At 68.3% G+C, this 97,924-nt stretch carries 86 protein-coding genes, 1 tRNA gene and 4 pseudogenes; 32 read left to right on the forward strand and 59 right to left on the reverse strand.

The genetic code is table 11. The features are described from left to right. Both ABGB19_RS25335 and ABGB19_RS25340 read left to right on the forward strand, forming a co-directional pair. Positions 1-209: pseudogene (locus ABGB19_RS25335) on the forward strand (hypothetical protein); the annotation flags it as partial. A 622-nt stretch (positions 210-831) separates the two neighbouring features. After that, positions 832-1,257: pseudogene (locus tag ABGB19_RS25340) on the forward strand (hypothetical protein); the annotation flags it as partial. Positions 1,258-1,366: 109 nt separating this feature from the next. Here ABGB19_RS25340 and ABGB19_RS25345 read toward each other — a convergent pair. The 4 genes from ABGB19_RS25345 to ABGB19_RS25360 all read right to left on the reverse strand — a co-directional run bounded on the left by ABGB19_RS25345 (position 1,367) and on the right by ABGB19_RS25360 (position 4,921). Beyond that, positions 1,367-1,528 carry a hypothetical protein gene (locus tag ABGB19_RS25345; protein ID WP_347688845.1) on the reverse strand — a complete coding sequence of 54 codons (162 nt, stop codon included), beginning with the start codon at positions 1,526-1,528 and terminating at the stop codon, positions 1,367-1,369. A gap of 247 nt (positions 1,529-1,775) precedes the next feature. After that, the gene (locus tag ABGB19_RS25350; protein WP_347688837.1) at positions 1,776-2,561 is read right to left on the reverse strand and encodes a pyridoxamine 5'-phosphate oxidase family protein; all 786 of its coding nucleotides are present in this window, start codon (positions 2,559-2,561) and stop codon (positions 1,776-1,778) included. 151 nt (positions 2,562-2,712) lie between these two features. Continuing rightward, positions 2,713-4,059, reverse strand: a complete 1,347-nt coding sequence (locus ABGB19_RS25355) for an adenylate/guanylate cyclase domain-containing protein (protein ID WP_347688760.1) — start codon at positions 4,057-4,059, stop codon at positions 2,713-2,715. Positions 4,060-4,114: 55 nt separating this feature from the next. Then, the gene (locus ABGB19_RS25360) at positions 4,115-4,921 is read right to left on the reverse strand and encodes a lysophospholipid acyltransferase family protein (protein ID WP_347688761.1); all 807 of its coding nucleotides are present in this window, start codon (positions 4,919-4,921) and stop codon (positions 4,115-4,117) included. 153 nt (positions 4,922-5,074) lie between these two features. Between ABGB19_RS25360 and ABGB19_RS25365 the strand changes: the two genes are divergently transcribed. Both ABGB19_RS25365 and ABGB19_RS25370 read left to right on the forward strand, forming a co-directional pair. Further along, positions 5,075-6,265, forward strand: coding sequence for a hypothetical protein (locus ABGB19_RS25365; protein ID WP_347688762.1), 1,191 nt, complete (start codon positions 5,075-5,077; stop codon positions 6,263-6,265). Positions 6,266-6,314: 49 nt separating this feature from the next. Further along, on the forward strand, positions 6,315-7,574 hold the full coding sequence (locus ABGB19_RS25370; protein ID WP_347688763.1) for an alpha/beta hydrolase: 1,260 nt from the start codon (positions 6,315-6,317) through the stop codon (positions 7,572-7,574). Between the two features lie 4 nt (positions 7,575-7,578). Here ABGB19_RS25370 and ABGB19_RS25375 read toward each other — a convergent pair whose 3' ends face one another. After that, the gene (locus ABGB19_RS25375; protein WP_347688764.1) at positions 7,579-7,827 is read right to left on the reverse strand and encodes a hypothetical protein; all 249 of its coding nucleotides are present in this window, start codon (positions 7,825-7,827) and stop codon (positions 7,579-7,581) included. Positions 7,828-7,864: 37 nt separating this feature from the next. Then, positions 7,865-9,226 (reverse strand): alpha/beta hydrolase domain-containing protein, encoded by a 1,362-nt coding sequence (locus tag ABGB19_RS25380; RefSeq protein WP_347688765.1) that lies wholly within the window; start codon positions 9,224-9,226, stop codon positions 7,865-7,867. A gap of 79 nt (positions 9,227-9,305) precedes the next feature. Here ABGB19_RS25380 and ABGB19_RS25385 point away from each other — a divergent pair, with 79 nt between their 5' ends. Beyond that, positions 9,306-10,073: a peptidoglycan recognition family protein gene (locus ABGB19_RS25385; RefSeq protein ID WP_347688766.1), complete on the forward strand. Its 768-nt coding sequence runs from the start codon at positions 9,306-9,308 to the stop codon at positions 10,071-10,073. A gap of 4 nt (positions 10,074-10,077) precedes the next feature. On the opposite strand, the gene ABGB19_RS25390 is transcribed toward ABGB19_RS25385, so the two are convergent. Continuing rightward, entirely contained in the window at positions 10,078-10,980 is a 903-nt protein-coding gene (locus ABGB19_RS25390) for a lytic murein transglycosylase (RefSeq protein WP_347688767.1), read from the reverse strand. A gap of 276 nt (positions 10,981-11,256) precedes the next feature. On the opposite strand from ABGB19_RS25390, the pseudogene ABGB19_RS25395 reads away from it, so the two are divergent. The 6 genes and pseudogenes from ABGB19_RS25395 to ABGB19_RS25420 all read left to right on the forward strand — a co-directional run. Beyond that, positions 11,257-11,379: pseudogene (locus ABGB19_RS25395) on the forward strand (DUF1460 domain-containing protein); the annotation flags it as partial. A 134-nt stretch (positions 11,380-11,513) separates the two neighbouring features. Continuing rightward, on the forward strand, positions 11,514-13,775 hold the full coding sequence (locus ABGB19_RS25400; RefSeq protein ID WP_347688838.1) for an MMPL family transporter: 2,262 nt from the start codon (positions 11,514-11,516) through the stop codon (positions 13,773-13,775). Between the two features lie 12 nt (positions 13,776-13,787). After that, on the forward strand, positions 13,788-14,849 hold the full coding sequence (locus ABGB19_RS25405; RefSeq protein ID WP_347688768.1) for a 3-oxoacyl-[acyl-carrier-protein] synthase III C-terminal domain-containing protein: 1,062 nt from the start codon (positions 13,788-13,790) through the stop codon (positions 14,847-14,849). A 2-nt stretch (positions 14,850-14,851) separates the two neighbouring features. Then, positions 14,852-15,355, forward strand: a complete 504-nt coding sequence (locus ABGB19_RS25410; protein WP_347688769.1) for an isoprenylcysteine carboxyl methyltransferase family protein — start codon at positions 14,852-14,854, stop codon at positions 15,353-15,355. Then, positions 15,352-16,368 (forward strand): NAD(P)/FAD-dependent oxidoreductase, encoded by a 1,017-nt coding sequence (locus tag ABGB19_RS25415; protein WP_347688770.1) that lies wholly within the window; start codon positions 15,352-15,354, stop codon positions 16,366-16,368. Before ABGB19_RS25410 ends, ABGB19_RS25415 begins: the two co-directional genes overlap by 4 nt. Positions 16,369-16,790: 422 nt before the next feature. Further along, a complete protein-coding gene (locus ABGB19_RS25420; protein WP_347688839.1) occupies positions 16,791-17,411 on the forward strand; it encodes an antibiotic biosynthesis monooxygenase in 621 nt (206 codons plus the stop codon). 90 nt (positions 17,412-17,501) lie between these two features. Here the strand turns inward: ABGB19_RS25420 and ABGB19_RS25425 are convergent, their stop codons facing one another. The 3 genes from ABGB19_RS25425 to ABGB19_RS25435 all read right to left on the reverse strand — a co-directional run bounded on the left by ABGB19_RS25425 (position 17,502) and on the right by ABGB19_RS25435 (position 21,281). Further along, positions 17,502-17,942: a hypothetical protein gene (locus tag ABGB19_RS25425; protein ID WP_347688771.1), complete on the reverse strand. Its 441-nt coding sequence runs from the start codon at positions 17,940-17,942 to the stop codon at positions 17,502-17,504. Further along, positions 17,939-19,312 carry an alpha/beta hydrolase gene (locus ABGB19_RS25430; RefSeq protein ID WP_347688772.1) on the reverse strand — a complete coding sequence of 458 codons (1,374 nt, stop codon included), beginning with the start codon at positions 19,310-19,312 and terminating at the stop codon, positions 17,939-17,941. The genes ABGB19_RS25425 and ABGB19_RS25430 overlap by 4 nt, the downstream gene beginning before the upstream one ends. A 1,015-nt stretch (positions 19,313-20,327) precedes the next feature. After that, on the reverse strand, positions 20,328-21,281 hold the full coding sequence (locus tag ABGB19_RS25435; protein ID WP_347688773.1) for an alpha/beta hydrolase family protein: 954 nt from the start codon (positions 21,279-21,281) through the stop codon (positions 20,328-20,330). A gap of 143 nt (positions 21,282-21,424) precedes the next feature. Between ABGB19_RS25435 and ABGB19_RS25440 the strand changes: the two genes are divergently transcribed. Further along, positions 21,425-21,826: an ester cyclase gene (locus ABGB19_RS25440; RefSeq protein ID WP_347688774.1), complete on the forward strand. Its 402-nt coding sequence runs from the start codon at positions 21,425-21,427 to the stop codon at positions 21,824-21,826. Positions 21,827-21,836: 10 nt separating this feature from the next. On the opposite strand, the gene ABGB19_RS25445 is transcribed toward ABGB19_RS25440, so the two are convergent. Further along, positions 21,837-22,628, reverse strand: a complete 792-nt coding sequence (locus tag ABGB19_RS25445; RefSeq protein ID WP_347688775.1) for a DUF4239 domain-containing protein — start codon at positions 22,626-22,628, stop codon at positions 21,837-21,839. Positions 22,629-22,758: 130 nt separating this feature from the next. On the opposite strand from ABGB19_RS25445, the gene ABGB19_RS25450 reads away from it, so the two are divergent. Next, on the forward strand, positions 22,759-23,238 hold the full coding sequence (locus ABGB19_RS25450) for a hypothetical protein (protein WP_347688776.1): 480 nt from the start codon (positions 22,759-22,761) through the stop codon (positions 23,236-23,238). 7 nt (positions 23,239-23,245) lie between these two features. Here the strand turns inward: ABGB19_RS25450 and ABGB19_RS25455 are convergent, their stop codons facing one another. Next, positions 23,246-23,707 carry an RDD family protein gene (locus tag ABGB19_RS25455; protein WP_347688777.1) on the reverse strand — a complete coding sequence of 154 codons (462 nt, stop codon included), beginning with the start codon at positions 23,705-23,707 and terminating at the stop codon, positions 23,246-23,248. Next, positions 23,704-24,225, reverse strand: coding sequence for a hypothetical protein (locus ABGB19_RS25460; RefSeq protein WP_347688778.1), 522 nt, complete (start codon positions 24,223-24,225; stop codon positions 23,704-23,706). The genes ABGB19_RS25455 and ABGB19_RS25460 overlap by 4 nt, the downstream gene beginning before the upstream one ends. Before the next feature lie 125 nt (positions 24,226-24,350). Here ABGB19_RS25460 and ABGB19_RS25465 point away from each other — a divergent pair, with 125 nt between their 5' ends. Then, positions 24,351-25,280 carry an alpha/beta hydrolase gene (locus tag ABGB19_RS25465; RefSeq protein ID WP_347688779.1) on the forward strand — a complete coding sequence of 310 codons (930 nt, stop codon included), beginning with the start codon at positions 24,351-24,353 and terminating at the stop codon, positions 25,278-25,280. 47 nt (positions 25,281-25,327) lie between these two features. After that, positions 25,328-27,616, forward strand: a complete 2,289-nt coding sequence (locus ABGB19_RS25470; RefSeq protein WP_347688780.1) for a prolyl oligopeptidase family serine peptidase — start codon at positions 25,328-25,330, stop codon at positions 27,614-27,616. Positions 27,617-28,225: 609 nt separating this feature from the next. Here the strand turns inward: ABGB19_RS25470 and ABGB19_RS25475 are convergent. Genes ABGB19_RS25475 through ABGB19_RS25485 form a run of 3 tightly spaced genes read right to left on the reverse strand, consistent with a single transcriptional unit; the run spans position 28,226 to position 32,722 of the window. After that, on the reverse strand, positions 28,226-29,491 hold the full coding sequence (locus tag ABGB19_RS25475) for a hypothetical protein (RefSeq protein ID WP_347688781.1): 1,266 nt from the start codon (positions 29,489-29,491) through the stop codon (positions 28,226-28,228). 39 nt (positions 29,492-29,530) lie between these two features. Further along, complete coding sequence (gene fadD6 / locus ABGB19_RS25480; RefSeq protein ID WP_347688782.1) at positions 29,531-31,294, reverse strand: long-chain-acyl-CoA synthetase FadD6; 1,764 nt, start codon at positions 31,292-31,294, stop codon at positions 29,531-29,533. A gap of 18 nt (positions 31,295-31,312) precedes the next feature. Next, positions 31,313-32,722 carry a wax ester/triacylglycerol synthase family O-acyltransferase gene (locus tag ABGB19_RS25485; protein ID WP_347688840.1) on the reverse strand — a complete coding sequence of 470 codons (1,410 nt, stop codon included), beginning with the start codon at positions 32,720-32,722 and terminating at the stop codon, positions 31,313-31,315. 229 nt (positions 32,723-32,951) lie between these two features. Between ABGB19_RS25485 and ABGB19_RS25490 the strand changes: the two genes are divergently transcribed. Further along, positions 32,952-33,734: a lysophospholipid acyltransferase family protein gene (locus ABGB19_RS25490; RefSeq protein WP_347688841.1), complete on the forward strand. Its 783-nt coding sequence runs from the start codon at positions 32,952-32,954 to the stop codon at positions 33,732-33,734. A gap of 67 nt (positions 33,735-33,801) precedes the next feature. Here ABGB19_RS25490 and ABGB19_RS25495 read toward each other — a convergent pair whose 3' ends face one another. Then, complete coding sequence (locus ABGB19_RS25495) at positions 33,802-34,626, reverse strand: SDR family NAD(P)-dependent oxidoreductase (protein WP_347688783.1); 825 nt, start codon at positions 34,624-34,626, stop codon at positions 33,802-33,804. Between the two features lie 143 nt (positions 34,627-34,769). Here ABGB19_RS25495 and ABGB19_RS25500 point away from each other — a divergent pair, with 143 nt between their 5' ends. After that, entirely contained in the window at positions 34,770-35,621 is an 852-nt protein-coding gene (locus ABGB19_RS25500) for a carotenoid biosynthesis protein (protein ID WP_347688784.1), read from the forward strand. Positions 35,622-35,653: 32 nt separating this feature from the next. Here the strand turns inward: ABGB19_RS25500 and ABGB19_RS25505 are convergent, their stop codons facing one another. From ABGB19_RS25505 to ABGB19_RS25520, 4 genes are all read right to left on the reverse strand, one after another. Further along, entirely contained in the window at positions 35,654-36,874 is a 1,221-nt protein-coding gene (locus tag ABGB19_RS25505; protein ID WP_347688785.1) for a cytochrome P450, read from the reverse strand. Continuing rightward, a complete protein-coding gene (locus ABGB19_RS25510) occupies positions 36,871-38,592 on the reverse strand; it encodes an amidohydrolase family protein (RefSeq protein ID WP_347688786.1) in 1,722 nt (573 codons plus the stop codon). The genes ABGB19_RS25505 and ABGB19_RS25510 overlap by 4 nt, the downstream gene beginning before the upstream one ends. A gap of 9 nt (positions 38,593-38,601) precedes the next feature. Continuing rightward, a complete protein-coding gene (locus tag ABGB19_RS25515; protein ID WP_347688787.1) occupies positions 38,602-39,798 on the reverse strand; it encodes an amidohydrolase family protein in 1,197 nt (398 codons plus the stop codon). A gap of 68 nt (positions 39,799-39,866) precedes the next feature. Continuing rightward, on the reverse strand, positions 39,867-41,333 hold the full coding sequence (locus tag ABGB19_RS25520) for an aldehyde dehydrogenase family protein (RefSeq protein WP_347688788.1): 1,467 nt from the start codon (positions 41,331-41,333) through the stop codon (positions 39,867-39,869). A gap of 49 nt (positions 41,334-41,382) precedes the next feature. On the opposite strand from ABGB19_RS25520, the gene ABGB19_RS25525 reads away from it, so the two are divergent. Then, positions 41,383-42,477, forward strand: coding sequence for a Zn-dependent alcohol dehydrogenase (locus ABGB19_RS25525; protein ID WP_347688789.1), 1,095 nt, complete (start codon positions 41,383-41,385; stop codon positions 42,475-42,477). Positions 42,478-42,504: 27 nt separating this feature from the next. Here the strand turns inward: ABGB19_RS25525 and ABGB19_RS25530 are convergent, their stop codons facing one another. Further along, a complete protein-coding gene (locus ABGB19_RS25530) occupies positions 42,505-43,371 on the reverse strand; it encodes an SDR family NAD(P)-dependent oxidoreductase (protein WP_347688842.1) in 867 nt (288 codons plus the stop codon). A gap of 5 nt (positions 43,372-43,376) precedes the next feature. Between ABGB19_RS25530 and ABGB19_RS25535 the strand changes: the two genes are divergently transcribed. From ABGB19_RS25535 to ABGB19_RS25550, 4 genes are read left to right on the forward strand one after another with little or no spacing between them, the layout of a single operon-like run. Next, the gene (locus ABGB19_RS25535; RefSeq protein ID WP_347688790.1) at positions 43,377-43,907 is read left to right on the forward strand and encodes a lipoprotein LpqH; all 531 of its coding nucleotides are present in this window, start codon (positions 43,377-43,379) and stop codon (positions 43,905-43,907) included. A gap of 55 nt (positions 43,908-43,962) precedes the next feature. After that, positions 43,963-45,486, forward strand: coding sequence for an MFS transporter (locus ABGB19_RS25540; protein ID WP_347688791.1), 1,524 nt, complete (start codon positions 43,963-43,965; stop codon positions 45,484-45,486). A 55-nt stretch (positions 45,487-45,541) separates the two neighbouring features. Then, the gene (locus ABGB19_RS25545; protein WP_347688792.1) at positions 45,542-46,540 is read left to right on the forward strand and encodes an alpha/beta hydrolase; all 999 of its coding nucleotides are present in this window, start codon (positions 45,542-45,544) and stop codon (positions 46,538-46,540) included. Next, a complete protein-coding gene (locus ABGB19_RS25550; RefSeq protein WP_347688793.1) occupies positions 46,537-48,156 on the forward strand; it encodes an MFS transporter in 1,620 nt (539 codons plus the stop codon). Before ABGB19_RS25545 ends, ABGB19_RS25550 begins: the two co-directional genes overlap by 4 nt. Here the strand turns inward: ABGB19_RS25550 and ABGB19_RS25555 are convergent. Together ABGB19_RS25555 and ABGB19_RS25560 are read right to left on the reverse strand one after the other, a co-directional pair. Next, positions 48,053-49,453 (reverse strand): wax ester/triacylglycerol synthase family O-acyltransferase, encoded by a 1,401-nt coding sequence (locus tag ABGB19_RS25555; RefSeq protein ID WP_347688794.1) that lies wholly within the window; start codon positions 49,451-49,453, stop codon positions 48,053-48,055. The genes ABGB19_RS25550 and ABGB19_RS25555 overlap by 104 nt on opposite strands. Before the next feature lie 49 nt (positions 49,454-49,502). Beyond that, positions 49,503-50,096 carry a TetR/AcrR family transcriptional regulator gene (locus ABGB19_RS25560; RefSeq protein ID WP_347688795.1) on the reverse strand — a complete coding sequence of 198 codons (594 nt, stop codon included), beginning with the start codon at positions 50,094-50,096 and terminating at the stop codon, positions 49,503-49,505. A gap of 67 nt (positions 50,097-50,163) precedes the next feature. On the opposite strand from ABGB19_RS25560, the gene ABGB19_RS25565 reads away from it, so the two are divergent. Continuing rightward, the gene (locus tag ABGB19_RS25565; RefSeq protein ID WP_347688796.1) at positions 50,164-51,726 is read left to right on the forward strand and encodes an NAD(P)/FAD-dependent oxidoreductase; all 1,563 of its coding nucleotides are present in this window, start codon (positions 50,164-50,166) and stop codon (positions 51,724-51,726) included. Here ABGB19_RS25565 and ABGB19_RS25570 read toward each other — a convergent pair. The 3 genes from ABGB19_RS25570 to ABGB19_RS25580 form a co-directional block, all read right to left on the reverse strand. After that, positions 51,723-52,175: a cyclic nucleotide-binding domain-containing protein gene (locus ABGB19_RS25570; protein ID WP_347688797.1), complete on the reverse strand. Its 453-nt coding sequence runs from the start codon at positions 52,173-52,175 to the stop codon at positions 51,723-51,725. The genes ABGB19_RS25565 and ABGB19_RS25570 overlap by 4 nt on opposite strands. 82 nt (positions 52,176-52,257) lie before the next feature. Beyond that, complete coding sequence (locus tag ABGB19_RS25575) at positions 52,258-53,850, reverse strand: NAD(P)/FAD-dependent oxidoreductase (protein ID WP_347688798.1); 1,593 nt, start codon at positions 53,848-53,850, stop codon at positions 52,258-52,260. Then, a complete protein-coding gene (locus ABGB19_RS25580) occupies positions 53,847-54,770 on the reverse strand; it encodes an alpha/beta hydrolase (RefSeq protein WP_347688843.1) in 924 nt (307 codons plus the stop codon). Before ABGB19_RS25580 ends, ABGB19_RS25575 begins: the two co-directional genes overlap by 4 nt. A gap of 68 nt (positions 54,771-54,838) precedes the next feature. On the opposite strand from ABGB19_RS25580, the gene ABGB19_RS25585 reads away from it, so the two are divergent. Next, positions 54,839-56,074, forward strand: coding sequence for a cytochrome P450 (locus ABGB19_RS25585; RefSeq protein WP_347688799.1), 1,236 nt, complete (start codon positions 54,839-54,841; stop codon positions 56,072-56,074). A gap of 56 nt (positions 56,075-56,130) precedes the next feature. Here ABGB19_RS25585 and fadD1 read toward each other — a convergent pair whose 3' ends face one another. The 8 genes from fadD1 to ABGB19_RS25625 all read right to left on the reverse strand — a co-directional run bounded on the left by fadD1 (position 56,131) and on the right by ABGB19_RS25625 (position 63,689). After that, positions 56,131-57,687 carry a fatty-acid--CoA ligase FadD1 gene (gene fadD1, locus ABGB19_RS25590; protein WP_347688800.1) on the reverse strand — a complete coding sequence of 519 codons (1,557 nt, stop codon included), beginning with the start codon at positions 57,685-57,687 and terminating at the stop codon, positions 56,131-56,133. Next, positions 57,680-58,081 (reverse strand): OB-fold domain-containing protein, encoded by a 402-nt coding sequence (locus tag ABGB19_RS25595; protein ID WP_347688801.1) that lies wholly within the window; start codon positions 58,079-58,081, stop codon positions 57,680-57,682. Before ABGB19_RS25595 ends, fadD1 begins: the two co-directional genes overlap by 8 nt. Position 58,082: 1 nt before the next feature. Then, the gene (locus ABGB19_RS25600) at positions 58,083-59,285 is read right to left on the reverse strand and encodes a thiolase family protein (RefSeq protein WP_347688802.1); all 1,203 of its coding nucleotides are present in this window, start codon (positions 59,283-59,285) and stop codon (positions 58,083-58,085) included. Beyond that, positions 59,282-59,743 carry a MaoC family dehydratase gene (locus ABGB19_RS25605; RefSeq protein ID WP_347688803.1) on the reverse strand — a complete coding sequence of 154 codons (462 nt, stop codon included), beginning with the start codon at positions 59,741-59,743 and terminating at the stop codon, positions 59,282-59,284. Before ABGB19_RS25605 ends, ABGB19_RS25600 begins: the two co-directional genes overlap by 4 nt. Next, entirely contained in the window at positions 59,740-60,243 is a 504-nt protein-coding gene (locus ABGB19_RS25610) for a MaoC family dehydratase (protein WP_347688804.1), read from the reverse strand. The genes ABGB19_RS25605 and ABGB19_RS25610 overlap by 4 nt, the downstream gene beginning before the upstream one ends. Further along, on the reverse strand, positions 60,240-61,205 hold the full coding sequence (locus ABGB19_RS25615) for an acyl-CoA dehydrogenase family protein (RefSeq protein ID WP_347688805.1): 966 nt from the start codon (positions 61,203-61,205) through the stop codon (positions 60,240-60,242). Before ABGB19_RS25615 ends, ABGB19_RS25610 begins: the two co-directional genes overlap by 4 nt. A 4-nt stretch (positions 61,206-61,209) precedes the next feature. After that, a complete protein-coding gene (locus ABGB19_RS25620; RefSeq protein WP_347688806.1) occupies positions 61,210-62,337 on the reverse strand; it encodes an acyl-CoA dehydrogenase family protein in 1,128 nt (375 codons plus the stop codon). Positions 62,338-62,492: 155 nt separating this feature from the next. Then, a complete protein-coding gene (locus ABGB19_RS25625) occupies positions 62,493-63,689 on the reverse strand; it encodes a fatty acid desaturase (protein ID WP_347688807.1) in 1,197 nt (398 codons plus the stop codon). Between the two features lie 233 nt (positions 63,690-63,922). Here ABGB19_RS25625 and ABGB19_RS25630 point away from each other — a divergent pair, with 233 nt between their 5' ends. After that, on the forward strand, positions 63,923-64,063 hold the full coding sequence (locus ABGB19_RS25630; protein WP_347688808.1) for a hypothetical protein: 141 nt from the start codon (positions 63,923-63,925) through the stop codon (positions 64,061-64,063). Next, positions 64,047-65,234 (forward strand): N(5)-(carboxyethyl)ornithine synthase, encoded by a 1,188-nt coding sequence (locus ABGB19_RS25635; RefSeq protein WP_347688809.1) that lies wholly within the window; start codon positions 64,047-64,049, stop codon positions 65,232-65,234. The genes ABGB19_RS25630 and ABGB19_RS25635 overlap by 17 nt, the downstream gene beginning before the upstream one ends. A 232-nt stretch (positions 65,235-65,466) precedes the next feature. On the opposite strand, the gene ABGB19_RS25640 is transcribed toward ABGB19_RS25635, so the two are convergent. The 14 genes and pseudogenes from ABGB19_RS25640 to fdh form a co-directional block, all read right to left on the reverse strand. After that, positions 65,467-65,799 (reverse strand): hypothetical protein, encoded by a 333-nt coding sequence (locus ABGB19_RS25640; RefSeq protein WP_347688810.1) that lies wholly within the window; start codon positions 65,797-65,799, stop codon positions 65,467-65,469. 93 nt (positions 65,800-65,892) lie between these two features. Then, positions 65,893-66,051, reverse strand: coding sequence for a DUF6307 family protein (locus ABGB19_RS25645; RefSeq protein WP_347688811.1), 159 nt, complete (start codon positions 66,049-66,051; stop codon positions 65,893-65,895). A 100-nt stretch (positions 66,052-66,151) separates the two neighbouring features. Further along, entirely contained in the window at positions 66,152-67,564 is a 1,413-nt protein-coding gene (locus ABGB19_RS25650; RefSeq protein ID WP_347688812.1) for a glycoside hydrolase family 130 protein, read from the reverse strand. A 62-nt stretch (positions 67,565-67,626) separates the two neighbouring features. After that, positions 67,627-68,649 (reverse strand): glycosyltransferase, encoded by a 1,023-nt coding sequence (locus tag ABGB19_RS25655; RefSeq protein WP_347688813.1) that lies wholly within the window; start codon positions 68,647-68,649, stop codon positions 67,627-67,629. Beyond that, entirely contained in the window at positions 68,646-69,794 is a 1,149-nt protein-coding gene (locus ABGB19_RS25660) for a glycosyltransferase (RefSeq protein WP_347688814.1), read from the reverse strand. The genes ABGB19_RS25655 and ABGB19_RS25660 overlap by 4 nt, the downstream gene beginning before the upstream one ends. A gap of 215 nt (positions 69,795-70,009) precedes the next feature. Further along, complete coding sequence (locus ABGB19_RS25665; protein ID WP_347688815.1) at positions 70,010-71,536, reverse strand: serine/threonine-protein kinase; 1,527 nt, start codon at positions 71,534-71,536, stop codon at positions 70,010-70,012. Between the two features lie 128 nt (positions 71,537-71,664). Beyond that, complete coding sequence (locus ABGB19_RS25670; RefSeq protein ID WP_347688816.1) at positions 71,665-72,216, reverse strand: YceI family protein; 552 nt, start codon at positions 72,214-72,216, stop codon at positions 71,665-71,667. An 18-nt stretch (positions 72,217-72,234) separates the two neighbouring features. Continuing rightward, positions 72,235-73,167, reverse strand: a complete 933-nt coding sequence (locus ABGB19_RS25675) for an NAD(P)/FAD-dependent oxidoreductase (protein WP_347688817.1) — start codon at positions 73,165-73,167, stop codon at positions 72,235-72,237. A 57-nt stretch (positions 73,168-73,224) separates the two neighbouring features. After that, positions 73,225-73,398, reverse strand: coding sequence for a CsbD family protein (locus ABGB19_RS25680; protein WP_347688818.1), 174 nt, complete (start codon positions 73,396-73,398; stop codon positions 73,225-73,227). A gap of 42 nt (positions 73,399-73,440) precedes the next feature. Beyond that, positions 73,441-74,250 carry a DUF1206 domain-containing protein gene (locus tag ABGB19_RS25685; protein WP_347688819.1) on the reverse strand — a complete coding sequence of 270 codons (810 nt, stop codon included), beginning with the start codon at positions 74,248-74,250 and terminating at the stop codon, positions 73,441-73,443. Between the two features lie 57 nt (positions 74,251-74,307). Then, positions 74,308-74,520, reverse strand: a pseudogene (locus tag ABGB19_RS25690) (alpha-ketoglutarate transporter); the annotation flags it as partial. Beyond that, positions 74,517-75,455: an NrfD/PsrC family molybdoenzyme membrane anchor subunit gene (gene nrfD, locus ABGB19_RS25695; RefSeq protein WP_347688820.1), complete on the reverse strand. Its 939-nt coding sequence runs from the start codon at positions 75,453-75,455 to the stop codon at positions 74,517-74,519. The pseudogene ABGB19_RS25690 and the gene nrfD, both read right to left, overlap by 4 nt. Continuing rightward, positions 75,455-76,339: a 4Fe-4S dicluster domain-containing protein gene (locus tag ABGB19_RS25700; RefSeq protein WP_347688821.1), complete on the reverse strand. Its 885-nt coding sequence runs from the start codon at positions 76,337-76,339 to the stop codon at positions 75,455-75,457. The genes nrfD and ABGB19_RS25700 overlap by 1 nt, the downstream gene beginning before the upstream one ends. Then, positions 76,336-79,608, reverse strand: coding sequence for a formate dehydrogenase (fdh, locus tag ABGB19_RS25705; protein ID WP_347688822.1), 3,273 nt, complete (start codon positions 79,606-79,608; stop codon positions 76,336-76,338). The genes ABGB19_RS25700 and fdh overlap by 4 nt, the downstream gene beginning before the upstream one ends. Before the next feature lie 228 nt (positions 79,609-79,836). On the opposite strand from fdh, the gene ABGB19_RS25710 reads away from it, so the two are divergent. Together ABGB19_RS25710 and ABGB19_RS25715 are read left to right on the forward strand one after the other, a co-directional pair. After that, on the forward strand, positions 79,837-80,682 hold the full coding sequence (locus tag ABGB19_RS25710; RefSeq protein ID WP_347688844.1) for a glycoside hydrolase family 16 protein: 846 nt from the start codon (positions 79,837-79,839) through the stop codon (positions 80,680-80,682). Between the two features lie 50 nt (positions 80,683-80,732). After that, positions 80,733-82,193 carry a hypothetical protein gene (locus ABGB19_RS25715; RefSeq protein ID WP_347688823.1) on the forward strand — a complete coding sequence of 487 codons (1,461 nt, stop codon included), beginning with the start codon at positions 80,733-80,735 and terminating at the stop codon, positions 82,191-82,193. Positions 82,194-82,197: 4 nt separating this feature from the next. Here the strand turns inward: ABGB19_RS25715 and ABGB19_RS25720 are convergent, their stop codons facing one another. From ABGB19_RS25720 to selA, 3 genes are all read right to left on the reverse strand, one after another. Further along, complete coding sequence (locus ABGB19_RS25720; protein WP_347688824.1) at positions 82,198-82,752, reverse strand: hemerythrin domain-containing protein; 555 nt, start codon at positions 82,750-82,752, stop codon at positions 82,198-82,200. A 167-nt stretch (positions 82,753-82,919) separates the two neighbouring features. Next, on the reverse strand, positions 82,920-84,611 hold the full coding sequence (locus ABGB19_RS25725) for a SelB C-terminal domain-containing protein (protein ID WP_347688825.1): 1,692 nt from the start codon (positions 84,609-84,611) through the stop codon (positions 82,920-82,922). After that, on the reverse strand, positions 84,599-85,879 hold the full coding sequence (selA, locus tag ABGB19_RS25730; RefSeq protein WP_347688826.1) for an L-seryl-tRNA(Sec) selenium transferase: 1,281 nt from the start codon (positions 85,877-85,879) through the stop codon (positions 84,599-84,601). The genes ABGB19_RS25725 and selA overlap by 13 nt, the downstream gene beginning before the upstream one ends. A gap of 45 nt (positions 85,880-85,924) precedes the next feature. Here selA and ABGB19_RS25735 point away from each other — a divergent pair, with 45 nt between their 5' ends. Next, complete coding sequence (locus ABGB19_RS25735; RefSeq protein ID WP_347688827.1) at positions 85,925-86,446, forward strand: DUF488 domain-containing protein; 522 nt, start codon at positions 85,925-85,927, stop codon at positions 86,444-86,446. Positions 86,447-86,547: 101 nt separating this feature from the next. Here ABGB19_RS25735 and ABGB19_RS25740 read toward each other — a convergent pair. Then, a tRNA-Sec gene (locus ABGB19_RS25740) sits at positions 86,548-86,642 on the reverse strand. Between the two features lie 38 nt (positions 86,643-86,680). Between ABGB19_RS25740 and selD the strand changes: the two genes are divergently transcribed. Beyond that, positions 86,681-87,673 (forward strand): selenide, water dikinase SelD, encoded by a 993-nt coding sequence (gene selD / locus ABGB19_RS25745; protein WP_347688828.1) that lies wholly within the window; start codon positions 86,681-86,683, stop codon positions 87,671-87,673. A gap of 76 nt (positions 87,674-87,749) precedes the next feature. On the opposite strand, the gene ABGB19_RS25750 is transcribed toward selD, so the two are convergent. From ABGB19_RS25750 to ABGB19_RS25770, 5 genes are all read right to left on the reverse strand, one after another. Further along, a complete protein-coding gene (locus ABGB19_RS25750; protein ID WP_347688829.1) occupies positions 87,750-87,956 on the reverse strand; it encodes a cold-shock protein in 207 nt (68 codons plus the stop codon). Between the two features lie 106 nt (positions 87,957-88,062). Next, entirely contained in the window at positions 88,063-88,560 is a 498-nt protein-coding gene (locus ABGB19_RS25755; protein WP_347688830.1) for a DUF5994 family protein, read from the reverse strand. After that, positions 88,557-88,688 carry a hypothetical protein gene (locus ABGB19_RS25760; protein ID WP_347688831.1) on the reverse strand — a complete coding sequence of 44 codons (132 nt, stop codon included), beginning with the start codon at positions 88,686-88,688 and terminating at the stop codon, positions 88,557-88,559. The genes ABGB19_RS25755 and ABGB19_RS25760 overlap by 4 nt, the downstream gene beginning before the upstream one ends. 140 nt (positions 88,689-88,828) lie before the next feature. Then, positions 88,829-90,637, reverse strand: coding sequence for a bifunctional serine/threonine-protein kinase/transporter substrate-binding domain-containing protein (locus tag ABGB19_RS25765; protein WP_347688832.1), 1,809 nt, complete (start codon positions 90,635-90,637; stop codon positions 88,829-88,831). Between the two features lie 140 nt (positions 90,638-90,777). After that, a complete protein-coding gene (locus tag ABGB19_RS25770; RefSeq protein WP_347688833.1) occupies positions 90,778-93,126 on the reverse strand; it encodes a CocE/NonD family hydrolase in 2,349 nt (782 codons plus the stop codon). A gap of 132 nt (positions 93,127-93,258) precedes the next feature. On the opposite strand from ABGB19_RS25770, the gene ABGB19_RS25775 reads away from it, so the two are divergent. Next, positions 93,259-93,846 carry a hypothetical protein gene (locus ABGB19_RS25775; protein ID WP_347688834.1) on the forward strand — a complete coding sequence of 196 codons (588 nt, stop codon included), beginning with the start codon at positions 93,259-93,261 and terminating at the stop codon, positions 93,844-93,846. Between the two features lies 1 nt (position 93,847). On the opposite strand, the gene ABGB19_RS25780 is transcribed toward ABGB19_RS25775, so the two are convergent. Further along, entirely contained in the window at positions 93,848-95,245 is a 1,398-nt protein-coding gene (locus ABGB19_RS25780) for a cytochrome P450 (RefSeq protein ID WP_347688835.1), read from the reverse strand. A gap of 140 nt (positions 95,246-95,385) precedes the next feature. On the opposite strand from ABGB19_RS25780, the gene ABGB19_RS25785 reads away from it, so the two are divergent. After that, positions 95,386-97,761 (forward strand): flippase-like domain-containing protein, encoded by a 2,376-nt coding sequence (locus ABGB19_RS25785; protein WP_347688836.1) that lies wholly within the window; start codon positions 95,386-95,388, stop codon positions 97,759-97,761. Positions 97,762-97,924: the final 163 nt, after the last annotated feature.

Below are 97,924 nucleotides of genomic sequence, written 5' to 3' on the forward strand. Positions count from 1 at the left end.
ACCACCGCGGCATCATCACCATCCGCGGACCCGCACCCGACATCACCGTGCTCGACCACGCCGGCCGAACCCTGAGCCCCGGATCACTGGCACGCCCACCCACCCAGCCCCCGCCCGCGGTGCCACCCTGTCCCGGACCCACCGGCGAACGCGCCGACTGGTGGTGGTACGAACCCTTCCAACCCCAACCACCACCCACCAACAACTAAGCCACTCAACGGAATCAAGCCCCCGTCGTCATCGGCTCAACAGGGTTGTCGCACTGCAAAATTCGTGTGGTTTGCCTGCTCAGGCATCGCGACTGTCGTGACCGCCGACCACATTCCCAGCGCGTCGACCCTCTTCCCGACCATGTCAGTAACGCTCTCATGATGTCGACGCGGACGGTCTCACAAGCCTGAGCCAAGTCGTGCCTCGCTGCCCGCCGCAATCGGGGAACCACTCCGACGATTGGTATTCACAACTCAATGACCCACAGATCTGGGAGATCCGCGAGAATTTTCTCAATCGTCCTGGCCCCAGAAGGTATTACGGAGTCCACTGCGATCCGCTCTGACCGCGACGCGTGGCCGGGACTCCGACTTCTACTCGACCTAGTCCCCATCCCGAGGCGGCACGCATTGCGCGACCGAGGCATTCGGTGACGATCGGCGCATCGGCCCTGACCCTGCTCCCTCGCGCCACCGGCCTCACGAGATCTGACTCAACGACTGGCGGTCCGCCATACGGGACGGCACCACAATCCAGTCGTACATCGTACGTGAGGGGCCCACAGGACCCGGCGGTGTCAGTCAGGTCGAGCCGGGCCTCCTGCAATCGATTTAGCGCCCGCTCGGCTTCACCGGATCCCGTTCCGGCGGAATCGCTCTCGTCCGCGCCGCGGCGGGGCGACCCGAGCCAATTCCGGTTTTCGCCGAGATGAGCTCCGTCAACCCGGTCTTCCTCCTCGACGGCGCCCTCACCGCCCGCGGGGCGGACCTGGGCAAGGCGTTCGTCGGATCGCTCATCATGAGGGGCTGTCGATGGCGATGACGAGGCCGGGGTTGTAGCAGAACTGGCCGGAACCCGTGGTCCACGGCGGCCCCTACCCCGCCACCTCCGACTGGCGCAGCACGTCGGTCGGCACCCGCGCCTCGAACGCTTCCTGCGGCCCGTCACCTACAGGACATGCCGAAGTCGTTGCTGCCCAGCGCAATCGCTGATGGCAATCCCGACAAGCTGTGGCGCCGCATCGACGGGCGGTTCACCCAAGACTGAAGCCACCACCACTCACCAAGGTGCCCTCGCGATACATCACCGTCGACGGTGTTCTATGACCTCGTCGAAGATGCCCTTGGCTAGAGGCGTTGTTCGCCCAGTGGGACGTCTAGAACCAGACTTTTCGACCGCCTACCGGCCGACCGACGGCACCGAGGATCCACAGCACGATACCGATCACCACGAGGATTCCGCCGATGGTGTAAAGAATCGAGAGGCTTGTGAAGTACCCGATTATGAGAAGGATGACACCGAGCACGATCATGGTCACTCCGATCCGTTTCGTATGACCTGGCGTCGGAAGACTTACCGATTTCGTCGAAGTCCAAACTTCCCCGCAGGTGCCGGGCATTGAACTCGTGTAGGGCTACCTCGTCGTCGGCGGCGTCGGCATAGGTAGTCGGCGTAGGTAGCAGCGACAGCCCTGAGTAAGTCTCGTCGAGAACAGTGGGCAGCATGGCGTTGGCAGCCCGGGAACACCCTCGTGGTAGTACATGGCAGCGGCGCGCTGACCCCAACTATGGCGCTTCCCGCAATCCGGCAAACTGTCTCGAGACCACTTGCTCGACCGCGAAACGGACGCGGCGGGCCGTGTCGGCCCCGTCGGCTGCAGTGGTCCACTCGACGCGCGCATTGCCCGACAGTTGCAGCACGCGCCCGCCGCGGAAGTCGACGAACAAGAGAGCGGCGCTGGGGTCGACCGCGAGGTTTCCGAAACTGTTGAACATGTTGTTGCCCGGATAGTCCGGCCATTTAACTGTCGTGTCTTCGGCGTCGACGAAGCCTACGGGACCACCGCGATGCGATGCGTCGTTACCGCGCTCGGGGTGCGTGGTGCCGAGGAAGAACGTGTCAGCGCCGCGGATCAGCGCTATATCCTCGGCGGCGATGCCGCTCCCGCGCCGGCTATCGGAAGTTCCTGCAATGTCGCTGTTTTCGTGACGAAAACGACGCGGCCGGATGTACTGCGGGCAGTTGCCATACGCCTGGACGACATCGACATCCAGCGTGGCACCGTCAGCGGCCGCCAAGGTCCCGTTGATGCGCACCCGGCGCTTGGCGGCGAACTCCATGACGACGATTCCGATGGGCTGACCCGCGTCCAGTCCGCGCAACGGATCTTCGGCGGACAACGCGGTTTTCAGAGACAGGCGCGTCGGCGTAGTCGCCGCAAGGAAACCCGGCGGTCCAGTCACCGGGGAGATCCACAACCGACCGTCGCGGTCGCGTGCAGTGACCGCGGCGAAGGATGCGCGAGCCAGCACCGCGGTGACACCACCGCGCAGCTCGCCTCGGTCCACCATCCCGCTCAACCGGGCAGCGTCGGCTTCGACTCCGGCCCGCCGTTGCACGGCCAGCTCCCCGCTGTGAAACCCCGCTGGAACAGACATGGCACGCACCTCTCGTCGGAGCCACACGCTGCAACGTCGAGACGCTCGCCCCTCATCCCGTCGCTTAGCCGCCCGGGTCGCGCACCGCGTAGACCGGCCACCGGTGCGGCACGCCCTTCAGGTCATGGCTACCTCGGCTGTCGAACACGATCCTCGACCCGAGCACCAGCGGGGGGATCCCGCCCGACACCAGAACCTCGCCGGGCGCCGCGAGCGCCATGATCCGCGCAGCGATGTGCACGGCGATGCCATGCACATCACCGTCGACCATTTCCACCTCACCGGTGTGCAGGCCGGCGCGGATGCTCAGCCCGAGGCCGTCCACCGCGTCGCGAATCGCGCAGGCGCAATCGATAGCCCGTGCCGGGCCGTCGAAGGTGGCCAGGGCGCCGTCCCCGGTGAACTTGACGACGACACCGCGGTTGGCGGTCACCTGCCGCTCGACGATGCGGTCGTGGGCGTCGAGGATAGTCGACCAGGCCTCGTCGCCCAACATCGCGGCGCGTTCGGTCGAGCCGACAATGTCGGTGAACAGCACGGTCGACAGCACCCGATTGGTGGGCGCCGCCCGGCGGCTGCCGGTGAGAAACGATTCGATCTCGTCGAGCACCCGGTCGGCGTCGCCGGCGAACCACACGTGATCGTCGCCGTCCAACTCGACGAGCCGAGCATGCGGAATCCTGGCGGCGACATTCCGGACATGGTCACCGACGACGTGGCGATCCCCGCGGCGGTGCAGGACAAGCGTTGGCGATTGGATGCTGTCCAACACCGGTCCGATGTCGGTGTGCAGGAAGAGGTCCAGGAGCGCTCTGAAGTAACCGGGTCCGCCGGAAAGGCGCTCACCACGGGCCCACCAGCGCCGTTTGGCGGCGTCGCCGGCCCAACTCGGTGCCAGCAGGTCGATGTCCGCACCGGTCCCGACCGTGTCCCGGAAAACGTCGAGATATCTGGTGAGAACCGGCTCGGGTATGCCGAAACCCTGGTCGCTGCCACGAACGTAGCGGGCGAACGGGCTCCACAACACGAGTGAGCGAATGCACCGCGGGTGGGTCGCACTCAGCAGCATCGCGGGGAGCGCCGACTCCGACATCGCGAAGACCGCCGCGCAGTCACTGCCGACGTCGTCCAGCACGGCCGCGAGCCCGTCGGTCCACGACTGCATCGCAGGGCGGTCGTTGATCGGTACCGCGTCGGAACTCCCGGCCCCGAGAAGGTCCGTCAGAATCAACCGGCCGAAGGAGGCCATCCGGCGCAACAACCCGGCGACCACCGGCTCGTCCCACAACAGATCGATCGGGAACGTGGCGGTGGGCACGAACATCAAGTCGGGCCCGTGATCCCCGACGACCTGATACGCGAGATGGACGTCGCCGTCGCGCGCATACCTCGTCTCCGGAACGCTCACCATTGCATGAGCATGACACTCTCTACCCTGGTGATCGACCTACTTGCCCATCCGCGGGCTAGCCAAGGATCGGGAACCGCCGCTGTTGCGCCAGCCGGTCGAGCGCATTCTGCATCACCCCGCGCACGTGGGCGTCGACCTCGTCGACGTCTGGGTCGTCCCCGAACTGAGCCGCGATGTCGATCGGCTCCAGCACCTCGGTCACGATCTTCGACGGCAGCGGAAAATTGGCCGGGATCGTCGACGTCAAGCCGAAGGGGAAGCCGAACGTAAGCGGCATGATCTCCATCCGCAGCCGCTTGAGACCCAGTCGCTTCGCCAGCCTGGCACCCCGCGTGAGGAACAGCTGAGTCTCCTGGGCCCCGATCGACACCGCAGGCACGATCGGCACGCCGGCTTCGATGGCCACCCGCACGTATCCCTTCCGCCCGTGGAAGTCGACGACGTTCGCGGCGAACGTGGGCCGGAACGAGTCGTAGTCCCCGCCCGGGAACACCAGCACAACCGCACCGGAGTGCAGCGCCTTGGCGGCGTTCTCCCGGCTGGCGTGTATGACGCCCAGGCGGCGCAGAGAGTTCGCGAGCGGTGGGACGAACAGGCCATAGTGGGCGAGGGTGTAGAGCGGGCGGTCATAGCCCAACTTCTCGTAGAAGGCTGGGGCCAGGACGATCACATCAGGGGTCAACACACCGCCGGAGTGGTTGCACACCACCATCGCGCCGCCGGCGGGCGGGAGCGACTCCAGACCCCGTACCTCCGCTCGGTACCAAATTTTGGCGAACGGTCCGACCACTTTTCCGGCCAACTCGACGAAGCCCGGATCCCACTTGGCGAGTTCTGTGTTGTCGAAATCTCTGTCGCTCATGAGGTCCCACTCCAGTGTGCTCCAGCGCCGATGCAAGCGACGTGCAGCCCGAACATAAGCCCCGGCGTCGCGCTCATTCGCCAGGCAACGGACTCTCATTGTGTGGACCTAGGTCCCTTCGGAGCTGGACTGGCCCCGCGCTAACGTCTCGTGATGGCCTCACCCGAGAGCAGCAATGGCCGCGCGCGAAGACTGGCCGGCCCCAGGGACGTGGTCACCCCCTTCGTGCGGGCCCGCCAGTATCTGAACCAGACCGGGCTCGATCACCCCGATCACCACGTGGATGGGCTGCCGGTCGCGCGGCCGACCATCGCCGTCGCCAGGCAGGTGTTCCACGACGAGCTGGTCCTGCTCGGCTACCGGATGTTTCTGCCGCTCGGCGACGCACACGCGGGCGAGCGAATCGACCGCGAGGTCCGCGCGGCGCTCGAGTTCTACGCGCAGCAGGGATGGCTGGAGAAGCCGGAAGGGTTCTTCGCCGTCCCGCCGCCGCTGACCGACGTCTTCATCGCACCAATGACGGTGCGCGGACAGCGTTTGCACCGCATGGTCTTCGACAGCGGCTACGCACCGCGTCCGGGTGAACCGGGCCTCGACCGCTGGTTGGGCTACACCGCGAACGCCCGCGAGCATGCCTTGGTGTTGCGACACCGCGAACCGCGGCCCTGGGTGGTGTGTGTGCACGGTGCCTTGATGGGCCGCGGGTCGGTTGACCTGAGGCTCTTTCGCGCCCGGCATCTGCACGAAGACCTCGGCCTGAACGTGGCACTGCCGGTGCTTCCCCTGCACGGGCCCCGCAGGCACAAGGGCGCGGCGTTCCCGGGCCAGGATGTGCTCGACGACGTCCATGCCGCGGCTCAGGCGGTGTGGGATATTCGGCGGCTGATCTCATGGATACGCACCCAGGATCCCGACACCCCGATCGCCCTGAACGGCATGTCCCTCGGCGGCTACATCACCTCGCTGGTCGCCAGCGTCGAGGACGGCCTGACGTGCGCGGTGCTGGGCGTCCCGGTGGCCAACCTGGTCGAGGTCCTCCGGCGCCACGGCGGTCTGCGCGAGGACGACCCTCGCCGTCAGACCTTGGCGCTGGCCCAGCCCCTCGGCCGGATGCTCTCGCCGCTCTCGTTGACGCCGCGCGTACCGATGTCGGGCCGCTTCATCTACGCCGGGGTCGCCGACCGCCTGGTACACCCTCACGATCAGGTCATGCGCCTGTGGGACCACTGGGGCCGACCTCAGATCGTCTGGTACCCGGGCGCCCACACCGGGTTCTTCCGGTCGCGGCCGGTCCAGGACTTCGTCGACGAAGCTGTGCGGCAGTCCGGCCTCGTCAGTATGTAGTGAATCCGTCACTGCTGCAATCGGTGTCGTCGCCTCGTAAGGTGGCCGGATGGGACGAGCGCGATTCATCCACATCGCCCGGCAGGTGGCGGCGCTGGCGGCGGCAGCGCTGAGCGCCGCGACCACGCTGAATGGATACCGCCCGCTGGCGCGGGAGGGCTACCCGTCGATGTGGTCGTGGGTGTTCGGTCTGGTGGTCACCGAGTTGCCGCTGCAGACGCTGGCCAGCCAGGTCGGCGGCCTGGCGTTGACCGCGCGGCGCCTGACCCGGCCGGTGCGCACCATCGCCTGGCTGGTCGCCGGACTGTCGGCGCTGGGTCTGCTGAACTTCAGCCGCGCCGGGCACAAGGCCGATGTCCCGCTGATGGCAGCGTTGGACAGCGGCCTCGGCCCCCAGCGCCGCACCGACTCGACCGGCCTGTGGCGCCGCCCGGCCGGCGGCGGCACCGCCAAGACACCGGGATCCCTTCGGATGCTGCGGATCTACCGCGATTACACCCACGACGCCGACATCAGCTACGGCCCCTACGGCAGCGCCAACCACCTCGACATCTGGCGGCGCCCCGATCTCGACCTCAACGGCAAGGCGCCGGTGCTGTTTCAGATCCCGGGCGGGGCGTGGACGACGGGAAACAAACGCGGACAAGCATATCCGCTGATGAGCCACCTCGCCGAGCTCGGCTGGATCTGCGTGGCCGTCAACTACCGGCACAGCCCCCGCAACACCTGGCCCGACCACATCATCGACGTCAAGCGCGCGCTGACCTGGGTCAAGGCCCACATCGCCGAGTACGGCGGAGACCCTGACTTCATCGCCATCACCGGCGGATCGGCCGGCGGGCACCTGTCCTCGCTGGCGGCGCTGACACCCAACGACCCTCGGTTTCAGCCGGGCTTCGAGGACGCCGACACCCGCGTGCAGGCCGCCGTGCCGTTCTACGGGGTCTTCGACTTCACCCGCCTCGAGGACGCGATGCACCCGTCGATGCCGGAGCTGCTCGAGCGGATGGTGATCAAGCAACCGCACGCCACCAACCCGCAGTCGTATGCCGACGCGTCGCCGGTCAACCACGTATCGGACAATGCTCCCCCGTTTTTCGTGCTGCACGGCCGCAACGACTCGCTGGTTCCCGTCGAACAGGCGCGCGCCTTCGTGAACCGGCTACGCGACGTCAGCGCCCAGTCGGTTGTGTACGCCGAATTGCCGTTCACCCAGCACGCATTCGACATGCTGGGCTCGGCCCGCGCCGCCCACGCCGCCATCGCCGTCGAACAGTTCCTGGCCGAGATCTATTCAAGGGCCCGCTAGTTCACTACTGCGCGGCACGGATGACGAAGGCGTCTATGTTCTCGTCGTAGCCGACGGTGTCATTCACGAATAGTTCCCCGACCGTGCGGCCGTCCTCGGCGACCGCGATGAAGGTGGCTTCCTCCGCGTCGTATGTCACCGAACCTTGCACGAACATCGCGGCGACCTCGCGCCCATCGGCTCCGAAAACGACCAGCTTCAAGCCTCCCGCATGCTTGAGGTACTGCGCTGCTTCGGCACGGGTTCGGATCATCGCTGGATTTCCTCTCTGCTGACGGCTTTGGCTGTAATTAACCGCGAGGATAGGTGGCCGCGGCGAGGTCGAGGATCTCCCGGCGATCCGCTGACAGCAGGAAGCCCGACTGAATCGCCTGATCCAGTGACTCGGTGAAGCGGTCGAGGTACTCCGCCGCCCCTCCAGGATAGAGCCGGGCGACGGTGGCGGCATCGAACGGCTCGCCGGACCCGAACAGATGGGACAGCGGGCTCTCGCCCGTGCCGACGCCCGATGTTCGGGCGATCGGCACGTCCACCCAGGGGGTGCGCACCCCACCCTTGGCGAGACCGTTATCGTCGAGCACCAGCAGCGGCGGGTCGCCGTCGTCCAACTCGAGGGGCGCAGCTTTCGCCGGAGCAACGCCGGTGCGTATCCAGCCGTGTAGACCGGCGATCGCAGCCTGCAGGACGTAATGGTGCTGGGGGGCGAAGTTGATGTGATGCGGCAATTGTTGGCCCATCAGCGTTTTGGTTGGCGCATACGCGGCGACGAGTTCGTCCAGCGGGGCGAAACCGGTGTCGATGCGGCCCACCTGAATGGTGTAGTTGTCGGCATGTGCGCTGCCGGGAATCTCCCATGCCCGCAATAGATCGGTGTCGGGCTGCCTGGCCAAGCGATAGCCCGGCCGTACGCCGCCGATAACGTCGGTTTCGGTGAGTACCGTCAACAGGGGCACGCGCAGATCGGGACGAAACTTGACGGCTTGAGGCGCGGATTCGTCCGGTTCCGCGAAGATGGAGCCGCCGTCCAGCGGTGCGGCGGGTCCGAACCGGGAATGAATCAAGAAGCCGTCGTAGATTCTGACCAGCGGATCGACGGCGTTGACGTAGGTGGTCAGAAACATGGCCGACTGCGACTCGCCCACGGCGACAACGAATTGCGGCTTCAGCCCATCGAGAACATCAGTTTCCGCCGCCTCACGGACCAGCCGACCGATCTGGGAGAAGATGCCGTACGAGAAGGCGTCTCCAGGGTGGCTCAGCGGCCGATACCGATCGGGATCCTGCTTCTTCAACGGCATGTCGAACCCGAGACTGGCACCGCCCTCGATCCCGACTTGTTGCGCCGAGACCGCGACGTAGGCGTAGCCCTCGCGAATCAATTCGCGATGCGCCATGAACCAGATGGTCGGAGCGTCGATGCCACCGCTGACATTGAGCCACTCGACAATGACGGTTCCGTTGAACTTCGTGCCCTCCGATGGCTTCAAGACGACGATTCGAGTGGTGTAGTCAGCCGCACCGACCGGGGCGTAGGAGGAAGCTGACCCTGATACGAAAAACTCGTCCGCGGTATAGCCCAGGTCCGCAAGGTCGTAAGCGCCGAGCAGCAACTTTGCCTTGCCCGGGACGTGCGTGGCAAGGCCGGAAACCATGTCGGTAACCCTAGCGACCCAGCGGGCGACTTTATCGCTCGCAGGGGGCGCAGCCTTTCGGCGGCCTACCGTGGCTGTCATGGACCCATCCCCGCCGCTCCGGGACGACGGCCGCTCGGTGCTCAACCGGCGCCGGCTGCTGCAGCTGGCCGGCACGGCCGGGCTGGCGGCCGTCGCTGCCTGCTCGAGGGAATCCGCTGCCCGTCCGACCTCATTTAGCCAACCCCCGGCTGCACCACCCGCGGTGACTCCGGCATCCCGCGTCGTGTTGTGTCGAGACGCTTGGGGCGCCAATCCGCCCTACGCCGGCGGGATTCCCCACGACCCCGTCCGCATGACGATTCACCACACCGCGGTGCACCTCGGCGATAACAGCAACTCGCCGGCTCGACTCCGCCAACACCAGCACTATCACCAAGACACGCAGGGCTGGATCGATATCGCCTACCACCTCAGCGTCGACCGCGACGGCAACATCTACGAGCTGAGAAGGCCCGAACTCGTGGGCGACACCGCGACGAACTACGACCCCACCGGCCACTTCCTCGTCGTCTGCGAAGGAAACTTCGACGACGAAGACGTGACAGAGCAGCAGCTCAACGGCGCCGCAATCGCATTCGCCTGGGCCGCTCAACTATTCGACATTCCGACCGACACCCTGGCAGGGCATCGCGACGTCAGCCCCGACACCTCATGCCCAGGCGCAAATCTCTACGCTCACCTCGCCTCAGATGACCTCAAGAACCGCGTCGACGACCTACTGGCCGCTGGACCCGTCGACCTCCACACGATCTGCGGTCCTGAGGCATCGACCATCGTCGCAGACATCGAGGCCGGCCTCCGATAGCGGCTTACTGAGGATGGCTCGCCAAGTAGTCCGCGACGGGAATCGGTGAGGTCGCGGAGTAGCCGATGGGCAGGAGTACATCGCCGGCAGTCGAGTTGTAGTAGACGTCCCACCAGTAGCACCCGGCGAACGCAGCGGGACTGGCGGCGATCACCGCTGCGTAGTGGTTGACGGCGCGCACGTACTGACTTGAGTTGTTGTACCGGTAGAGGGCGTAATCGCGGTCGCGGGCAAAGCCGTTGGCGGCAAGGTAGCGGCCGGCCGCCATGACGCTGTCGTGCGGCGAGTCGATGTCACCGCCCCCGCCGTAGGCCGCGAAGGTCGAGGGCATGAACTGCATGGGTCCTCGCGCCCCAGCGGTGCTGACGCCGGCGATGCGCCCGAAGGCGGTCTCCACCAGGTTGATGGCCGCCAGATAGTTCCAGCCGACGCCGGAGGCCGATTCGGCTTTGCGGTAGTAGCCGAGCAGCTCGTCGATCGGCGCCGGCGGATGGATGCGCCATGCGGGCAACGTGGCGTGCGCCCGGCCCTTGCTCATCGCGGTGAACTGACGACGCGCGTCGACGTTGCGATCGTAGGTCTCGCGGAGCCACGGTGGGATTCGCGGTCGGACGATCGGGTCCCACTCGGGATGTCGCCCGAGGGCACGATAGGCCACTTGCTGGCGACGCGCTGCCGCCGTCAATGCCGACTGCGACGACGACGGGTTGCGCACCGCTCGCTCGTCGAAGACGAGATCGTCGGCCAGTCGGGCGGGGTTCGATGCCAGCCGCGGCCGCGTGGGAGTGCGTGGCGGTAGTACCCGCTCGGGGTGTGCGGCTTTCGACGGGGTCGTGGGGCCGGCCGTGGTCAGCGTCTGCGGGGTTGACGGCTTACTCGGCTGTGAACACGCCACGAGCGTGGACATGATCGTGATCAACAGAATCGCCGACGTGCGACTCGCGGAGTGCCATGCGATGGCCTGGATACGGCTGGATTTCAAAGCGTTCATCCCGGCGGTGATGTGACTATTACTGCGGCCGGATCTAGACCTTCAACGAGTGTCCCGCATCCACTCCCGAGACCTCAAGTACCTATGCGACGTGTCGGGTGCACGACGCGGGGCCGCGCGCCCAAGTCGTACAGTGGCGGAAACGTCGCACCGCAGTTCAGAGCAGCGGATGCCTTTCCGAAAGCGGGCAGACCTGACGGCCCTGTCCGGCGCAACGCGTCCTCGCTGACCGCAGATAACAAGGTGGCCGACAGTCCGCCCCGCGACCACCTACGGACGGTTCCTGGAATCGTGGTGCTCCGCCCAGTTCAATAGCTTCGATCCGCCGCAAACAGCTGCGCGGGTGATGAATGTGTGACTGCCGGGTGCGACCACTTGAACCCGCTCGCTTACCGCACCGTAAATACAGAGAGAGCTTCGTCGCCGCACCACGGGATCGGAGGACCGACCTGCTGCACCGGATCGCCCGACTTGCCCTTCGCGCGCCGCGCACGGTCATCGCGGTCGCGGCGCTGCTGACGATCGTGCTCGGGGTCTTCGGTGTCCCCGTCGCCAACAAGCTCTCGCCCAGCGGGTTCTCCGATCCCGGCTCCAACTCGTCGCGCGCCACCCAGCTCCTGACCGACAAGTTCGACCAGGGCGACGTGCAGTTGCTCATCACCGTCTCGTCGCCCGACGGCGTCGACAGCCCCGCCGCCCGAGCCGCGGGCCTCGACATCGTCGACGGACTGCGCCGTTCCCCGCACGTCGCGAACGTCACCTCCCCGTGGACCGTGCCTCCCCCCGCCGCCGCCGAACTCACCAGCAAGGACCGCTCCTCGGGTCTGATCGTCGCGGGCATCGTCGGCGATGAGGCCGCCCAGCAGCGGCACGCCGAGGAGCTGACCGACCAGCTCGACCGCGACGGCGTCACCGTCCGCGCGGGTGGGGTCGCTATGGTCAACGTGCAGCTCACCGCCCAATCCCAACACGACCTGCTGCTGATGGAATCGTTGGCGATCCCGCTGAGCTTCCTGGTTCTGGTGTGGGTGTTCGGCGGACTGCTGGCCGCCGCGCTGCCGGTCGCCGTCGGCATCATGGCGATTCTCGGCGCGCTCGCCGTCCTGCGGATCGTCTCCTTCGGCGCCGACGTGTCGATCTTCGCGCTGAACCTCACCACCGCGATGGGCCTCGCCCTGGCCATCGACTACACGCTGCTGATGATCAGCCGCTACCGCGATGAGTTGGCCGAGGGCGCACCCCTGGACGTCGCGCTCACCCGCACCATGGCGACCGCCGGCCGCACTGTCGTGTTTTCCGCGACGACCGTCGCGCTGTCGATGTCGGTGTTGGTGCTGTTCCCCATGAACTTCCTCAAGTCATTCGCCTACGCCGGTGTGGCCACCGTCGCGTTCGGTGCGGCCGCCGCCCTGGTGGTCACGCCTGCCGCGCTGGTGTTGCTCGGCCCCCGCATCGACGCGCTGGACGTCCGCCGACTGGCCCGCCGTATCCTCAGCCGACCAGAACCGGAGCCGCGACCCGTCGAGCAATGGTTCTGGTACCGGTGCGCCACATTCGTCATGCGCCGGGCCATTCCGCTCGGCCTGGCCGGTGTCGTGCTGCTGATCGTGCTCGGCTTGCCGTTTCTCGGCGTGCGACCGGGACTGCCCGACGACCGCGTCCTTCCCAAGACTGCCTCCGCGCACCAGGTCGGCGATCAGTTGCGCGAGGACTTCGCCACCAACACCGACACCGCGGTGACCGTCGTGCTGCCCGACGCAGTCGGCGTCACCGGCGACGACCTCACCGCCTACGCCGCCGCGCTGTCCCAGGTGCCCGACGTCTCGGCGGTGTCCGCGCCCCTCGGGACGTTCGTCGGCGGGCGCCTCGTCGGCCCGCCCTCGGCGCCCACCGGCCAGGCCGAGGGCAGCACGTTCCTCACCGTCGACAGCACCGCCCCGCTGTTCTCCGACGCTTCCGAAGCCCAACTCGACCGCCTCGACGCGGTGCCCTCACCCGCCGGCCGCGACGTCCTGCTGACCGGCACCGCCGCCACCAACAGCGACAGCGTCGACGCCATCACCGCACGGTTGCCGCTGGTGCTGGGCCTCATCGCGGTCATCATGCTGGCCCTGCTGTTCCTGCTGAGCGGCAGCATCGTCGTTCCGCTGAAAGCGCATGTGCTCAACATTCTTTCGCTGACAGCCGCGTTCGGCGCGATGGTGTGGATCTTCCAGGACGGCCACCTCGGCGCGCTGGGCACCACCCCGACCGGCACGCTGGTCGCCAATATTCCGGTGCTGCTGTTCTGCATCGCGTTCGGCCTGTCGATGGATTACGAGGTCTTTCTCGTCTCCCGGATCCGCGAGTATTGGCTGCAATCGGGGAAGACGCGGGCCGACAACGACGAAAGCGTCGCGCTGGGCATCGCCCACACCGGTCGGGTCATCACCGCCGCCGCGCTCATCATGTCGATCTCATTCGCTGCGCTGATCGCTTCCAGCGTGTCGGTGCTGAAGCTGTTCGGCCTGGGGTTGGCGCTGGCCGTCCTGGTCGACGCGACGCTGGTGCGGATGGTGCTGGTGCCCGCCTTCATGCACCTGATGGGCGGATGGAACTGGTGGGCGCCCGGCTGGCTGGCCGCGCTGCACCGCCGCCTCGGTCCTAGCGACCATCACGAAGCCGCGACCGAGCCCGTCATTGAACCAAGTGGTCCCAGCACCCGTGCCTAGAAAGTGAGCACTATGAGCGTCATCGCCGGAGTGCACGGAGCGCTGCCGCCGCACCGGCACAGCCAGCAGGAGATCACCGACCGGCTCGTCGAAGTCCCGGCCTTCGCGGGGCACGAGACCGTCGTGCGCGCACTGCACGCGAGCGCCAAGGTCGACAGCCGCCACCTCATCCTGCCGATGGACGACTACCTGACGCTCGGCGACTTCGGCCAAACCAACGACCTGTATGTCGAGCATGCCGTCGACCTCGGGTGCCAAGCGCTGTCGGGCGCGCTCGAGGACGCCGGGTTGCTACCCGGCGACGTAGACCTGGTCGTGACGACGACGGTGACCGGCGTGGCCGTGCCGTCGCTGGACGCGCGCATCGCCGGGCGACTCGGGCTGCGGCCGGACGTGCGGCGGATGCCGATCTTCGGTTTGGGCTGCGTGGCCGGCGCGGCCGGTGTGGCGCGCCTACATGACTACCTGCTCGGCCATCCCGACGACGTCGCCGCGCTGGTGTCGGTCGAGCTGTGCTCGCTGATGTTCCCGGCGGCGCAACCGACGATGGCCAGCCTGGTCGGCAGCGCACTGTTCGGCGACGGTGCGGCCGCGGTCATCTCGGTGGGTTCGTCTCGTGCACAACGGATTCGGGCGGACGGACCGGATGTGGTGGCATCGCGCAGCCGGCTCTACCCCGACTCGCTGGACACGATGGGGTGGGACGTCGGCGCCTCGGGCTTCCAGCTCGTGCTCTCGCCCGATCTGCCCGACCTGATCGAGCGCTACTTCGCCGATGACGTCACCGGCTTCCTCGCCGATCACGACCTGACCGTCGCCGACATCGGCTCGTGGGTGTCGCACCCCGGCGGGCCGAAGGTGCTCGAGGCGATCGCGGCCGCGCTGGACCTCGACGACGACGCACTCGAATTGTCGTGGCGCTCGCTCGCCGAGATCGGCAACCTGTCGTCATCGTCAGTGCTGCACGTGCTTCGCGACGCCCGCGCCAAGCCGCCGCCCGCAGGCACGCCGGGGCTGATGATGGCGATGGGTCCCGGCTTCTGCGCCGAGCTGGTGCTGCTGCGCTGGCACTGACCATGGTCTGGTATGCGTTGCTCATCGCCGTGGTGGCCGCCGAACGGCTCGCCGAACTCGTTGTGTCACAACGCAATCTGTCATGGAGCCGGGAGCACGGCGGCGTGGAGTCCGGAGCCGGCCACTATCCTGCCATGGTCGCGCTGCACACCGGGCTGCTGGCGGGTTGCCTGGTGGAAGCGTCGTTCCGACCGTTCGTGCCCGCGTTGGGCTGGCCGATGTTCGCGGCCGTGCTCGCCGCCCAGGCGCTGCGGTGGTGGTGCATCGCCACGCTCGGTCGGCAGTGGAACACCCGCGTCGTCGTGATCCCGGACGCAGCGCGGGTCACCCGAGGGCCGTATCGATTTGTCGCGCACCCGAATTACGTCGCGGTCGTCGTGGAAGGGTTGACGCTGCCGCTGGTGCACACCGCCTGGCTCACCGCGGCGGTGTTCACGGTGCTCAATGCGGTCCTGCTGCGGACGCGGATCCGGGTCGAGAACGCCGCACTGAGCGGGCTTCGGTGATCGACCTGTTGGTGGCGGGCGGCGGACCGGCGGGGCTGGCCACCGCCATCCACGGCGCCCGCGCCGGGCTCGAGGTGGTGGTCGTCGAGCGGCGGGCCGCCCCGGTCGACAAGGCGTGCGGCGAAGGGTTGATGCCGCACACAGTGCGTCAGTTGGGCGGGCTGGGCATCGATCCGGGGGGTCGGCCGTTTGTGGGGATCACCTATCTGGACGGGCGGCGCCGCGTCACCGGGCGGTTCCGCAGCGGGCCAGGGCGCGGCGTCCGTCGGACGGTGTTGCACGAGGCGTTGTGGGAGGCGGCGTCGAGGGCCGGAGTGCGCATCGAGAGCGGCGACGTCGGCGCCGTTTGGCAGGACGCAGAGTCTGTGCGCGTCAACGGGTTTCGAGCCCGGTACCTTGTCGCCGCGGACGGGCTGCACTCACCGATCCGCGCCTCGCTCGGGCTGGCGGTCGATGCGTCGGGACCTCGGCGGTGGGGCATCCGCCGGCATTATGCGGTGGCGCCGTGGAGCGAGTGCGTCGAGGTGTACTGGTCCGACATCGGCGAGGCATATGTCACCCCGGTCGCCGACGACTGCGTCGGTGTCGCGATCCTCACCGCGAGGCGAGGCGGGTTCGACCACCACCTCGAATCGTTTCCCGCACTGGGGGAACGCGTTGACCCGCATGCTCACGCGCCCGAGTTGGCCGCCGGGCCGTTGCGCCAACGAGTGCGGCAGCGGGTCGCTGGGCGAGTGCTGTTGGTCGGTGACGCCGCCGGCTACGTCGACGCGCTGACCGGCGAAGGACTGGGTGTCGCGTTCGGTGCCGCCGAACTGCTGGTGGACTGCGTCACCGCGGACCGGCCCGCCGACTACGAGCAACGGTGGCGGCGGATGTCGCGCCGGTACCGGATGCTCACCGCGGGACTGTTGCGCGCCACGGCGTTTCCGTCGGTTCGCTCGCGGGTCGTGCCGGCGGCGGCGTCGGCGCCAGGTGTCTTCGCCCGTGCTGTGAATCTGCTCGCCGAGTAGCGCGCCGAGTAGCGCGTTGTCAGGGGACTACTGGCGGTAGCCGTCACCGGGGTCGGCACCTGGCGGTTCATCCGGCCCGTATCACTGCCGACAAACACGTCCACGTCGCCACCTACGTCTGGGCCAACAGCAAAATAATGCGCGTCGGGAATCTGTTCGCCTTCTCAACGCTGGTGCCGCGGCGGGATGACCATCGATCTCGTCGAACTCCACGGCGACGTCACCACCTGTTGGCCGCAGAACTCATTAGTCACCCTTCATTGTTATGCACGTATTACGCGGGCGCGCAGCGGGTTTCAGCAAATCCGAATTGCCAGCAGGTTAATACCCGCCACCCATTGCCATGGCTTGCCGGTGGGAGGACGATGAAGTGGTCCGGCGGCGCCGTCGAGACGCTGCCCCACATGCAACGGAGGCAGAACATGTACGCACGAAGCACCACCATCCAGGCGCAGCCCTCGTCCATTGACGCCGGTATTGCGCACATGCGCGATAGCGTGATGCCCGCGCTCGAGAGTATCGACGGGTGCATCGGCCTGTCCTTGTTGGTTGACCGAACGTCGGGCCGCTGCATTGCCACCAGCTCCTGGGAATCCGAGGAGGCGATGCGCGCGAGCGAGGAGTCCATTCGGGCGGTTCGTGACCGGGCCGCCGAGCTTTTCGGTGGTGGCGCCCAGGTCGAGCAATGGGAGATCGCTGCCATGCACCGCGAGCACCGCGCGGGTGAGGGTTCCTGTGTCCGAGCCACCTGGGTCAAGGTCGATCCGGATCAACTCGACGCAGGCATCGATTTCTTCAAGACGGCTATCCTGCCCGCCCTCGAGGAGCTCGAGGGATTCTGCAGTGCCAGCCTGCTCGTCGACCGCGCGTCCGGTCGTGGCGTGACCGCGGCGACCTTCGACAACGCCGAAGCGATCGAGCGGAACAAGGACCACTTGGACAGGATCAAAGCCACGGGCAGCCGGGAAGCAAACGCCGAGGTACTCGAGCAGTGCGACTTCGAGTTGGCCGTCGCCCACCTGCGCGTGCCCGAGATGGCCTGACCACAGGAGAAGCTCGGCGCGGCTGTGCTGGCGGGGTGCCGATCTGCCGATCGACCTACGCGCGATCTTCAGCTCCAGCACCGGCGAGCGTCACTCGCCGCTGAGCTGACCCGTCACGTCGATGCCGGTCGCGCCGTCACCGCGGTGGTCGGTAATGCTGCGGCACTGCCCGCACAGTTGGACAGCGCCCCGCGCGCCGGCCCCGCAAGCCCTGCCGATGACCGCCATGACCGCATCGGTGTGCACGACCACGCCGAAGGGGCACTTACCCGGCGGCGGCCCCGCGGACCATCCGTGCGCCACCATCGTGGCGGCGACCTGCTCGAAGAAGGCTTCCGGCGCAAGATCATCCGGCGTCGAAAAGCTCATGTCGACCCGACCGCGATACGGTGGCTCGCCCTGGTCGTTGCACGATTCGAACCTGAACGCCCCGGTGACGTCGGCCAGGCCGGCCGCCCGCACCATCTCCCGTGCCGCGTCGACCACCTGGGCCGTCGCCTCCGCGTCGGACAGCGGATGCGTTGGAATCACCGTCGTGCCTCCTCAACGAGCATGGCGCGGCGACGGGCCGCCTCCGGGTCGACGTAGGCGGGCGTCGCCGGAATCCGAGTATCGATGTGCGGCAGTCGGATTCGCCCGACCACGGGCAGGTTCACCTCGCGCGGCGTGGCGAGCCTCGGTTGGCGTCTGCCCTCGGCGATCAGGCCCTCCCGCGCAAGCGCAGCGCCGTCGCCGGTGACGATGTGGGTCAGGCTCCGCAACGCTTCCCCACCCAGGTCGTAGTAGTGCGAATGGTCGTCGAGGTCCAAAACGTCGGCTTCCATCGCCTCGGCCCGGAAACGGATCGACCCGAACCCGTCCCCGGCCGGATCAGCCCCCAGGCCCGCGTCCGGGCCGAACGGTTGCCCGAGCACGTCGTTGAGGAAGTCCGGCACACTGCCCGAGACGCCGATCCAGCTGATCGGATCCGTCGACGCCGCGCCGACATACACTTCGCCGCCGTCGAGCCGGAAGTCCTCAGCGTTGCGGGCCAGATCGGTCCCGGGACTACCCAGCAGCGCCGCATCGTTGGCACGCATGCCGCTGCGCGCGAACGCATCCGCGACCGTTGTCGCCCCGTAGGAATGCCCGATCACCGTCACATGCGGTGCGCCCGAGTGCGTCACCCACAGGCCATTGACATCCCGGGCAAGCCGTTCGCCCCCGACCCGGGCCAGCACCGGCGCCGCGATACCCAGGTCGGTGTAGCTGTCCGGAGTGTCGTAGCCCATCCACGCGGTCACCGACGTCGCCTCGTCGGGCTGCGCGACGAAGGACTGGTCGTAGAGATTGATCGCCGCGTCGTGCCCGGCTGCCAGCCATCCGCTCGCCACGCTGTGGCCCGCTCCGGGCACGATCACCGCGATGTTGTCCGCCTCATCGGGGTTGCCGATCGCGATCGCGGCCCGGCCCTGCCCGATGAACGCCCTCGGGTCATAGGCCCACAGCAGCACCGGCCGCGGGTTACCGGGATCCGAGCCCCGGTGTTGTGCCAGGCCCCGCCGAGTTTGCTCGGCGTTGCGATACCGCAGCACGTCGCGGCTCGAAAGACCCTGCCGCGCGGGCTCTTCCAACACCTCGCCCACCGAGACCCCATCACGAGCAGTGTCCTCGACGCGCGCGAGGTCGTCGGCCAGCACCGCGGTGTTGACCTTGTCGCGCACGTCGGCCGGGATGCCGTTGAGGTTGCCGAGCCGCGGCGGGTGTTCGGCGATCAGCCGGTCCCGGTCCTGACCGTCGAGGGATTTCCACCACGCATAGACGTCCTCAGCGCTGGTCCCGGCCGCCGGCAGCGCGATGTTGCCGACGGGTTGAGCCGCCGGCGCTGACGGTGGCGAGTCGACACGTTCGGGTTCTGACATGGCGGCGCGTAGGTGTGCCGTGGGCAACCTTGAACCTACCCCTCGCGTCACGCCTCGCTGCGCCGGGACAACACGTCGGCTCCATCGCGGAGGAGCGCCCGGCGATCACCAGGGCGATGCACATCGCGAGCGACGCGATAAGTCGACGGCGAAACTCTTCGAATGTCGGAATTCGTCTGCTCGGTCGACGACAATCACGAGGAACGGTCGCTATCCATGGCGATCGAGACAGAAGCCCGCCATGAGAACCAAGCACTTGATGGCAGGCGCCGCCGTCGCCGGCGCCGTCGGGCTGACGCTCTTCGGGCTGGGCGGGTTGGCTGTAAACGCCGCCGCGTCCCCGCCCTCCGTGCCAGCCGAGCAAGACCCGGTTCTCCCGACCATCACGATCGAACCCGCGCCCTCCATGCCGGCGCCCGATATCGCTACCGACTCAGGAGCGGCGCCGCCGAGCGATTCCGGGTCGGGCGCGGCCAGCGGTCCACTTCCGGATCAGGGTGCGGGCGTTCCGCCCGACCTTCCCCAGATTCCAGCGGTTGCTCCCCCGAACGCGATCACCAGCGCAGCCGATCCTCCGGCGCCCGACGTCCCACCGAGTCCTCCGCCAGATGCTCCGCCGACCGACCCGGATAAGCCGCCTCCGGACCCGGACCATCCGTGCTTCCCGCTCTGGTGCCCACATCCCCCGCAGCCGCCAGACACCCAGCCGCCATGGCCGTGGTCTGATCCGTTCTGGCCGCAGACACCCGACTCGTCGGAATCCGAGCCGATGGCCCTGCCGTCGCCGTGCGTGCCGCCGCCGCCCGACGGCTCACCGCCTCCACCATTCCAATACGGAGGCCAGACGATCACTCCCGCACTCGACGGTGGCTTGCGGCAATGGGGCTTCTGGTATTTCGGGAACTGGGTCGAGATGTTCGGACCCGGGTGCCCGACGCCAGCCTTCACCGGACCGACACAACCGCCCGCCTCGGCCCAGGCTCGATAACCCGGGATATCGCAGGCGTTAGCACCGTCACGCGCCGAGCGTGCGCTGGATGTCGGGCTTCATCGCGTTCAGCTGCGAGCCCCAGTATCCCCAGCCGTGGGTGCCGGCACCGAAGTTGAACACGGCGTTGTTGCCGCCGGCAGCCAGGTACTGCGCTTGGAAATTCTTGTTGCTGTCCAGGGTGATGGTCTCCAACAGCTGCGCGGGCAGGTTGGCGCCGCCGATTTCGGTGGGCGTGCCGTTGCCGCAGTAGATCCACAGCCGGGTGCCGTTGGATGCCAGCCGCCCCACGTTGACGGTCGGATCGTTACGCACCCACGCCGGGCTGCCCCCGGGCCCCCACATCGCATTCGGGTCGAAGCCGCCGGAGTCGCGCATCGCGAAGCCGACCAGGGTCGGCCAGACGCCGGCCGACAGGTTCAGGAAGCCCGACAGCGACCCCGCATAGGCGAACTGCCCGGGATAGTAGGCCGCGAGGATCAGCGCCGAACTGCCCGCCATCGACAGCCCGACCACTGCGTTGCCACTTGTCGAGATGCCCTTGTTGGCCGCCAGATAGTTCGGCAGCTCGGAGGTCAGGAACGTCTCCCACTGGTAGTTGTAGGTCGTGCCGTTACCCACCGCCGGTGCCTGCCAGTTGGTGTAGAAGCTCGACATGCCGCCGACCGGCATCACCACCGAGACACCGGACTGGTAGTACCACTCGAACGCGGCGGTCTCGATGTCCCAGCCGCTGTTGTCGTCGCGGGCCCGTAGTCCGTCGAGCAGGTACACCGCCCGCGGCCCCCCGCCCTGGAACCGCACCGGGATGTCGCGGCCCATCGCCGCCGACGGGACCATCAGTGTCTCGACCGGAAGACCCGGACGCGAGTAGGCGTGCGAAGCGCCGGTGCCCCCCGCGAGCCCGACCAGACCAACGAGCAGCAGGGCCGCCGCCAACGTGGTCCCCAGCTGCCTGACGCAATTGCGAACGAATGTCATGACCTTGCTCATTTCTCTTATGACTTCCGCTGAGCCGCAGTGTTCCCTCCAAAATATGGCGAGACGGTACCCCATTTACCGTCGCGTAAACGCCGTGCGCTCGAAAGCCTGCGGGCGTTGCTCACGAGTGGGATCGTGCAGACATGCGATCAACGGAGCTTGTCAAGGCGTTCTGGGACGACGTCTGGAACGCCCATGAACCCGGTGCCGTCGACCGGTTCGTGGCCGACGACATCGTCATCGAGGCGGGCGGCCAGGAGATCGCCGGCAAAGACAACATCGAGAACTGGGTCAAGCAGTTTCTCGATCACGTCGACGACCTACACGTCGACACCATCGAAGCCTTCCAGAACGAGGACGGCACGCGGGTGTCCTCCCGGTGGGTGCTGACGGGAACCAACAACGGCGTGCTCGGCACCGATGCCAACGGCAAGCCGGTCGCGATGACGGGCACTGCAGTCTGGACCGTGGCCGACGGGAAACTGAAGCACGGCTGGGTCGAGCAGGCCTCGTTCGAGCTGTATCACCGGCTGCTCGAGAGGTAGCAGGAGAGGTTCACGTCCCACTGTCGATCGAGTCGAACACGCTCAGTGATTGCTGGAACGGTTCTGATGTGACGCCCAGTTCGTTCCCGAACGGATGGTCGAGCCAGTAGACGATGAACAGCAGCAAGCCGAGCAGGACGGCGACCGCGCTGAGCAGTCCCAGATGCCCGCGTGCGCTTCCCAGCCGCATGAACCCACCGAGCGCAATCAGCACGACACCGCCGAAAAGAAGCCCCGTCCACAGCAAGCCGGGTATCCGCGGTTTGGCGTCCAGGATCCGCTGATTTCGCTCCGACGCCAACGTGGTCAGCTGATCGAGGAACTTCTGGCTGACCGGGCTCGAGGCGACACTCGACTGCTCATTGCCGAGCACCCGGTACATCTCGTTCAGCGCGTCTCGCGCGCCCTCGGTTCCACTGCCTCCGCGGACCGCGTTCTCCCATTCGGGACCCTCGACCGCCTGCGTATATGTGCGGAGCAGTTGCCGCATTCGGGCCTGCTCTTCGACCGGCATGCCGACGGTCTGCCGGTACATCGTCGTGAGAGTGGACGCCTCGTTGGACACGTTGGCCTCCGCCGAGGAGAACTGCTCCCACGCGACCACGATCGTGAACCCGAGCAGCGCGCCGTAGACGAGACCGACACAGGTCAGAAACGGCGACAACGACCCGTTATGCCCTTCCCTCACCGGTTTCGGGAGCGTGCGATCGGCCAGCCACACACAGGCGAACGCGATCAGTATCGAGGCGATGAGGGCCAACGCCAGAATCAGCCAAAGGCCGGCTATCCCGAAGTCGCCCATTGGGGTACCTCCCACTCGCAGCGCACCGACCGCCTGCATCCAGCATGCTCCCCATGTCGGGCACCTGTACCGCTAATGCACTTCAGTCGTTGTGGTCGCCTGCCGATGCGGCCGGTGGTAGGGAAGACGGGTGGATCTCGCGAGTTGGAGCCTGGGCCTTTCGCTCATCGTGCTGACCGTCGCGACTCACACGAGCGGGGTGGTGCTGATGACCCTGGGACTGGAAGCACGGGTCCGAATCCGCGTCGACAAGCCACCGCCTGAAACGCTGCGGGTGATACCCACCGTGATCGGCCGTATCGGCGCTGTTGCACTGATCCTGGTCGCCCTGCACGGACTGGAGGGCGTGTTGTGGGCAGCGGCGTACTGGCGGCTCGGCGCGCTCGACTCGTTCACCGACGCGTCCGTTTACTCCCTGGCCACCATGACGACGTTCGAACTGCCGGGCCTGACGTTGCCGACGCGGTTCCATATGTTGAGCGCACTGGAAGCGGTGAACGGAGCGCTGCTTTTCGGTATCAGCACGGCGTTCCTCTTCGCCGTCATGCAGGTTCACTGGAAGTTGCTTTCCCATCGCCAGGACAGCTGGTCCGGACCGCCGGCAGAATAGTCCGTCGTCACCCGGACGCTGGGCCCGAGTAGACGACCTGTGTGCGGAACACGATGTCCTGCAACGACCTTCGCCGCCGGTCGATGACGACCCACAGCAACCCGATGGGGAACACAATGCAGCCGATTGCCCGCAGTAATGCCACCGGCGTGCGCACCCGCTGCGAGCGCCGCCCGACCACCCGCAGGCCCATCGTCACCGCACCCGCGGTGGAACCCGAGACCGTCCAGCATCCCGTCAGATAGACCACCGCGACGGCGAACGTCGCCACCGTGGAGAACACGGCGTTGGGCGACGGCAGGCTGAAGCCCGCGGGCGAGTACACGAGCCTCACCAAGACCAAACCCGCGTACAGCGCGCCCATGATCAGCAGGACCACCAGCAGGTCGATGATCGCGGCCAGTCCTCGGGTGACGATCCCGGCCTGCCGCTCGGCGTCGGGCTCCGCCTCCGGCTCCGATGAGATCACCGCGGTTCCCGGTCACGCCCCAGCATGCGGTCGACGAATCCCGCCACACGGTCGTCGGCACGCTCGCCCTGCGTGCGCACGTCGGACATCACCTCGGCGGTCATCGAATTCGTCGACTCACGAATGATCGCGGGGAGGTCGACACCCTCGATCACTCTGTCGGCCAGGGCGATCAGGTCGACCCTGTTGATCACCGCGTCGACGTCCAGATCAGCGGCGAGCGCGTCGATGTCCAGGCGCTCACGCGCGAGCGCGTTGAGATCGATCTCATCGAGAACCAGATCCACGGAACGGGCGGCGACCCTGCCGACGAGGGCGCTGAACTGTTCTGCGTTCTCGGTCACCCAGCTGTTGCCCCGCTCCGACAGGCCGGCCACGCCCCGCCGCATCAACGGCCCGAAAACGGGCAGTTTCTCCGCCACGCGGTAAGCAGCGTCAGCAGCGCCCACCACAACCGACGCCACACCCACCGCGGCGGAAACCACCGGGTATTTCAGCAGGTCGACGTCATTGCCCACCACCGCATCGTAGGCCTCGAGGTGCACAGATCTTGCGGCCTGAACATCCCGGGCGGTTCGCCTCGCAGCCGCATCTGCCCGATCCTCACCACGAGCCCGCCAGCGGCGCCTACCCTCCCAGTGAAATGCCCAGCCTGATCCGCCACCCGGTCCGCGTACCGCGAGTCGAGAAGCCGCGAGCCGAGGGCCGCTTCTACCTGCCCACCGGCCGCCGGCTCGGCTTCGCCGAATTCGGTGATCCCTCGGGTGATCCGGTGCTCTGGTTCCACGGCACACCCGGCGGCCGCCGCCAGTTCCCGCTGCTCGGCCGTCGCGCCGCCGAAAAGCTCGGCCTGCGGGTCATCGTGGTCGCTCGACCGGGCACCGGCCTGTCCGATCCCCACCCCTATCAGGCGGTGGCCGACTGGGCGACCGACGTCGCGCATGTCGCCGACGCCCTCGGCGCCGAGCGCCTCGGTGTGGCGGGACTCTCCGGCGGCGGCCCCTACGCGCTGGCGTGCGGCGCAGTGCCGCCGCTCAAGAGCCGCGTCGCCGCCGTGGCTGTGCTCGGCGGTGTCGTCCCATCGGTCGGCCCCGAGGCCCTGGCCACCGGCACCATCGATTTGGCCCGCCGCTTCGCGCCGGTCCTGCACCGCCTGCGCCGACCCCTCGCCGAAACCGTCAACGGCCTCCTGATGCCGCTCATCCCGCTGTCGCATTACGCGTGTCAGGCCTACGCCAGCGTCATCCCCGAGGGCGACCGACGCGTCCTCAAGGACCCCGAGATGGAGGGCATGTTCATCGACGACCTCGTCCTGCTGGCGAAGGGCCGGTTCCAGGCGATCGTCGACGATGCGCGACTGTTCGGCCGTGATTGGGGTTTTCGTCTCGGCGACGTGACGGCGCCGGTGCGGTGGTGGCACGGCGACGCCGACAACATCGTGCCGCTGCGGGACGCCCAGGCGGCGGTCGACCTGCTGCCCGAGGCAGAGCTGATCCTGCGTCACGAGGAGAGCCACCTCGGAGGCTTCGCCACCGCCGACGAAGTCCTCACATTCCTCCGGTCGCACCTCTGAGGCTCGAACCACCACGCCAAAACCCTTACTCCCCATAAGTTGAAGCCATGTCGCTTCTCGACCTGGCGCTGCTGCCCATCAAGCTCGGGCTCGGCGTCGCCGAGACGGTGATCAAGGCCGTCACACCGGAGGCCCCGGCGCCGCGGGCACCACTGCGGGTCGTCAACGGGATGCCCGAGGGCGTGCCACCGGCCGCACTGCAACCCGAGCTGACACTGCCCACACCCAACGGATGGCCGTTCGGCGAGGACTTCCCGCGCACCTGCGGCACCGGCCGCTACGCCGGCGGCGCGCTGTTCTGGACCGACTTCCTCTACGACGACCACGGCGCGACCGGCGTCCTCATCGACATCCCGACCGGCGGGCTGGTGCCCCCGCGCGGCACCTACGTCTACCCCGACGGCCCCGCCGCCCGCAACGGCGCCGACATCTTCCGCGTCGCCATCGGGCTCAGCGACGCGCACACGTGGTGGCGAGTCGACTGGAACACCCTGCTGGACCCGTCGATCCCCATCGCGCTGTTCACCTTCGACGCAAACCGCGGTCGAGCGCCGACGAGCAAGTGGCCCGCAGGCGCCGGGATCACCTCGGCCGGCATCGATTCGGCACTGCTGATCTCCGCGCAAGGCGCGTGGTTCCGTGACCTGACGACCCACGAGTACGCCGCCGTGGAGTACGAGGTCGACATGCGATCGCGCTCCTTCCTCGCCAGGGTTCCGCGCGAACTCGTCGAACCCAGGGGCACCTGGACTGTCCGACTCGCCTCGGGATTGGCCAACGACTCCGGGGACGGCTTCGCGAATGTGCCCGCTGTGCGCGGGGCCCTGCCCGGGCAGCCGAACGTCTACAACGTCGCCTTCCGCACCCACCAGCAGGAGAAGGCCCACCTCAACTTCTGGTCCGATCAGGCCCAGGCCGCAGCGCTGAGCGACGGCGACGTCACCGAGTTCTCGCTGGCCGTCGCGTGGGACCAACTCGCCGCCGGCGTCACCACCGACGAGCCGGTAGTCACGGGGACCTCGACGCGGTGGTACGTGTCGTCGATCGAACTGGGCCAGGGCGTCGCGCCGACGAACATCCTCGACACCGAGCCGCAGTTCCTCGGCCGCGTGCAGCCCTATTCGGTCTGCCTGCCCTCGACCTACGCGCCCGGCCGCAAGCTTCCGCTGACGCTGCTGCTGCACTCACTTGCGTTGGGGCAGAACCAGTTCGCTGCGATCGACCCGCGTCTGCTGCACCAGGTGTGCGAGGACCGCGAGTCGGTGGTGGTGACGCCGCTGGCCCGCGGACCGTCGTGCTGGTACTTCGACGAGGGCGAGCTCGACGTGTGGGAGGTGTGGGCTCGGGTGTCCGACCAGCTCGGCGCCGACCCCAACCGCACGGTGATCGCCGGCTACTCGATGGGCGGCTACGCGGCGTACAAGCTCGGGTTGACGTATCCACAGGTGTTCGCCCAGGCCGTCGTGCTGGCGGGGCCTCCGGTCTGCGGTGTGCGGCTGCTGCCCAACGTCGAGATCCCCGGTGACCTCGACCCGAACTCGCACTGCGCCCGCGAGGGCGACACCTGGGAACTGCTGCCCAACGGGCGGTGGCTGCCATTCGTCATCGCCCACGGCATGGTCGACCAACTGGTGCCGATCACCTCGGTGCTGTCGCAGGTGCTCGAGTTGGACCGGCTGGGCTACCGCTACCGGTTCACCGTCTACCCCTTCGAGGACCACATCTCCTGGGCGCTCGAGGACGAGTTCGACGATCCGATCTCGCACATCGGCACCGAACTCCGTGCCGGCGACCCCGGGCACATCACGTTCTCCTGGTACCCCGAGCTGGTGCGGCCCGACCTCGGCCTTGGGCCACACCGGGTTTGGTGGTTGTCGGACCTTCAGGCCGATCCGGTGGCGACCCGCCGGCGCGGGGCGGTCGCGTCCGTCGACGCGCGGTCGTATGCGCGGCCGGATCCGACGCGCACGATCCGGCGGCGCCGCGGCATTGAACCGGACCTCGACGAACCCGGCCTCTACACCGAACTTGAGTGGCGCAGAGGTCCTTCGGTCGAGCCGATGCCGTTCGTGACGCTGAAACTCACCGCGGTGGCCCAGGTGACCCTCGACGTCGTCCGTGCCGGGCTCGCGCGGTTGGATCCGTCGAGCATCGACGTGTCGACCGACGCCCCTGCGCGCGTCACCCTGGCCGGGCTGCCGCCGGGCACGGCCGTGTTGCTCGACGACGAGCCGACGGGCCCGCTCGTCCATGTGCCGGTCGGGCGGCACAGCATCACGCTGACCACCGCTACGGTGCCCTCGCAGGAGGTGCTGACCGCGCTGTTCCGGAGGTAGCCCCCTAGCGGCCGCTCCGGTCGAACGTAGGAGCCGAACGGTTGCCCGCAGCGGAGATCGAGTCGGTCAATCGCTCGACCGCGGCGGTCAGCGCCCATAACGCCTGGGCCGGCAATCGCGTGTCCGGTTCGTCGGGTGCGTTCCCATCAGCAGCGTGGCGGCCTCCCGTTGGCCGCGTTGTCGTGGACCGGCTTGTGGCCGCCGCCGTCGTGGCGATCACAGGCGATGACCCGAACAGCCCGCCCCGCCGTCCGTGAGCCGACCCGATGTGGACTCCACATTCGTCCCAGCGGAACGAGCCCTTGCCCTCCGCATCGGGAAATCCAAGGTGCTCACCACGGTGACCGCCTTCGAGCGCGCAGCGTTGCATCGACGCAACCTCTTTGCCGCCCAACCATGTTGCGAGCGACTGCCTGAGCGGCTCGTGCAGGAACACCGTGGCACGGCACTGATCCACGTTCATCGGCTTACCTCAGATGGCGATTAGTAGGCCCATAGCGTGGCGTGCGCCGGGGACACCGCTTCCGTCCCGCGCCCGACGGTACGGAAGTGAAACCTAGTTGTGACTTCCTCGCAGGCAGCTTCAGCGAGGGGAGCTACTGACAGTAGCTACCGGCTTCCGTCCATGGTTGCGTCGACGAGCCCCGATCTGACCAGCGACCCGTCGATGAATTGCTGTACCGATCGCGAGCGGAAGAACCCGGTGTGGCTTCCCGGGAACCAGCAGATCTCAGGTCTGTCCCAGTGCTCCCAGAGCCGAGTCGCCTCGTCGCGCGGGTGCACCAACCTGTCGGCGATGCCCGCGCATATGAAGCGGCCCTGCATCGGCACGCGGGGGGTCAGCCCAAGTGGTGAGATCATCCGACTGATGGGCTTGGCCGACATCAGCATCTGACGAAGCTCAAGGTAGTCGCTCACGCCGGCATGACGGGCGACCAGATCGACCAGATCAGCGAGCGGAATGCTGACTATCGCACAGGTGACGCCGTCGTCGAGGCTGGCGATCAGCGATGTCAGGTAGCCCCCGAGCGAGATGCCGTTCAGCCCGATCGGTGACTCAGGTTGCTGTGACCGAATCCAGGACAGCAGCTGTCGAACGCCCCATACCGCCTGAGCGACACCATGGACGTTGTCGAGAACGTCCTCACTGGGAAACGCGGCGCCTTTGGGCAGGACGCGGGCACGGGGGCCATGCATGGGCAGCACGGGTAGCACGACATTCAAGCCGAGGTCCTCGTGCAGATGCCACGCCCGAAACAGCCTGAGATCCAAGGCGGCGCGACCCATCTCCGCGCCGTGAACACACACCAGCCACGGTCGCGGCTCACGGTGCCGCAACATCAATCCGTACTCGCGCCCGTTCGCGGAGTAGCTCAACCAGCGGTCCCGGCCCGGTTCGCCCACAGAAGGCTGATATTCGCTGTCGAAGAAGATGCGCTCGTAGCTGCGCCCCATGCTGCTGACGTCCCTGATGGAAACGTCGGTCAACGGCGGGGGTGCCACGAAAAACTTCTCAGGCTCCTGGAGCCAACCCTTTTCGCCGTAGAACTCAAGTGCCGCAATCACCTCGCGCTGTATGCGCTCGAGCCGCGTCGCCTCGGGCGCCGAGCGAAGCAGGTGAAAACCCAACAGCACGATTTCATCGCTGAGGGCCTGCAGCGCGAGCGCGAGGGTAGGCCTCGTCACCGGAAGCTCGTCTGGCTGACGGTCGAGGTAGGTCGCCCACGACCGAGCGTAGAAACCCCCGGTCCGGGTGAACGGCCTCAGCACCTGGGTCAGGGGTAACGCCCGAATGCCCAACGGGTTGGGGATGCCTCGCCCCTTGCGATTGTCGTCGTCCGGCGTGCCGGCACCGGTGTGCTCGCTTTCCCGCATGTGTCCTCCACTTCGCCGTCAGCCGATCTTGCGGCGGTGTCAGCCCGCAGGCCGCTCACCGGCTGCGACTTCGTCGGCGTATCCGTCGTAGTACGGCACATAGCCTTCGTCGCGACCCTTGAGCACGAAGAGCGGATCGTCGACATCGGATCCGTAGCCCTGCTCGCGCAGGTCGACCTTCTTGGCCTTGACCGTTGCGGTGTACTCCAGGGCATCGACGACCCGCACAAACAGCGGCACCGCGTAGCCGGGCAGATGGTCGTAGACGGTCTTGGCCAGCGACGCGCCGTCGAACTCTTTGCCTCTGTTCAGCACCACGGCCGCCATCCCGGCGCGCCCGTCGGCGCCGGGGACTTCCACCCCGTAGACCGTCACCGCTTCGACGGCCGGATCGGCCGCCACGGCGGCCTCGACGTCCGTCGTCGCCACGTTCTCGCCCTTCCATCGGAAGGTGTCACCGAGCCGGTCGACGAACACGGCATGGCGCCAACCCTGCGGGCGCAGCAGGTCGCCGCTGTTGAGCCAGACGTCACCGTCCCGAAAAGCGTTGCGCACCAGCTTCTTCTCACTGGCTTCCGGGTCGGTGTAGCCGTCAAAAGGCTGTGCTTTGGTGACCTTGCTCAGCAACAGACCCGGCTCCCCCCGGCGCACTTTGCGCACCCGGCCGTTCTCATCGCGGACCGGCTCGCCGGTCTGCGGGTCGTATTCGACGAACGCCACTGCGGTAGGGCAGAGGCCGGCGGTCTTCGGTATGTGGAAGATGTTGACGAACCCGGTGTTGCCCTCGCTGGCTCCGTAGAACTCGAAGACCCGCGGGATATCGAAGCGAGCGGTGAACTCGTCCCAGATATCCGGGCGCAGTCCGTTGCCGCCGACCACGCGGACCTTGTTGGTGCGGTCGGTGTCCTTCTCCGGCTGATTGAGCAGATAGCGACACACCTCGCCGATGTAGACGAACGCGGTGGCGTCGTAGCGAGTCACCTCGTCCCAGAATCGCGACGCCGAAAACGACCGGCCGAGAGCGAGTGTCGCGCCGGCGCTGATCACGCCCGACACCGCCACGGTCAGGGCGGTGTTGTGGTACAGCGGCAGGCAACAGTACAACGTGTCGCTGCTCTTCAACCGCATGCCGAGGGCGCCGGACCCACCCATCGCCCGTAGCCATCGGTAGTGCGTCATGACGCTGGCCTTGGGCGCTCCGGTGGTGCCGGAGGTGAAGATGTAGAACGCCTTGTCCTTGGCCAAGATCGATGCCGTCACCGCCGGGTTATCGGCGGGCGCGTCGGCTGCAAGGCCCTCAAACTCGTTCAAGGTCAAGGTGTCGGCGACCTTCGCGCCCGATTCCTCGACCGCCGTGAGCAAGTCGTCCTCGCCGATGAGGATGTCGGCACTCAAGAGCTCGACGCTGTGCGCCAGCACGCTGCCGCTCTGCTTGTGGTTGAGCATGCCTGCGATCGCGCCGAGTTTGACCGTCGCGAGCATCAGGAGCACCGGGCTCGGTGAATTGCTCATCATGATGCCCACCACGTCGCCGCGACCGACGCCGCGCTCGGCAAGCACCGCCGCATAGCGGTTGACGGTCTGGTTGGCGTCGCGGTAGGTCAGCGCTTCGTCATCGAAACGGATGAAGACGTGATCGCCGAAGCGTCGTGCACGGTCCTGAAAAACCCGGCCGATCGACCTCTTCGCCGACCGGCGCGCCAGGAGCACTGTGACCACACCGCGCAGGACAACCGGCGTATCCATGATCAGGGCGGGTAGCCGCGCGGCGATGTCCGTCAGCCCGACGGTCTCACCACTCATCTCTCTCCTCGTCCGCTGTCATTGACGGCGACGCCGCGCCCGCCGGGGCTTGAGGCCTGCGGCCCGCTCGAGCTCATGGAGGGCGGGTTCGATGCCGTCGGCCAACTCGTCGATGTCATTGGCGATTTCAGGGGTGGTGACGAAGCCGAAGTCGACCGAACCTCGGTAGCTGAAGCAGGTGACGTTGAGGCCGACGTCCATCACCAGCGGACCGATTGGGATCAGCGTTTCCAGCATCGCGCCGGCCATGTAGATCGGAAAGTCGGGTCCTGGCACGTTGGACACCACGAGGTTGATCGGAGCGATGTTCTCCCCGAGCCGGGAGGCGGTGTAGGCGCGTGCGGCGAGCGCGAGCAGGCCGGGCGGCGTGGTCTCGGTCAGTCCCATGATCTGGTTCGCGGTGAGCGCTTGTGCCATTGCTTTGGCGCCCCGGGCGCCGGCGTGGATGGCTTGAATCCTTTCTGTGGGATCCGAGACGTTGGTGGGAAGACTGACCGTCGTGGAGGTGATCTGGTTCCCCACCTCGGTGTCATCGCCGCGGGTGGACACCGGCATCTGGGCCAGCAGTGGGCGGTCCGGGAGCTCATCGCGGTCCTCTAGGTAGCTGCGCAGCGCTCCGCAGACCATCGCCAGCACCACATCGTTCACCTTCACGCCGAACGCGTCCTTAACGGCCTTGACTCGGTCGAGAGGAACCCGGCTACCGCTGATCCGCCGGTGCGGCGAGAGCGGCGCGTTGAAGCGGGTGGTCGGCGCGTCGAAATAGCGGGGCGGCTTGTTGGCCAATCCGCGCACCGCCAACTGCTGGCGCACTATCTGCTCGCCCATGCGCAATATCCGATAGGGCGTCATCACTGCGAGGTTGAACATCCCCCCGATCGCGCGGAACTCGAACCGCGGCAGGCCGACACCAACCAGCGACCCTGTCGGCTCAGCCGCGGGCGGGCGCGGCTCGGGTGTGGCGTCGAGCAGGATCTCACTGAGCCCGGCGCCCGACACGCCATCGATGAGTGCGTGGTGCATCTTGGTCAGGATGGCGACGCGACCGTGTTCGACGCCCTCGATGAACCACAGCTCCCACAGCGGGCGCGCGCGATCCAGCTTGTAGGACATCAGCCGCCCGATGAGGTCGTCGAGCTCCTTGCGACCGCCGGGCGGTGGCACCGCGATCCGGCGGATGTGAAAGTCCAGATCCAGCTCGGCGTCCTCCACGAACCACGGACGGTCCAGCCCCAGCGGCGCTCCGGCTACTCGATAACGCAACTGCGGCACTTCTGGCAGCCGATCGGCCAGCAGGTCACGTACCGCATCGAAGGAGAAGTCCGGCGCATTCGTCGGGTCACAGACGACCAGGCCACCAATATGCATGTGCCAGCTGGGCGTCTCCGCATACCAGAAGGCGGCGTCGACGCTCGACAGCCGCTTCATGCCCACCACCGTCCGACGACGCGCCACCGAGATGAGCGTGGCACTCCGTCAAGATTTCTCATACTCGAATGCACGGCACCTTCCAATATAACTAAATTAGTAATGATTGAACCCCGGGGAACGTGAGCGGGTGCGCACACGGCGTGACGAGGCACACTGGTAGGTGGCCAGGGTCACGGCAGGGGGACAGGTGATCGCCGAGCAGGAATTGGACGAGGCGCAAACCGCGATGTGGCTGGCACTGCGCGATGCCGCCTATGTCGACCGGCTGATGCCCGTGCTCCGATTGGCGGTCAGGCTGTACTTCCGGTCCGAGGTCAGGGGTTTGGAGCACGTTCCCGAGGGCGGCGCGCTGCTGGTGTCGAATCACTCGGGTGGCCTCGTGACGATGGACGTGCCGGTGGTCGCGGTCGCTTTCCAGGACTATTTCGGCGCCGAACGCCCCTTCTACGTGCTGGCCCACGACGGGCTGCTGATGGGTCCGGGGAAGTACCTCCTCGGCCGGGCCGGATTCCTGCCCGCCAGCCGGGAGAACGCGATCGCCGCGTTGCGGGCGGGCGCGACGACGATCGTCTTTCCCGGCGGGGATTACGACGTGTTCCGCCCATCCGTCGATGCGAACAAGATCGACTTCGCCGGGCGCAAGGGATACATCCGCACCGCGATGGAGGCGGGGGTGCCGATCGTCCCCGTGGTCAGCATCGGCGGGCAGGAGCAATACCTGTTTCTCAGCCGAGGCGAGTGGCTGGCCCGGCTGCTTCGTCTCGACAAGCTGCTGCGCCTGAAGATCGCCCCGGTCATCGTCGGGCTTCCGTTCGGACTCACCTCCGGCTACGTCCCGAACCTGCCGATGCCCGCCAAAATCGTCACGCAGGTGTTGGAGCCCATTCACGTGCACGATGAATTCGGACAAGATCCCGATATCGATCACGTCGATGACGTCGTCCGCGGGCGGATGCAGGCCGCGCTCGACGAGCTGGCCCGGGAGCGGAGGTTTCCCGTCATCGGCTGACGATGGCGGTGGACCACGCTAAGCCAGCCGGTGAATCGCCACGGGTCACGGCTGTCGGGCGCGCCGTTCAGCCGCGGCTGATGAACTTCGTGATGCTGCGGGACAACGGCTGTGTGAGCCGTGGTGACAGCCGGTGCAGAAGGTACGGCGCCAGCACATGCAATCGCGGCGACGCGACGATGAGCCGCGGCCGCGCGATTGCATCGAGCACCGACGCGGCTACCGTGTGCGGCGAGGCGGCGTACTTGGCGTAGAAGGCGACGATCCTCTCCTGGTCGCGGGCGAGCTGTCCGCGCATGGTCCCGTCACGCATGATTGCGGTGTCGATGATGCCGGGGCAGAGTGCCACCACGCGAATCCCGCGCGATCGCAGTTCGGCATCGAGCGACTGGCTCATTCCCACCACGCCGAACTTCGAGGCGCAGTACGGCGCCATCCGTGCGATGGGAATGAGGCCCGCCTCCGAGGCGGTGTTGATGACAGTGGCCCGTCGGCCCTGCCGGAGCAACCGCGGGATGAACGCCTGCATGCCGTAGGCGACGCCGAGCAGGTTGACCCCGATGACCCGCTGCCAGTCCTCGACGGTCGTCGCCTCGATGTCACCGGCGTGGCCGATGCCGGCGTTGTTGTGTAGAACGTCGACACGGCCGTCGCTTCCGAAGACCGTCTCGGCAAGGGCCTCGAGATCATCCGGCCGGGTGACGTCAACAGTGTGACTTGTTGCGCCGCAACCGATCTCAGCTGCCACGACGGCGGCCGCATCGGTGTTGATGTCCGCGACGTGCACCTTTGCGCCGTGTCGTGCCAGCAACTGTGCCGTGGCTCGCCCGATGCCGGACCCCGCGCCGGTGATCACCGCGATCTTGCCGGTCAGGTCGATTCTCTTAGCCATCGCGGATGCTCCTTTAGGACGACGGCCGCCCGTCGGAAATGGGACGTCGTCGACGATTCCCGGGCCCGTAGCGGGCTTTCCTCATTAATATAGCCAAATACAGTAATCGGCTGGCCGTAGCCCGAATTCGGAGAGGCTCCGCGATGGTGGAAGAGATCGTCGGCACCATCGTCGGAAGGTGGTACGTCACCGCATACGGCGTGGTGTTCGTGGTCCTTGCGCTGCGGCACCTCGGCCTCAAGTGCACAGTGATCTATACCGCAGTCGCCGTGGCGGCCGGCGCGCTCGCGGAGAATGGGTCAGTGCATTTGGGTGTCCCCTTCACCCGGTATGCCTTCAATCCGGACCTGCGTGGCCATGAGCTATGGGTCGGTGATGTGCCGCTCATGGTGCCGCTCAGCTACACCTTCATGGCGTATTTCGCTTTCGCCGCCGCTCGACTCATCGTCGCGGGGCCCTACTCGTCCCGCTCTCGACAGCCCGTCCTCGAGTATGTGTTGGCCGTGGTGCTCGCGACCTGGGCCCTGTGGATCATCGATCCCGTCAGCCGGCTGGGCCGATACTTCGGACTAGGGGAGCTGTTCCGCTATGACGGGCCGGGCTTCTGGTTCGGCCTACCGCTTGGTTCGCAAGTCGGCTTTCTGTTCACGTCCGGCATCCTGATCGGCTTACTCACGTGGATGACGCGCAATGAGCCGGCCGTTGTCGTGCCGCGTCTGCGCAACCACCCGCGCCTCCCGGCGTTGGTGACCTACCTGCTACAGGTGGGGTTCATGGCGGGTGTCGCGTTTGTCGTGGCCCGCACGTCGGGCGACGCGGCTGTCGCCGCGATTGCCGATGCGCTGGCCGGCGCGTCACTCATCATCGGAATCCCCACGGCCTTGTTGACGGCGGTCTACTGGCGCTCGCTACGGTCCTTGGAAAACGATCGGCCGTCGCCGGGATCAAACTCGGGCGGCCGGTCGGGACGCGAAACATCCAAGCACCGTCGGTGAGAGGTCGCGGCCCGAAGATGCGTACGGGCCAACTACGCCGGTGTGAATTCGACCGGCAAGGCGGCCGGGGAGCGGAAGGCCACACCCTTGATCACCGGGTCCGAGGCGGTCGGGTCCAGCCGGAGGTCCGGTAGCCGGTCGAGCAGGGCATTGATCGCCACCGTCGTCTCCATCCGGGCCAGCGGCATGCCCAGGCACACATGTGGGCCCGCACCGAACGTCAAATGTGCGATGTTGCGTCGCGTCGGGTCGAACTGGTCCGGACTCGGGTAGTGCGCCGGATCGCGGTTGGCCGCCGCCACACTGACACTCACGTTCGTGCCCGCCGGAATCTCGATCCCGGCGAGCTCACAATCGCACCTCGCCACCCGGACCACCGTGCTGATCGGCGGCTCCCACCGCAGCGCCTCTTCGATGGCGCCCGGCAGCATCCCCCGGTCGGCGCGCACCGCCGACATCAACGACGGCTCGGTCAGCATCGCCACGAGGAGATTGCCGGATGCCCGGTAGGTCGTCTCCACCCCCGCCGGCAGGATCAGGAGTAGAAACGCGAATATCTCGTCGTCCGAGAGCCGCCCGCCGTTGATCTCCGATTCCGCCAACGTGCTGATCAAGTCGTCCTGCGGATCTTTCCGCCGCTCAGCGAGGATTTCGCTGAAGTACTCCTTCAGCGTCGCCGACGCCGCCATCCCGATGTCCCAGTCGTAGACCACGCTGAGCAGCTCAATCGACAGCTGCTGAAACCGGACATAGTCCTCCCGCGGCAGCCCCATCAGCCGTGCGATCACCTGCACCGGAAACGCGAACGTGAACTCGCGCACCAAGTCTGCCCGTCCGCGCGGCGCGAACCGGTCGATCAGCTCGTGCACCACCACCTCGACGAGTTCCGTGCGCCACCGCTGCAAGAGCTTCGCGCGGAACAACGGCGATATCAGCGCCCGATTCGTCCGATGCTCGGCGCCCTCTTGTTCGAGCAGCGTGCGCCCCATCACGGGCCCCATGATGTGCTCGTAGATCGACGACGAGAACCGCTCGGAATCCGTGAGCACGGCCTGGCACTCGTCGTAACCGAGCACAGTCACCCCAGCCACATCGAGGTTCTGCGCCGACGTCTCGAAGATAGGGTTCCCGACCATCACACGATGCTTCTCCCGTGCCTCGCGCAGCTTCTCGTGCACGTTCTCGACCGCCATCAGCAGGCCGTCCTGCAGCTTGGCGGGGTCGAACTCCGCCACCGGCACCCTGTTCGTCATGACGCCGTCACCGTCGTCGTGTCACGGCCCGACCTCAAGACCGTCCCCGGCATCGCGCCCGTCGCGACCCCGTCGCGGCAAACCGCCACACCCCCTACCCACACCGACGAGACACCTTTCGCCTCGGCCACCAAACGCGGTGCGCCGGCAGGCAAGTCGTAGCTGGTACGTTCCGGCCCGTGGGCGACGGTCGCCGGGTCGAACATCACCAGGTCGGCGTGCCAGCCAGGAGTGATCCGGCCGCGTTCCGTCAACCCGTACAGGCGCGCCGGCACATCGGTGATCAGGCGGACCGCCTCCTCCAGCGTCACCACCTGGTGCTCTCGCACGCCGTGGCCGAGCAGCGACGTGGTGTAGATGGCGCCGCACATCATGTCGAGGTGCGCGCCGGCGTCCGACCCGCCGATCACCGCGTCCCGGTTGCGCCACACCTCGGCGCGCACCTTCCAGTCCGCCTCGTCGTCACCGAACGGCCGAGGCGTGAGCCCCGTCCGCAACTCGTCGGCGATCACGACGTCGAGCAGTGCGTCGAACGGTTCCTTCCCCCTCTCCGTGGCGACCTCGCCGACGGTGCGGCCGGTCGCATCGTCGTTCTCGGGGGCGAAAGTCTCGACAATGATCAGTCGCTCCCAATCGGCAAGGCCGCGAAGGATTCCCGCCTCCTTCGAGTGGGCACCCTCGTCGAGGCGGCGACGAACTTCCGGATCGGCCAGCGCCCGCAGCCGCTCCGGGACCGGTAGATGCATGGTCTCGCCCCAGCCGGGCAGCCCGTCGAGCACGAAGCCGGACAGGAACGACAGTCGGATCTTCGTCGCGTGCGGCAGGGTGAGCGCGACGACGCGACCGCCGCGTTCAGCGGCGATTTCCGATGCCCGCAACTGCTTTTCGTGCTGCGCGGGATTCGCCGCCGACACACCCAGCACGTTCCAGTTCAGCGGCCGGTCCGCGGCCCTGGACATGCCGGTGAGCAGGTCGATGTCCTCGTCGGTGAAGCCGGAAAGGCATCCGGGGATGATCGCCTCCAGCTGGGTGCCGGGCTGGACCCTGACCGCCGCCGCCAGCGCCAGCAGCTCCTCGCGTGACGCGCTGCGCGACGGCACCGGATGCCCCTCACCGTCGTTGTGGGTGGTGGACTGCGACGTCGACAAACCCAGCGCGCCGTCGGCCAGCGCGGCGCCGAGCAGTGCGGCCATCTTTCCGATCTGCGCCGGCGATGCGTCACCGCCGACCGCATCATCGCCCATCGCGGCAAGCCGGATCGCCGAATGTCCCACCAGGAAACCGGCATTCACCGCGGTATGGCCGTCGAGTCGGGCCAGCCAGTCACCGAACGTCGACCACCGCCAGTCGAGGCCTGCGCGCAACGCCTCGAGCGGCATGCCTTCGACGCGGGCCAACATCCGGGTGAGGTAGTCCTGCTGCTCGGGCCCCGCGGGCGCCAGCGTGAAGCCACAATTTCCGCCGAATACCGTCGTGACGCCGTGCTGTATCGACGGGCTGGCGGTCGGATCCCAGAAGAGCTGGGCATCGTAGTGCGTGTGCAGGTCGACGAACCCAGGGGCGAGCGTCTGCCCCTCCGCATCAACGGTTTTGGTGGCCTGCTCGTCGACATCGCCGACGGCGACGATCCGCCCGTCGCGAATGCCGACATCGCCGTGACGGGCGCGTGCGCCCGTGCCGTCGACGATCTGAGCGTCTCGGATCACCAGATCCAGCACTACAACCTCCTATGACGCGACACCATTCGCCAGCCATCCCTCGTCCGGAATCGGATGACGGAACAACCCGGCGGCGTTGCGGTGAGTGATGCGGGCCGCGTCCTCGGCCGACAGTTTCTCGACGTTGCGCGCGACGACGTGTTGGGTGTCGGGCCATGTCGAGTCGGCGTGGGGGTAGTCGCTCTCGATGAGGATGCGCTCGGCGCCGATCGCGTCGAGTGCCCCGAAAGCGGAGGGGTCGTCGATCGAGCAGAACCAGAAGTTGCGCCGCAGCACCTCGCTCGGCAGCAGATCGCTCTTCCACGCCCCGCCCTCGGCGCCGGATGCGGAGTGGGCGAGGACGAAGTCGGCCCGGTCGGCCAGCATCGCAACCCAGCCCAGGCCGCCCTCGTCGAGGGTGATGTTCAGCTTCGGGAAGCGGACAGGGATGCCGGACCACAGCCAATCCGCCGTCGCCACAAGGGCGTTCACCGGAAATAACGTCGTGATGGTCTCGAACGGGGTGTCCGGGGCGGGGATCGGCGCCCATTGCGCGGAGCCGGTGTGCAGGCAGATGACGGTGTCGGTCTCCTCGCACGCGGCCAGGAAGGGGTCCCACACACCGGTGTGCAGGCTGGGTAGGCCGCACTGGGCGGGCAGCTCGGGGAAGCTCACCGCCTTGAACCCGCGCTCGGCGTTGCGGCGCAGCTCCTCGGCCGCAAGTTGCGGGTCGCCCAGCCACGGCAACTGCAGCGGGATGATCCGGTCCGGGTAGGCACCGGCCCACTCCTCGAGATGCCAGTCGTTCCATGCCCGCAGCACCGCGAGTCCGAGTTCAGGGTCGTCACTCTTCCAGAACACCGTCCCGGAGAACCCGGCGATCAGCGACGGGAAGTTCAGCGACGCCCAGATACCCGCGAGGTCCATGTCGGCGATGCGAGCGTCGATGTCCCAGCATCCACGCCGCATTTCGTCGAACCGCGCGGGTTCCATGCTCCATTCCTCTTTGGGCCGTCCGATGACGGCGTTGAGCCCGATGTTCGGGTACGTGCGGCCTTCGTAATGCCAAGCCTGGCTGCCGTCGGATTCAACGATCTTCGGCGCCCGGTCGGCGAGCTTGCCGGGGAGGCGGCCATCGAACATGCCGGGGGGCTCGACGACGTGATCGTCGACCGAGATCAGGATGTGCTGTCGCTCCCGGGGCGTCGGGTCTGGCAGCAGCGCCATACCTGTCGACTATCGTCGCTTTTGCGGACCTGTCAATGCTATTTGTATAAAAACAGAGAAACACGCCGTCAGCGAGGCGGCGGCTGGCGGACGAAGCCCCGGGGCTGGGTGAACGCCCGAAGTCCGTCGGCGCCGAGCTCGCGGCCGAGGCCGGACTGCCCGACCCCACCGAACGGTACCCGTGGGTCCTGCGCGGCCATGCCATGGCAGTTGACGCTGACGGTGCCCGCAACGAGCTGTGCCGTCACCCTGTCGGCCAACGCCTCATCGCCAGTCCACACCGACGCGGTCAGCCCGAATTCGGTCGCGTTCGCCGCCGCCACGGCGTCATCGATGTCGTCGTAGCCGAAGATCGGCAGCACTGGGCCGAACTGCTCCTCGCAAGCAAGCGCAGAGTCGGGCGCCGCATCGGTGACCACTGTGGGAAGGACGAAGTACCCTCCGGCGTCGGCGTCCTCATCACGGATCCGCCCGGCGGTGCTCACCGTCGCACCGTGTGCCGCGGCATCATCGATGAGCGTCTGTACCCTGTCGCGCCCGGCGGCGGTGTGCAACGGGCCCAGCGTCACCTCGTCGGCCAAGCCGTCGCCGACGACCTCTCGCTCGCACCGCGCCAGAATCGCCTCCGATATCTCGTCCACCCGGTTCCGTGGTGCAAAAAGCCGCTTGATCGCCATGCAAACCTGGCCCCCGGTGGTGTACGTCGCCGTCGTCAGCTGCTCCACGAGGCCTTCGCTGACGGCCAGGTCGGGGGCGATGATCGCCGCGTCGTTGCCCCCCAGTTCGAGCAACAGCGGGGTGAGCCGCCGCGCGGCGGCGGCCATCACCGCACGCCCCGTCGCCGGGCCGCCGGTCAACGAGATCACGTCGATACCGCGGTGGGTGACCAACGCCTGCGCCAGCTCGACCCCGGGCGCCGACAGGACGTTCACCACACCCGGCGGCAGTGCGGCCGCCACCGCCGCGCCGAACTGCAGCGCGGTCAGCGGAACCGTCGGCGGCAGCTTCACGACTGCTGTGTTGCCCGCGGCCAGCGCCGAGGTGAGCTTGGTCATCAGCACCGCGAGCGGCCAGTTGAACGGAATCACCAAAGCCGCAACACCATAGGGCTCCCGATGCACCCGGGGATAGGGTCCCTGCGGGTCGATCTGCTCGGGTGCAACAGCTTCCTCGGCCATCGATCCGAGCACCGCCGCAATCATCGGGGCGGTGTCGATCTCGAAGCCGGCCTCGGACAGCACCTTGCCGTGCTCGCTGGTGTACAGCCGCGCGCCGTCGATCGCTTTCAGTTGCTCGGCGGCCGTCGTCGCCGCAGCGGTGACCCTCGCGACACGCTCTGCGACGTCCATCGCGCGCCAGTCGGGGAAGGCGTTCCGCGCCGCGGTCACTGCCCGGTCGAGTTGGGCCAGATCTGCAGCAGGGGCCTGGCCGACGATCTCCCCGGGTCTGGCCGGGTTGCGCACCGGGTAACTTCCCGCGGCGCCGGAATGTGCCTCGCCGCCGATGGTGAGTGTCGACAGGGTGGTTGTCGTCATGGCTGGTGTCCCTTGACCGCGTCGTGTCGTCTCGCCATCGTAAGTCCGTATGAAGGCGGTGGTGCTGCGCGAGGTCGGCCGACCTTGCGCAGTCGAAGACCTGACACTGCGCCCGCTCGGACGCCACGAGGTCAAGGTTCAACTGGCGGCCAGCGGCATCTGCCACACCGACCTGTCGCTACGCGACGGCGGCATGCCCGCCCTCCTGCCCTGCACGCTCGGTCACGAGGGCGCGGGGATCGTCGTCGAGGTAGGGCCCGACGTCACGCGGGTACGACCCGGCGACCATGTCGTGCTCACCTGGAACGTTCCCTGTCGGATGTGTCCGCACTGTCTGCGCGGCGATTCACACCTGTGCCCACAAGGGCTGCAACATGCCTTCGCGGAGCCGTACGCCTCAGCTGCCGGCGGTCCGGTGTGGCCGTCGATGGGCGCGGGAACACTGGCCGAACAGGCGCTGATACCCGCCGACGCCGTCGTGGCCGTGGACCGGTCGATGCCGCTGGATCTCGCCGCGCTGCTTGGCTGCGCGGTGACGACCGGCGTCGGTGCGGTGCTGCGCACCGCAGCAGTGCGGCCGGGCGAGAGTGTGCTGGTAATCGGTTGCGGCGGTGTGGGTTTGGCGGCGATACAAGGAGCGCGAGTTGCCGGCGCCGCGCGCATCATCGCCGCGGACACGGTGGCGGAACAGCTTCCCGCCGCGACTGCCAATGGCGCAACCGACACGGTGGACGCGAGCGACGGCGATCTTGTGACCACGGTTCACCGGCTCACCGGCGGCGCCGGGGTGGATCACGGGATCGAGGTCGTCGGGAAGGCCGCGACGATTCGCGCCGCGTACGACTGCACCCGCCGCGGCGGCACGGTCACGCTGGTGGGCGCGGCCGGCATCGATGACTCAGTGACGTTTCCCGCGCTCTCACTGATGGCGGACGGCAAGACGATGCGGGGCAGCGTCTACGGTGCCAGCGATCCGGTGCGCGACATCCCGGTCCTCGCAGACCTGGCACTGCGCGGACGGCTGGATCTCGAGGCGTTGGTGACGCAGCGAATCGGCATCGACGACGTCGAAACGGCCTTCAGCGACATGGCCGCCGGCCGTGGGGCGCGCCGCCTGGTGTGCTTCGGCTCCGGCGACCGCTGACGTTGACGAGCTCGTCGTGGATCCGCCTTACCGTGCTGAGTCGGTGTCCCGGGTGCGTCGCCACCACAGCTGGGTCACCCGCTCCACCGGTGCCCGCAGCAGCACCGTGGCCACCTCGGCGGGCCACAGCCACCAGGGCGCGATCGTCCGCGGCCGTTCGATGATCGCCTTCGCGACGATGTCCGCCGCCTCGTCGGCAGACAGCGTGGGCGCCTTGCGCAGGCTCTCCGTCGGCGCGGACATCCGGGTATCGATCAGCCCCAGGTAGATCGACGTGACGTCCACGCCGTCGGCATGTAACTCGGGCGCGACGCTGCGCAGCCACATGTCGAACGCGCCTTTCGACGCCTGATAAACGCCCCAGCGCGGACCGGGCGGTACGCGGACCGCGACGCTGGACACGTTCACGACGTGCCCGGAGCCACGCTCCCGCATCGCCGGTAGCAATCCCAGCAGCAACCGGACCGGCCCGAGGTAGTTGACGCCGATGGTGCGGTCGAAGTCCTGCGGCCGCTCGTACTGGTGGTGCAGCTCGCGGCGGATGGACTTGCCGGCATTGCTCACGACGATGTCCGGCGGCCCGTGCTCGGCGAGGACCCGCCTCGTCAACGTGGTCACGGCGACCTCGTCGCTCAGATCAACCGGATAACCGATCGCGTGTCCGCCGTCGGAGTTGATGGCCCGCGCGATCTCGTCGAGCTTGTCTGCCGAACGCGCCGCCATGAGCACGGTCGCCCCTGCCGCCGCCACCTTGTACGCGGCGGCTTCTCCGATGCCGAACGACGCGCCCGTGATCAACACCGTCGCTCCGGAAACCCGGTCGCGCAGGCGGTCAAGATCAACTACCCGTGAGGGATTCACGAGTTTGTCGATGACCTTCGCCGTCGGATCCATCACGCATGGAATTCCCGGATATTTGCATGCTGAACCTCACGGGCGCGCACGCTCTACGTGTGGCTAACACACTGTTTTGGGTAACCCCGTGTCACGGGAGGTGTGCGATGCGGACCCGGTGGCTTGGCCTTGCGACGGCGCTGACGGCCGTCACCCTCACCGCGGGGTGCGGACTGACGGGTCCCGAACCCGCTGAACGGCCTGAGAAAGCGGGCCGCATCACACTGGCGGACAAGTCACGCAACACCCAGGTCGTCTCGTGCACCCAGATCGACTGGATGTTGTCGATCGAGGCAACTGCCGCTCCTGGGAACGCCAGCGCGTCCCTTCGACTCGGCGGCGACCGGCCGATCGTCGAGACGGTCAGCATCGAGAACATCGACGGCCTGCATGGCATCGCCGGCGGCGACGCCGGCAAGGCCGAGGCCTCCTTCGTCGACGGCACGTACACGATCACCGGCACCGCCGTCGTCTCGAACGTGGCCGAACCCGGACAATCGACGACCGCGCCCTTCCGCATCGAAGCCCCCTGCTGAATAGTCCACCCGCATTCCCCTGAGCCGATCCACCACGGCCAGTAGCATCCACCGCGTGCCGGAAGCCCCCGCTGTGCAGCGCCAGGTCTCGGGACTCGCGGCCACCATGACCATCGTCGCCATGGGCCTCGGCTACGCGATCTCGATCGGCGACCCGACGAGCATGTCGGCCAACCTGCAACTCGTGTCGTCCGGCCTGCACATCACCGGGGGCAGTGCCACGTTCGTCGACAGCCTCGCGACGCTCACCATGGCGGCCGCCGTCCTCAGCGCCGGCGCGCTCGGCGATCTCTACGGCATGCGGCGGATGTACCTCGTCGGCCTCGCCGGCGCGATCGCGTTCAGCGTGCTCGCGGCCGCCGCGCCCGTGCCCGCGGCCCTGATGGTCGCGCGTGCGGGCGTCGGGATCACGTTCGCCTTCCTCATCGGGCTCTCGCTCGCGATCACCAACGCCGTCTTCCCGCCCGGGAAGCGAGCCGCGGCGATCGCCGCTTACTTCGGCGTCGGCTATGCCGTCGCCACCCCGATGCCCGCGATCAGCGGCGCCCTCGGGCACGCAATCGGCTGGCGTGCCTGCTTTTTCGTCGTGCCGGTCATCGCCGCGGTCGGGCTGCTGATCGTCTGGCGGTTCGTGCCCGAGACCGTGCGCGCCGCCCGGCGGCTCGACCTGATGGGCATGGGCCTGTTCGCCGTCGCGCTGCTGGGCCTGATCTTCGGCATCTCGCGCATCGAAACCGGCTTCAACACCGCCGGGCTCACCGCCATCGCATTGGGTCTGGCCGCCGGCGCCGCGTTCGTCTGGCAGGAACTGCGCACCCGCGACCCCGCGCTCGACATGCGCGTCTTCCGCTCCGGCCGGTTCAACGCCGCCGTCACCGCAGGCGTGATGTTCAACATCGTGCTCGGCGGCTCGATGGTCCTGCTGGCCTTCTACCTCGTCACCATCCGCAAGGAGTCGCACGAGCTGTTCGGCCTGCTGTTGATCCCCGCCACCGCGATGGCCGCCGTCGCCGCCACCTCCGCCGGACCTGCCGCGAACCGGTTCGGCCCCCGCACCGTCATGATCACCGGGCTGGTCGTCATGCTCGGCGGCCTGCTGATGCTGCGACTGTTCACCCTCGAGTCCACGCGAACGACGGTGTTCATCACCGCGGCGCTCATCGTGGTGGGCGGCGCGCTGGTCACCACGCCGCAGGCCACCATCATGATGAGCAGCGCACCGGCCGATCTCGGCGGCGCGGTCTCCGCCGTCAAGAGCGCCGTCAACGAGGGTGGCTACTCGCTGGGCCCGGCGCTGTTCGCCCTCATCGGCATCAACCTCTTCCTCACCGACAGCGTGCGCGACCTGCACCAGGACGGGCTCACCCGCGCCGAGGCCCGGGAGGCGCTCCTGGTCGCGCACGGGGGCCGCGGCGCGCAGATGGTCAACCCGGAGCAGGCGCGACTGGTCATCGAGCAGGCGCCCCACACCGCCGTCGACGCGATCCACACCCTCGCCGCGATGATGGCCGTCGGACCGGTGATCGCGATCGTGTTGGCGCTGTGGTTGATCAAGCCGGTCATCAGCGTTCGTCCCTGAGATCGGGGTCCTTGGGCTCTAACGACCGCGCACTTTCCGGGCAAGCTTGTCTTGCATGAGGCGCCCGGGACGCACCAAGCCCTTCCGCACGGCGACGGGCGGCGTCGTGCCCGAGAGCGTCGCCGAGGTGGGCTACTGCCGGCTGGGCGGGGCCGACCAGTGGGTGATGATCCGCGGCCGGAACCTGGCCAACCCGCCGCTCATCCATCTGCACGGCGGGCCCGGGTTCAGCGAGACCCGCCTGTTGCGTCACTTCAACTCCGAACTGGAAACCCGGTTCACCGTCGTCTACTGGGACCAGCGCGGCGCCGGGAAGTCGTTTCGCCCCGGCATTCCGCGCTCGTCGATGACCGTGGAGCAGTTCCTCGCCGACCTCGACGAGCTCGTCGCCACGGTGTGCGCCCGCGTCGGCCAGGAGCGCGTCGTCCTGCACGGCCACTCGTGGGGTTCGCTGCTCGGCGTGCTGTACGCCGACCGCCACCCGGAACGGGTCGCGGCGTACCTCGGCACCGCCCAGATCGGCGACGGGTCGGCTGCGGAGTCCGCGTCATACGCCTGCGCGGTCGCCGCTGCCGAACAGCACGACAACCGCAAGGCGCTCAACGCGTTACGCGCGATCGGCCCGCCGCCCTACCCCGGGTCCAGCGTCTTCACCGAACGCACCTGGCTGCAGCGTCTCGACGGTCAACTCAGTCCCGCGGCCCTGTGGAAGCTTCGCGGCGCGGTGTTCGGCGGCGGCCGGGAGTCGTCGCCGCTGGACCTGGTGAACCAGGTCCGCGGCTTCCGGTTCTCGATGGACGCGATGTGGGAGGAAGTCTCCGCGCTCAACCTCGTGACGGACGTGCCCGCGGTGCGCATGCCGGTGGTGTTCTTCGTGGGGCGCCGCGATCACTGGGTGCCTCCGGAGACGAGCCTGGCGTACTTCGACGCGCTCAGCGCTCCGTCGAAGCGACTTGTGTGGTTCGACGAGTCCGGTCACGAGCCGTTCGTCGACGAGCCGGCCAAGTTCAACAATGCGGTGGTCGACATGGTGCGACCGCTCGTCGCACCGTGAGTTCGCTCGACGCCACCGACGTTCGGTTGTCGCGGACCGCGGCCAGGATGACCATCGTCGCGATGGGTTTGGGGTACACGGCGGCCGTCGTCGACCCGACGATCCTGTCGGCCGACATCTCCGCAGTCCGCTTCGGCCTCGGGATGACAACGAGCACCGCGAGTTTCACCGCGAGCCTGGCGACACTGACGATGGCCGCCGCGGTCCTCGGTGCGGGCACCCTGGGCGACGTGTACGGCATGAGGCGCATGTACCTGATCGGCTTGGTCGGCACGATCGCCTTCGGCGTCCTGGCCGCCGCCGCCCCCACCGCTGCGGTGCTGATGGTGGCGCGCGCCGGCACCGGTGTGGCCCTGGCGTCCCTGCTGGGCCTGTCGCTGGCCATCGTGAACACGGTGTTCGCCCCCGAGCGCAGGACGACCGTGATCGCGTGGTACTTCGGCGTCGGGCTCGCGGTCGCAGCCCCGCTACCTGCGATCGGCGGCCTGGCGGTGGCCCAAATGAGCTGGCGGGCAGGTCTTCTCGTCACACCTGCCCTGGCCGCCGTAGCCCTGGCCATCACTCTGCGGCACGTACCGCAGATACCGCGCGCCCCGCGTGCCCTCGACCTGGCCGGGCTGGCGCTGGCCGCGGTCGCGCTGCTGGCCCTGGTCTTCGGTATCGCCCGGCTGGAAACGGGCATCGACGTCGTCGCCGTCACGGCGCTGTGCACGGGAGCGGTGGCCGCCGCGGGGTTCGTCGCCTGGGAACTGCGAACCCCCCAACCGGCGCTGGATCTTTCGATTTTCCGCAGCGGCCGCTTCAACGCCGCTGCCGGCGCGGGGCTGGCGTTCAACTTCCTCACCGGCGGGCTGATGATCCTGTTCGCGTTTTATCTCGTCACCGTCCGCGGTGAGTCGCCGCAGGTGCTCGGACTTCTGCTGATCCCGGCGACCGCGCTGGCCGCGGTGGCCGCCACGACCGCAGGGCCGGCGGCGGCGCGGTTCGGTGACCGGCCGGTGCTGGTCGGCGGGTTGGCCGTGATGCTGGCCGCGGTGCTGCTGCCTCGGTTGTTCGACGAAAACACCTCTTTGGCCGTGGTGTTCGTCGCCGTGGCCCTCACCGCCGTCGGCGGTGCCATGGTGGCCACCCCGCAGGCGTCGATCATGATGGCCAGCGCCCCCGCTCAGCTCGGCGGCGCGGTCTCCGGTGTGAAAAGCGCTGTCAATCAAGCGGGTTATTCGCTGGGCCCCACGGTGTTCGCGCTCGTCGGCATCAACCTCATCCTCAGCGAGGGCACGAGCAAGCTGTCGGGCTCGGGCATCACAATCGAGGAGGCGCGCGAGAGTTTCCGGGCGACCCACGGCGGTCATGCGGGCGGTTCTCACCTTCTCGATCCCGAACGGGCCAGGATCGTGGCCACGGCCGCGACCGAGAGCATGCTCGACGCGATACACGTTCTCAGCCTCGTCATGGCCGTGGTCCCGGTCGTCGCCATCGTCGTCACGGCCGTGATGATCAGGCCGACGCCCGCTACCGGTGCGAAGGCACACGGCCGCAGAGCAATTCGGCCAGCTCCAGCTCGAAGCGGTCGGCCAGATCCCACAGGTCGTCCACCAGGTCCGGACACGAGATGATGCCGACGTTGAGCTTGCCGCTCAGCGACATCACGGTGATGTTGAGCCCCGACCCGTGGAAGATCGGCCCCAGCGGGTAGAGCGCCTTCATCTCGGCGCCCAGCCCGTACAGCGTGGCCTCCGGTCCCGCCACATTGGAGATGACGACGTTGTGGATTGCCGTATGCGTGATCGGGGTGTGCCTCATCAAACCCAACAGCAACTCGACCGTCCCCCTCGTGATGACCTGGGTCCAGTCGACCAGCAGCGTCGGCGCGATCGCGGAGCTGTGATCCTTGGCACGCCAACTCGATTCGGCGATGGCCCGCAGCCGTTCGGCCCGATCGGCGATGTCGGTGTGCAGGTTGCAGAACATCCCCGACAACTGGTTGCGGCCGGGCCGGTCGGACTGCTCGTGCGCCGACGCCGGCACGACGGCCTTCAGTGGCTTGTCCGGCAGCTCACCGCGGTTGCGCAGGTACTCGCGCAGCGCCCCCGCGCACAGCGCCATCACCACGTCGTTGACCTTTACGCCGAACCGGTTCTTCACCCATTTGACATCGTCGAAGTCCAACTGCGCGAACGCGATCGAGCGCTCGGCGGTCACCTCAGCGTTGAACGGTGTCGCCGGTGCACTGAACGGTGCCGCCATCGCCGAGCCGGTCACCGCACGGCTGACCGTGCCTGCGACCGTCGACACCGTCGCAGGCACGACCCGTGCCAACTGCAGCGGGCGGGTGAGGAACCGCATCAATCCGCCGAGCGCGATCTCCAGCGTCGTCCCCCCGCCCGGCCCGGGGACCGGTTCGGGCGGGGCAGCGTTCGGCTCCAGATCACACAAATGGCTGAGTAGGTTGGCGGCCGACACGCCGTCCACCGCGGCGTGATGCACCTTGATCATCAACGCCAGCGGGGCCCCCTGGTGCGGGTCTGTGCCGGCGATGCCCTCGATCACCCACATCTCCCACACCGGCCGGTTGCGATCCAGCGGAAGCGACGCGATGTGCCCGCAGACCTCGGCGAGTTCCCGGCGTCCGCCTGGCGACGGCAGGTCGATCCGCTGCAGATGGCGGGAGACGTCGAAGTCGTCGTCGTCGATCCAGACCGGATGGTCCAGATTCAGCTGACTGTCGGCGATCTTCGCCCGCAGTTCCGGCAGTGCCTGCATTCGCGAGGCCAGGGTGTCGCGGAACCGCTCGAATGTGTAGCCACCGGGCATGGAGCTTGTGTCCAGCTCGGCTACCGAACACACATGCAGGGGCACGGTGGTTGATTCGCTGTACAGGAAGCTGGCATCCAGACCGCTGAGCCGTTCCACTCACCCCGCGTACCCGAACTGACACAGACGCAACCGAAGATTCGACCGCTCAGCGCAACGCCGCGAATCCCGACCGCACCAGGGTGACGCTGTCGGCCACGATCGCGCCGAGATCGCCGGTGCAGCCGCTGCGGCCCCAGTTCTCCACCGCCACGACTAGCGCCGCGGCGACGGCGGCTCCGGCGACGTCGGCCGTCAACTCCGGCACGTCGGCGTGGCGCGACCGGACGAAATCGGTGATCACCTCGGCGAACGACGCCTGCACCACCCGCAGGTGTCCGGCGGCCCGCTCGGCGCCGAGCAGCGAGGCCCGCAGCAGCGCGGCCTGGCGCACCACCTCCAGGTCGTGCGGGAAGCTGACGACGGCGGCCAGCACCGCGTCGAACAGCGACTCCGCCGCGGGCCGCCGCGCGAGGGCTTCGGCCAGCCACTCCAGCTGCGTCTCGTAGTCGCCGAACAGCACCGCTTCCTTGGTCGGGAAGTGCCGGAAGAAGGTCCGCTCGGTGACCCCGGCCTCCTCGGCGAGCCGGGCCACCGTCACGTTGGCGAACCCGTCCTTGGCGAACCGGGCGAGCGCCACCCGCCGCAACGCCTCGTTCGTGGCGGTACGGCGCTGCTGATGCAAATTGACGGGCGCGGCCATGCCGCCGATGTTAGCTGTTCTTGTCAGTACCGACACAATTACGTCAGTACTGACATAAGGTGCCCGCATGAGTGACTACGACGCGATCGTCGTCGGCGCCGGGCACAACGGGCTGACCGCGGCGGCGATCCTGCAACGCGCCGGCCTGCGCACGCTGTGCGTGGAGGCCAACACCTACGCAGGCGGCATGGCCGCCACCGTCGAGCTGATCGACGGCTTCCGCTACGAGATCGCCGGGTCGGTGCAGTTCCCCACGCCGAGCGAGATCACCAAGGACCTGGGCCTGGACACCCTGCCGACCGTCGACGCCGACGTGATGAGCGTCAACATCGGCGAGGCCGGCGAGGAGGCGATGGTCTTCTACCGCGACCCCATGGAGCTGATGGCGCACCTGGCCGACAAGCACGGCAACGAGGCGGTCATGGGCATGGCCGAGCTGATCGCCTGGAGTCAGGGGCCCGCGAAGGCGTTGGGCCGCTTCGACGTCCGCACGCCGCCGAAGACCCTCGACGAGATGTACGCGTGCGCGGCCAACGAGGCCGAGCGCAGGGCCATCCACGAGACGCTGTTCGGTTCGGCGATGGACGTCATCGACCGCTATCTGCCGGACCGCGAGAAGCACGCCGTCATGCGCGGCATGCTGGCGTTCCTCGCCGTCAACTCCACCTACCGCGGGCCCTACACGCCGGGCAGCGCGACCTGCCTGGCCTTCGCGCTGGCGGTGCCCGACGAGGGCGCGCAGATGATGACCAAGCTCGAGGGCGGCATCGGCGCACTCACCGAGCATCTGCGGGAGATGTTCGAGAGCCGCGGCGGCGAGATCCGCTACCGCACCAGGGTCGAGCAGATCCTGGTCGACGACGGCCGCATCACCGGGGTGCGCTGCCGCGACGGCCAGGTGATCACCGCGCCGGTCGTCGTGTCGAACCTGTCACCGGACACCACGCTGCTCGACCTCGTTGCCCGCGAGCATGTTTCGCCGAGGCTGGTGGAGCGGCTGGCCGGGCGTGACCATCGGGCGTCGTTCGTGCAGATGCACTTCGCGTTGGACGGGCTACCCGAGTTCGCCGCCCCGTACGAGTTCCTCAACGAACCCGGCATGCAACCGTCCGTCGGCATCTTCGGTTCCCCCGAAGAGCAGCAACGCCAGTGGGAGAACGCCTGCCGTGGCGTCATTCCGGACAATCCGTCGCTGGGCATGCAGATCCCGTCGGTGCACGATCCGGCCATGGCGCCGCCGGGCATGCACGCCGCGAGCGCCTACGCGTTCGCGTTCCCGGTCGAAACTCCCCGCGAGCAGCACGGTCACCTGAAGAACGAGATGGCCGACCAGGTGGTCAAGAAGATCTGCCGCTATGCACCCAACTTCGAGCAGATCCAGATCCGGCACATCACGTTCGCGCCGTACCACATGAACACCATGTTCGGCGCGCCCGCAGGCGACTTCTGCCACGGGTTGCTGCACCCGGACCTGATGGGGCCGAACCGGCCCGGGCCCAAGGGTTTCCGCGATCTGCCGATCGGCATCGACGGGCTGTATCTGGGCGGCGCCGGCTGCCACGGCGGCCCCGGGATCACCTTCATCCCGGGCTACAACGCCGGATACGAGGTGCTTTCCGACCTCGGCTAGTCGGCCGCTCCCGGCACGTGCCGCTTCACCGTGTCGTCCATGGTCTCGCGCAGGGCGGGGATCTCGTTCAGCAGGCGGTGCATCTCGTCGCGCGCGATGTGCAGCACCTCGGCCCGGCCCGTCGTCGTCACGGTGGCGTTGCGTAGCGACCCGCGCAGCACGGATTCGCCGATGACCTCGCCGGGTCCCACGACGGCGATGCGGTCATGGCCGACGTACACCCCGACCTCGCCGCTGAGCAGGATGTAGCAGGAGTCCGACGGCGTCTGCTCCCGGATCAGGGGCCACGGACCGGACGTCGAGGTGCGATGTGCCGCCTCCACCAGCCGCTTGAGGTCCTTGTCGGAGAACTTCGCGAACGTGTCGAATTCGCGCAGGCGGCGGGCGTCCTCCTCGATCTCCTTGGCGCGGGCGTCCTGGCTGGCGCGGGCGTATTTGCGGTTGTCCACGGTGGGTCCCCCGATTCCTGGATCTGGTTGTGTCCAGAAGACTAGCGCCCCGGCGTCGGCTGCAAACCGGAACGCCACCACCTCACCCGCGCGTGGTGAGCACCAGGCCCGAATAGTCCTGCGCGGCAATATCGTCAAGTGCCGTGCGGTAATTGCCGAATCCGCCCGCATACGGCATGAACACCCGCTTCTTGCCGTCGATGTTGGACCCCAGGTACCACGACGACTGCGCCTTGACGAACAGCGTCCGCTCGGCGGCCTCCTCGACGTGGGCCGTCCACGCCCGCGCGGCGTCACGGCGGGGCTCGACTTCGGTGATCCCCCGGCTCGTCGCCGCCAGCATCAGCCGTACCGCCCAGTCGACCTGCACCTCGGCGTGCAGCACCATGTTCGCCAGCACCGACGGGCTGCCGGGTCCGCTGAAGCTGAACAGGTTCGGCAGCCGGGGCACCATCACGCCCAGGAACGTCACCGGGCCGTCCGCCCACAGTTGCGACAGCCGGTCTCCCTGCGGGCCGACCGGATCGATCCGCAGCATCGCCCCCGTCAGCGCGTCGAAACCCGTTGCGAACACCAGCACATCGCACGGGTAGGCCGCGGCACCGGTTCGCACACCGTCGGGGGTGATCGCCTCGATCGGCTCACGGCGCAGGTTCACCAACCGCACGTTGTCGCGGTTGAACGTCGCGTAATAGCCGCCGTCCGTGCAGATCCGCTTCGTCCCGATCGGGTGGTCGGTGGGGATCAGATCGTCGGCGACGGCGGGGTCGGCGACGATCTCGCGGATGCGTTCCTCGGCGAACTCTCGCGCGATGTCGTTCGCCTCCAGCACCGACGTCTGGTCGGGGAAGGTCTTGCTGAACAGCACGCCGCCGTCCCGCCAGCGCTGCCACAGCGCCTCGAGCCGTTCCGTGGGTGCGGTGTCGAGCGCCTTCTTGTGGTACGTGCCGTGCGGGGTGCCCGCAGGCGCGTAGGCAGAGCGCCGCCGTCGCTCCGGGTACTCCCGCTGGATCCGCTCCCAGTCATCCTCGGACCACGGGTAGTTGGGCATCGGGATGGTGTAGTTCGGCGAGCGCTGGAACACCACCAACGACTCGGCCTGCGCGGCCAGGATCGGCACCGCCTGGATACCCGACGACCCGGTCCCGACGACGCCGATCCTCTTGCCGTTGAGGTCCGGGTCCTCACGGGGCCACGCCGCGGTGTAGTACACCTCTCCCGCGAAGTCGTCGAGCCCGGGGATGTCGGGCCGGTTGACCGCGGACAGGCATCCCGTCGCGCACAACAGGAATCGGGCGCGGCGCGTTTCGCCGTCGGCGGTCCGCACCTCCCATGCACCGGCGTCGAAGCGGGCCGCGGTCACCTCGGCGCCGAACAGGTAGTGCCGCCGGAGGTCGAACCGGTCCGCGACGTGGTTGAGGTACGCCAGGATCTCCGGCTGTGCGGCGAACCGCTCGGTCCACGTCCAGTCGCTCTGCAGCCGGTCGTCGAAAGAGTAGGAGTAGTCGACGCTTTCGACGTCGCAGCGGGCGCCGGGATAGCGGTTCCAGTACCAGGTACCGCCGACGCCGGGCGCCGCCTCGATGCCCAACACCGTCAGTCCCTCCGCGGCGCAGCGGTGCACGGCGTACAACCCCGCGAACCCGGCGCCGATCACGATCGCGTCGACGGTCATGCCGCCACCTCCACCTTGGTCAGCAGCCGCCGCATGTCCGCCCACAGCAGCTCGCGCGCCGAGGCTCCAGCGGGGAACGGCGTGATGGTCACGAACCCGTGGAAGAGCCCGGGGTAATCCCGTTGCACGACAGGCACATTCGCGGTGCGCAGCCGGTGGGCGTACGACACCCCCTCGTCGTGGAGGACGTCGAGCCCCGCGGTGACGACGACAGCGGGCGGAAGACCGGCGTGCGACGGCGCCGTGGCCGGGGCGATCTGCGGTGTGGGCGTCGAGTCGCCGAGATACTGCCGCCAGTACCACCGCATCGCGGTGCGGGTGTTGACGTAACCGGTCGCGTACCTGCGGTAGCTGTCGGTGTCGCACGACGGGTCAAGGACCGGGTAGATGAGCACCTGTCCGCTGGGCATCGGGGTGTCGCGTTCGCGACACATCAGGGTGGTGACGGCCGCCAGGTTGCCTCCGGCGCTGTCGCCGGCGACCAGCACCCGTTCGATGCCCAACTCGCCCGCGTGCTCGACCACCCATCGGTACGCGGCGAAGGTGTCCTCGGCCGCCGCCGGCGCGCGGTGCTCGGGGGCGCGCCGGTAGTCCACCGAGACGACGACCGTGCCGGTGTGACGCGACATCGCCCGGCAGAAGCTGTCGTGGGAGTCCAGATCGCAGAACACGAACCCGCCGCCGTGGCAGAACACCACCGCGGGTCGCGGGCCGCCGTCGCCGCGCGGCCGGTAGATCCGCACCGGGATGTCACCGGCGGGACCCGGCACCGGGCGGTCCTCGCTGCCTGCGTCGTCGAGGTTCTCAACGGGGAGGCGGCGATCGGCGACGACGGCCCGCGCCTCGTCGGGGGTCATCGTCTCGACCGCCGGGAAACCATCGTTCACGGTCTGCATGAAGGCCTGCACTCCGTCGTCCATCACGCCGTCTCCACTGCCGATCTGGGCAATCCTCTGTGTGCGCTGTGCGGGTGTTTCATCCTGAAGGCATGGTGGCACCGAATCTGCCCAAGGGCTTCGACTTCACCGATCCCGACATCTACGCCGAGCGGGTCCCGATGGAGGAGTTCGCCGAGCTGCGCCGGACGGCGCCGATCTGGTGGAACGAGCAGCCGGCCGACGTCGGTGGGTTCGGCGACGGCGGCTACTGGGCGGTGACCAAGCACTGCGACGTGCGCGAGGTGTCGCTGCGCACCGACGTGTTCTCGTCGGCCGAGAAGTCGGTGGTCCCGCGGTACAAGGTGACCGGCGGTGGCGGGCAGATCGAGGCGGGCCGGGCGTCGATGATCATGATGGACGACCCCGAGCACACCCGGCTGCGCAAGATCGTCTCCCGCGGGTTCACCCCGCGCGCCGTCGAGCGGTTGCGCGCCGAGCTCGGTGAGCGCGCCCAGCGCATCGCCGCCCAAGCCGCGTCCGAGGGTTCCGGCGACTTCGTGCTGCAGGTCGCCCGCGAGTTGCCGCTGCAGGCGATCGCGGGGCTGCTCGGTGTGCCGCAGGAGGACCGCGAGAAGCTGTTCAACTGGTCCAACCGGATGATCGGCGACGACGACCCCGAGTTCGCCGAGTACGACTCGCTCGCCTCGGCAAGCGAGATGATGTGGTACGCCATGCAATTGGCGCAGCGCAAGGCTTCGGAGCCTGGGCCCAAAGATCGGGACATCGTCACCACGCTGATCGACGCCGACGCCGACGGTCAGCTCGACGACGCCGAGTTCGGCATGTTCGTCGTGACATTGGCGATCGCGGGCAACGAGACCAGCCGCAACTCGATCACCCAGGGCATGATGGCCTTCACCGACTTCCCCGACCAGTGGGAGCTGTTCAAGGAGCAGCGGCCGAAGACCGCCGCCGACGAGATAATCCGGTGGGCCTCGCCGATCACCGCGTTCCAGCGGACCGCGATGGCCGACACCGAGCTGTCCGGCGTGCCGATCCGCAAGGGCCAGCGGCTGGTGCTGTTCTACCGGTCGGCGAACTTCGACGAGGACGTGTTCGACTCGCCGTACTCGTTCAACGTGTTGCGCAGCCCCAACCCGCATCTCGGGTTCGGCGGCACCGGGGCGCACTACTGCGTCGGCGCCAACCTCGCGCGGATGACGATCGACCTGATGTTCAATGCGATCGCCGATCACCTGCCCGATCTGCGTCCGCTCGCGGCGCCGCAGCGGCTGCGGTCGGCCATGATCAACGGCATCAAGCACTGGCAGGTCGCCTACAGGTAACGCGAGCGCACAAGCTTGTACACATTTGGTCGCGGAAACTGTACATGGCTGCGCGCTCACGCCGGTCTGAACGCTCGGCCGCGCGGCTCGCGAGACCACAACTGACCGTCGCCCGCGGTCACGCCGTCTGCGATGAGCGCGCGCTTGAGGATCTTGTTGGTCGCGGTCTGCGGTAGCGCGGTGTTGATCCGCACATGGCGGGGCCACGCCTTCGGCGACAGATCGGGTTGGGCGGCGAGGAACTTCTCGAACTGCTCCGGTGTGACCGGCTCGTTGAGTACGACGGCGGCCATCACCTGGTCGCCGACGTGCTCGTCGGGCACGGCGTACACCGCGACGAGGTTGATCGCGGGCAGCCGGTGCAGGATCCGCTCGACAGGGCCCGCGGCGAGGTTCTCCCCGTCGACGCGCATCCAGTCCGCGGTGCGGCCGGCGAGGTAGATCCAGGCGTCGGCGTCGCGGTACGCCAGATCGCCGGACCAGTACATGCCGTGGCGCATCCGCTCGTCGGTGGCGGCAGAATCGTTGTAGTAACCGGTGAATCCGCCCGCGCCGTAGGTGTTGACGAGCTCGCCGACGGCGTCGTCGAAGTTGGTCAGCGCACCGTGCTCGTCGAATTGGGCTGTCGCGCATTCGGTCACGGTGTCCGGGTGATAAACGCTGACGCCCGGATACCCCTTGCCGATCGACCCCGGTGGGCAGCCGTCCTCGCGCATGACGACCACCGCGAACTCACTGGAGCCGAAGCTGTCGACCACCCGGCAGTCGAATCGGCGGGCGAACTCGTCGATGTCGCGTTCGGTGGCCTCGTTGCCGAACGCGGCGCGCAGCGGGTTGTCGGCGTCGTCGGGACTTTCGGGTGTGCCCAGCACGAGGGCCAGTGGCTTCCCGACGTAGTTCATGTAGGTCGCGCCGTATCGGCGGATGTCGTTCAGGAACCGCGACGGCGAGAACTTGGCGGGCACCATCGTCGCGCCGCAGGCGATCGCCACCGCCCAGCCCGCGGCCACCCCGTTGGAGTGGAACAGCGGCATCGACAGGTAGCACACGTCGTCAGCGGTGAGCCCGAACCGGTCGACCAGGCTTGCTCCGCACATCACCGCCATCGCGTGGGCGAAGCGGACCGCCTTCGGGTCGCCGCTGGTGCCGGAGGTGAAGATCATCAGCGCGGTGTCGGCACCGGTCACTTCGCGGTGCGGCACAAGCGGTTCAGCGTCGTCGAGTTTCAGGGCGTCGACGTCGAGCACGGTCGCGCCGCCGAGATCCAGCCCGTCGAGCAGCGGCACGTGCTGCGCGTCGGCCAGCACCAGTCGGCAGTCCGCTCGCCGGATGTCGGCCGCCAGCCCCTCCCCTCGCCGGGTCGTGTTGATGCCGCACAGCACGTACCCGCCGAGCGCCGCGGCGGCCATCGAGCGCAGCATCGCGGGTGTGTTTCCCAGCAGCGCGCCGACGTGCATCGGCTTGGCGGGGTCGGCGAGCGCGATGAGCGCGGACGCCTCGGCGGCGGCCTCGGCCAGGTGCTCGCGCCACGTCCAGGTCCGGTCGCCGTACTTGACGGCGGGCGAGTCGTCGGCCATCCGGGTTCGCAGCAGCTGCTGCACGGTCTCAATCATGCGCGGGCCGGTACCTCAACAACGTCGTCGCGCCCTCGTCGCAGAAGACCGGCGCGACCCGCATCCCGATCCGGATGTCCTCGGGTGCCATTTCGACCAGTTCGGTGCTCAGCTTCGGCCCGACGTCCCACTCGACGACCGCGAGCAGCTGCGGCAGCTTCTCGATCCACGGCGGACCGGTCGGACGCCGCGCGACGGTGTAGGTGTACAGCGTTCCGGCACCGTCGATTTCGCGCCACTCGAGGTCGTCGACGAGCGTTCCGGGGGCCAGCGTGCGGGGATAGAACACGTAGCGCTGCGACGACGGCGAGTACTGGATCAGGATCCGGTGCTCGCGCAGCCCGTCCCAGAACGGCTGCGACACCGGCGTCGGCACGGGCAGCGGCACGGTCATGTCAGTCTCCACCGAGGATCAGCGCGACCTGCTCGCTCATGATGCCGCCGGTACCGGTGACGAAGGCCGTGTTGCAGTCGGCCACCTGCGCGTCACCCGCCCGGCCCATGATCTGGCGGGCGCCGTCGACGACGTGGTGCATGCCGCCCGCCATGCCCGCTTGCCCGTAGGACAGTTGGCCGCCTGCCGTGTTGAGCGGGAAGTCACCGCGGAAGGTCAGGTCGTGCCCGGCGAGCCACTTCATACCCTCGCCCTTGCCGCAGAAGCCGGCGTCCTCCAACGTCATCAGCACCGTGATCGTGTAGCAGTCGTAGACGGACGCCACGTCCACGTCGTCGCGTTGCACGCCCGCCATCGCGAACGCGCGCTCCGCCGCCCGCGCGATCGGGGTGCGCATCAGGTCGTCGGCGTAGGTGGGCGTCTTGAACCGGATGTGCTCGCCGAATCCCTTGAGCCACACCGGGCGGTGCGGCGACCGGCGTGCGACGTCGGCGTTGGCGATCAGCACCGCGGCGCCGCCCTGGACGCGCATCACGGTCTCGAGCAGGTGGATCGGGTCGGCGATGACCGGGCTGTCGAGCACGTCGCCGACCGTGATCGGCGTGCCGTGGAACACGGCACCCGGATGAGCACAGGCGTTGGTGCGCTGGTCGACGGCGATCCGCGCCAACGCCGCGGCGTCGTAGCCGAATTCGTGCGCGTAGCGCTGTGCGATCTGCGCGTACGGGCCGTTCTGTCCGACGTTGCCGTAGGGGATCTCGAATTCGGCCTGCGGGGAGCCGTAGCTGTTGCTCGACGCCCCGTACCAGCCGAGCGTGCGACCCGGCTTGGTTTCCGAGCGCGGGATCTCGGTCGAGCCGGGCACGACGGCGAGCACCGCGTCGCACACGCCGAGTTCGACCGCCGCCGCGGCCCGCCATACCATCCCCGCCGCGGTGGCGCCGCCGAGGTCGACCCGGTCGCCGAAGTCCAGCGGCAGGCCCAGGTACTCCGACAGCGTCGCGGGGGCGAACATGTCCGACTCGGCGATGCCGTGGCTCGACAGCCCGTTCACCTCGGCGGGTTCGACGCCCGCGTCCTCGATCACCATCTTCGCCAGCCGCGCGTACTGGTCGAGCGTGAACGTCGGCGGCCCGCTCTGCCGCTTCTCGGCGGGCAGTTCGGCGATGCCGACGATCGCCGCCTCGCCCCGCAGCCCCGTCACGGCGAATCCCGCTGCGGCAGAGCGACCGTCGCGGTGCCCGGCATCAGTACCTCGTCGCCGCGCCTGCAGTGGATGTCCACGTCGACCAGCCCGCCGTCGTGTTTTCCCGTGACCACACCGCCGAACGTCAACTCCTGACCCGGGTAGGCGATGGCCCGGTTCTGCACCGAGAACGCCACCAGCCGACCGTCGCCGCCGATCCAGTCGGTCAGCGCCCGCGACAGCAGCGCCGCCTGCAACGGGCCCTGGACGAGCACGTCGTCGTAGCCCTCGACGTCGCGCGCCCACTCTTTGTCGTAGTGGATGCGGTGCCCGTTGTAGGTTGCGGCGCTGAAGAAGAACATCTGGGTCTCGTCGACGGCGAGCGTGAGCGCCGGGATTGCGTCGCCGGTGTCGACGTCTTCGAAGTACACCTGTTCTCTTGCGCGAGCCGGGCTCGCGGGAGTTTGGTGAGTCATGCGGGCCTGGCGATCATCGACGTGGTGGCCTCGGCGAGCACGTCGCGGTGCTGGTTGCGATACTCGGACCGCCAGGTCACCAACACGAACCTGCCTGAGCGGCCTTCCTTTTCGACGATCGAGTCGACGGTGCGCGTCATCCCGACGGCGTCCCCGTGATACACGGGCAGGTGGAACGTGGTGCTCTCGCCGCCGGCCATCCGTCGCGGCGCGCGGGGGAAGGCCATGCCGCCGGTCACCGCGCCCGACGACCCGTCGGGGCGCAGGTCGCCGAGCGCGGTCACCCCGAGAACGGCGTACTGCAGGAACAGCGGCGGGCAGACGATGTCGCGATATCCGTGTTGCCGCGCGTGGTCGGCGTCGAACCACAGCGGGTTGTGGTCGCCGACCGCGGCGGCCCAGCGTTGCCAGTCGCGGCGGTACACGTCGCCGGTGGCGACCGCCACCACGGTACCGATCTTGGCGGCGGACTCGTCGTCGATGAGGCTGTCGGTGCTCACGTCCAGTTCATCTCTCCCGCAAGCCAGTCGGCGGCGACGTCCGCCCCGCCGCCGAGCGTGGCAAGGATGCGCGCCCGCTCGGAGAACCGGTGCAGACCGGTGTCCACGACGTAGCCCATGCCGCCGTGCAACTGATGGGCGTCGAGGGTGATCTTCTTGACCTCCGCGGCCCGCATCCGCGCGACCGCCGCCTCGCGGGTGCCGGTGCGGCCCCGGCCGATCCAGAACACCGCGGACTGCGCAGCCAGTCGTGCCGCCGCCAGCGCGATGTGCATGTCGGCGACGATGTGCTGCGCCGCCTGGAACGACGCGATCGGCCTGCCGAACTGCTCGCGCATCGTCGTGTAGGCAACCGTCCGGTCGATCACCGCCTCACCGACGCCGACGAGGTCCAGACAGTCCAGCGCCACAACGGCATTGGCCACGCGGCGCAGCTGTTCCGGATCTACTGGTGTCGGCTCGTCGAGCAGACCGTCGTCGAACCGGACCGAGAATGCCGGATAACCGCCCATCATCGGCACGGGCTCGATCGCGACGCCGGGCGCTGCGGTGTCCACCACCACCACGCCGGCATCGGTGGCCGCGACGATCACGTCCGCCGCATCCGCGTCGGTGACGTAATCCGCGACTCGTCGGCTGTCGGCGGTGTCGCGCGGGTTGAACAACGCGACGGTTCCGCGCGCCTCCCCCGTAGTCAGTCGAGGCAGCCAATCAGATCCCACGCCCAGCCACTCGACAGCCAACGCAGCGTACATTGTGCTCTGAACGACCCTGGGGCACAACGCTCTTCCCGCCTCGACGCAGAAGACGCCGACCGCGCCGAGCCCGCCGTCGGCGGCCAGTCCGAGCACACCCGCCTCGGCGAGCGCCTTCCACTGCGCCGCCGGCTCGAGCTCGGCCGCCAGCACGCTGCGGCACATCGCGGCGAGGTCGCGGTCGTCCTGGCTGGGAATCACTCGCATGCCGTCACCGCCCGTACGACGGCATCTTGTGGCCGCGCTGGGCGATCACGTCGCGCAGGACCTCGTTGGTGCCGCCACCGAACCGCATCAGCGGCGACACCCGGTAGAGGCGTTCGAAGAAGTTGCCGACGCGCAGCCCGTCGGGCCCCAGCACATCGATGGCGAGGTCGGCGATGCGCTGCCGCAGCTCGGAGGTGAAGATCTTCTCGACGCTGACCTCCACCGTCGGGATGCGGCCGCCGTCCAGCAGCGACGCGGCTTCGTAGCCCATCAGTTTGGCGACTTCGACATCGGCTTCGGCCTGCGCCAGTCGGCGACGGAACGCGGGATCGGGATTGCCCACCGTCGCGATCAGCTCGTCGAGCGCGCGACGCAGGTCGCCGGGAGTGGTCAGCGCGCCGCGCTCGTGGTCCAGCGCGCCGGTGATGTAGGTCCAGCCGGCGTTCTCCTCGCCGATCAGATTGGTCACCGGCACGCGGACGTCGCGGAAGAAGGTTTCGTTGGTGCGGTAGCCGGACCAGGCGTGCAGCGGGTGGATCTCGATACCGGGACTGTCGACGGGAACCATGATCACCGAGATGCCGCGATGCCGCGGCGCATCCGGGTCGGTGCGCACGCAGAGCCATTCGTGGGTGGACCGCTGGGCGCCGCTGTTCCAGATCTTGGAGCCGTTGATCACCCACTCGTCGCCGTGGCGGACCGCGCGGGTGCGCAGAGAAGCCAGGTCGGTGCCGGCGTTCGGTTCGGAGTAGCCCAGCGCGCAGACGATCTCGCCGCGGGCGATGCCGGGCAGGAACTCCCTCTTGTTCTGCTCGGTGCCGTGCCGCATGATCATCGGCGCCACCGAGGTCACCGTCAGGTCGGGCCCTGGCACACGGGCGTACTCGAATTCGCTCATCAGCAGGTGCTGATGGGTGGCGGTCAGGCCCAGCCCGCCGTAGTCCGTCGGCCAGTTGATCCCGAACCAGCCCCTCGCGCCGATCTTGCGGCGAAACGCCGTGACTTCGCCCCCCTGGTACTCGAGGCCATGCTCGGCTATCTCGGTCTTCAGCGCGGGCGTGACGTTCTCGGCGAGGAACTGCCGCACTTCGGCCACCCAGGCTCGTTGCTCGTCGTCGAGCTCGAAGTCCACGGAGGTGACACTATCGAGAAAGTGTGCACTAGAGGGGTGAAAACGGATAGCCGTCTCGTCCCCACATCGGCGGGACCGGGACACGCGACTCGAACACTGGCGTCACGCGAACCGTACGCGCCGACTGATCCGGCTACCCGTGCGCGGAAGGCGCGTCAGCGCCGAAGCCGGCGTGCACGGGTCCGCAGCGCCGTCTGCAGCCCGACGATGCGGCCACCCGATCGCATCACCGGGCGAGTATCGGTGCCGAACCTACGCTCCGAGGCGGTCTCGGGGGCGTCGTCAGAGGTGGCCGTGAGCATCCCGTCGGGAAGCGCAAGTTTATGCACGGTCCGCAGCGTCAGAAGGTACTGGCGGACAAACGAACCGCTGGTGTACGGCAGGTCGTACTTCTCGCAGAACGCTCGCACCCGCACGGCGATCTGCGCATACCGGTTGCTCGGCAGATCGGGGAACATGTGGTGCTCGATCTGGTAACACAGGTTGCCGCTCGCGAATGCCAGCAACCGCCCCGCTTTGAAGTTCGCGGCGCCCAACATCTGACGCAGATACCACTCGGCTCTGGTCTCCTGCTCGAGCACGTCAGCGGTGAACTTCTCTGCGCCGTCGGGAAAGTGCCCGCAGAAGATGACCATGTAGGCCCAGAGATTGCGCGCCAGATTGGCCACCGCGTTCGCGGCCAGAGTCCTGCGCCAGCGAGACCGGCTCAACGCCGGGAAGAGCACATAGTCCTTGACGGCTTGGCGAGCCACCTTCCCCATCAGCGCCCTGGCGTCGGCCGTCACGCCTTGGCCCCGGCGCAGCTCGACATCGTGTAGAGCGATGCCCCACTCGAATGTGGCTGCCAGGAAAAGGTTCTGCAGTGGCTGCAGCAGATACCGGGGCCGCCACGGCTGATCCCGCGTCACTCGCATCACGCCGAAGCCGAGATCGTCGTCCATACCCAGAACGTTGCTGAACATGTGATGTCGATAGTTGTGCGCATACCTCCACTGCGACGAGAGTCCGGCCATGTCCCACTCCCACGTGGTCGAGTGGATCTCGGGATCGTTCATCCAATCCCATTGCCCATGGCTCACATTGTGGCCGATCTCCATGTTCTCGACGCTCTTCGCGACCGCCAGCGCAGCGGTGCCCAACAGCCAGCCGGTGCGCGCCCGGCTGGCACCGATGAGCACCCGCGCCGTGACGTCGAGCGTCCGTTGAAAGCGGATGGTGCGCTGAATATAGGCCGCGTCGCCGGCGCCGAGGCTCTCCTCGATTTCGCGTCGTATTCCGTCCAATTCGTAGCCGAGTGCTTCGATGTCTGCCTCACTGAGATGTGCGTAGGCAGCGATATCGGTAATTGCCATGAGATGTCCTGGTCGATCCGGGCCGTGCAGGCGAGGTGGGGCTCTTGCGGGGAACCCGAGATGTGCGGACGACCGGTCGAGATGAAAGTGACGACAAAAGCGCGTCGGCGTACCTTCAGTGTACGTGCCGAACGCGCCGAGCGTCGGTGTCGCTTCGCCAGGCGACTGAGGCACACCGGAGTAGAGTCGGGGGATCGGGACCACCCAGGCCCCCCATGAGCAAGGGGTCAGCGATGTCTGACAAGTCTCCTCGGCACACGATGTCGAAGAAGTCCGGTAAGTCCCTCAAAGAGAAGCGCGCCGTCAAGCACGCCAAGCGGCAGACCTCCCGGGTCTCGTCGACCGAGGCTTTGCTTCATGTCAAGAAGCGCTGAGCCGAAGACACTTTCGCTAGGAGTTCTGGCCCGCTCACGCAAACCGAACGAGCGCAGACTGCCGATTCACCCGGCGCACTTCGCCAGGATCGACGATCGGATCCGGCGCCGGATCTTCCTCGAGCACGGCTACGGCGCCGACTTCGGGGCGACCGACGACGAGCTGGCCGTCCTCGTCGGCGGGATCCGCACTCGCGAGCAGCTCGTCGCCGAGTGTGACGTCATTCTGCTGCCCAAGGTCCAGGCCGAGGATCTGGCCGAACTGAAGGTGGGACAGATCGTCTGGGGGTGGCCGCACTGTGTACAGGACACCGCGCTGACGCAGATCGCGATCGACCGGCGGCTGACGTTGATCGCCTTCGAGGCCATGAACCACTGGCAAGCCGACGGCGGCTTTGGGCTACACGTCTTCCACAAGAACAACGAACTGGCCGGATACTGCTCCGTCCTGCACGCCATGCAGCTGGCCGGCATCACCGGAAGCTACGGTCGGCGACTGCGTGCTTCGGTCATCGGATTCGGCGCGACCGCCCGCGGCGCCGTCACCGCGCTGAACGCGCACGGCGTCGATGACGTGCGGGTGCTGACCAACCGCGAGGTCGCCGCCGTCGCCGCACCGATCCACTCCACCCAGATCGTCCAGATGGGCCACGACGACGGAGCGCCGCCGGACCGAACCTGGGCCGACACCCCGGACGCCGGCGTGGTGCCGGTGGCCCGTGTGCTCGCCGACAACGACATCGTCGTCAACTGCGTGTTGCAGGACCCCGACACCCCATTGATCTTCGCAACCGAGAACGACCTGAGCTCTTTCACGCCGGGCAGCCTCATCGTCGACGTGTCCTGCGACATCGGCATGGGCTTTGACTGGGCGCGCCCGACATCGTTCACCGAGCCCGTCGTCGAACTGCCGAACGGCGTCAAGTATTACGCCGTCGATCACAGCCCGTCCTACCTGTGGAACTCAGCGACCTGGGAGATCAGCGAGGCGCTGCTGCCGCATCTTGAAACGGTGCTGGCCGGACCGGCGGCGTGGGACTCGACTCCGACGATCAGCCGTGCCATAGAGATCCTCGACGGTGTCGTGCTCAACCCCGGCATCTTGTCGTTTCAGCACCGCGGCGACGGCTATCCGCACTCGGTGCACAGCGAACGGTGTTCAGCTCAGTGAGCGTGTTCAGCTCAGTGAGCGGCCGGCGCGGACGCCGCGATTGCCCCGCCTTCTGAGTCCCATGCCGTCTCGGCCTCGGCTGCCTCGTCGCGCGAGGCACGTCTCCGAACACCGGCTCGGAGAACGTCGAATACCGTCAACGGTTTGCGGGGTTCCTGCGAGGGTGAACCTATCCTGCGTGCTTCCATGATGTGGGTCACGAGTGCCTCGTCATCTACCCGCAGCCGCGGGCCTAGTCGGATCGAAGGTCTTTGTCGGCGAGGTCGGACGGCGCGCTCGGGTGCCGAATCGTCGCACGGTTGAGCCGGCGGTTGTTCATGGGTTCGTGCGCGGACTTCTGGTGCTCGAGCTGACGAATCAGCTCCCGCTTGGCTTCACTCAACGCACGAGCGATATCGGGGTTGTCGGCCGTTGCGACCAGCATCGGGAGACGGGGCAGCCGCGCCCGCACTGTTACCCGCTGTTCGGTGCTACCCCGGTCTTGCAGCGAGACATCGATCTCCACATCGCGGGGGTTCCATTTGCCCACGTAAGGCGCGAGCGCCGACAGCGAATCGAGGACCATCGACCGCTCTTTGGCAACGAAACCTGCGCCTACGCGAATAGAGTTCTCGTGAAAGGACTTTCGCTGCTCGTCAGCTGAACTGATCATGGTGGCTCAACGCATCTTCTCTGGAATCGAGTTCAGCGCGTGCAGCACGTGCACGGCCAGATCTTCTGCAGCCTCGCCCTTGAGCTTCGAATGACTCTTGATGACGTCGGCCACCAGGTCGAGACGTTGACCGTAGGGTGTGCGCAGCTGTGCGGGCGATGCCATCGAATTTCCTTCTTTCATCGGCCATTTCCGCTCGAAACCGAGCTGGCCGATACACCTGAGCCTACACCCTTTACCGCGCCCACGTTGCTCGCGACCGCGTTCAGGATTTCAGCTCGGCCAACAGCGCTTCCAACGGAACAGTTGCGAAACCGATTGCGGCGTCGCCGATGCCGTACGGCAGCACCAGCGTTCCGTGATGCACCAGCGCGCCGCACGAGTAGACGACGTTGGGGACGTAGCCGTCCTGCTCGTCGGCGGTCGGACTCAGCAGGGGCTGGCGGAGCTGACCGACGACGCGCGACGGCTCTTCGAGATCGAGCAGCAGCGCCCCGATGCGGTAGGTGCGCATCGGACCGACCCCGTGCGTGAGCACCAGCCATCCGGCCTCGGTTTCGATTGGCGGTCCGCAATTGCCGAGTTGCACAGCCTCCCAGGTCCGGGCAGGCGACTGGCACCGTAGCGATTCCGTCCACTCGAACGGGTGATCCGAGTAGGCGACCGCATTGGATTCGCGGTCCGATCGGGACATGGCGGCGAACCGGCCGCGAATTCGTCGCGGGAACAAGCCCAGACCCTTGTTGGCCGCGGCGCGGCCGACCATCGGAACGGACGTGAACGAGTGAAAGTCCGTCGTCGTCAGCAGTTGCTGGCTGATGTGGGATCCGCTGTAGGCGGTGTAACTCGCGTAGAACGTCACGGTTCCGTCGTCGTCGACGAACCGGACGAATCGTGCGTCTTCCATTCCTGCTCTCTCGGCACTCATCGCCGGCCACATGACCTGCTCCGAGAGCGCGATGTCGGTGGAGAGTTCGACGCCGTACGTCCGTTCGGCGATGGCGTATATCAGTGAGATCGTCTCGGAAGCGTGGCCGCGCGTCCTCCGGTGATTCTGCAAGTTGTCGACCTGCATATCGAGATCGGTGCGGGTGAACTTGTCGCCAAGCCCGTCGAGGATGAAGTCTGCGGCCTCGCCGGCTCCGTGCAGCCGGCGCAGCTCGCTCTTCATCACCAACCGGTCGAGCAGTGTCGGCACCATTGCGCCCGCGGTCGCGTATTCCGGCGGATCGTCGAGGATGATCTCACCGGCACCGTCGACGATGCCGGTGCGAAACCCGATGGACGAGATGTGTCCTTCGCCGATCCCGCGGACGCTCATCACGAATCGCAAACTGTCCGCGGCGATTCCGGCCTGGTCGGGGTGAGCCACCATGCTGGGGTTGCACAGCGCCGCGCCTTCGATGGCGTACTCGCTGGTGAACACCGCTCCCAGCAGGAGGAGTCGAGCTTCGGAGACGGCGGCGGCCGGGTCGAGGCGGTCGGCGACCTCCCGGGCATGCCGACGAAAGATGTCGAGCAGATCGCGGTGCCGTCCGTCGAACCGCGCGGCGACGTCCTCCAACGACGCGTGTACCTCGGCCTCGTCGAGGGCCAGGACGCGTTCGAGCGCTGCGCCGGCGCGGGAGTCCTGCTCCTCGAAGCCCTCCCGGCCCGGAACGAACAGTCGAGTGATCACCCTGGATCTGTCGGCTGCGAGCCGGTGGCTGCTGCGAACGACCTGCCCCGCGATGGCGGAAGTCACCGGGACACAGCCGATAAGCGGCGCGCGTGCTGGAAGGTCGAGATGAGCGCCAGGGTGGACTCCGCGCCCTGATTCATGTTCACCCCGTCGGCGTGCAGCCCGTCGTATCCGCCGCCGGTGCGCTGGTCCCACATCGGCCGGCCCGCGTCGTTGTCGCCCAGGAACCATGCCGCCGCGGCCCGGATGCCGTCGTTCCAGGTCGGGTCGGCGTCCACCTCGGCTGCGCGCGCACAGGCGTCCGCGATCGTGGACACCTCGATCGGCTGCTGATCGAACGCGGGCTTCGTGTCCTCCTGCCCCCTACCCGCGACGGGTGTGGGTGACAAATGGCCGTCGACCGTCTCGGTTTCGATCAGCCAGGCCAGTAGGCCGAGGCCGCGTTGACACAGGGTCGAATCGTCCAGAGCAGTCCCGGCGGCGATCATCGCCTCGGGCAGAACGGCATTCGCGTAGGTCAAGCGTGGCTCAGGCCACGGCCACGACGCATCGTGGTTCGGGGAGGGCAGGGAGGCGGGGTAGTCGCTGATCAGTGCGCGCGCCAGGCGGTGTTCCGGGTCCGCGGTGAGAAGTTCGGCGGCGCCCAGGACCGCGAAGGCGCTGGCGCGCGGCCAGATCGATCGTTCCTGGGCCGCACGTTCGAACTGCATCAGCGCCGACTGCCGGGCCCAGGCAACGTCGCTGTGCGCGGCCGCGGTCCCCAAACCCCACAGACACCTCCCCCAGGCGTCCTCCAGTGCCGGCTCATCGGTCCAGTTGCCCTCGTGGTCCATCCGATTGTGGCAGGGGCCGGTGAGGCTCTGCGCCTCGTTGAGGAAGCGCAGCGAAAGTCCGGCCAGGCCGTCCAGGGCGCGGTCGCCTCCCTGGTCCCGGGTGGTAACGACGAGTACGCGGGCGACGTCATCGGTGCAGTAGCCGTGCTCGGGCAGGGGCTCGGCGAAACACGCGTGCTCCATCGTGCCGCGCCGGTCGGTCAGCCGCATGAGATGGTCGAACACCGGCGGCGGTGAGGTTGCGCTCACCGGCGTGCCTGGCGCTGCGCAAGCAACCGGTGCGCCACCTCGACATAGGCACCCGCGACGACCGGCCACGCCATCTCGGGCGCCAGTCGTCGGGCCTCAGCCGCCATCGCACCCGCGAGCCGGGGCTGCGTCAGTACCCGGCGCAGGGCGGATTCCAGCGCATCCGGATCGTCATGCTCGACGACGATGCCGGCGCCGCTCGCCAGCAACTCGACCGCGTGCGGGAACGCGGTCGCGACAACGGGCCGGCCGCTGGCAATCGCATCGACCAAGACACCTGATGTCACCTGATCGGTCGAATCGTAGGGCAGGACCACGACCGCGGCGGACTGTGCGAGGTCGGTCAACCTCGCGACATCGCGGTATCCGGTGTCGAAGGAGACCGAGTCCGCCACACCGCGCAATCGCGCTTGTTCGAGACGGGCGTCGCGGTACGCCTCGCCGTCGGCGGCCAGCACCTTCGGATGCGTCCGGCCCGCAATCAGGTACTGCGGCCGACCGGGGAGGTCTTTGAGCGATCTCATCGCCTCGATCACTCGTTCGACACCCTTGCCTGGGCCCAGCAGACCCCACGTCAACACCGTCGGTCGGCTGCCGCGCACGGCGCGCACACCCGTCGGCAAGGTTGCGCCGTGCGGGATCGAGGTGATCTTGCGGCGGTCGATGTCGAAGCCGGCGCGAAGCCGCTCGTTGGCTGCTTGCGACATCACGATCACTTGATCCGCCCGCGCTGCAACGGCTTTCAGGACGGAACGCTGGTGGCGCGTCGGGTTCCGGAGAACCGTGTGAGCGATCACGATCGACGGGACGCGCAGGCCGTCGATGAGGTCGACGACCTCGTCACCGTCGACCCCGCCATAGACGCCGTACTCGTGCTGGATGACCGCGACATCGCTGCGGTTCAGCAAGTCGGCACTTCGAGCGACGGACGACGGCGAGCCGTTGACCAATTCTCCGATGACACGGTCGCACGAGGGCATACCGCCATCGGCAAGCCGCACGACGCTGACCTCAGCGCCGCGCGCAGCCAGCCCATTGGCGAGCGCGGCACTGAAAGTCGCCAAGCCGCACGGCGTCGGTGGATACGTACTCAGGATTCCGAAGCTTGGAACTTCGGAGACATGTTCGGCGACAACGGGATTCAACAGAGTAGGGAATGCGGAACGGGTGATCAAGGTGATCCCAACTAGAGGTAGTCACCTGCGTGCCCGGCGTGAGCGGTTGCTCGGCGCGGTCAGCGGTGGAACGGCTGACTCATCCCGGACTGGCTGGATTCCCAACTCATTGCACACTACACGAGGGCCTCACACCGGGACGTGCCCGCCGACTGCGACTAGTTGCCACTCGACGGGCGAACCAACTAGTCCGTCGAGCCGTATTCCAATGCCGGTTCCGCCGAATCGACACCGCTTCTGCTGGAGATGGTCAGCATGTTCGGCTGCATGTCGTAGCGCGCGCCGTCGGCCGGGTTGGTGACCGTGAAGCCGGCACCGGACGGCTGGGCGTTTGCCAGCTGCAGGTTGGCGCCGTCGCGCAGCCGCTCGCCGCGATAGCTGTAGGTGCCCTGGCCCGTTTCGCAGATGACGGCCAGCGACTGCGCGGTCCTGATCGCCGCGGCCGGGGTGCTGCCCGGGTCGCAGCGGGCCGTGTGACCGACGAAGCCCTGCGAGTCCGTCCCCGAGACCCCGGGGATCGGCGCCCCGCTGGTCGTCGGTGTCGTGGTCGTGGTTGAGGGGGCCTCGTCGGACGGCGACGGTGTGACGGTTTCCGTGGTCGTCGACGGCGGTGGCACGGCGAGCCTGGTCTGCGGTGCGGTGTCCGAGTCCTGGCCGGTGAGGACCAGCACCGCGGCCAGCACCACGGCGGCGGTGAACATCACGATCGTCGCCACCACCAGCGCGACCTGGCTCTTACCCATTCGCTTCTTCGGCGGCACCGGCGGTGGTCGGTAGGGCTGCTGATAGCCCGTCCGCACCGGATTGGGGTCGACGGCGGAGAACTGCCGCGTGCCCGGCGCGGGCGGTGCCGGGACCGGTGCGGGAACGGGCTGCTGATCACCGGCCGCGGCGGCCGCTTTCGCCAGCTCACCGGCCGTCGGGAAGCGGTCGGTCGGCTTCTTCGCCATGCCGCGTGCGATGACGTCGTCGAACCCGCGACCGATGCCGCGGCGCATGATGCTGGGCCGCGGCGGCGGGGTGAACAGGTGCGCGCCCATGACCTCGCGCAGGTCGCCGGCATCGAACGGCGCGCGACCGGTCAGGCATTCGTAGAGCAGGCAGGCCAGCGAGTAGATGTCGGAGGCGGGACCGCCGCGCTCGCCGCTGATGCGCTCCGGGGCCATGTAGGCGCAGGATCCGATGACCAGACCGGTCTTCGTGACGCTCGCCTCGCCGCCGCCGTGGGCGATGCCGAAGTCGACCAGGTAGACGAAGTCGTCCGCGGTGAGCAGGACGTTCTCGGGCTTGATGTCGCGATGCACCAGCCCGTTGCCGTGTGCGGCGTCCAGCGCGGCGGCGACCTGTCCGATGATCGACACCGCGCGGGTGGCCGGCAGCGCACCGTCGGTGCGCAGCAGGTCCTTGAGGCTCCGACCGTCGACGAGGCGCATGTCGATGTAAAGCACGCCGTCGATGTCGCCGAAGTCGTGCACCGGGATGACATGCGGTTCCTGTAGCCGGGCGGCGACCCGCGACTCGCGCCGGAAGCGTTCCTGGAAGGCGGGGTCGGCCGCCATGTCCGGACGCAGCAGCTTGAGAGCGACCGTCCGTTCCTTCGCCGTGTCGTAGGCGCGGTAGACCTCGCCCATCCCCCCGACCCCGATCAGAGACTGCAGCTCATAGGGCCCGAACGTGGTACCCAGTCGAGAGCCGCCGTTGCGGGAGCTCACATGCAATCCTTCCGTCCTTGCGGGCCTCGGGGCAGCGATCTCTAGTGTTCCCGCATCGCGCCGGCGTGTAACCCACCGAAATCACGGCAGCACAGGCACATTGCCGCGTAACGAAGGTCACATCGCCGTCAGCCGGTTTTCGCCCGTTCCGCCGTGAGCGAGACGGTCACCGCGTCGGCGACCTTCATGGCGCCCATCAGCATGGAGTACGGCTTGACGCCGAAGTCGGTCTGGCGAATCGCCACGTCAGCAGACATGCGCCACACGTCACCGGAGTCCTCGACGTTGAGGTCGACCACGCTGTCCCCCGCCGTTCCGTGTATCTGCACTGTACCGGTGAGGCGGTAACCCGTTTCCGTGCGTTCGATCATGGTGGTGTCGAAGGTGATCTGCGGGAAGCGCTTGACATCAAGCACTTTCAGCGCGTTGGAACGCGCCAGAACCTTCTCCGGGCCGCTCAGCGGTGTCACACCGCCTTCGCCGCCGAGGACCTCCAGCGAATCGACGTCGACGCTCAGGTGCAATTGCGCGGGTTCGCTGTCGGACCAGTCGACGGTGGCGTGCCAGGTGTTCATCGCGATGGTCAGGCGGTGGCCCATCTTTGCTGCCCGGCCGGCGACGCCGGTGTGGATCGTGAGCCGACCGTCGGACTGGTCGAGGTGCCAGGTGTGCGGTGTCATGCCGCCATTGTCGCCGAGTCAGGTCGGCGGGTAGGGCAGCCCGAAGTCGTCGGCGAGCAGGCTCTGCACGATGATCATCGCGGCCTGCGAGCCCGACTGGATCGCTCCGGCGATGTGCGGTTGCTCGGTGCACACGTCGCCCGCCGCGAACACGCCACCGGCTTTCGTGCGGTGGATCTCGTCGATCGCGATGGCGTCGGCGGCCAGCGGGCCGGGTGCGCAGGCGGCACCGAGTTGCTCGGCCAGCGGCGAGCGCTGACGCAGCGGGGCCTCGACGAGCAGGCCGTCGCGGGGCAGCCGGGCGCCGTCGGCGAAGGCGACCGCGGTGAGTATGCCGTCCTCGCTGAGCAATTCGACGACGCGGCGGTCGTCGATGGTGACGCCCGCCGAGGTCAATGCGTTCGTGTCGGGCGGCGACAGGTCGGTGCGCCCGTCGGTGAGAATGACGACGTCGTCGCTCCAACCGCGCAGCATCAGCGCCGAGTGCACGGCTTGCTCGCCGGCGGCGAGGCTGGCGAGCCGGGCGTCGCGCATCTCCCAGCCGTGGCAGAACGGGCACTGGAACACCGACGTGCCCCACAGCTCGGCAAGCCCGGGCAGGTCGGGCGGGCAGTACTGCATGCCGGTGGCGAGCAGGACGCGCTTGGCGCCGATCTCGCCGCCGTCGGTGTCGAGGAGAAAGCCGCTGTCGACGCGGCGGCCGCTGCGGACCTGGCCGTGCCGGTACTCGACGCTGGGATAGGCCGCGAGTTCCTTGCGGCCGGCCGCGTAGAGCTCGGCCGGCGGGCGCTGGTCGTAGCCGAGCAGGCCGCCGATCGACTTCGACGCGCGATTACTCTGATCGTCGGCGTCGATGACGACCGTGCGGCGGCGCGCCCGGCCCAGCACCAGGGCCGCGCTCAGCCCGGCCGCGCCCGCTCCGACGACGGCGCACTCCCACTGAGGACTCATGGCCCTCCTATTCCCACCATGGCGCGGCCGAACCACAGCGGGCTGGACCGGTGGGAGCTACTTCTTGAAGGTGTCTTTGATCTTCTCGCCGGCATCCTTGAGGTTGGACTTCGCCTGATCGCCGCGGCCTTCGTCGCGGGTGCGGGCGTCGCCGGTGGCGTTTCCCGCCGCCTCCTTGGCCTTGCCGCCGAGGTTCTCGACCTTGTTCTTCGCTTTGTCTGTTGCGCTCATGCCGGGTGGAGTACCTCGGTGGCGCGCGGCGGAAACGCAGCGTCACATGCGGGAGTAACGGGTGAGCGCGAAGCTGTACAGGCCGTAGGCGGCGAAACCCGCCGCCGCGAGCAGCAGAACCGCACCGCCGAGTTGGGCGTGGCTGACGGCCTTGACCGCGGCGTCGAGGCCGGTCGCCCGGGCGGGATCGCTCAGGTAGGTGGCCACGATGACGCTGAGGCCGGCGGCGAAGAGCACCGATCCCTCGGCGACGTGTCCGCACACCCCCAGGGCGGTGATCAGGCGCCCGCACGGTTCGGTGAGATCGTGGAGGAATCTCCTGCTGGCGCCCTTGTGGACGTAGTAGCCGCCGATCACGGCCATCACCAGGCCCACGACGACCAGGACCGCCTTGCCGCCGTCGGACTGCATCAACCGCGCGCTCAACCCAGCCGTCTGCTGGCTGCCTCGTCCGGTGGCGCCGAGCGCGAACTGCACGGCGGTGAAGGCCACCGCGAGGTAGACGAGCGCCAGGCCGAACGCCTTGAGCCTGTTCATGACCGGTGAGCGGCGCGAATGCGCGTCGGGTCGTTCGCCGGGATGCAGGCCGAGCATGGTCTCAGCGAGCCGCCACAGCGCGAGCGCCAGGAGGCCGGCCGCGACCACCCACAGCGACCAGGCGCCGCCGCTCTCGCGGGCGAGGGTGGTCAGCGCACCGCTCTGGTCGGCGTGGCCGCCCGAGCCGAGCGCGATCCGGGCGATCAGGTAGGCGATCAGCAGGTGCAGCACTCCGCTGATCGGATATCCGGCGCGGGCGAAGCAGCGCACGGCACGGCTGTCGGTGGCGCGGTTCACCGCACCCTTGACGCTCATGCTGCATGGTTCCCGGACATGACAGGGCGAAACGCGATATCGAACAGGAGTTCAGCGAACGAACGTGACGGCGAAGATCGCGTACACATATTCGGTGGAGTTGTTCTCCGACTCGTCGAAGAACTGGGCGTCGAAGTACGGTGCGAACACCGTGTAGATGTAGACGTCGTACCACTCGACGAGGTTGCCCGACGAGCCGCGGATCGTGTTCCAGATCGCCCGTCGGGTCTCGGCGGCGTTCGACTTGGGCGCTTCGGTCGTCGTGGTCATGGTCGTTTGGCCTCCAGCCTTTCCCGCTGCGGCACAACCACATACTTGGGGTCCTGGGTCGACGCGACGCCGGCTTCGAACACCCCCAACCGCTGCAGCGCGCTTCCGACGAGCAACGCCGCCCCGGACACCGCCACCACCGCGCGACGCCTGCCCGCGACAGCGCCGATCGCTCCCCCGACCGTCAGCGCCTCCGACAGCTGACGCAGCCGATGCGGCCTGCCCGCCGTGTACGCCTCACCCACCACGCCCAACTGCCGCTCCATCACCCGCGACGCGGCGATCTCCAAGCCGGCGCCCAGCACGGCCATCCGGCGCGCCGGGCCGCTCTCGGCGTGAGGCGCCAGCAGCATGCCGAGTCCGCCACCGCTCGCGGCGGCCGAACCCGTGAACACGAACGGCAGATACGGGTGCGCCTCCCGCCACGCCGGAACCGCCGTCTGCGACAACAGAACCGCCGTGTACGACGCCACGCCTGGCGCCGTCGCCGCCGCCCAGACCCCGGCAGGCCGGGCCAGCCGGCGCACCCACCGCCCCAGCGTCGTGCGGGCCAATCGGCCCGGCATCAGTTCCGCGACCCCGGCCAGTCCCGCGCCCGGCCCGTACGCGGACAACATCCAGGTACCCACGCTCATCGGCGAGCTCGGCTTGGCCACGCGCAGCATGTGGTGGAACCGCTCCGGGCGGCCCAGGTCGCCGATCAGGAAGTACAGGCTCGCCAGAATGCTTGTCAGCGAACCGATCCGGCTCACCTTGCGCAGACCGGGCCGTCCCGTCAGGTCCGCGCCCGCCGCCAGCATCGCCGAACCCGCCGACAACCCGCCGGAGAACAGGTACGCCGCGATCATCCAGTTCCACACCGGCTTCTTGAGGATCGGCCGCCCGTAATAGGACCGGAACTCGGCTTTCGGCACCGCCAGCTGTTCGCGCGGCATCAGCGGCCCTTGCCGACGAACGCCGACACCGCCAGCCCCACCAGCGCCGACGCGGCCATCCCCGCGTACCGCCACATCGCGGCGGCGTCGCGCGTCGGCACCACCGGATCCGGCGGCAGCCCATACACTTCCGGCTCGTCGAGGAGAAGGAAGAACGCGCCGTCACCGCCGACACCGTCGTTCGGGTCCTCACCGTAGAGCCGGGCCCGAGTCACGCCGCGCGCGTGCAGGTCCTCGACGCGGCGCGCAGCCCGCTCCCGCAATTCGTCGAGCTCGCCGTACTGGATCGAGTCCGTCGGGCACGCCTTCGCGCACGCCGGCTCCATCCCGTCGCGCAGCCGGTCGTAGCACAGCGTGCACTTCCACGCCCGGCCGTCGCCCTCACGTCGTTCGATCACCCCGTACGGACAGCCCGACACGCAGTATCCACAGCCGTTGCAGATGTCCTGCTGCACAACGACAGTGCCGAACTCCGTGCGGAACAGCGCACCCGTCGGGCACACGTCCAGGCACCCCGCGTGTGTGCAGTGCTTGCACACATCGCTGCTCATCAGCCACCGGAAGTCCGTTCGCGTCTCGGTGGCCATCGCCTCACCCGGCCGTTCGAAACCGGGCATGCCCAAGTCCACTGAGGCGGGTTGCTCGATGAACGCCACGTGCCGCCACGAGTTCGCGCCCAGCTCACCGGTGTTGTCGAACGACATGCCCAGCAGGTTGAACCCGTCGTCGGGCACCTCGTTCCACTCCTTGCACGCCACCTCGCACGCCTTGCAGCCGATGCACACCGACGTGTCGGTGAAGAAGCCCATCCGCGGCGGGTGCTTTTCGTAGCCGGCGTCACCGGCGACGTCGTGCAGCGGGCCGTAGAAGCTGTTCTCGCTCATGGCGTGTCCTCGGTGTGGTCATGCGACCGCTTCGTGGTGTCCAGGTCCGTGCCCGTCTTCTCGGTGATGCCCGCCCGCTCCCGGTACAAGCCGATGTAGGCGAGCAGCGCCGGACCCCGCGGCCGTCGGCCGGGCTGGATGTCGCACGTCGCGACCTTGCTCTCCTGGATGAACACGTTGGGGTCCGCCACCACGCCCAGCAGGTCGTTGACGACGTCGCCGTCGATCAGCCCGACGTTGCCCCAGTGGTACGGCATCCACACCTGGTGCACCACCCGGTCCTCGATGCGCAGCGGCCGCATCCGGTCCGTCACGAACACCCGCGCGTCCACCGCCGACCGGCTGGTCACCACATGCGCCCAATCCATGTGTGTCAGGCCGCGTTCGGCCGCGAGCTCGGGTGACACCTCCACGAACAGGGCCGGTTGCAGCTCCGACAGGTAGGACAGCTGCCGGCTCATTCCGCCCGCGGTGTGGTGCTCGGTGAGCCGCGCCGCGGTGAAGACGAACGGGAACACCTCGGTGTGTGCCTCCGGCCACGACGGATTCGACGGGTTGTCCGCGCGCCCGTAGACCTTGCGGGCCGGATTGCCCTGCTGCAGATAGAAAGCGTTGCGCACCGGCGACTCATGCGGTTCGTAGTGGGTGGGCAGTGGTCCGTCGAGCACGCCGCTCGGCGCGAACAGCCAGCCCTTGCCGTCGGCCTGCATCACGAACGGGTCGTCGCCACGCAATGCCTCGACACCGACCGCGCCCTGGGGCGGCCGGTAGTCCGGCGGCTTGTTCTTCTCGAAATCCGGTACGTCGTAACCGGTCCACTCACTCTTGTCGGCGTCCCACCACACGAGTTTCTTGCGCTCGCTCCACGGCCGGCCCTGCGGATCGGCCGACGCCCGGTTGTAGAGCACCCGGCGGTTCATCGGCCACGTCCAGCCCCACTCGTTCTCGTAGGGCCCCTGCTCCGTATGCGGCTTGCGGCGCGCGGCTTGGTTCACCTCGTCGGCGTAGACACCGCTGTAGATCCAGCAACCGCACATCGTGCTGCCGTCGGCCGTCAGCGACAGGTAGTTGTCGACGGCGCGGCCCGTCGTGAGGTCGACGCCGTTGATGCGGCGCAGCACGTCCTCACCCGACGGTTCGTCGCCGTCCATCTCGTAGTCCCACGCGAGGTCGAGCAGCGGGCGGTCCCGCTCATCCGTTGAGGCGGAGAGTTTTTCGCGTAGAATCCGGCCGAGGTGGTAGAAGAACCACAGCTCCGAGCGGGCGTCGCCCGGCGGCTCGACGGCCTTCTCGCGCCACTGCAGCATCCGCTGGGTCTGGGTGAAGGTGCCCGCCTTCTCGACGTGCGATGCGGCGGGGAAGAAGAACACCTCGGTGCGGCAGGTCTGCGGGGCGATCTCGCCGGTCTCGATCTCCGGGGCGTTCTTCCAGAATGTCGCGCTCTCGATCTCGACGAGGTCGCGCGCCACCAGCCAGTCGAGGTTGGCCATCCCCAGGCGCTGCAGTCGCCCGTGCGCCGATCCGACGGCCGGGTTCTGGCCCAGCAGGAAGTAGCCGAATACCTTGCCGTCGACCATGTCCATCACTGTGCGGTAGGTGCCGTGGTCGCCGTTGATGCGGGGCAGGTAGTCGAAGCAGAAGTCGTTGTCGGCGGTGGCGTGCTCACCCCAGTACTCCTTGAGCAGCGACACCATGTACGCATCGGCGTTGTGCCAGAAGCCTTTCTGGTTGCGGCTCTTGATGTCGTCGAGGTACTCGGCCAGCGTCTCGTGGCCGGCACGCGGCATCGCGAGGTACCCCGGCAGCAGGTTGAACAGCGTCGGCACATCGGTCGAGCCCTGGATGCTGGCGTGCCCGCGCAGCGCGAACACCCCACCGCCCGGCCTGCCGATGTTGCCCAGCAGCAACTGGATGATGGCGCCGGCGCGAATGAACTGCGCGCCCAGCGTGTGCTGCGTCCAGCCGACGCTGTACACCAGCGCAGCGGTCCGCTCGCGGCCTGAGTTGGCCGCCCACGCCTCGGCGATCTCGAGGAACTCCGCGGCGGGCACGCCGCACACCCGCTCGACCATCTCGGGGGTGTAGCGCGCGTAGTGCCGCTTGAGGATCTGGTAGACGCAGCGCGGGTCCTGCAGCGTCGGATCGTTCGGGATATCACCGACGTCGCCTTCCAGCGGCGGCCCGCCGGAGCCGGATTGGTATGGCGTGCTGCGCTCTTTGCCGCTCGCGCCGCCGCTTTCGTCTTCCGGATCGGTGGACTGGTACTGCCAGGTCGACGTGTCGTAGGACGCGGTGTCGGGGTCGTAGCCGGAGAACAGCCCGTCGAGGTCCTCGGCGTCCTCGAAGCGCTCGTCGACGAGGAACGACGCGTTGGTGTAGGTCGTGACGTACTCGCGGAAGTCCAATTCGTTGGACAGGATGTGGTTGATCACCCCGCCGAGGAACGCGATGTCACTGCCCGCCCGCAGCGTGAGGTGCTGGTCGACCAACGCGCTGGTACGGGTGAAGCGGGGGTCGATGTGCACCACCCGCGCGCCACGCGTCTTCGCCTCGACGACCCACTGGAAACCGACCGGATGGGCCTCTGCCATGTTCGAGCCCATGATGACGATGAAGTCCGAGTTGGCGAGGTCCTGCTGGTAGTCCGTCGCCCCGCCGCGACCGAAGGAGGCTCCCAGACCGGGAACCGTGGCGCTGTGTCAAATACGCGCCTGGTTCTCGATCTGCAGCGCGCCCAACGCCGTGAAGAGCTTCTTGATCAGGTAGTTCTCCTCGTTGTCCAGCGTCGCACCGCCGAGGCTGGCGATGCCCATGGTGCGGCGCAGCGTGTTGCGGTCGGCGTCGAACTGCTGCCAGCCCTTCTGCCGGGCGTCGAGCACCCGGTCGGCGACCATGTCCATCGCCGTGTCGAGGTCGATCTCCTGCCATTCGGTCGCATATGGCGGCCGGTAGCGCACCTTCGTCACCCGCTGCGGCCCGGTGACCAGCTGCTTGCTCGCAGATCCCTTGGGGCACAAGCGGCCTCGCGAGATCGGGCTGTCGGCGTTGCCCTCGATCTGGATGACCTTCTCGTCCTTGACGTACACCTTCTGCGCGCAGCCGACCGCACAGAACGGGCAGACGGAGTGGGCGACGCGGTCGGCGTCGGCGATGCGCGGGGTGAGGCCGGCCGACCGCGGGGACTGCGCGGCCTGGCCGCGGCCCAGCCGGTCGCCGCCGGTGAGTTGCCGGTACACCGGCCACGACTCGAACACCCGCTTGATGCCCATAGCCGTCCTCCCTACCCGAAGTCGACCCGACCTGCGGTTTCGCGAGAGTTACACCAGGGTCGTGGTTCGGCGTCGCACCACAGCCCTGGTGTACACCTCGCGAGGGTGACGGAGACCCCGCTGCGCCGGCGTCACTACGAGCCTAAAGGTGACCGGCCGAATCGGCGGCGCGTGCACGAACTTCTCGTGATCATGCGCTCAACCCTTTATGGTTCCTAGGTGCCACAAATCGATCGCCGCAGCTTGATGAAGATGACCGGCGCCGCCGCACTCGGCGCCGCCGCCCTGCCGACAGCCATGGCCAACGCATCGCCGGTCCGGCCGTCCCCACCCACCCAAGACCCACCTGATGCCGGGGTCGGACCCTATCTCTTCGTCGACGAGTTCGACGGGCCGACCGGCTCGGCGCCCGATCCGGCGAAGTGGACCGTGCAGAGCTGGGACGACCCGGTCAACCCGCCCGTTATCGGGCATTACCGCAACGACCGCCGCAACGTGTTCATCGACGGCAACTCGAACCTTGTGCTTTGCGCCACCAAAGAAGAAAACCAGTACTTCAGCGGCAAGGTGCTCAGCAACTTCCGCGGGCAGATCAACACCACCTGGGAAGCGCGGATCAAGTTCGACTGCATGTTCCCCGGCCTGTGGCCCGCCTACTGGCTGCTGAACCAGGACCCGCTGCCCGACGGCGAGGTCGACATCGTCGAGTATTACGGCAACGAGGCATGGCCGCCCGGGACGACGGTGCACGCGGCGTCCAACGGCAAGACCTGGGAGGGCAGGTCGATCCCCCAACTGGTGGACCCGGCCTGGCATACCTGGCGAACCGAATGGACCGAGGACGGGTTCCGCTTCTGGCGCGACTACGTCGACGGCGCCGAGCCGTACTTCACCGTTCCGGCGGTCCCCATCCAGGTGCACGGCAGGCCCGGCGACCTGCGGTGGCCGTTCGGCAAGCCCGGGTACTGGCTGCAGGCGATCTTCAACCTCGCGGTCGGTGGCTCGGGTGGCGGCGATCCCACCCGGGCGCCCTACCCGTCGGTGATGCTCGTCGACTACATCCGCGTCTGGTAGACGCCTCCGGGCCCGGCCGGCTGGCCCGGCTGGACCCGCTCATCGTCGCCGTGTTCGGCGCCGCGGTCAGCCTCGCGGGCGCCGCGCGGCCGTCGTTCTGGTACGACGAGGCGGCGACGATCTCCGCCTCGTACAGCCGGTCGCTGTCCGAGCTGGGGCAGATGGTGGCCGACGTCGACGCCGTCCACGCGCTGTACTACCTGCTGATGCACGGCTGGTTCGCGCTCGTGCCGCCCACCGAGTTCTGGTCGCGCGCGCCGAGCGGCCTGGCCGTCGGGGGCGCCGCCGCGGGTTTGGTGGTGCTCGGCAAGCAGTTGTCGTCGCGGACCGTCGGCGTGACGGCCGGTGTGCTCTGCGCGATCCTGCCGCGCGCGACGTGGGCGGGTATCGAGGCGCGGCCCTACGCGTTGTCGATGATGCTCGCGGTGTGGGTGACGGTCGCGCTGGTGTACGCGACGCGGTGGCTGGTGTGGTGGGCGTGGGCGGTGTACGGCGTCCTGCTTGCGGTGTCGATCCTGCTCGAGGTGTATCTGGCGCTGCTGGTGTTCGTCCACATCGTCTTCGTGCTCGGCTTCCGGCGCACACGGCCGGTGGTGGTGCGGTTCGCGATCGCGTCGGCGGCGGTGGTCGGCGCCACGGCGCCGTTCGTCGCGGTGGTCGCCGGTCAGGCCCAGCAGATCGCCTGGATCACGCCGATCGGCAGGCGAACCGTCGAAGACGTTGCAGTGCAACAGTATTTCGACCGCAATCCGTATTTCGCGGCGCTGGCCGCGCTGCTGATGGTGGCGGCCGTCGTGGTGTGGGTGGTCAGCGAGCGGTTGACGGGCGGCGCCCGCGAAGCGGTCGTGCTGTCGGTCGCCTGGCTGGTGATCCCCACGGCGCTGATCGTCGCGTGGTCGGCCGTCGCCGACCCGCTGTACACGCCGCGCTACCTGTCCTTCACCGCGCCGGCGATGGCGCTGCTGCTCGCGGTGTGCATCGCCGCGCTGTCCCGCTCGACGTGGGTGACCGTGGCCGTCGTCGTGCTCTTCGGTGTCGTCGCCACGCACACTTACGTTGTGGTGCAACGCGGTCCGTACGCCAAGTACGGGATGGACTACAGCCAGGTGGCCGACCTGATCACCGCAAGGGCCGCCGCCGGTGACTGCCTGTTCGTCAACGACACCGTGACGTTCCATCCCGCACCGATGCGGCCGCTGCTGGCCGCACGCCCGAACGCCTATCGCGACCTGGTCGACGTCAGCCTGTGGCAGCGAGCTGCCCAGCAACGCAACGTCTTCGACACCAACCTGATTCCGCAGGCGTCGGTCGGGCCGCTCGAGCGGTGCACCACCGTGTGGATCCTCACGCAGGCCGACCCCGGCGCGCCGACACACGAGGCCGGCGTGGCGATTCCGCCGGGCCCCCTGTTCGGCGGCACCCCGACGTTCGCCGTCTCCCACGACATGGGGTTCCGGCTGGTCGAGCGGTGGCAGTTCCACCTGGTGCAGGTGATCCGGTCGGAGCGCTGAGCCCTCAGGTGGTGCGGCCCGACAGCGCGTCGCGGAGCCGGTCCACCAGACCGGCGCCCGGAGCGAGGATCTTGTTGGCCGGCGGACGATCCGGCGCCAGCGGATGCGGCCGGGTGGGCGCCATGGCCTTGGCGCGCTGGAACTTCTCGCTCAACTCCTGCAGTTCCTCGGGCGTGCAGGCGTCGCGGAGTTCGGCGAGCAGATCGTTCTCCTCGTCCTCGATGTGGTGTCGGATCTCGCCGATGAGCTTGCGCACCAGGTCGTCGTACCGCGAATCGTCTTTGCCTGCCTTCTCGATGGCCTTCATGATCTCCTCGGCCTCGGCGTGCTCCTCGAGCTCGTGATCGGTGACCTCGTCACCGTTGGACAGCACCTTGCGCGCGGCCGGATAGAGGTACTGCTCCTCCGCGACGGCGTGCCGCACGATCCCGGCGATCACGTGCTCGACCAGGTCCGGCTGGGTGCGGGGATCGCCGCCGGATTCGATCTGGGTGAAGACGCTTTCGAACTCACGGTGGTCGGTGATGATGTCGTCCACGATGTTGCCGGTGTCGGCCATGTAAACCTCCTCGATTGACGCGGGCGTACCCCGGCGCCCGGCGGCTAAACCGGAACCATGGTCGCGGGCGTCGGTCGGGGGTCATGTGCCGCGCCGATGCCAAGGACGAGATTGCACTCAGGGCTGCGATGAACACCCACGGCCCTCTGTGCGATCTCGACCGTGGGCTATGTGACGACCGTGCGGGTTCCATCGGGATCCCGCCGCGTAAGGCGCCGCGCGTCAAGCAGTTCCAGCAGCGGGATCGCCACACGCCGCGTGGTGTGCAGAGCGCGCTTGGCCTCGGCGGCGGTGAACGGTTGCGGCAACGCGCGCAGGATCTCGGCTGCGCGCTCGACCGCGTCGGCCCCGAGCATCACTCCGTCGGCGATCCTCGCCAGTCGGCCCGCCCGGACGGCGGCGGCCAGCTCGCGCGGCCCGAGTTCGAGGCCGACCAGTTCGTCGGCCTCCGGCGCGCGGAACGGCTCGGCGGCCAGCCACTCCTCGACGGTGCGCACCGCCTTGTCGACGCGCTCGGGCAGGCCGGCACCGGGCTGTCGCACGACGCCGTCACCCACCTGCAGACCCGTCCCCTCCAGCAGCGGTCCCAGCAGTTCGGCGGCGGGCAGCCCGGATCGTTGACGCAGCGTCCCGAGCGGCATGCCCGCCGCGATGTCGTTGTCCGCGGACCAGTCTCGGACGGCCGCCATCATCTGCCTGCGGCGCGCGGCCCACCACTGCTCGTCGACCACCCAGTCGCCGATCCGCGCGCCGCTCGTCTCGAAACCCATGGCGCGCAACTCTTCTGCGCGGGCGCACGGCGGCCGGGCCACCCGCCCGGTGGCCAGTTCCTCGCCCCGGTCCCTGGCCGCCCCGCGCCGCCGCAGCGCCGGCGGGCGCACATCGAGAACCTCGACGCCGGCCGCGATGCGGTGCTCGCCGGGATCGCGCAGCAGGCCGATGTCGCCGACACGCAGGGGCAGCGGTCGGGCCAGCCGCAGCCGCGCCCCGGCCTCGCCGAGGGGACGCACCTGCACCGGCACCGCGGCCGACCCGATGTGCAGCGTCAGTTGGCGATGCAGTTCACCGGAATGCCTGAGCAGGGCGTCGATCTCGGTGGTGTCGAGCCACGCACCGGGCGTGCGTAGCGTGTCGCCGCGGCCGATGTGCCCGCGCTCGACACCGCGCAGGTTGACCGCGACCCGCGCCACCGCGCCCACCTCGTCGCGGTCCCGGCCCAGCGACTGCAGCCCGCGGACGGTGACGCGTCCGCCGCGGTGTTCGAGTTCGTCGCCAACGCCGACGGTTCCCGCCGCCAGCGTGCCCGTCACCACCGTGCCCGCGCCGCGCACCGTGAACGACCGGTCCACCCACAGCCGCACGTCGGCGCCGCGGTCCGGGGCGGGCAGCCGGTCGACGAGCGAGATCAGTTCGGCGCGAACATCATTCAGGTCTGTGCCGAGCGCGATCGGCGAATCGGGGAGTCGCTGCCGCGCCTGTGCGATCGCGTGGTCGGGGTCGGCGAGGTCCGCCTTGCTGATCACCACGAGCACATGCCGGGCGCCCAGCGCCCGCAACGCGTCGAGATGCTCGTCGGACTGCGGCATCCAGCCCTCGGTCGCGGCGACGACGAACATCACGGGGCTATCCCGGGGCATCGGGCCACACCCGGCGAGCATGTTCGCCACGAACCGCTCGTGTCCCGGGACGTCGACGAACGCGATGTCACGCCCGTCGAACCGCGCCCAGGCGAACCCGAGGTCGATGGTCAGCCCGCGGCGCTGTTCCTCGGCCAGGCGGTCGGGCCACATCCCGGTCAGCCGTTCGACGAGCGTGGACTTGCCGTGGTCGACGTGACCCGCGGTGGCTACGACGAACATGCCCGCACCGCCCGGACCAGCAGGCCGTCGTCCTCGGGTGCGACGGTACGCAGGTCGAGCAGGCAGCGGCCGCCCTCGAGCCGTCCCACCACCGCGGGCGTGCCGGTGCGCAGCGGCGCGGCGTACGACTCCGGCAGGCTCACCGCGGCGCTCGGCAACTCGACACCCGGTGCGCCGCCACCGCCGACGGCCGCGATGCAGTCGACGGCCACGCAGTCGGGCAGCTGGGCCGCCAATCGCGCTGCGCGGGAGCGTAATTCGTCGATATCGGCCTGCAGCGCCTCGACGACGGGAGGCGGCGGACCGGCCAGCGTGGCCTCCAGCGCCGCGAGGGTGAGCTTGTCGACGCGCAACGCCCGCGCCGCCGGATGCCGCCGCAGCCGCTCGACGAGGTCCGCGGCGCCGAACAGCAGGCCCGCCTGCGGCCCGCCGAGCAGCTTGTCCCCGCTCGCGGTGACGAGGTCGGCGCCGTCGCGCAGCATCGACGTGGCGTCGGGTTCGTCGGGCAGCAGCGGGTGCGGTGCCAGCAGACCGGACCCGATGTCGACGACCAGCGGCGTGTCGAGGACGGACAACTCGCGCACGCTCACCGCGGAGGTGAACCCGCTGACGGCGTAGTTCGACGGGTGCACCTTGAGGATGAAGCCGGTGTCCGGGCCGATCGCGTCGGCGTAGTCGCTCGGGTGGGTGCGGTTGGTGGTGCCGACCTCACGGATCCGCGAACCGGTCGACTCCATCAGCGCGGGCAGCCGGAAGCCGTCGCCGATCTCGATCAGCTCGCCGCGGCTGACCACGATCTCCTTGCCCGGCGCCAGGGTCATCGCGGTGAGCAGCAGCGCAGCGGCGTTGTTGTTGACCACGTGCACGCCGCCCGCGGCCGGCACCGCCCGCGCCAGGGCGGCGAGCGCACCGCGGCCGCGGCGGGCCCGTCGTCCGGTCTCCAGGTCGAACTCGACGTCCGTCGCGCCGCTGGCCGTGATCACCGCATCGACCGCCGCCGCCGACAGCGGCGCCCTGCCGAGGTTGGTGTGTACGACGACGCCGGTCGCGTTGATCACGGGCCGCAGGCTCGCCGCGCAGGCGGGCAGCGCGGCCACCGCGTCGTCGGCGACCTGCTCCGGGGCGATCTCGCCGGCGCGGGCCCGCTGCTGCGCCTGGGCGACAACGGTTTTCACCAGCTCGCGGCCGAGCACCCGGGTGGCGTCGACCAGACGCGGGTCGGCGAGCAACGCGTCGGTGCGCGGCACACTCCGTCGCGGGTCGTCCATGGCTCAATCATGGCAGGCGGCCACTTTTGCGGGTATATCGATGGGATGCTGACATCGGTGGGCCACGGCGCGCTCCGTCGAGCCGAATTGGTGCGACTGCTGCAGGGCGCAGGCATCGAGGCCCTGGTGGACATCCGCCGGTTTCCGAACAGCAGGCACAACCCCGACGTCGAGAAGGACGTCATCGCCGCCTGGGCGGCCGAAGCCGGGCTGGACTACCGCTGGGAGGCCCGCCTGGGTGGCCGACGGACGCTGCCCGCCGGGTCAGAGCCCGAGGACACGTGGTGGCGCGTCAGGCAGTTCAGCGCCTACGCCGCCTACACCCGGACCGCGCCGTTCGGGGACGCGATGGGCGAGCTGATCGAGCAGTCGGACCGCAGGTCCACCGCGATGATGTGCAGTGAGGCGGTGTGGTGGCGCTGCCACCGCCGCATCCTCGCCGACGTGGCGGTGATCGCGTGGTCGGAGCCGGTCTTTCACCTCATGCACGATGGGCGGCGGGTTGCCCACGCGCCGTCGGACGGGGCACGGTTGCGCCCGGACGGCCACCTCGTCTGGGACCTGTGACCGGGTTCTGACCCCGCTGCCCAGTGTGAAACCGTTGCGAATTCCTGCTCGTTTTCTCGCAGTGGTTTCACACTCGGCGGAAGGCGGCCGGACGGTGGGAATGGCGGAGGCGGACGGGAATCGAACCCGCCAGCGACAGGATCTGCCGCTCAGCGATTTTGAAGACCGTGCCGGTCACCAGACCGGATACGCCTCCCTGGCCCACGGACCGATCATGCCAGGCAGCATGGAGGGATGACGTACCGCTTGACCCAGTACGCCCACGGCGGCGGCTGCGCCTGCAAGATCCCGCCCGGTGAGCTCGAGGACGTGGTCCGCGGGCTGACCGGCGCCGCGCCGCGCGACCCGGCCGGCGAGCTCCTGGTCGGCCTCGACGACGGGGACGACGCGGCGGCGGTGCGCATCGACGGCAATGTCGCGCTGATCGCGACGACGGACTTCTTCACCCCGGTCGTCGACAACCCCTACGACTGGGGCCGCATCGCCGCGACCAACGCGCTGTCGGACGTCTACGCGATGGGCGGGCGGCCGGTCGTCGCGGTGAACCTGCTGGGCTGGCCGCGCGAGACGCTGCCGTTCGAGCTGGCGGCCGAGGTGCTGCGCGGCGGGCTGGACGTCTGCAGCGTTGCGGGCTGTCACCTGGCAGGCGGCCACAGCGTCGACGACCCCGAGCCCAAGTACGGCCTGGCGGTCACCGGGGTCGCCGACCCGGACCGGCTGCTGCGCAACGACGCGGCCAAGCCCGGGCTGCCGCTGTCGTTGTCCAAGCCGCTGGGGGTCGGCGTGCTCAACAGCAGGCACAAGGCCACCGGCGAGACCTTCCCGGAGGCGATCGCGGTGATGACGACGCTGAACGCCGCCGCCGCCGAGGCAGCGCTGGCAGCGGGGGTCGAAAGTGCCACGGACGTCACGGGTTTCGGCCTTCTCGGCCATCTGCACAAGCTCGCTCGCGCCAGCGGCGTCACGGCGGTCGTCGACGCCGCGGCGGTGCCCTATCTCGACGGGGCCCGCGATGCGCTGGGCTCGGGGTATGTCAGCGGCGGCACGCGGCGCAACCTCGACTGGGTGCGGCAGCACATCGACGTCACCGCCGTCGACGGGGACGAGGCGCTGCTGCTGGCCGACGCGCAGACCTCCGGCGGCCTGTTGATCGCCGGGGAGATACCGGGCGCGCCAATCATCGGCGAGCTCGTGCCGCGCGGCGAGCACTCGATCGTCGTGCGCTGACGGGCGCCACGACCTTGAAAACGAAGAGTGGGGGGGCGGGGGGCCCCCCCCCCCCCCCCACTTCACGAAGTCTTTGTCAGACGACGGCTGTCACTCCGACAGCCTGCGGACCCTTGCCGCCCTGCTCGATGTCGAACTGGACGCGCTGGTTCTCCGCGAGTGTGCGGTATCCGCTGCCGCGGATCTCGCTGTAGTGGACGAAGACGTCCTTCGAGCCCTCATCCGGAGCGATGAACCCGAAGCCCTTGTCTTCGTTGAACCATTTGACGGTTCCCTGTGCCATACTTCCAACTTCTCTCATGTGATTCGGATATCGAGAGATATCCGCCTCCAGGATAGCACGACGGATGTTCGCACTCAGAATCGACTGGTGCACAAGGGTTTTCGGTTCACTTCGCTGCGGTATCGGTCATGCAGTTCGTCCACTCCAGGCTCTGCGCGCGCGCTTCGCCGACCACCTTGTTGGCGGCTTCCGACCACTGGCCGTTCTGGTCCTTGCCCAGCATCGACCTGCCCGACGCGCATCGCATCACCATGATGCCGAGCGCCGGCGTCGTCATATGCGGAACCACAAGGAGTTTGGCCGACGCCGAGCGGCCGACGACCATCATCAGCCGGTGACGCCGACGGGGCGCGGCGACCTTCCTCGAAGCGACACCGTTGAGGATGGAGTCGAAGTCGAGCACGCCCTCGGTGGCTGCCCAATTCACCCGCAGGTCGACGATCTCGCCGAGCGGTTTGTGCAAGGCCTCGATCAGACCGGGCAGTTCGCCCGGCACCGAACCGGTATGGGGCCACCACGCCCCGTCGAGTGAAGTTCCCAGTTCATGTGCCAACACCAGCCTGACGGGCCGAGCCAGTCGACGCGTACCCGTCAAGCCGTTCATTGCGTCGGCTTAGCGGAGGGCGTTTTGCCGTCGGAGAACTCGGGGTTCTTCACCGGCTCGGTCTCGGAACGCTTGTTCGAGACGAACTCGGGCTTCTGGGGATGGGAGAACAGATCAGACGACTCCATGAGCAAGTCCTTAACTACGGGCGGCGGTCGGTGGGACCCATTGCGCACCGTCACGATGAAAACCGGTTGGCTCGGCCGAACCGGGAAGGTCTACCTCAACGGTACACGGCGCGGTGCAGGGCGGTCGCGCGGGCGGGTGGTCAGCGGGTCGCGCCGTTGATCACCGGCGTCGAGATCATGCCTTTCTCGACACCCCACATCACCGCGATCGTGCGGTACTCACCCGTCGAGATCAGGTGCGCCAACGCCTGCCGCAGCGATTCGGCCAGCGCGGAGCCCTTGGCCACCGGCCAGCCGTACGGTGCGGAGTTGTAGACGTCGCCCGCGGGCTCCAGCGCACCGCCGGAGGTCTTGATCGCGAACCCAGTGACCGGCGAGTCGGCGGCCATCGCGTCGACCTCGCCGTTGATCAGGGCGGAGTTGAGGTCGTCCTGGCTGACGTAGACCACCTTGTCGATCGGCGCCTTCCCCGCGGCCACGCAGTCCTCGCTCCTGGCCGGGATCTCCTCGGTCTCCTGCAGGGTCGCGTACGACACCCCGATGCGCAGCCCGCACCCGTCGGCCGGGGTGATACCCGAGCCGGCCCGCTGCGCCCACATGGTGCCCGCCTGGTAGTAGGTGACGAAGTCGACGGCCTGCTCACGTTCCTTGGTGTCGGTGAACGACGACATGCCGAGGTTGAAGTCGCCCGCGCGCACCGACGGCAGGATCGCCTCGAACGCGGTCTCGCGGTACTCCGGCACCAGGCCCAAGGTCCGCGCGACCGCGTTCATCAGGTCCACGTCGAACCCGACGATCTGGCCGTTGGCGTCCTTGAACTCATTTGGCGCATAGGGAACGTTGACGCCGATGATCAACCGCCCCGACGACCGGATGTCCTCGGGCACCGTGGCGGCGATCGACTCCACCGCGCCGGGTGCCGCCACCGGCGTCGCCGTCGAGGAGCTTTCCGCGACGCTCGCGGGCCTGGTGTCGCTGCGGCCGGGACCGCCCCGCCACTGCAGCACACCGAACGTGCCAAGGGCGGCGACCAGCAGCACCGAGGCGACCGCCGCCAGCGCCCGCCGCGACGCCCGCGTCCTGGTCGGCGAGGCCCGCCGCGCGGCGTGCCTGCCACTGCCCGCGGTGCGCACCGGCGTGTTCAACGCCCGCCGTGCGGCCTCGGCCAGCTCACCGGCCGTCTGGTAGCGCTTGGCGGGCTTCTTGGCCATGCCCTTGGCGATGACCTCGTCGAACGCCGCCAACCGCGGATCGATGGTCGAGGGCCGCGGCACCTCCTTGGTCATGTGTCCGGCGATCTGCTGCTCGAGGCTGTCGGCCGGATACGGGCGCACCCCGGTCAGGCACTCGTAGAGCACGCAGGTCAGGGCGTAGATGTCGGCGGTCGCGTCGACCGGCTTGCCCTCGAAGCGCTCGGGGGCCATGTAGGCCATGGTGCCCAGCGTGCTGCCGGCGGTCGTCAGCCCCTTCTCGCCGGCGGTGCGGGCGAGGCCGAAGTCGATCAGGTACACGAATTCGCGTTCGGTGATCAGGATGTTCGACGGCTTGATGTCGCGGTGGATCAGGCCTGCCCCGTGTGCGGCGTCCAGCGCCGTGGCCACCTGCTCGACCACCTTGACCGCCAGCGCCGCGTCGATCGGCTTGCCGGTGTCGCTCAGGATGGTGCCGAGGTTGCGGCCCTCGATCAGCCGCATGTCGAGATACAACCGCCCGTCGATCTCGCCGAAGCCGTGGATGGGGACGACGTGCGGGTCGTTCAGCCCGGCCGCGGCCTGGGATTCGCGGCGGAACCGCTGCTGGAACGTCTCGTCGGCGGCCATGCTGGGCGGCAGCACCTTGAGCGCGACGATGCGGTCGGTCCTGGTGTCGTAGGCGCGGTAGACCTCACCCATGCCGCCGCGCCCTATCAGCTCCCGCAGCTGGTAGTGCCCGAAAGGTGTCGCATCCACCGTGTTAACTCCTCGGCGGCCAACCCCGCATCGGTGTGTCGATTGAAGTTACCGCAGCTTTGCCAGGAAATCTTAATAGTCGCCGACGCCGATTTCGCAGTGGAGGAGGACGCCGGCCACCGGGCGAGCAATTGCCATGGTCAGGCTGCCGTGACCACCTCGACGGTCGACGGGGTCAGCACCGTCGCCGCATCCGCGGTCGGCAGCGAGAGGTTGATGCTCGACACCGTGAACGTCCCCAACGACCGGAACGTCTGGTACTGCACGGCCGACGCGACGATCTGCAGCGTCACCGTCTGGCCGGGTGCCAGCGTCTGCGCGATCTGCTCCAACGAGACCGTCGCGACGCGCGACTTGCCGTCCAGCACCACCGGAATCGGCGTGACCTGGTTGCCCAGCACCAAACCCGTTGAGTCGTCGACGAGTTGGGCATACACGTGATCACCGATACCGACGCCGGAATAGGTGAACTCCAGCTGTGGTGCACCGACGAGGTACTGGGTCGTCGCCTGCTCGGGCAGCGTCAGTTCGACGGCGTTGGGGGCGTCGGCCGCGGACAAGATCCCCAGCAGTAGGCCGATCGGACCAGCCTGCAGCGCACGGAGATTCGGTCCCGATCCGCCGATCAGAGGTAACAGCGGGATCGCCTGCCTGCCGACGGCCGTGACGTCCAGTGACGATCCCGGCTTGACCGGGTAGGTGTCGGAACCGAAGACCCGCCCGTGCTGGTCCACCCACTCGAACTGCGGGCCCGTCGGGACCGGTTCACCCTTCACGTAGCGGTCGAGCCAGTTCATCGTCGCCCGCTCGATCAGCGTGCCGTCGTTGGCGCTGCTGATGCACGCGCCGTGGCCGCCGCAGAACCACACCACCTTGGTCGGAACGCCGTTGGCGAGCAACACTTCCGCGTTCTCGTGCGCCTCCTGCAACGAGAAGAGGGTGTCCACGGTGCCCTGCAGCAGCAGGGTGGGCGCGGTGATCTGCTCCAGCAGCCTGTCGGGGCTGCGCTCGTCGAGGAAGTCCACCTGGTCCTCGGTGAGCCGCCCGGTCAGCAGGCCGGTCGCGACCGCGAGGTAGATGTCGGTGTTGGACCGTGAGCCGGTGAGGAGCAGCGCCGCGGTGAGGATCGCGCCCCAACTCGTCTTGGTCGAGCGGGCCTTGTACAGCGAGCTGTTGAGGTTGTTCCAGGCGATCGTCGGGGCGATCGCGTCGACCCGCTTGTCGATCGCCGCGGTGACCAACTGGATCCCGCCGCCGTACGAGGCGCCGACCATCCCGATCCGCGGATCGCCGGGGGCGTCGAGTTGCACCTCCGGCTGAGTGGCGAGCCAGCTGATGATGGCCTTCATGTCCTGGCCCTCGTAGTCCGGATGGTCGATCTGCAGCACACCGCCGGACTGCCATTCCCCGCGTGGGTCCCACGTCACGACGTTGTAGCCGCTGCGCAGCAGCGGGGCCATGCCGATGACCTGGTTGGGCATGAACGGGTTGTCCTCGGCGATCGGGTTGGTCTCCCCGGGAAGGCCGAGGCCGGGACCGTTGAGGATCGTCGGCGCGAGCTTGCCCTTGTTGGCGCCCTGTGCCGGGAAGAAGTGGACGTAGATCGGGGTGCCGTCGGCCGAGTAGACGATGACGTCGCGCGGCGTCGTGCCGCCGGTGAAGCCGATCGGATAGCCGATGAGCGGATGCAGGATGTCGCCGATGAACGGCACCTGCTTGATGATCGCGACGACGGGCGTGACCACCAGCGGCCCGAAGACCGGCACGTACTGCAGCGGCGTCAACAGCGGGACGGACGGGATCGCGACGACGGGCCGCTCCGGCTCGGCGGCGAGTTCGCGCCGCGCCGCCGCGGCCAGCGTCCACACCATCGGTGTGTCGACGGGTGCGGCGGGGCCGTCATCCGCACCGACGAACGGGCTGACCAGCGCCGTGACGAGGCTCGAAACCGTCGCCGTCACAGCGTCTTTCGGGGCGGATACCGGCTCGGCGCGGTCATCGCGTTCGGCGACTAGCGGTTCGACGACCTCACTGACGACGGGCTCGCCGGCCGATGGCGCCGGGTCGGCGGAGAGTTCCGAGTCTCCGGCGGGCTGGGGGTCCTCGGCGGGCTGGGGGTCCTCGGGGGCCTGCTGCGAAGACGTCGCGATGTCGGCCGTGTCATCACCCTGATCGGTGGTTGGCTCGTCGGCCTCGTCGGCTTTCCACCGCTTGTTCGAGCGTTTCGGCGGAGTCGACGGGTCATCCTGCTCGTCGGTGTCATCCTCCGGGGACGCCTCGGCCTCGTCGGTGTCGGTGGCGTCGTCGTCGGCCGAGGTGTCCGGCGACTGGGAGTCGGTGGAGGCCGATGTGTCCGCCGGGGCCGACGTGTCCGTCGTGGACGTCCCGCTCTGCGACGTGTCGCCCGTTTCGGCCGCCGCCACCCCCTGCCCCATCAGGACCGCCGACCCGATACCCAGCGCGACCGCCAGCCCGCCGATCCGACCCACAAGATTCCCCGCGCCCATGTCCAAGGTATTTACCGGTGTTGCCGAGCGCCCGTCCCGGTTTCTCGGCGAATCGCGGCAGGTTTGAACGCTGCGCGGTCGTCAATTCCCGCTTCGAAGCACCGAGGAGGCGCCATGCAGACATTCACCTTCGCGTGGTGGCGGTGGCGACTGGCGCAGGCGTTCGGCCGCAATCCGCTGGTGCGGACCACCGACCGCATCGAAGCGCTCGCCATGGCGATGGCCGTCGCCGCCTGCCTGATCGCCGTTCCCGTCGCGGCCGCGCTGGCCACGGCGATCCACGACGAGCGCGGCCGCGCCTACGCGACGCAGCTGGAGGACCTGGAGAGGGTTGTCGCCACGGCGACCAGGGACAGCGTCCCGTTGCCGCGGTCTCAGGTGACGGTCGTCGAGGCCCGCTGGCAGTACGGCGGCGTGCAGCGCGCCGAGCGCTTCCAGTGGACCGAGCCGGTGCGCGCGGGCCAGACCATCGACGTCTGGGTGCACCCTGACGGTCGGCGGGCGGCGCAGATGGATCCGTGGTGGCGAGCCGGCGTGGAAGCCGCGGTGGCCGGCATCTCGTTCTGGCTGGCGGTGGCGGCGACGGCGGCGCTGATGGTCGGTCTGGCCCGGCCCTGCCTGCGGCGGGTGCGCTACGCGGCGTGGGAGCGCGACATCGCCAGCCTCGCCGACGAGGGCGGCACTACCAACAGGCGCCCCTGACCTAGGTCGGCGTCGCCGGTGACGTGCCGGCGGCGGCGGGACACGAGGCAGCCGGTCCCGCCGCCGTCGGCTCAACCGCCTTCCTGGCCGTGACCGTGATCCGCGCGCCCCGGTGCGGGGTCATGATCACGTGCTTGATCCGCGCGCGCTCGCCTGCGGCGGCGGTGGTCTGCAATTCGACCCGCCGCAACACCTCGCGCAGCACGACGCGCATCTCCACCATCGCGAAACCCGCACCGAGACAACGCCTGTTGCCGCCGCCGAACGGCAGCCACGTCGTCGGGCTCAGCGTCTTGCCGACCATCCGGTCGGGATCGAACCGGTCGGGATCCGGGTACAAGTCGGCGTCCTCGTGCACCAGCGTGATGCTCGGCACGAGCATGATCCCCGCGGGCAGGCGGTGGCCGGCCACCTCCACCGGTTCGGTCAGGATGCGGCCGACGTCGGGGACCACCGGGCGGATCCGCAGCGTCTCCTTGGCGATCGCGTCGAGGTACTCGTCGTCGCCGTCGTCGGCCGCGCGCACCGCCTTGGCGAGGATGTCCGGGTGCCGGGTCAACCGCTCCAACGCCCAGGACAGCCCGGTCGCGGTGGTGTCGTGGCCCGCGACGAGCAGCGTCATCAACTGGTCGCGCAGTTCGCGGTCGCTCATGGCCGACCCGTCGCCGGGGCCGTCTTGGATGCCCGCCCGCACCAGCATCGCCAGGGCGTCGGTGCGCTCGGCCAGGTTCGGATCCGCGCGGCGCTCGGCGATCTCCTCGTAGAGCAACGCGTCGGCGACGGCGATGTTGCGCCGCAACCCGCGCCACGGCCCGTACTTCTGCAGCTTCGGCTTCGCGATGGCCAGCGACGCCCACGGCCCCACACTCAGCAGCCGCGGCATGACCTCGCGCAGCGCGGCCAGGCGGGCCGGCTCGCTGGCGCCGATGACCGTCCGCAGGATCACCTCCAGGGTGATCTCCGACATCTTCGGCGCCACCGCGAACGGCCGGCCGACGGGCCAGCCCGCGATGTTGTCCGCGGCGATCTCGGCCATCACCTGCGCCTGCCGAGCGACGGCGTCGCGGTGGAACGGCGCCATCATCAGCCGGCGCCGGTCGCGGTGCACGTCGTCGTCGACCACCAGCACCGAGGTGTCGCCGAGCAACCCGGCCAGCATCGAGTTCGCCTCACCCGCATGGAAGATCCGCGGGTCGCCGGCGAACACCGTCTTGATGTCGGCCGGGTCGGCCAGGTACACCATGTCGCCCATCACCGAGTTACGGATGGAGAACACGTTGCCGTAGCGGCGTCTACACCAGGCCACGTACTCGGGCCACCAACGCATCATCACCATCAACTGGACGGCGGAGGGGATCCGAGGGCCGGGCGGCAGAGTCGACTCCGTTGTTGTACTCATGCCTAACAGCGTACGAGCGAGTGCCCGTAAACGGAATAGGCGGCGGCCCCCGAGGCGATACGCCATCGGGCCCGATCTGCGGTTAAGTTGTCGGCGGGTCGCTACCGACGCGGCCACTGTTCGGAGAAGATCGTTGACACATGCGCGTTGACGGGCGGGACATCACCGTCTCGGGCGACCTGCTGCAGCCGCTGACCCGCCGGACCAACGACATCATCCGCGTGGCGCTGGCCGGGCTGTTCCTCGCCGTCGTCATCACCAGTTCGCTGATCACCCGCAACGAGTGGGTGGCACTCGAGCAGTCGATCTCCGAGATCGTCGCCGTGCTGACCCCCACCCAGGCCGACCTCGTCTACCTGGCCTACGGCATCGCGATCATCGCCCTGCCGTTCGTGATCCTGGTGAGCCTGGTCGTCTCGCGGCAGTGGAAGCTGCTCGGCGCCTACGCCGCCGCCGCGGCGATCGCCGGGCTGGCCCTGTCCGTCAGCGGGTTCGGCCTGACGGCGCCGCGCTGGCACTTCGACATCTCCGACCGGCTCGACACGTTCGCCTCGCAGTTCGTCGACGACCCGCGCTGGATCGCGATGCTCGCCGCGGTGCTCACCGTGTCGGGGCCCTGGCTGCCCGCCCGGTGGCGGCGCTGGTGGTGGGCGCTGCTGCTGGCGTTCGTGCCGATCCATCTGGTCATCAGCGCCGTCGTGCCCGCCCGCTCGCTGTTCGGCCTGGCCGTCGGCTGGTTCGTCGGCGCTCTCGTCGTCCTCGTCGTCGGCACGCCCGGGCTGGAGGTGCCGCTGGACAGAGCCGTGACGGCGATGGCCCGCCGCGGGTGCGTCGTCTCCGGCCTGACCGTGCTGCGGCCCGCGGGCGCCGGACCGCTGGTGATGGATGCGACGTGCGAGGGCCAGCAGTCAACCGCGGTGATGGAGTTGTACGGGCCGCATCAGCGCGGCGGCGGCGTGCTGCTGCAGCTGTGGAGCAAGCTGCGGCTGCGCGACCGGGAGACCGCGCCGCTGCACGCGTCGATGCGCCGCGCCGTCGAGCACCGCGCGCTGATGGCCATCGCGATCGGCGAGCTGAAGGTGGCCAACATGTCGACCATCGCGGTCGCCGCGCTGGACCGCGGCTGGACGCTGTACGCGCACACACCCGTGCGCGGTGTGCCGCTACGCGAATGCGTCGACGCGATTCCCGTTGCGCGGGTGTGGGAGTCGCTGGGTGAACTGCACGACTGCCAGATCTCTCACGGCGATCTGCGCAGCAGCGAGATCACCGTCGACGACGACGCCGTGCTGTTCGGCGGGTTCGCCGACGCCGAGTACGGCGCCACCGACGCCCAGCTGCGATCCGATATCGCCCAGCTGCTGGTGACGACGACATCCCTTTACGACGCACCATCCGCGGTGCGCGCCGCGATCGACGCGTTCGGCAAGGACACGGTGTTGCTCGCGTCGCGTCGGCTGACCAAAGCCGCTGTGCCACTGGGCATTCGACAGGCCGTGACCGACGCCAAGGGGGTCATCTCCACCGCCCGCGACGAGGTCAAGCGCCAGACCCGGGTCGACGAGATCCGCACCGAGACGGTGACCCGGTTCACCCGCAGCCAGCTGATCCAGCTGGTGCTGCTGATCGCCCTGGTCTATGTCGCCTACCCGTTCATCAGCTCGGTGCCGACCTTCATCACCGAACTGCGCACCGCGAACTGGTGGTGGGCGATGCTGGGCCTGGCGGCGTCCGGGCTGACGTACCTGGGCGCGGCCGCGGCGCTGTGGACGTGCGCGGACGGCATGGTCAAGCTGTGGGGGCTGGTCGTCATGCAGGTGGCCAACAAGTTCGCCGCCACCACGACGCCCGCCGGTGTCGGGGGCCTCGCGCTGAGCGCTCGCTACCTGCAGAAGGGCGGCGTGAGCCCGATGCGCGCCACCACGGCGGTCGCGCTGCAGCAGTCGGTCCAGGTGATGACCCACATCGGGCTGTTGATCTTCTTCAGCGCCGCGGCGGGGGTTTCCGCCAACCTGTCGCGCTTCGTGCCCAGTGCCACAGTGCTGTATCTGGTCGCCGGCCTGCTGCTGGGTCTGATCGGCACGTCGCTGCTGGTGCCGAAGGTGCGACAGTGGCTGGCCACCGCGGTGCGGCCCCGGCTGCAGGAGATTGTCGGCCACCTGGTGGAGCTGGCCCGCGAGCCCCGGCGGCTGGCGGTCATCGTCCTCGGTTGTGCCGCAACGACTCTCGGCAACGCGTTCGCGCTGTGGGCCGCCATCGAGGCGTTCGGTGGTGACACGTCCTTCATCACCGTGACGGTGGTGACGATGGTCGGCGGCACGCTGGCCTCGGCCGCGCCGACGCCGGGCGGGGTCGGCGCCGTCGAGGCCGCGCTGATCGGTGGGCTCGCGGCGTTCGGCATGCCCGCCGCGGTCGCCGTGCCGTCGGTGCTGCTCTACCGGGTGCTGACGACGTGGCTGCCGGTGTTCGTCGGCTGGCAGGTCATGCGCTGGATGACGAAGAACGGCCGCATCTGACTGCGTCGAAACTGAACTTGTGCAGGTAAATCCACCCCTCAAAGTCAAGTGGTTAGTGCAATGCGGCTACGCGGCTTGGTCGAGGAGGGCGGCTAGGCGTTGGGCTGGAGTGTCGAGATTCAGGGTGGGTCGGGGTCGGCTGTTGAGTTTGTCTTGGACCCGT

The sequence above is a fragment of the Mycobacterium sp. B14F4 genome (assembly GCF_039871645.1).
Taxonomy (GTDB): Bacteria; Actinomycetota; Actinomycetes; order Mycobacteriales; family Mycobacteriaceae; genus Mycobacterium.

What these genes read in the sequence shown, in the direction of transcription:
- ABGB19_RS25350 (WP_347688837.1), bottom strand. Translation starts at nt 2,561, where the DNA reads ATGGTGGACCGAGGCGAGCTGCGCGGTGGTGTCACCGCGGTGCTGGCT.
- ABGB19_RS25355 (WP_347688760.1), bottom strand. Translation starts at nt 4,059, where the DNA reads ATGGTGAGCGTTCCGGAGACGAGGTATGCGCGCGACGGCGACGTCCAT.
- ABGB19_RS25360 (WP_347688761.1), bottom strand. Translation starts at nt 4,921, where the DNA reads ATGAGCGACAGAGATTTCGACAACACAGAACTCGCCAAGTGGGATCCG.
- ABGB19_RS25365 (WP_347688762.1), top strand. Translation starts at nt 5,075, where the DNA reads ATGGCCTCACCCGAGAGCAGCAATGGCCGCGCGCGAAGACTGGCCGGC.
- ABGB19_RS25370 (WP_347688763.1), top strand. Translation starts at nt 6,315, where the DNA reads ATGGGACGAGCGCGATTCATCCACATCGCCCGGCAGGTGGCGGCGCTG.
- ABGB19_RS25375 (WP_347688764.1), bottom strand. Translation starts at nt 7,827, where the DNA reads ATGATCCGAACCCGTGCCGAAGCAGCGCAGTACCTCAAGCATGCGGGA.
- ABGB19_RS25380 (WP_347688765.1), bottom strand. Translation starts at nt 9,226, where the DNA reads ATGGTTTCCGGCCTTGCCACGCACGTCCCGGGCAAGGCAAAGTTGCTG.
- ABGB19_RS25385 (WP_347688766.1), top strand. Translation starts at nt 9,306, where the DNA reads ATGGACCCATCCCCGCCGCTCCGGGACGACGGCCGCTCGGTGCTCAAC.
- ABGB19_RS25390 (WP_347688767.1), bottom strand. Translation starts at nt 10,980, where the DNA reads ATGTCCACGCTCGTGGCGTGTTCACAGCCGAGTAAGCCGTCAACCCCG.
- ABGB19_RS25405 (WP_347688768.1), top strand. Translation starts at nt 13,788, where the DNA reads ATGAGCGTCATCGCCGGAGTGCACGGAGCGCTGCCGCCGCACCGGCAC.
- ABGB19_RS25410 (WP_347688769.1), top strand. Translation starts at nt 14,852, where the DNA reads ATGGTCTGGTATGCGTTGCTCATCGCCGTGGTGGCCGCCGAACGGCTC.
- ABGB19_RS25420 (WP_347688839.1), top strand. Translation starts at nt 16,791, where the DNA reads ATGTACGCACGAAGCACCACCATCCAGGCGCAGCCCTCGTCCATTGAC.
- ABGB19_RS25430 (WP_347688772.1), bottom strand. Translation starts at nt 19,312, where the DNA reads ATGTCAGAACCCGAACGTGTCGACTCGCCACCGTCAGCGCCGGCGGCT.
- ABGB19_RS25435 (WP_347688773.1), bottom strand. Translation starts at nt 21,281, where the DNA reads ATGACATTCGTTCGCAATTGCGTCAGGCAGCTGGGGACCACGTTGGCG.
- ABGB19_RS25440 (WP_347688774.1), top strand. Translation starts at nt 21,425, where the DNA reads ATGCGATCAACGGAGCTTGTCAAGGCGTTCTGGGACGACGTCTGGAAC.
- ABGB19_RS25445 (WP_347688775.1), bottom strand. Translation starts at nt 22,628, where the DNA reads ATGGGCGACTTCGGGATAGCCGGCCTTTGGCTGATTCTGGCGTTGGCC.
- ABGB19_RS25465 (WP_347688779.1), top strand. Translation starts at nt 24,351, where the DNA reads ATGCCCAGCCTGATCCGCCACCCGGTCCGCGTACCGCGAGTCGAGAAG.
- ABGB19_RS25470 (WP_347688780.1), top strand. Translation starts at nt 25,328, where the DNA reads ATGTCGCTTCTCGACCTGGCGCTGCTGCCCATCAAGCTCGGGCTCGGC.
- ABGB19_RS25475 (WP_347688781.1), bottom strand. Translation starts at nt 29,491, where the DNA reads ATGCGGGAAAGCGAGCACACCGGTGCCGGCACGCCGGACGACGACAAT.
- fadD6 (WP_347688782.1), bottom strand. Translation starts at nt 31,294, where the DNA reads ATGAGTGGTGAGACCGTCGGGCTGACGGACATCGCCGCGCGGCTACCC.
- ABGB19_RS25485 (WP_347688840.1), bottom strand. Translation starts at nt 32,722, where the DNA reads ATGAAGCGGCTGTCGAGCGTCGACGCCGCCTTCTGGTATGCGGAGACG.
- ABGB19_RS25490 (WP_347688841.1), top strand. Translation starts at nt 32,952, where the DNA reads ATGTGGCTGGCACTGCGCGATGCCGCCTATGTCGACCGGCTGATGCCC.
- ABGB19_RS25495 (WP_347688783.1), bottom strand. Translation starts at nt 34,626, where the DNA reads ATGGCTAAGAGAATCGACCTGACCGGCAAGATCGCGGTGATCACCGGC.
- ABGB19_RS25500 (WP_347688784.1), top strand. Translation starts at nt 34,770, where the DNA reads ATGGTGGAAGAGATCGTCGGCACCATCGTCGGAAGGTGGTACGTCACC.
- ABGB19_RS25505 (WP_347688785.1), bottom strand. Translation starts at nt 36,874, where the DNA reads ATGACGAACAGGGTGCCGGTGGCGGAGTTCGACCCCGCCAAGCTGCAG.
- ABGB19_RS25515 (WP_347688787.1), bottom strand. Translation starts at nt 39,798, where the DNA reads ATGGCGCTGCTGCCAGACCCGACGCCCCGGGAGCGACAGCACATCCTG.
- ABGB19_RS25520 (WP_347688788.1), bottom strand. Translation starts at nt 41,333, where the DNA reads ATGACGACAACCACCCTGTCGACACTCACCATCGGCGGCGAGGCACAT.
- ABGB19_RS25525 (WP_347688789.1), top strand. Translation starts at nt 41,383, where the DNA reads ATGAAGGCGGTGGTGCTGCGCGAGGTCGGCCGACCTTGCGCAGTCGAA.
- ABGB19_RS25530 (WP_347688842.1), bottom strand. Translation starts at nt 43,371, where the DNA reads ATGGATCCGACGGCGAAGGTCATCGACAAACTCGTGAATCCCTCACGG.
- ABGB19_RS25535 (WP_347688790.1), top strand. Translation starts at nt 43,377, where the DNA reads ATGGAATTCCCGGATATTTGCATGCTGAACCTCACGGGCGCGCACGCT.
- ABGB19_RS25545 (WP_347688792.1), top strand. Translation starts at nt 45,542, where the DNA reads ATGAGGCGCCCGGGACGCACCAAGCCCTTCCGCACGGCGACGGGCGGC.
- ABGB19_RS25560 (WP_347688795.1), bottom strand. Translation starts at nt 50,096, where the DNA reads ATGGCCGCGCCCGTCAATTTGCATCAGCAGCGCCGTACCGCCACGAAC.
- ABGB19_RS25565 (WP_347688796.1), top strand. Translation starts at nt 50,164, where the DNA reads ATGAGTGACTACGACGCGATCGTCGTCGGCGCCGGGCACAACGGGCTG.
- ABGB19_RS25575 (WP_347688798.1), bottom strand. Translation starts at nt 53,850, where the DNA reads ATGACCGTCGACGCGATCGTGATCGGCGCCGGGTTCGCGGGGTTGTAC.
- ABGB19_RS25580 (WP_347688843.1), bottom strand. Translation starts at nt 54,770, where the DNA reads ATGGACGACGGAGTGCAGGCCTTCATGCAGACCGTGAACGATGGTTTC.
- ABGB19_RS25585 (WP_347688799.1), top strand. Translation starts at nt 54,839, where the DNA reads ATGGTGGCACCGAATCTGCCCAAGGGCTTCGACTTCACCGATCCCGAC.
- fadD1 (WP_347688800.1), bottom strand. Translation starts at nt 57,687, where the DNA reads ATGATTGAGACCGTGCAGCAGCTGCTGCGAACCCGGATGGCCGACGAC.
- ABGB19_RS25595 (WP_347688801.1), bottom strand. Translation starts at nt 58,081, where the DNA reads ATGACCGTGCCGCTGCCCGTGCCGACGCCGGTGTCGCAGCCGTTCTGG.
- ABGB19_RS25605 (WP_347688803.1), bottom strand. Translation starts at nt 59,743, where the DNA reads ATGACTCACCAAACTCCCGCGAGCCCGGCTCGCGCAAGAGAACAGGTG.
- ABGB19_RS25615 (WP_347688805.1), bottom strand. Translation starts at nt 61,205, where the DNA reads ATGCGAGTGATTCCCAGCCAGGACGACCGCGACCTCGCCGCGATGTGC.
- ABGB19_RS25625 (WP_347688807.1), bottom strand. Translation starts at nt 63,689, where the DNA reads ATGGCAATTACCGATATCGCTGCCTACGCACATCTCAGTGAGGCAGAC.
- ABGB19_RS25630 (WP_347688808.1), top strand. Translation starts at nt 63,923, where the DNA reads ATGTCTGACAAGTCTCCTCGGCACACGATGTCGAAGAAGTCCGGTAAG.
- ABGB19_RS25635 (WP_347688809.1), top strand. Translation starts at nt 64,047, where the DNA reads ATGTCAAGAAGCGCTGAGCCGAAGACACTTTCGCTAGGAGTTCTGGCC.
- ABGB19_RS25640 (WP_347688810.1), bottom strand. Translation starts at nt 65,799, where the DNA reads ATGGTCCTCGATTCGCTGTCGGCGCTCGCGCCTTACGTGGGCAAATGG.
- ABGB19_RS25645 (WP_347688811.1), bottom strand. Translation starts at nt 66,051, where the DNA reads ATGGCATCGCCCGCACAGCTGCGCACACCCTACGGTCAACGTCTCGAC.
- ABGB19_RS25670 (WP_347688816.1), bottom strand. Translation starts at nt 72,216, where the DNA reads ATGACACCGCACACCTGGCACCTCGACCAGTCCGACGGTCGGCTCACG.
- ABGB19_RS25675 (WP_347688817.1), bottom strand. Translation starts at nt 73,167, where the DNA reads ATGAGTCCTCAGTGGGAGTGCGCCGTCGTCGGAGCGGGCGCGGCCGGG.
- ABGB19_RS25680 (WP_347688818.1), bottom strand. Translation starts at nt 73,398, where the DNA reads ATGAGCGCAACAGACAAAGCGAAGAACAAGGTCGAGAACCTCGGCGGC.
- ABGB19_RS25685 (WP_347688819.1), bottom strand. Translation starts at nt 74,250, where the DNA reads ATGAGCGTCAAGGGTGCGGTGAACCGCGCCACCGACAGCCGTGCCGTG.
- nrfD (WP_347688820.1), bottom strand. Translation starts at nt 75,455, where the DNA reads ATGCCGCGCGAACAGCTGGCGGTGCCGAAAGCCGAGTTCCGGTCCTAT.
- ABGB19_RS25700 (WP_347688821.1), bottom strand. Translation starts at nt 76,339, where the DNA reads ATGAGCGAGAACAGCTTCTACGGCCCGCTGCACGACGTCGCCGGTGAC.
- ABGB19_RS25720 (WP_347688824.1), bottom strand. Translation starts at nt 82,752, where the DNA reads ATGGCCGACACCGGCAACATCGTGGACGACATCATCACCGACCACCGT.
- ABGB19_RS25725 (WP_347688825.1), bottom strand. Translation starts at nt 84,611, where the DNA reads ATGTTCGTCGTAGCCACCGCGGGTCACGTCGACCACGGCAAGTCCACG.
- selA (WP_347688826.1), bottom strand. Translation starts at nt 85,879, where the DNA reads ATGGACGACCCGCGACGGAGTGTGCCGCGCACCGACGCGTTGCTCGCC.
- ABGB19_RS25735 (WP_347688827.1), top strand. Translation starts at nt 85,925, where the DNA reads ATGCTGACATCGGTGGGCCACGGCGCGCTCCGTCGAGCCGAATTGGTG.
- selD (WP_347688828.1), top strand. Translation starts at nt 86,681, where the DNA reads ATGACGTACCGCTTGACCCAGTACGCCCACGGCGGCGGCTGCGCCTGC.
- ABGB19_RS25750 (WP_347688829.1), bottom strand. Translation starts at nt 87,956, where the DNA reads ATGGCACAGGGAACCGTCAAATGGTTCAACGAAGACAAGGGCTTCGGG.
- ABGB19_RS25755 (WP_347688830.1), bottom strand. Translation starts at nt 88,560, where the DNA reads ATGAACGGCTTGACGGGTACGCGTCGACTGGCTCGGCCCGTCAGGCTG.
- ABGB19_RS25760 (WP_347688831.1), bottom strand. Translation starts at nt 88,688, where the DNA reads ATGGAGTCGTCTGATCTGTTCTCCCATCCCCAGAAGCCCGAGTTCGTC.
- ABGB19_RS25775 (WP_347688834.1), top strand. Translation starts at nt 93,259, where the DNA reads ATGCAGACATTCACCTTCGCGTGGTGGCGGTGGCGACTGGCGCAGGCG.
- ABGB19_RS25780 (WP_347688835.1), bottom strand. Translation starts at nt 95,245, where the DNA reads ATGAGTACAACAACGGAGTCGACTCTGCCGCCCGGCCCTCGGATCCCC.
- ABGB19_RS25785 (WP_347688836.1), top strand. Translation starts at nt 95,386, where the DNA reads ATGCGCGTTGACGGGCGGGACATCACCGTCTCGGGCGACCTGCTGCAG.